Raw genomic sequence first — 115,343 nt, 5'->3', positions numbered from 1 at the left:
GAGAGGAGAATAAACAGATGAGCACGATGGCTAGAAAAAAACCAAAGTTCTTAAGCAATAAAATGACGGTTATCGATTATTTTATTCTTTTCGTCCTGAGTGTGATGGCGCTGCTGATCTTAATTCCTTTTTGGAATGTCATCATGATCTCATTTGCAACGCCGAAGGAGTATGCGGAGAATCCGCTGCTCATGTTTCCTAAAGAGTTCACGTTGGATTCCTATACCGCGCTCTTTTCGGATGGGAGTATCCTGACCGGATATTGGAATACGACCAAGCTGCTTGTGATCGGGCTGCCGCTCAGCTTGTTTCTGACGACAAGTATGGCTTATGGCCTTAGCCGGAATAAGTTTCCGGGCAAGAAGCTGATCTTCTTCCTTGTTCTTTTTACGATGATCTTTAATGGAGGTATTGTACCTCTCTACCTTGTCATGAAATCACTTCATCTGACAGGGACCTTAATGTCCGTCATTCTTGCAGGCAGCTTCAGTGCCTTTAATATGATCCTGATGATGAATTACTTTCACAGCCTGCCGGAATCACTGATGGAATCTGCCAGGCTCGACGGTGCCGGTGAATGGAGAATTTTGTTCTCGGTTGTCCTTCCCCTTGCTGCACCGATCATAGCAACAATTACTTTATTCTATGGGGTAGCGTACTGGAACAGCTGGTATGATGCCATGATCTTCCTGAGAAGACAGGATCAGCTGCCGCTGCAAAATGTGCTGAGGGCCATTATCGTGGAATCCTCGACCAATGCGTCGAATGCATCGAGTGTGGATGCAGTAGGGAAGAACTCGTTCTCTACGGGAATGAAGATGGCCGCTGTCTTTGTGACCATGGTTCCGATTATGTGCTTCTTCCCGCTGCTTCAGAAGCATTTTGCCAAAGGGGTACTAACAGGGGCAATCAAGACCTGATGAACCTGATGATCATTAGAATTTTCATCTATAAATTCTATATCAAACATGGGGGTATAACATGAAAACAAATCAGAAGAAATTGTTGAGATCCGCACTGGTAACCATGATGTCGCTTGTTCTGCTCATCATGACAGCTTGTTCCAGCGGAGGTGCATCCGGTGGCAACGAAAAGGATGAGAATGGAAACTATGTGGACAAAATGACGGTTTCCGTAGCCAGCACAATTCAATTGAAGGAAGGGCAGCTGGACAATGAATTCCATCAGTTCTGGATGGATAAGTACAACATCGACTGGGAGTACAACTTTATTGAGTGGGATTCCTGGGGGGAGAAGCTTCGTCTATGGATCAACTCCGGTGACCTGCCAGATGTAGCGACATGGAACTACGTGCATGGGGATGCGATGAATTATATCGATCAAGGACTGCTGTATCAATTCCCTGAAGATTGGAAAGAGCGCTGGCCCAACGTGGCAGCAGCATATAAGCTGACTGGCCTTGGTGAACAGCTGGAGGAGCTGACTGGCGGTACGTATTTGCTGCCAAGACCCGTGTACTACGAGAATAAGCCGGCAGATCCGCTCGTCAATCAGATTGGTGTTATCGCCTTGCGCAAGGACTGGGCTGAAGCGGTCGGTTTCGAGTTGAAGGATGCTTATACGACCGGTGAACTGATGGAGTACGCAAGACTCGTGAAAGAGAAGGATCCAGGCAAAGTTGGCTCTAATCTGGTGCCGCTGTCCTTTAACGCGGATGATGCACTAACGAACCTTATCATGCCGAACAGTGAGCATTCACGAGTAGAGTCTGCCTTCTACAAAGGCGAGGATGGGAAGTATCACTGGGGAGCTGCTGATGAAGAGACACTTACGGGCCTTAAGCTGATGCAGGAGGCTTACAAAGAAGGTTTGCTCAACCCTGAGTTCTATACTTGGAAGAACAGCGAAGGAAGCGACAACTTCAGAGTAAGCGGAACCGCTGCTGTGACAAGTCTTGGCGGTCTAGCTTCGTACAGACAAGATGTGGATACCGCAATGAGAAAGAACCTGGGCGTAGAAAGTGATGAGCTTGTTCATACGGCAATTGTATTGGGTGATGACGGTAAATACCGCAATCTGGAGCAGGCCAATTTCTGGTCTGCACTGATCTTCTCTCCGGATATTGATGATGCCAAGTTTGAGCGCATTATGGATATGCTCGAGTATACGACCAGTGAGGAAGGACAGCTGATCCTTAACATGGGATTTGAAGGAACGGATTGGGAGTATGACGAGAATGGCAATCTGAAGAGCCTGCTGGAGAATGGAACAAGTCTGGAGGATAAGTATCCAAGCCGGTTTGAAGGTTTGTATCTGCTCGGCGACGACTTCAGCATGATTAACCCTGCCATTAAAGAAAATTACCGGGAGAGAGCCCTTACTCATTACCAGAACAAGGCGAAGCTTGGCGAAGAAGGCGGCGCACTTGCGGAGTATGACTGGACCGTGCAGCTGTACGATTCCAAAGCGAAGAATCAAGCGTCCTTCGACTATGCGACAGAGTATACGAATCTGATCCTCAAAGAAGGCGACCTGGAAGCGAACTGGAGAGCATGGGTAGAGAGCAAAATGTCGCTTGTACAGCCTGTGCTGGATGAGCTGAATGCGCTGTAGGGCGGGAATACATCAGTAAATAGAGAGAGTGGACAGGAGGAACACACTTACACATGACGACAATGACAAATGCAAGAAGAAGAGTGCAGGCCGGCGATTTGTCCTTTACTTTTTGGGAAAGCGGAGACTTATTTCAAGCGGTAAGCGGCAAGGTGATGATTAATCAGCTGATGCTGAGCCCCTTAGACGGTTCACTGAATAATATTTACTTGCGGATTCACTCTGAAGATGGTATTGAGGCATACCCTTTATTGGGTATCCACTCGGATAGCCATGTCTATCAAAAAGGGAATTGTCTGCAATGGACAGGTACCGTGCGAAGCATCGCTTATACAGTAACCTTCGCTCCGACAGATCAAGGTGTGTGGTTCTGGGAAGTAACACTTCGAGGTGATGAGCTGAAAGTAGATGTGATCTACAGCCAGGACGTTGGAATTGCCGATACGGGAGCTGTACGCAGTAATGAGGCCTACTTATCTCAATACATTGACCATACCGTATTTGAAGATACCGAGAAGGGGTATGTCGTATGCTCCCGGCAAAATCAGCCGCAAGGCGGAACTTTCCCCTATCTTCAGCAAGGCTCCTTGACGGGTGCAGCAGGCTACTCGACAGACGGTTTCCAGTTCTTTGGACTAACCTATAAAGAGACGAATATACCCGAAGCACTGCAGAACAAGACACTTGCCAATGAAGTGTATCAATATGAATTTGCATACACAGCTCTGCAATCCGAGCAAACGGTGCTTGCAGGCGAAGCTTCATTCGTATTTTATGGATTGTTCCGTCCTCATCACGAGCAAGCTACGACCAAGCTCGAATACGAGGAAGTGGTAGAGGATGCTTGGAATACTTATACATCTCATAAAAAACAGAATGAAAAGGCTTCAGCTGCTAAACTGGCGGACACTTACTATAAACCGCAGATCGGTAAGACACTCGCTGGTCGGTCCTTGACTGATGAGGAAGTAGACCAGCTGTTCCCTGCTGCTGGACGGCATGAGGTGGAGTATAAGGATGGGCAATTACTCGCATTCTTCACAGATACCTACGAGCATGTGGTGCTAAAAAGCAAGGAAATGCGGGTGGAGCGCCCTCACGGTCATATTCTGATGAGCGGGAACAATGTGAAGCTTGGAGCAAACGTGTTAACAACAACATCTTATATGTACGGAATATTCAATTCTCATGTTGTTGTGGGTAACACGAACTTCAATAAGCTCATGAGTAATTCGCGCAGCGCATTGAATATTCCGAAGACATCAGGACAACGGATCTATGTAGAGCTGGATGGCGAGTATCGTCTGTTAACGATGGCTTCACTGTTTGAAATCGGATTTAACTACGTTCGATGGTATTATAAATTGAAGGATGATATGCTCGTAATCACGAATTTTACATCAGTGGACCGTCCAGAGGTTCAGCTCCAGGTACGTTCTGAGAGCGGGTACAGCTATCGGTATTTGGTATCCAATCAGATGACGATGAACGTTAATGAGTATGAAGTGCCTGTGCACTATGCAGAGAAGGAAGGCAAGCTGATATTTAAGGCGGACTCCTCTGCGGTAAGTCATGAGGTGTATCCTGAGCTGTCTTATTCCATGTGGATGGATGGGGCGGAGTTTCAGGTTCATGACGAGACTTGTCTTGCTGAAGGGATCGTGCCGGGCGATGCTTCCCTGACTGTTCTGCAAATTTCGGCTAGCCAGAGCTGGACCTTAACGATGCAGGGATTGCTGGACGGCAAGTCACTACCCTCGATTACTCCTGATTTTATGGAAGAGAAAGAGAAGTATCGCGAATTTTTCCGCAGTGTCATGAATGGGTTCCATCTAAAATTTCCCGATCCAGAGCGGTCTGAAGCGTTATTCAAAGTGAATTCACTTGCCTGGTGGTATACGCATAATATGCTGGTTCACTATTCGGTTCCGCACGGACTTGAGCAATACGGAGGAGCCGCATGGGGGACAAGGGACGTATGCCAAGGTCCTGTGGAATATTTCATGGCAACACAGAAGTATGAACAAGTTCGTGACATTCTTAAAATGGTATATGCCCATCAATATGAGGATGACGGAAATTGGCCGCAGTGGTTCATGTTTGACCAATATAACCAAATCCAGCAGGAAGAAAGTCATGGCGACATTATCGTATGGCCGCTAAAAGTGCTCAGTGATTATCTAAATGCGACACAAGATTACAGTATTCTGGATGAACGGGTTCCGTACACGTTAAAGCACGGCTTTGATTTTACTGAAGATACCTCTACCATTCTGGAGCATGTTCAGAAAGAAATCGGTTATATCCAGAGTCATTTCCTGCATGATACGTACCTATCGTCCTATGGAGACGGAGATTGGGATGATACGCTGCAGCCGGCTAATGCCCAGCTCAAGCAGTACATGGTCAGCAGCTGGACAGTGGCTCTTACGTATCAAACGCTTCGGCAGCTGTCACAGGCGATGGAGTCTGTTCACAGTACCCTTGCACAAGAGCTTCTGAAACTATCCGAAGGTATTAAGCGGGACTTCCAGAAGTACATGCTAAATACGAATGTGATACCGGGCTTCATCTATATGGAGAACCCGGAGGAAGTAAAGCCGATGCTCCATCCATCCGATGAGGAGACGGGGATTCAGTATCGTCTGCTTCCGATGACGAGAAGCATGATTGCTGAATTGCTCAGTCCGGAGCAGGCTAAGTCTCATTACGAATTGATTAAAGAACGTTTATTTTGCCCGGATGGCGTAAGACTGATGAACAGACCTGCCGTATATGCCGGAGGAGTGAGCACACACTTCAAGCGGGCTGAGCAGGCGTCCAACTTCGGGCGTGAAGTCGGTCTGCAGTATGTACATGCCCATATAAGGTACGTTGAGGCCATGGCCAAGCTGGGCTATAAGGATGAGGTGTGGAGCGGTCTTGGGTTAATTAATCCGATTGGTATCACCAAAGTGGTTCCAAATGCGGAGCTGCGGCAAAGTAATGCTTACTTTAGCAGCTCTGATGGTAAATTCAGCAACCGATATGAAGCCCAGGAGCGCTTCGATGAGCTTAGAGCCGGAGAGGTCAAAGTAAAGGGCGGATGGAGAATATACTCCAGCGGCCCGGGAATTTATATGAACCAGCTCATTTCAAATGCGCTCGGCATACGTCAGGACGAGCAGGATTTAATAATTGACCCGGTGCTGCCGTCTGATCTGGATGGTATGGAGTTTGATTTTGAAATAGCAGGCAAAAAAGTAACCTTCGTATATCATTTGGGTGATAGTCATACTGCACGAATTGTTATAAATGGCAGGGACACCGAATTGATTCGGGAAGATCATCCCTATCGGGTTGGCGGATTCCGAATTAAATGCGATGTGCTGGATAAAGAGCTGGATCGGCAGCGGAATGTAATAGATGTTTATATGTAAATTTCATAACTTTATCAAAGATAGCTATAAGCAAATAACAAGGCTTGGTTACAAATGAGGGAGCGAGGACTATTGGTCAGTATTAAGGACATTGCCAAAAAAGCCGGAGTTTCTATTTCTACGGTCTCTTATGCCCTTAATGGGAGCAACAAAGTGACGGACGAAACAAGCTCTAAAATTCTGGCCATTGCCAAAGAATTGAATTATGTGCCGAATGCGGCAGCACGTAACTTGAAAAAGCGGGAGACCAAAATCGTTGGTGTATTTCTGACGGACTTCCGTGGAGACGTCTATGGTGATCTTCTGCATGGGATGAAGGAAATCAGCAATATACAGGGGTATGATCTGATTGTGTGCAGCGGCGAACAATCTCACAAAATGCTGCCAGAGCGCATGATCGATGGTGCGATTATATTGGATCAGATGTTTGCAAGCGAGGAACTGCTGAAATATGCCGATTTGGGACATAAGATCGTGGTGCTGGACCGCGAGCTCGATCATCCGAACATTAATCAGGTGCTCCTTGATAACAAAGCAGGCGCTACCCTGGCGATGGAGCATCTGATCGAACTGGGTCATAAGAAAATATATGTGGTGACCGGTCCGGAAGGCTCTTACGATTCCATGCAGCGGATGAAAGCCGTGCGGATGGTCTCAGAGCGCTCTCAGGATGTGGAATGTATCGAGATCAGCGGCAACTTCGAGAAGACCGGGGGAGAGAAGGCTGCCGAACAAATCATTGCTGAATATAAAGAGCCGGTTGCTGTGTTCTGTCTAAATGATGAGATGGCCATCGGATTATGGAATCGTATTTCGGAAACGGATTTGAAGATTGGTGAGCACGTCCATCTAATCGGGTTTGATAACATTGAGCTGGCTGGCTATATGCAGCCAAGATTATCTACCATCAACTACTCTAAGCAGAAGTGGGGAGCTCTTGCCGCCGAGCAGCTCCTTAAGCTGCTCTCCGGAGATACGGTGGAGAATGAGCGGATATACGTAACTTTGGTGAAAGGAGCGTCTGCTAAGCGGGTGTGATTGAGAGTTATCGTGCATGCACGTATGTTTAATTTGTGCAGAACAAGGTTAAGAAAAAAGCATAGGCAAGCGGATGCTGCAACAGGTGCTGCCTCAGATACAGCATATGATATTGCATCAAGAGGATATACAGCTTGCTATGGTTCGCTCTTGCCTTCCTGTTATGAATAACAGAGCAAAGAGCAGTGCACGATAATCCAAGATTACAGATGAGAAGGAGCGATTATAATGGAAGCATTGTATACAGCAACAGCGACAGTACGCGGTGGCAGAGACGGTAAATTCGAAACATCGGATGGTGTATTGCGTCATGACTTGTCGACTCCGAAGGAGCTCGGCGGTGCAGGCGGCAATGCCACGAATCCGGAGCAGCTGTTCGCAGCTGGATATGGAGCATGCTATGAGAGCGCCCTTTCCAACATCGCCCGCAAAGAAGGCGTGAAGCTCAGTGATGTTGAAGTAACCAGCAACGTCATGATCGGTAAGGACCCTAAGGATGACGGATTCCAGCTCGCTGTTCGGCTGGATGTCAAAATTCCGGGTGTAGACCGCGCTCAGGCAGAGGATCTGGCGAAGAAAGCGCATGAGTTCTGCCCTTACTCCAAAGCGACACGTGGTAATATTCCGGTTGAGCTTAATGTAATTTAAGGTTGATCCGATCTCGTTTAAAATGCCGGGGCTCTTGCATAATCGCTGGAGTTCCCGGCTTTTTTATTGATGATATTCTGAAAACTTTCAGATCATAGCAAGGTTTCTTCATTTTTCGTGTATATGGATTTGACATCAGGGTTAAAATTCTTTAATATGACTAAGTACTAATGCGCTACGTGGCATGAATAAATTTGAAATCACAGGTGATTACATGTCTTATAGACCACAGATTGTAGACTTAACAACTGCCAGCCGAAATGAAGAAGCCGGACTTTACGAGTTTACAATGAAGCTCGCGGACGGAACACTGTGCCGTGTATTCTATTCCCGTGATCCGGAATGGAAAATGACAAGCATCAGTCGTCTTCAGAAGACACCTTGTCCGGTATGCCGCAAAGACTTTATCTGCAAGTGCATGGAGAAGTTTGCAGGCGAGATTCATGAGCAAATTCAGGATAATCAATTGATCGAACAAGCGACGAAGTAAGAAGCGGATTCGATGATGAGCGACTAGGAAGAGCATCCTAGCGCTTTTTTTCTATATATTGTTATATGCATTCATTATAATTCGGGAGAGATGAAGGATGCAGAATTATAGCGACAAGCATATCGTCCTCATTGATGGTGTGTGTCATTTGTGCCAGGGTATAACGAAATGGATTATTCAGCGGGATCCGAAAGGTGTATTCTATTTCGCTTCGCTTCAATCTGATGTCGGAAGAGATTTACTGGAGCAGGGCGGATTATCCGTGGATGCGATGGATACCTTTGTATATATCGAAAAAGGAGTATACCACACGCGCTCAACAGCTGCGCTGAAGGTAGCCCGCAAATTGAGATTTCCCTATTATTTGGCTTATGGATTCATTATTGTACCGAAGTTTATTCGAGACAGCGTGTATAACTTCATTGCCCGCAATCGCTATCGCTGGTTCGGACGAGATGGGGAAGATGCCTGTATGCTGCCGACACCGGAGATTCGGGAACGTTTCTTGTAATCATTATATAGTATGAAATTAGCCGCCTTTCAGCGTACCTGAAGGCGGCATTTTTGAGTGTGAATATGGCTAGAGCTGTTAATACAGCCAAGGAGGCTGAATGTTGTAAGCAGCGTATCCACAGGATTATTTTTTGGGTGCACGAAAACCAGCCAGCTCAGCCTCTTCCTCCGTACAGAACCATTCCTCGGGTATGGTTTTAGTATATTGAGGCGATTCCTTGGTGTGATATATTTTTTCTCCACTGGAGTTGATATTGCCTTTGATGGTGCAGGAGCGATCCGGCTGTTGACTAGAATTGCCATTAGCTTCAATGTTGTCATTCGTACCTGAGACCGTTTCTGATTCATATTCGTCCTTGTGGAAGCCGTCCTCCTGGACATAATTTTCGTATTCCCATATGCCGATTGCTGCACGCTGACTTTCTTTCTGTATGGCTTCGAACTGATCTACATACCGCACATTCGGCGGATAGATATAGGCGACTCTTGCATAGCCTTTTTCAAGTAAAGATTCCTGAAGCATGACACCATCGACGTACACATAAGCAAGCAGTCTCGAATATTTGTCCCGGTTCTGCCCAATGTCAAACTCCAGCTCGATCTGGTCGGCTTGTTCAAGTGCCTGTTTGGTATACTCTTTCGCTTCAATGCCGAGAGGCTGAACACCAAGCTTCGGATGAGAGGTCTCCGGGGTATCCACGAGCAGCATCCGAACAGATTGACTCTTGCCTTCGTACATGACTTTGAAAGTATCTCCATCGACCGCTCGATCCAGTGTAACAGGAACCCTTGGGAATTCATGCTCATCTTGCGGCGTACAGCCCATCATGATTATAAAGAGGCATAGAATGCTTAAGATTGCCCACTTCTTGGACACATTGATCACTCCATTCTAAGGTGTTGTTATGTAGGCAGCAGGCATTTCAATAGTGTACTATATAAGATGAAAAAAGGGAACGGATGTTTGATTTGATAATAAATAATAATAAAATGTGCTTGCCCGGCATGGAATATTATGCTAATCTAGCATTAAATTAAACAGCACGTGACGGAAGCACCGTCCATTATACCGTAGGAGATACGGGAGATGGACGGTGCTTTTTTTTGTTGTGCTGGAAGGGAGAGTTGCATCTGGTCATAAGGAAGATTGTGCTGGCAAGCAGAACGCGTGAATACGTAGATGCAGTGCTTGATTACGTGCAAGGAAGTGAATATTCAAGGAAGTTTCATGTAACGGCCTTCTCGCAACCGGAAGCGATGATGAGATATATGAATGAGCAGACTCGCGCATCGATGCCGGATTTGATCGTTGGTGAATTGGAATTTATAGAGCAGATACGGGATGGATTAGATCAAGAGCGTGTCCCGATTCTACTTCTGGCGGAACAGCATGCTTCTGATGGGGATCTGCCCCACGTGATGAAGTATCAGCCTTTATCTGCTCTGCTTGGAGCTTTAGAAGAGGCTGTTTTAAACTCAGGCAACGTTCGTTTGGATAACAGACACTCCGGAGATGCGTCTTTGGTGATTGGGGTCACGTCGGCTTCCGGGGGCTGCGGCAAAACGACGGTTGCTTTAAACCTTGCGAAGCAGCTAGGCCGTGCGGGGTATTCGGTATTTTATTTGAACCTGGAAACACTCGACAGCACCAAGCCTTTTCTTCAGACAAGCCCTCAGGTGGGAAGCGAAGAAGAGCTGGGAGAAGCCTTTTCCAGACTTATGTATCTTATCAGAGCACGGCGTTCCGGAGGAAGGGCTTCGGAACAGAGAATTGATGTCAGATCTTATGTCCTGTGGAATGAACAGATTAAATCCCATTATTTCTACCCGGCCAGGAATCGGAATGAGCTGCGCCAGCTCACGAAGTCGGATGTGAATGCACTATTAGAAGTGCTAATTGCATCAGAGCAATATCAATATATCATTACTGATCATGACTCGGTATGGGATGAGCGAGCTGAAGCCTTGATGGATAGATCTGATCTGCTGATCTGGCTTCTGTCTGATGATATTCATACGCTGGCTAAAGCTTCGGCTTGGATGAGATATCAAGAGCAGCTTGATCCGATAAGGACAGGTCAGATTCAGGAGAAGTCCACTTATGTCATTAATCGGTATACGGGAACGGTTGTAAATCCGATGCCTGAGGAATATATGCATACCGGCTTGTACTTGCCATATATTCCATCGTGGAAACAGATGAGAGAGCCGGAATTGCTGCTCGGATCACCCATTTATCAAAAAGAAATGCGGAGATTATGCGAAGCTGCCGGAATGTTGCAGAAGGAATATTCATCATGATGGATACTTCGTTTAGAGAACTTAGAAATTCAATTCGTGCGGCTCTTGATGTTACTTCTGCGGCGGGAGACTCAGAGCTGATGGAGCATATTGAGGCAAGGGTATTCCGGCATTCTGGGCTCATCCATCTCACCTCCGGGGAGAAGCATGCTCTAATCAGAAGACTGTATGATTCCTTTCGCGGACTCGATGTACTTCAGCCGCTGATCGACAATCCCCATATTACAGAAATTATGATCAACGGGCATACCGAGATATTCATTGAAGAGCGGGGTGAAGTGCGCCAGGCACCTGTCACGTTTGAATCGGAAGAGCGGCTGCAGGATATCATCCAGACGATCGTTTCTGGAGTGAATAGAATCGTGAATGAATCCTCACCTATAGTGGATGCCAGGCTAAAGGACGGTTCAAGGGTCAACATCGTGCTGCCGCCTGTCGCGTTAAAAGGACCTACCATGACGATCCGCAAATTTCCGGACAAGCCAATGACGATGGAGGACCTTGTTCGGATCGGAGCCATTAGCGACGAAGCCGCGGAGCTGCTCAGCAAGCTTGTTCGAAGCAAATACAACATGTTTATCAGTGGAGGCACGGGATCAGGGAAGACAACCTTTCTTAATGCATTGTCTCAGTTCATCCCTCCAGATGAGAGAATCATTACGATTGAAGATTCGGCAGAGCTTCAGATCGTTACTGTTCCCAATCTGGTATCACTGGAGACCCGTAATGCAAATACGGAGGGGAAAGGGGTGATTTCCATTCGGGAGTTAATCCGCTCCTCTCTGCGAATGCGTCCTAACCGAATCATTGTCGGTGAGGTTCGGGGAAGTGAGGCGCTGGATATGCTGCAGGCCATGAACACTGGGCATGAAGGCAGTCTGTCCACGGGCCATGCAAACAGTATTCCGGATATGATCTCACGACTGGAAACGATGGTACTCAGCGGAGCTGACTTACCCGTTGGCGTTGTCAGACAGCAGATCGCCTCTGCCATTGATATTGTTATCCATCTATCACGTCTCAGGGACCGTTCCAGACGAGTGACAGAGATTAGTGAGGTTGTTGGCTTGAAGGATGGGGGAATACAGCTGAACTCTTTGTACCGTTTTCAGGAGCTGGATGAAGTGGATGGACATATTATAGGCCAGCTTGAACGTTCGTCTGGAGTGCTTGTTCATCAAGATAAGCTCAAGGCAGCAGGCATCCAGGGAACTTTTTTTGAGGAGGAGAATGAGGTGAGGAACGCTTGAATCGTCAAATGGGAGCCGCGAGGGTGACAGCACAGACGGCGAATGCTTCGACTCATCAAAAGCTTCCGCGTTATATGGAGCACACGCTGTCCTATCGACAGAGAGCTGGCTGTATCGCGGCAAGTGCAATTCTATTTTTCGGGATAGGCTATCTGTTTTACCATCACTGGGCTCTCGGTTTGCTCCTGTCAGCCGCAGCTCTTTTTACACCGAAATACTATAATGTCTATCTGCTCAACAAGAGAAGAGAGGCGCTTAGTCTTCATTTTAAACAGGCGCTGTATTCCTTATCCTCATCTCTTGCTGCAGGCAAGTCGGTTGAGAATGCCTTTCGCGAGGCGGTGCATGATCTACGAATGCTGGACCCTCAGGCAGATCACGATCTTATCAAAGAGCTGATGATCATATGTACAAGGATGGAATACGGTGAACCTATTGAAGATGCATTGAGAGATTTCGCAGATCGGGCCCAGATGGAGGATATCACGAATTTCGCAGATGTATTTGTTACTTGCAAACGTACGGGCGGCGATTTGGTTGAAGTTGTACGCAGAACCTCATCCGTCATCGGAGAGAAGCTGGATATTAAGCAGGAGATCGCTGTAACGATATCCCAGAAGAAGTTTGAATCCAAGGCCATGTTTGCAGCACCCTTCTTGTTTTTGATTTTTTTAAGTCTGACTTCACCTGATTTCCTGACACCACTCTATACCGGTGCTGGATATATCATATCGAGTATTGCACTTCTTATTCTATTTGGCTGCTTCATCTGGGTTCAGCGAATTATGGATGTAAGAGTGTAAGGGGATTGAACCATGATGATTATATGCAGTGTTCTTACTGTCGTTGTACTCGCGCTGGGCTGGATTATCTTTAATAAACGGGCAGGCTCGAGATACCGCGTATTGGATTCTATTGACATGAAAGGTATGCGGTTTCGCAAACTTCATGCTCCCTTTCTAGATTTAATTGAGAAGCTGCAGTTAACGAGGAAGCTGCCTATGCTGGTGTACCGGATACAGCACTCGGTGCAAAGAGTCTATGGACTGAAGCATAGCAATGAGAAGACCTTACTGTTCATTGCTGAAATGCTCGTTTATAGCTGGCTGTCTCTTATCGCTGGGGCACTGCTGACTCTAGTGCTGGAGGGAGATCCTTTGGGTCTCATCGCCGGAGCATTGCTTGCAGGCGTAATTCCGTTTGCCCAAATGAAGGATCTGCATCACAAGGTAAAGCTGCGGGAGCAGGATATCTTAATGGAGCTTCCAGAATTTTTGAACAAAATTGTCCTGCTCGTTAGCGCCGGTGAAACGGTGCAAAGAGCCATTTTACATTGCACGGAACGAAAAAAAGGATCTGCTCACCCGCTCTATATTGAGCTGGGTCAGATGGTGGGAGAGTGGAACAACGGATACTCTTTTCAACAGGCATTTGAGCAGTTCAGTAAGCGATGTGGAGTGCAGGAGGTTTCTATTTTCACCACGACGGTGCTCCTGAATTTTAGACGGGGCGGGGGAGATTTTGTCCTCTCACTCCGTGATTTATCCAGAGTGCTGTGGGACAAGCGTAAATCACTCAGCCGAACACGTGGTGAACAGGCTTCTTCCAAGCTGGTATTTCCAATGGTGGTGATCTTTTTGGTCATTGTCGTTATGGTTGGAGCTCCGTCATTTATGATGATGAATTTATAGGGGGATACGATAATGTTAGCATTATGCAAACGCAAATTGGCAGATTTATGGAACGAAGAGGATGGGCTAGGGACACTTGAAATGATCCTCATTATTGGTGTGATCTTAATCATAGCTCTTATATTTAAGGATCAGATTCAGGCTTTGGTTGAGAATTTGCTTGAGAGTGTTACGAGCAAAAGTAATGAATTCTTCTAAAGGCAGCAGCCATTTGAAAGGAGAGGAGGGGAGCTTCACAATCGAAGCTTCTCTCGTATTTCCCGTCATTCTGTTGTCGCTATGTGTGCTCATGTTTTTTTGTGTGCTGCTGTACCAGAAATCGGCACTTTTGCAGTATGCTTCAGCTGCGTCAGAGCGTGCCTCATACAGCTGGGATAACAGTCATAAGGACGCTAAGACCGGATCCTACCCGGAAGGGGAGACCGATCCGCTGTATTGGCGTTTTGCAGACGATCATATGATAGGTGCGCTCTTCGGTTCAGTAAGCGGTGGTCAGATTACAACAATAGAGCTCCCAGGAGGAGCTGCAAGTGATGATCTGCCAATGAAGAAGCTGAGTCAATCGGGGGCAGGCCTGCCTGTGTTGTACAGAGGTCAGATGGAATATGCGAATCAGATGCTGGACCGCCAAGTATGGACCAAGCTGAACCAAAATATGAGGCTGCCTATGCTCGATTTCTTATTCTCAGGTGATCCACGGATACAGCATTCTGGCAAATCCACCGTTGTAGAACCCGATGAATTCATTCGAAATGTCGAGCTTATGCGGTATTACGGAGCGAGATTTTCGAGGATGGGTACACCGGGCAACCCTTCGGAGTTCGCACAGATTTTGCAAAAATTTGCTGGGATGTGAATGTGTTGTTTAGACGAGGTGATTCTGAGTCCGGTGCGGTGACTATATTTTTGGCAATGGTGCTTGCCGTCGTGTTCTTATTTGTCGCTGTATTTGTTGACTATGCCCGGATTGCTGCGATGAAAGTACAGGCTGAGAGACTGGCTCATGCTGCGGCTAGGTCCGTGATGTCCTCTTATATTCCCGAGCTTCAGGAAAGATACGGGCTGTTCGCTCATGATGGGAATCAGGGAGACTATGTTCTTGCGAAAGTATTAAATGACAGTACGAAGCCTACGCCGCATGCGGAAGGTTTTCCTCTAATCGGTATGGAGGTGGTTCAATCTGGGCTTTCACTTGAGCGGGAGCTTGGAGCATTCGAGAACTTTAATCAGCAAATTCAAGAGGAAATGAAATATAAGGCTCCGGTGGACTTTATGGTAGAGGCCGTGTCCAGATTCAAACCGTTATCAGCAGAAATGAAGCAGGCTGCGCATTCGGTGGATGTCCTGCGGAAGCTTCAGAAGCTATATGACAAGCGTGAACGTCTGCTTGAAGAGGCCATTAAAAAACGGCGGGAAGCGGCAAAAACGGCGGAAGCCTTGGCCAAATTGGTGATGGACCCGCCAAGTACTTACTTTAGTGACAGCCCGCTGGGAGGGACGATGAGAAGCGCAGCGGATGCCGCAGCAAAATACCGTGATTATTACTCAAAATACACGGAAGATGAGGCCAGAGAACCGCTTGACCGGATCTATATATTTGAGCTCAGCGAATATCGATCAGATGTGAATCGCATTGTGACAAGTATTAATCGTGAGAATCAGGAAGCTCTCCATATACATGAGCAGGCGTTAAGTCAAGCGAATGATCGAATTGAAGAAGCCAAGAGTATAAATGAACAGATGAAGCAGGTCATTAAGGAAGGTGAGATGAGAGCGGCAAATACTGCTTACGATAAAGTTGGCAAAGCCAAGACGCCGGGAGCAGGCGCTTTACCCTCCGATGTTGGCAGCTTCGGTGATGATCTGCGAAAGCAGACGGATCAGTTAGTCCGGAAGGACTCGGAGTTCACTGAGTTTATAAGTGGTCATGCCGAGCAGCTAGGAGATTATAAGGCGGCTCACCAAGCGATTTCTACCTCCGCCACCTCAATTAGTCAACTGAGCGATGGAGATTCTCATCGTAAAAGACAGCATGTCCTGACTGCGAACCGTCAAATCCAGCAATATATCACCAGGTATACTGCAGCCGGCGGAGGAAATGTGATTGATCAGGCAGCGAAGCAGATCGACGATTACCATTCTGCAGACAAGGAAAGAGCGAAGGTGGACAAGCAGTCAGAACAGAAACTGAAGGAAGCGCAGAACAGAATCAAGCTTCTGGTGGCTACAGCCGGAATTGAGAAGGCGACAGAGCAATTCAAGCAGCTGGAAGGATATTATAACGAAAATATAAGCTTCAATCAGAACCAGGCTAGCGGCACAGGTCCTTCAGAGAAGCAAATTGCAACGGATCCCTATGATGCCGGAGGTGAAGCGATGGCAGATATGGATCAATTATTCGGAGGAATGTCGAATCTCCTTGATGTAATAAGTGATGAGCTCTATCAGAATGAGTACGCTATGCATTACTTCAAATCGGTCAATTTATCGTTGATTGCTGGCAGTAATATGAATAATAGCACGATGAGTCCAGAAACGTTCTTTCTTCCGGAAAGTCAGGAGCTGGAGTACATCATCTATGGATTTCACAATCCATACGGGAATATAGTCGCTGCTTATACCGAGGTATTTACGATTCGGCTAGCGATAAGAACAATGGAGGGACTTGTAGAGAACAGCAAGCTTGGAAATCCGCTGCTCGTATTATCCAAAGCTATTTTGCATGGTCTGACGGAAGCACTCGCTGATATGCAAAAGCTGGCGGACGATGGTCAAGTAGAGCTGTCCAAGTATGCGAAGCAGGTTTCCATTACATATAGAGATCATCTTCGATTGTTTTTATTGGCACACAGCAATAACGATAAGAAGCTGTCTCGAATAAGTGCGATTATTCGACTGAACACCAAAATCGACCTTAACAAGACCTTCACGTATGCAGCTAGCCAGGCAGAAATGAGAATGAGGCTGTGGTTTCTTCCTGGCATAATGAGCGCACTAGGGACCGTGAGTGGCAGCGCTGACCGAATAGAGGATGGACACATTTACGTTTCACTCCAGTCAGACTATGCATATTAATTTAATCGCTGCCTTATTAACCACAGGAATTAGGGGTTTGACTATTATGGCATATACATGGCAGAGTCGGGAATCGAAGCTGCAATTCAAGAATGATATTGTCCAACGAGTTTGTAAGGATCAAATCAGTGACGATCAATGCAGTGACGATCAATGCAGTAAGGATCAAAGCAGTAACGATCAGGATGGAAATGATCGAGGCAGCATTGTTGTTGAAGCTTCTTTAGTTCTACCTGTTTTTATATTTTTTATTGTGTTCTTGATCTACTTCGTTCAGATGACATTATTCTCAACCGCATTGCAGACGGCAGCTTCCGAGACCGTCAAAAAAATATCATCACATATCTATCCTGTAGCTATCGCCATTGAATCTGCAGGCTCAGTAGATTCAGGTTTAGGAGAGGTTCTGCCCGGAGACTCAGCTGCTGAGGGACTCATGCCCAAGCTGTCATTGACGGATTGGGTGACTGAATATGCAGCCACTCTGCCTGACCCGATCGGATCATGGGCTTCCATGGCGGTTTCTAACGGACAAGAGCCGCTGGATCATCTCCAGACTTCCATATCGGAGGCGGTTCTAGATCCCGTTATTAAACCGTTAATTCAACCGGTAATTGAGGATACGATACTTGAATACGATTCTCTGCATGTGAATGGAGTAGATGTTCCTAATCTTCAGAATAGGTCCAATCCTTATTTTGGAATAGAGCTTACTTACGAATTACCGATCAAAGTTCCCTTTCTGAATAAGAGTCTGCGGGTTCAGGCCGGTGCGACGGAAAGGGTCTGGATTGGAGCTACAAACGAAGAGGATAAGGGAACAATTGGGGATAGCGGTACTATAGGCAGTGTAGAGATTATTGCCAAGCCGAATCCCGCATATGTAGCCGGTCAAGCGACGATACGTGCCAAAATAACACCGGGTGCCTCAGCTAACCTATCCGTCTTTTATAAGACAGGAGAAAGTACAGCACAGCATGTGGGCTGGGCAACTGCAGACGAGAACGGATTTGTGGAATGGACATGGTTTGTAGGAACAAGAACAACCCCTGGGACATGGCCGTTTGTGATCGAAACGAGTGACGGTGCCAGAGTTGAAGTTAGGTTTGACGTTGTCAAAAGATCATGATGAGAGAGGATAAGTAATGGAGATCACTTACATCGCTTGCGGAGGTTTTGTTATTGCCGCGTTTATAACGGATATTCGGTCTATGCGAATACCTAATATATTGACGATATCTTCAATACTGAGCGGCTTGATCGTACATCTAATCATGGGTGGCCTCGCAGGCTTTAGCACAGCAGCTATTGGCTTTGGAGCGGGCTTCGGACTCATGATGATATTGTATCTTCTAGGAGCGGTAGGGGCGGGAGATGTTAAGATTTTTGGAGGTATAGGAGCCTGGACGGGGGCCTTGTTCACAATGCAAGTCATGCTGTATTCGATCCTTATATCTGGTGCTATTGGTTTTCTCATCTTGATGTGGAGAAGAGAATTTGTGTTCAGAATGAGAAGAAGCCTCGGCTTCTTCATGTTCGGGCAGAAATATAAACGGCCCGTTTATGACGGCAAGGCGGAAAACGCTGGCGTTATAAAGATCAACAGTGCGGAGGCATCGCTTCGATTTCCCTTTATGCTTGCTGTACTTCCCGGAGCGATACTTGCTTATATACAAAGTTTTTATTACTAGAATCAATTTCATCATACCTTTAGCTGCTTAGACGGTATACACATCAGTATGATCAGCACAAATGAAGGAGAGGTGCCATGAAGGGGCTATCCAGAGATTTTATACATAATGACAGAGTGTTAATGATCGTAGAGAAGATGGGAGGCGTGGCAAGCAGCGACTTGAGCCAGGTTCAAGTAAACATGATCATGCATAACGAAATTCCGGGGCACTTGAGAATGCAAATTAGAGATATCGATGGAACAATTACATTCAGCTATGACATTACGGGACGTAAAATGCTCTCTCATGTGGTTAAAAGTGAAAGGTTAACACTTTCTGCATTTTATCATTTGCTATTACAGCTCACACATACTTTGAACGACAGTCGATTGTACATGCTGGATGAACATCAATTCCTGCTGCATGAGGATTATATGTTTATGGAAGGAGAGCTGGAAGAGGGAAAGATTAAGATTTGTTATGTGCCCTTTCAAGCACATTCTGATCAGGAGAAGGTCTCCGAGCAGCTGTATCAGCTGATCGTTAGATTGATGCCTTATGTTACTGAGTTAAAGGGTAACGGGCTGCAAGGTGTGCTGCAATTATGTGCCGGTGATCATTTTCGTCTGTCTGCGTTAAACGAGCTGCTGCTTGAATTGCTGACAGAGCATTCGTTAGGCGGCACACCGCCTCAGATGCATGACATGCGTAAGTTACAGAGCTTTCAAGCAGCTGATCATTATTCGGCACAAGCAAGCATTTCTTCAGTGCGACAAGCAAGTGGCTACCAAGGTCAGGATTCTCAAGCAAGCAGACTAGAGGCGACGCACGGCTCACATACACGGAGCGCAAAAGGGCAAGCCCTACAAGCACAGAGCCTACGAGAAATACATCCAATGTCACACACCATAGTGTCACATCAAGGAAATTCACAATCAGAAAATGTTAATGCTCCATTTCAACAAGCTGATAATGCATTTGCACTGCCTATACAGTCACAATATCCTCAGGACCATACGCCTCAGCAACGGAAGAACCTGCAGCCGCATAAGTTCGCTGGTTCGAACGAGCAAGAAATGAGGCTTCCTATGGATGGTTCGATTGCTGCAGGAGGCTCTATTTTTGCAGCATTTGATACCCCCGCCTCTGAAGAGGAGGATAACGCTCCGTTCTCAATATCAGACGAAGATGCGGTAAAGAAGCCCGTGAATCCAATGTACTACTGGCTTGGCTGTCTGCTCGCCTCATCGGTTGTTTGGAGATTTATTTACATGGATCGGCCATCATCTGCGGGATTAATTCTATGTACGGTGATTACCGTCGTATTCGTAACTCTTGCTTATTTATTGGCAAAAGGGATTCGTCTGCCTTTTTCAGTAAAAAACAAATCTTCGGAAATCGATACAGGGGATCCTTCATCTACACGATCAGGAGCAAAGGACTGGTTTGCCGTTAAGAAGAAGGGGGAGCCTCGCGAGTGGTGGCGATGGAATAACGGGGGAAGTCCTGCAGCGGAAGCCGGTCACGGGCCTGTGAATGCATTAGTGAATGAGCCGGCATTATTCGAAAGTACGAATGAGGTGACTCGTAGCCGATTCCAGGTGCATCATCCTGCGGTGGATCATTCAAATGTTGCCGTAGAAGAAGGCAGTGAAGGCTCTGATGCCAGCTATTATGATTCGCTGAAGCATAACACCCAGATCCTCTCTGCTGCAAAAGTACAGGCCACGGTGCTTCTATCTGAAATGGGACAGGAGATGGCCAGCTCAAATGCGCCGAATGACAGCATCGCTTATCTGGAACGCTGCTCACCAGAAGGGAGCGTGGATACGATCCCTGTTGGCAGAGGCAGCTTCATCATCGGAAGGTCCAATGACGTCGCCAGTTATGTGGAAGCAGGAGCAGGTACTTCCCGTGCGCATGTAGAGATCAGCAGATCGGATTCGGGGTACGTCGTCAAAGATTTAAATTCAATGAACGGGACCCTGTTTCAGGATGAAGCGATGGTTCCTTACAAAGAATACCTTCTCCAAGAGGGAGACAGCTTTGTTATAGCCAAGGCAAAGTATACTTTTCATCTGAGGATGCCGCTTCATTAATTCCGGCTTGGTTAACTGCAATTTCAGCTAAGTTAACTTCGTAACTCATGCTTGACCGCTCCAATTAGCTCGGGATATTTGAACGTAAACTGGTGTTTCTGTGCCTTCTCCGGCAGAACCTGCTGTCCCTCTAGTATAAGAATGGACATCTCACCCAGGAGCGTCTTTAGTACAAAGGAGGGTACAGGGAACCAATGGGGCCGATGGAGAACTTGTCCGATCGTTTTGCCGAACGTATCATTGTTGACCGGATGAGGAGTGGTAGCATTCAGTGGGCCGGAAACTTGCTCCTGCTGAACCGCAAAATCAATCAATCGCACCATATCCGCAATATGAATCCAGGACATGTACTGTCTTCCACTGCCCATCGGTCCTCCTACGCCTAGCTTATATGGAAGCTGCATGAGGGGAAAGGCGCCTTTACTACCTAACACAAGACCGGTTCTTACAATAACTAGTCTGGAATAGTTCAATCTCTGTTTGGCTGCATTCTCCCATTGAACGCACACCTCAGATAAGAAATCTACAGGCTCAATTGAAGAAGCTTCCGTATATACTTCTGTATCCGAGGTTCCATATATGCCGATCGCGGAGGATTGAATAATAACCTTCGGCTTGTATTCCAAGCGATCTAACACATCAGCCAATTGGTGAACCGAATCGAGCCGTGACTGAAGAATCCTCTGCTTCGCTGTGTCGCTCCAGCGCTGGTTCAGACTTTCTCCGGCCAGATTAACGACTCCGTCCAAGGACTCCAGCGTGCTGGGGTCCTTTTTAATCTGCTCCCAAGTGACATATGAGATTCCGCGGTTCGCAGCATCTCTCGCCTTATCTGCATTCCGGGTAATGATCATAACCTGATGACCTTGTTCTTGCCATAAATTCGCGAGATGGCTTCCGATGAATCCTGTTCCTCCACTGATTGCATACTTCATGGCCATTATTCCTCCTGACATAGCAAAAGACAAGCCTCTGCTTCGTGTTCCCTTGGACTCATTTCTTAGTAAACCCAGGACCACCTAATACAGAGGCTCATGCTTGTTAAAGACATATTACCTTTTTCCATTAAAATGAACCAACGAGCATTTAACGAATGAAAACTTCATCGGATCTCCATATTTAAACGGATCCCCTTTATTTATTCATTAAATGTTTGTATGGCTGATAATCGATCTGCTTCTTGTCGAGAAAATGAACCAGGAACTTATTATCTCTGGAAGGTGTCGCCACGATATATCCCTTGATGCAGTGATCTCGAGTAACTTCGGCAGCGCCGCTCTCCAAAGCGATCTTTCCAATCTCGGCGGCAATCGAGTGCTTGGCGATATCCCGGAAGGGGCCTGGAACCGGCTGTACCAGCTCGTCCAAGAATGCCTTGGCATCCTCTGTCCATAAGTGCCGGCTGGACTCGACCCAGTGATTCTGCCAATCGAGCTTGGATTTGCCGTCGGCTTTTGGAAGTACCTTCAGAAATTTGCGAAACATAAAGAATCCGCCAACGACCATAGAACCTAACAGGACAAAGGTCCAAAAAGCAATGGAGTTCATGAACCAGTTGCTGGGAGCAGACAGTGTTAACCTACTGTTTAACAAGAGAATGTCCATATGCATCACCTCAAAATTTTAATAGAATAGGAGACGGGCCGCAGAAATGATCGAACACGATATAAAAATACAGCGGGCAGGTTTAAAATGACATAAATATGTGAATCCATTTCATAACTCATAAAAAAGGCAGATACAAATTCTACATCAGAGCAGGTAGAGTATTTTGAGATAGATTCAGGTAAATGAACTTTTCATGAGACAATTGAGAAGATTTATTGTAAAAAATGTCCTGTTATAGAAATTATAGCGCACACAGAACTCTTTTTCGATAGCTTCTTCGAGCGCTTTCCATTCTTGATGATATTGCTTGACCTCCTCAATCAAGTTACAATAAGCAATAAATCTTTGGATACACTACTTGTGTCATTCTATTAACTTAAATAGTGCACAATCATCCTAAATCCTAAATCCTAAATTATAGGGGGAAGTAAATTACGATGCTTAAAATAGGTTCCCACGTTTCTTTTTCAGGCAAGGGTCTGCTGACAGCTACGGAAGAAGCAGCAAGCTACGGTTCTTCATCGTTCATGATATATACAGGAGCTCCGCAAAACACACGCCGTAAACCAATGGAGACAATGTTTATCGAAGAAGGTAAGCAAGCCATGCTTAGCGGAGGCTTCGAGGATATTGTAGTTCATGCACCATATATTATTAACTTGGGTTCATACAAGGACAATACTTATGAGCTTGCGGTCAGCTTCCTGCAGGAAGAGATTCGTCGTACCCACGCGATTGGGGTTAAGAATATTGTTCTTCATCCAGGTGCCTTTACAGACAAGGATGCAGAATATGGCATTCAGCGTATTGCCGAAGGCTTGAACGAGGTGCTGAACGGCGTGCGTGAAACGGATGTCAACATTGCCTTGGAAACGATGGCAGGCAAAGGGACAGAGATGGGACGCAGCTTCGAAGAGATTGCACAAATCATTGATAAAGTTGAGCATAATGAGCGGCTGACCATATGTATGGATACTTGCCATATTCATGATGCCGGCTATGATATCGTGAATGATCTGGACGGTGTGCTTGAGCAGTTTGACCGCACAGTGGGATTAGACCGGATCGCTGTAGTGCACATCAACGACAGCAAGAACCCTACAGGTGCGCGGAAGGACAGACATGCTCCGATCGGCTCCGGCTGGATTGGTTATGATACCATTCATCGTATCGTGCATCATGAGCTGCTGGCTGGCCGCCCGTTCATTCTTGAAACGCCGTGGATCGGGAAAGATGCGAAGACGCAGCGTCCGATGTATGAAGCGGAAATTGCGCTGCTTCGCGGTAATGTAACAGAACGTTTTGGCGAAGCTTTTTGGGGAGATGTGGAGAAGCTGGACCATTTCTTCAGCGGACAAGACATTCATTCACGCAGCTTTATTCTAGACACATGGACTGTGCTTAAGAATGACGCCAAAGCGAAGAAGGCTGACCCGCGTGAACCGCTGGAGCGTTTATATGATCTTGCTGCAGGCGCAGATCTGTTCCCTGAGCTGTCTGAAGAGGCACTCAATCATCGCCTGATTGCCTGGCTCGCAGGCAAGGAAGCTATGGTCAAAGCATAGGAGTCACTTATATCAAGGGGGAGAATTTTTCTACAATGGATATTCATACTAAAAACGTACCCGCACACCCGGCACACGAACACCCGGATCGTGCTCGAATGCTGATTTCTTGTCCGGATGCCCCGGGAATCGTGGCCGCAGTCTCCAAATTTCTATTCGAGCATGGAGCCAACATCGTTCAATCTGATCAATATTCAATGGATCCGGATGGCGGCATGTTCTTCATGCGCGTAGAATTCGATCTGCCTCAGTTGAAGGATCGCCTTCCGCAGCTGGAGGCCGACTTTGGAGCCATTGCCTCCCAGTTCAGAATGGAATGGAAAATCTCCAGCGTAAGCCGCCGGAAGAAGCTCGCGATCTTCGTGTCCAAAGAGGATCATTGTCTGGTAGAGCTTCTCTGGCAATGGCAAGCCGGTGATCTGGATGCAGACATTGCGCTGGTTGTAAGCAATCATTTAGATATGAAGGATTATGTTGAATCCTTCGGTATTCCTTACCATCATATTCCGGTCACACCAGATACCAAAAAAGAAGCAGAGCAGCGTCAGCTAGAAGTGATCGGGGCCGATATTGACGTCATTATTCTAGCCCGTTATATGCAGATCATCTCGCCGACATTCATTGAACATTACCGTAATCGCATTATCAATATCCATCATTCCTTCCTTCCTGCATTTGTTGGCGGCAAGCCCTATGCCCAAGCTTATAAACGGGGAGTTAAGCTGATTGGAGCAACAGCGCATTACGTAACGGAAGAGCTGGATGGAGGACCGATCATTGAGCAGGACGTTGAACGTGTAAGCCATCGGGATGATGTTCCCGAGCTGAAGCGGATCGGCCGCAATATTGAACGTGTCGTGCTTGCGCGAGCAGTCAAATGGCATGTGGAGGATCGTATTCTCGTCCATGAGAACAAGACGGTTGTATTTTAAAATCAATAGAATCAGAAGAATCGCCCGGTTACTTGAGCCGCGGCGATTTTTTGCTATGCCCGACATTGTTTGTCTTGGGGTACCAGAACGGTTTGCGTTCCAGAGATTTTTTGTAACAGCTGCTTATGTGTTATGAAATGGATTGTTTTACGCGAAGTTTGTTTTGCTCTAATAAAAGTCGGATAATGTAGAAGTGAACTCTCTTATTAAGAGATGATGCATAATCCTGCTCCAATAGTTTGCTATTTTTCATTGCCTATCCTTGTATTCCTTCCAATTCAGGTATGCTTTTCTTCAAAGAGGAGATACTTTTGTCGATGTGTGGATGATGAAATTTATTGGATGTGAAGAACGGTATGGAAAAACAGGACGTGAAGTGATACAATAGCAAACGAATAAGTCAAATTGAAACATTCAAGCGGATTAACTTGCTTTAAATCAACTCGTTTGTCATTTTAAGTTAAGTTTTAAGTCGCCTGAGCGTAAGTCCGTTTGCTTATCCTGACATCTTTTTTGAGATTATGAGGAGGACAAAAAATGACTGATCAACAAACCAAAGAACAAAGCATTCACAAGGATGAAAATTCGACAATCGATAACTTGTCTATTACTACAGTACGTACTCTAGCGATTGACGCAATTGAGAAAGCCAAATCCGGTCATCCGGGTATGCCAATGGGTTCTGCACCTATGGGTTATCAATTGTTTGCAAAAACAATGAATCATAACCCGGAGAATCCAACTTGGATCAACCGTGACCGTTTTGTGCTGTCTGCTGGACACGGCTCCATGCTGCTGTACAGCCTGCTGCACCTGAGCGGATATGATCTTCCTATGGAAGAAATCAAGCAATTCCGTCAATGGGGAAGCTTGACTCCAGGTCACCCTGAATTCGGTCACACTGCAGGTGTTGATGCGACGACAGGTCCGCTTGGACAAGGTATTGCAATGGCAGTAGGTATGGCAATGGCTGAAGCTCAGCTGGGTGCGACTTACAATAAAGATAAATTTGATATCGTAGACCACTTTACTTATGCGATCTGCGGCGACGGCGACCTCATGGAAGGTGTTTCTCATGAAGCAGCATCCCTGGCGTCTCACCTGAAGCTCGGCAAGCTCGTGGTACTGTACGATTCCAACGACATCTCCCTTGATGGTGAACTGAACCTTTCCTTCTCTGAAAGCGTACAAAAACGCTTTGAAGGATACGGCTGGCAGGTTCTACGCGTAGAAGACGGAAACGATCTGCCTGCGGTAGAAAAAGCAATCAAGGAAGCTCAAGCTGATCTCAGCCGTCCAACGCTGATTGAAGTGAAGACGGTTATCGGTTACGGCAGCCCGAACAAACAAGGTAAAGGCGGTCATGGCGGTACTCACGGTTCTCCACTTGGAGCAGAGGAAGCGAAGCTGACTAAAGATTTCTACAAATGGGTATATGAAGAAGATTTCTTCGTTCCAGACGAAGTTCGTGCTCATTTCGCACAAGTTAAAGAGCGCGGAATTGAAACGAACAAAGCATGGGATGCGAAGTTCGCAGAGTACAAGAAGGCTTACCCTGAGCTTGCAGCACAGTTCGAAACAGCAGTTGCTGGCGAGCTTCCAGAAGGATGGGATCGTGACCTTCCTAAATATAGTGCTGAAGATAAGGCAGTATCCACTCGTGTTGCTTCCGGTAATGCGCTGAACGGACTGGCTCCAAATGTTCTTAACCTGACAGGCGGATCTGCTGACCTTGAGAGCTCTACAATGACACACCTGAACAACATTGCACAGTTCACACCTGCAGACTACTCCGGCCGCAACATCTACTTCGGTGTACGTGAGTTCGGTATGGCAGCAGCAATGAACGGTATGGCACTGCATGGCGGTGTTAGAGTATTCGGAGGTACGTTCTTCGTATTTACAGACTACCTGCGCCCAGCTGTACGCTTGTCTGCAATTATGAATCTGCCTGTAACTTATGTTCTGACACATGACAGTATCGCTGTTGGTGAAGATGGTCCTACGCATGAGCCGATCGAGCAGCTTGCTTCCCTGCGTATTATCCCTAACCTGACTGTGATTCGTCCTGCTGACGGAAACGAAACTTCTGCAGCTTGGGCTTATGCTGTAGAGAACAAGAAGAACCCGGTAGCTCTGGTATTGACTCGTCAAAACCTGCCGATCCTTGCTGGAACAGTAGACGCTGCTCGTGAAGGAATCAAACGCGGAGCGTACGTTGTATCCGAAGCCAAAGACGGTAAAGCTGTTGCGCAAATCATTGCTACAGGTTCCGAAGTTCAGCTTGCAGTGAAAGCACAGGAAGCACTTGCTGAAGAAGGCATTTCCGTACGTGTTATCAGTATGCCTAGCTGGGATCTGTTCGAGAAACAAGACAAAGCTTACAAAGAATCCGTTATTCTTCCGGACGTTAAAGCTCGTCTTGCAATTGAAATGGCTCATCCAATGGGCTGGGAAAAATATGTTGGCGACGCTGGAGATATCCTCGGAATCTCTACATTCGGTGCATCTGCGCCTGGCGACCGCGTAATTAAAGAATATGGCTTCACTGTTGAGAATGTAGTCAGCCGCATCAAAGCATTGCTGTAATTTTGACAACAAGCTGCACACAACAAGAGCTTAAGTAAATAGGTAAAGCTGCCCATTCGGCAGCTTTACCCTTTTTTAAAATAACGTGACGATTGTCATGTGAGCGTGTAGCACCATCACTTTAATAGGCTTTCATTCTGTCAGAAGGACGGATGCCTGTTAACTTGCCAGCTTATACAATTTACAGTATTCTAAGTCATAAGTTGTTCCTTGGCTTAGATATCATTTGTTCAGTGAGGAATCAACTTTATAGGGAGGTAATTATAATCATGGCAAAAAAAGTAACGTTTGATTACAGTAAAGCACTTGAATTTGTTGGGCAGCATGAGGTGGATTATTTCGCAGAGCCGATTCGTCTTGCACATGAGCAGCTTCATAACGGAACAGGTGCAGGGTCCGATTATCTTGGCTGGATTGATCTGCCGACCAATTATGATAAAGAGGAATTCTCTCGTATTCAAAAAGCAGCTGCGAAGATCCAAAGCGACTCTGATGTGCTGATCGTCATCGGAATCGGCGGTTCTTACCTGGGAGCACGCGCTGCGATTGAAATGCTGTCTCATTCCTTCTATAATGAGCTGCCAAAAGAGAAGCGTAAAACTCCTGAGATCTATTTCGCAGGTAACAATATCAGCTCTACATATGTCAACCATCTGCTTGAGCTTATCGAAGGTAAAGACTTCTCCGTGAACGTCATTTCCAAATCCGGTACGACAACGGAACCGGCGATCGCTTTCCGTATCTTCCGTGCAGCGCTTGAGAAGAAATACGGTAAGGAAGAAGCTCGCAAACGGATCTATGCAACGACAGACCAAGCGAAGGGTGCGCTCAAGAAGCTGGCGACTGAGGAAGGCTATGAGTCCTTTATCATTCCTGATGATGTAGGCGGCCGTTATTCGGTTCTTACTGCGGTAGGACTTCTTCCGATTGCTACAGCGGGTATTAATATTGAAGAAATGATGCAAGGTGCTGCTGACGCTTCGAAAGAGTACAGCAACCCGAACGTAGCCGAGAACCAAAGCTATCAATATGCTGCTGTTCGTAATGCGCTGTACCGCAAAGGCAAAGGCACAGAGATCCTCGTAAACTACGAGCCGTCCCTGCACTTCGTATCCGAGTGGTGGAAGCAGCTGTACGGCGAGAGTGAAGGAAAGGATTTCAAAGGAATCTATCCTGCTTCTGTTGACTTCTCTACAGATCTTCACTCCATGGGTCAATTCATTCAGGAAGGAAGCCGCAACATCTTCGAAACAGTTATCCAAGTCGAAGAGGTTCCGAGCCATATTACGATTGAATCCGATCCGGACGATCTGGATGGTCTGAACTTCCTGGAAGGCAAAACGATGGACTTCGTTAACAAAAAAGCGTTCCAAGGAACACTTCTTGCGCATACAGACGGACAAGTACCGAATCTTATCGTAAATATTCCAGATATGACTCCATATTCCTTCGGATATCTGGTATACTTCTTTGAAAAAGCTTGCGGCATCAGCGGTTACCTGCTCGGGGTTAATCCGTTTGACCAGCCAGGGGTTGAAGCTTACAAGAAGAACATGTTTGCTCTGCTTGGCAAGCCTGGCTACGAAGAAGAAAAAGCGAAGCTTGAAGCAAGACTATCTGAATAATCAAGGGTATCAGACATATATGTAAATGACTTATTTAACTAAGAAAGCAGTTCACCCGCACTTGGATGAGCTGCTTTCTTAAAAATATAAATCTAGTTGTACTAGCAGAAAGGTAGTAGAAATGATGATTGAGCGTTACCGTACGGTTCGAATGTCGGGAGATAAGGAAATTGTTATCAAGAAATCGCGGTTCATTGGCCACATCAAGCCAGTAGAGACCGAGGAGGAAGCAGTTTCTTTTATCGAAGAGATCAAGAAAAAGCATTGGAATGCAACGCATAACTGTTCAGCTTATATGATCGGTGAGCGTGATGAAATTCAGAAGCAGTCCGATGACGGCGAACCAAGCGGAACCGCAGGTAAACCTATATTGGAGGTGATCAGGAATCAGGGACTGAAGAATGTAGCCATCGTCGTGACTCGATATTTTGGCGGAATCATGCTTGGTGCAGGCGGCCTTATTCGCGCATATACAGACGGTGCGGTTGCTGCCATAGAAGCAGGTGAAGCCATTACGAAGGTGCTGCATCGTGAAGTGTTTGTAGAGATTGATTACACGTGGCTTGGCAAAGTGGAGAATGAGCTGAGGGGCAGAGAGACTCGGATGGGTGAAACAACATTTACTGACAAAGTCAGGCTGACATGTCTTCCGGTCGATAGTGAAGCAGAGCGCTTTATAGATTTTGTGATCGATCTAACACAAGGTCAATCTGTAATCACGGAGGGACAGCAGCTTTATTTTATTGAAGGGGAATAAGATATGGCTAGAAGAGCAGTGGAACAGGAGTTGTCAAGGGAACGTATATTGGAGGCGGCGAGGCATCTATTCGTAACGAAGGGCTATCGTTCAATTTCCATGCGTAGTATAGGACAGCATCTAGGGTACAGTCATGGTTCTTTATATTATCACTTCAAGGAAAAAGCAGAACTGTTTTACGCGATTGTGATTGAGGATTTTAATCATCTGGGGCAGATGCTGCTGCAAGCCATGGCTAGGGAATCAAGTGAAGGATTGTCTAAGCCTGAGCATGTCATGATGGAATTTATCCGGTTTGGACTGGAGAATCCTTATCAGTACGAAATCATGTTTATGATTCGGGATGAAGAGCTGCTGGCCTATTGCCGTGCAGAACAGAACCGATGTTATGAGTTATTCGCAACCATTATCCGCTATCATATGAATGATCAGGAATATACGCCGGAACAAAAGCTGAAATTACCTCACAGTATGTTTTTATCTATTCACGGTTTCATTTCTTATTATATTCAAGACCGTTCTCCATTCGAGGACGTAAGACAAGAAGCCATTTCCCACGTTAAGATTATGTGCAACAGAATTTAGTTATGTAGTTGTCATGGTCATCACCACTGTGGTCAAGGCAGCCGTTATGCAATCTATATTATACAGCTGAACCGCATTCATCTCTGTGAAATAAGTCAATAAATGAAAGATCAGGGCCTTTTCACGCTTACATACTTCAGAGCGGTGAAATGTCATAACGTTGCATTGTCATAACGGTAAAAGGCGAAAGTGCTTGTCTTGTCTATTTCTAACAACTTTAAATGATTGACGTAATCCCCCTATTTTTGGTAAAGTATCAAATAAAGTAATTCCTAGCGATTTTCTAGGGAATATATTGGGGGATGGGGAAATGCATGTTGAAGTCCGTGGGTTGAACAAACATTTTGGGAATTTTCATGCGGTTAAGGATGTTTCCTTTGATATTGAAAAAGGTCATCTCATCGGTTTGCTTGGACCGAGTGGTGGAGGTAAAACTTCGATCTTGCGCATATTAGCCGGTCTTGAGCATCCGGACGCAGGTGAAATCCGTTTCCATGGACAGCTCGTTAATGACCTTCCTCCACAGGAACGGGGAATCGGCTTTGTTTTTCAGAACTATGCGCTATTTAAACATATGACCGTCTTTGAGAATATTGCGTTTGGACTTAAGGTCAAGAAGCAATCGAAGCAACAGATCCATGACCGGGTGATGGAGCTTGTAGAGCTTACAGGCCTAAGCGGCTTTGAGAAGCGTTATCCTCATCAATTATCCGGGGGACAGAGACAGCGTGTTGCATTTGCAAGAGCGCTGGCACCTGAGCCGCAGCTGCTGCTGCTTGACGAGCCATTTGCGGCGATTGATGCGAAGATTAGACAGGAGCTGCGTTCATGGCTGCGTGAATTAATTGAGCGGGTTGGAATTACATCGATCTTCGTTACCCATGACCAGGATGAGGCTATTGAAGTAGCAGATGAGATCATGATTATTAATCAAGGGGCTTTGGAGCAGAAGGGAACGCCTTGGGACATTTACAAGCGCCCGGAAACACCGTTTGTCGCTTCGTTTATCGGAGAGTCCACTATTGTCGAGCATGCCCGTGAGCTGAAGGGGTTTGATATCGAGGCTGTTTCCAATGATGCGAAGGCGCTCATTCGTCCTGAATATATTGAGGTAGGCAAAGAGAATGAGTTCACACTTCTGTCTGCTACGGAGAAAGGCGTTGTAAGAGCACTTCATTTCCGTGGGAGCGAGTGGCTTGTCGAAGTGACGTTAGGCAAGCATCGACTGATTACCTATCGTTCTCTTGAGAAAGAGACGCTATCCGTTGGTCAGGAGGTTCGTGTGCTGGTTCATCGGGCATATCTGTTTAATGATCAGGACAACTGGATGGTGGAAAATAGTTTGAAGCGTGATCCAATGCCAATAACGATCTAGACATCACTCTGCTAGGATATCAATCAGATAGCAAGCGGTCTTTTTACCCTGACGTATGATGCGTACAGGGTTTTGTTTTGTTCAATCGGCGATATGGATCATGGCTTTAGATTAAAGAATGCTGGAAGTCATGGCTCAAGCTTTATAAGAAGCCTTCGGTCATTTTATAATAGTATCGTAATCCAGTAATCACTAAATAAATGTTCGGCATCATTTACTACATAATTCAGGGGTGTATCAACTATGACAGATCAAGTTAAATTGTCTCAATATTCCGCTATTCTATTGGAGAATGCGCGTCATTACGGCGTTACGGACGAAGATGTACTCACTGCAATCCGCACCGGGGATCTGGCGGCTCTTAGCCAAGCAGAACGTGAACATTATACTTACGAGGCTTTTCTCTCCTATGCGAAGGAGCATGGGGAGGAACTTGAGCGGGCTGTCCAGGAAGGGTATCGCATCACGTTCAATACCAATAATGGACTTAAAAATTGGATTGCGATTACGTTTGATCTGAAGCCGGGAATTGATTTTAACGCAGCAGAGGGCCTTGTAGACGGTCTTATCCTTACTGGAGAGCAGGCAGAGAAGCTTAGAAAATCTCTTGCGTCCAATTGGCATATAGCAGATGAGATAGATACGGCAGACGGTCATAAAGAGCTGACATTAAGGCTCCGGGGAATGTGATGAGAGATAGAGCTTATGCACCGGCAGAAAGGACATGACAGTATATGACGATAACAGATAAACTAACGTTCCTCGGCACAGGAGATGCGATGGGAGTTCCAAGGCTATACTGTGAGTGTGAGGTATGTATGGAGGCAAGGACAACGGGTATCAACCGCAGATACCGTTCCTCAGTGCTGGTGCATGGATCAGATGGAGAGTTCATGATTGACGGAGGTCCGGATTTCGTGCATCAGATGGAACAGCTGGGCAAACGCCAGCTGCGAACGATACTGGTTACGCATCCTCACTTTGATCATATCGGCGGACTGCCGGAGTGGGCAGATGCCTGCAGGTGGCTTGGGGAAAAGGGGGAGCTCTACGCGCCGCAGGAGGTCATTGAAACAATACAGGTACAGTTTCCTTGGCTGTCCAGGCATATTAAAATGCAGCCCTGTGATTCAGGCGTTGAGCTCGCCGGATATCAGATCCGGACCTGGAAGGTCAACCATGGAAAGAACGGTTACTCCTACGCATACCGCCTGGAGAAGGATGGTTACCGCTGGGTTTATTGCTCGGATTCCATCAATCTGAATGAACAGGAAAGGCAGCAGCTCTATCATCTGGATCTGTTAGTGCTTGGGACAAGCTTTTATCATGAGCTGGCGGAGTTCCACACTCGCTCTGTATATGACATGCTGGAAGCACAGGAGCTGCTTCGACTGGTTAAGCCGAGGCAAACCATTTTTACTCATATGTCTCATGATGTGGATCTCCGGCAGAAGTATGATCTTATGCCGGAAATTACACTTGCCGAGACAGGAATGACGCATATTTTATCGTGAAGAAGCTTGATCCAGCCACCGCGCATACGATTCGGTATAGAAACCTGCTGCTAGTGAAGATTCGCGTACGCGATCAGCAGTCGCTCCATTCCCTCTTCAATCTGTTTCTCGCTCGTATAACAATAGCTGAGCCGGATATAAGCTTCTGAGCCTTGCGGAAGTGGATCGCAGAAGGGTCCGGGAACAAAGGCAACCGATCGTTCAAGGCTCTTCTCAAGCAGGGCGATCGCATCTACATGGGCAGGAAGCTGAACCCACAGGTCGAGCCCCCCTTCCGGGCTGATCCACTGCCAGTCGGCCGCTGTCAGCATTTGCTCCATCTTCTCTTTTCGCAAGCTAAGTGCAATGCGCAGCTTCTCCATATGGGTCTGCATTCGGGAGGAAGTGAAGTAATGCTGGAAGATTTTTTGGCCGAGCAGCGGAGAACCGCCGTCTGTCAGTGATTTAAGAGTCAACGCTTCCTTCATAAGCCATGGCTTGCACAATACGAAGGCAATGCGCAGACCGGGTGCTACGTACTTGCTGCGAATGTACATGACGACCCCTTCCGTATCATAGCTGTAGATCGGCGGGGGAGGCTCATCTGCGAAATACATATCATATGTCGTATCATCTTCTGCAATAATGAACTGGTACTGTTCAGCCAGCTCAACCAGCAATTTACGCTTCTCCTGTGGGAGAACATATCCCGTCGGGTTATGATAAGTCGGGTTTACATACATAAGTCGCGGGCGTGAATCCACAATGGTGTGCTCAAGCTGCTCCATATCATATCCGTCTGGCCGCATCTCTACAGTGACGATGCGTGCTCCAGCCTGCCGAAAAATATCAATGGCGGTACTGTAAGTAGGGCGTTCAACGAGCACAACATCGCCTGGCTTAATCAGCATTCGTGCTGTCAGATCGATGGCCTGCGTAGCCCCGGACGTAACGAGAATATCCTCTGGTGACAAGGACATATGGTGCCGTGCGTTAAAGTATTCAGCCATGACCTCACGGAGCTGGAAGTCCCCTTGAACCGTGGAGTAGGTGCCGAGCAGCTTCGGATACATATCAAACACCTGCTTGACGTACTCCGACATATACGTATTGGGAAGTAGAGAGGGATCAATCAGTGCCTTGGAGAACTGGTACTGCACGTCCTGCTGATGCAGCGCTGATAACACATGAGTCCGCAAAGTCAGCGACAGAAAAGGCAGCGAGTCCTCTTGTGTCAGCTGGCTTGCGGCTGAGTGCAGGGGCTGTGAAGTAAGTGTCTGCACTTGATCCCTGCTTTGATGTAAATGGAGTATATCTGCCGAATCTATAGCATTCACCTTATCATCCGGTGGCAAGGTCAATTTTACTGCAGGGCGCGGGCACACATAATAACCTGATCGATCTTTAGCATATATAAAATGGTCCTTAACGAGCTGCTGATACGACTTAAATACGGTCAGTCGATGCACGCCAAACTGCTCTGCGAGCGAGCGCACGGAAGGAAGCCGTTCATTCGGAGCATAATCTCCCCGCTCAATTCTCAGATGAACATAGTCGTATACTTGCTGTGATAAAGGTTCCTTTGTGAGAAACTCCGAGCGTTTATTTTTCATCTTATCCACCTCATCCACTGATGCCTTTCTTCTATTGTACGATATTATGACCATCAACTGTTCTATTCTTTACCTTCTGTTCTATTCCACTTCGATTACAATGTGGCAATAGACGAGGAGGCTGGAGTAGAATGCGATTATTAATTGCTTACATGAGCATGTGTTTAATTTTTGGTACGACCTTTCTGGCGATCAAAATAGGAAATGATGCAGGGGTTCCGCCGTTTTTTGCGGCAGGGGTGAGATTCTGTCTCGCAGGCGCACTCTTGTTCATATGGTGTCTATGGAGACGAAAAACAAGCATCAAGCTGCTGCTGCGTAAAGAAGTGATGATTATTGGCAGCTGTTTAACCTTTATGACCTTTGCAGGGCTATACTATGGAGAACAATATATCAGTTCAGGCGTGGCTGCCGTATTGTCTGCTACCGGACCGATCATGATCATCGGAATTCAGACATGGGTTCTCAAGAAGAAAGCCTCAGCGCTCTCGTTGCTCGGCTGTTTAACGGCATTTGTCGGCGTTATTCTTATTCTGGTTCCCGAATTGACGATTCAGGCGGGGGGAATGTGGCTGGCAGGTGCCTGCGCAGTGCTGGTTGGCGAGGTGTTCTATGCGTCAGGCTCTGTATATTCAGGAGCCACGAGGTCCAGACTGAGCGGATATTCGTCCCTTGCAGTAAATGGCGCTCAAATGCTGTATGGCGGACTCATGCTGCTGATGATCTCCTTCATTGCAGAACAGCCTGATCCGGATGTGCTATTGTCGTCTGGGGCAGCGGGCTCAGTCCTCTATCTGACGATATTTGGCTCTATGATTGGACACAGTCTATTTTATTTCCTGGTCACCAAGACGGGACCGCTGTTTCCTTCGACCTGGCTCTATATATCTCCTATGATTGCCCTTGGTGTCGGGATGTTATTTTATGGAGAGCATGTAACCCTATTAACGGCAATCGGGTCGATCATCATTATTGGCGGCCTGGTTATGGCGAATTGGCATACACTTAGAGAGTGGATTCAGCTTAGAAGCCAGCGAAAAAGTGAAGCGGACAGAAGCGGCGTGGCAACATAAATACCAATGACAATTAGGGACATCTGAAAAATATGCCGCGCATACACGTATGCAGCCTAATGTACCGACCAGGCACTAATTTTTATTAAGTTATTTGCGTATCTTTCTGGCGGTCTCAGACGTCTTCACAGTATAAGTACTTATAAGGACTAAACAAAGGGGGGCCCCGAATGATGGCCTTTGTCAGATCCGAACCCTACAGGATGTATCTGAAGTGTGCAGATGGTGACGACCATACACAGACTTCGGGATTATCGAGAAGCATGATGTTATCCCTGTATAAATACTGCCTGTCTCTAACCGGATCAAAAGAGGATGCTGAGGATTTGTGCCAGGAGGTTTATGTCAAAACATTGCCGCATGCCGCGGATTTGAGTAAAAGTGTAAGTTTTCGATGGAGGGTTATCTGATCCGTTCAGCCCGTAATGTGTGGATTGATGGCTTGCGTAAGGAAGCAAGGCGGAGAGAGCTGCTGGGTGAGATGCAGGAGCAGGAGCAGTACCTCAGCTCTCATCATGAGCTTGGCGATGGCCTGGCTGTAGAAGAGGCTTTTCAGGTGCTCCTGACACAGCTGACGGACTGGCAGCGGACAATATACATTCTCTGTGAGCTATTCAGCTATAAGGCGAGAGAGACCGCTGATTTGCTCGATTCTACGGAAGGAGCGGTTAAGGCTGCACTTCGCCGGGCAAGAGAAGTCGTCGCAGAAGAGAGACAGCGGCAGCTAGAAGCGGATGAACCTGGCGTCTTGATGAACCCCGTGTCGGAAGAGGATGCAGAGCGTCTGAGAGATTACCTGGGTGCTTTTCGTGCAGGTGACACTGAGCGTATTATACAGCTGGGACTTGGCGGCGCAGCAGATGTGATGATGGTGACGAGTCAAGTACTTGGCATGAAGATGCACAGCGGCACAGCTCCTCAGCTTACAAATGCATGGTATGACAGCCTGCAGCTGATCTCAAGGATAGAGATGGTGGCATAGAAAAAGGAGAGAAGCGTAAATGCCAACTATTCCTTATGTAGTGGAGCAAACGAGCCGGGGGGAGCGCAGCTACGATATTTACTCCAGGCTCCTAAAGGACCGAATTATTATGGTTTCGGGTGAGATTGAAGATCAAATGGCGAATTTGATTGTCGCCCAGCTGCTATTCTTGACAGCAGAAGATCCGAAGAAGGACATACAGCTCTATATCAACAGCCCTGGTGGCTCCGTAACTGCAGGATTCTCCATCTACGACACGATGAAATTTATTGAACCTGATGTATCGACCATATGCACAGGGATGGCGGCAAGCTTTGGAGCAATGCTGCTAACCGCAGGAACCAAGGGGAAGCGCTTCGCTTTGCCGAACAGTGAGATCATGATACACCAGCCGCATGGCGGCAGTCGAGGTCAGGCCTCTGACATTCGGATTCAAGCCGATCGAGCGCATTGAGAAGGATACTGACCGTGATCATTTTATGACGGCAGAAGAAGCTGTAGGATACGGTTTGGTGGATAAGGTAATTAATAGATAAACCAAACTATAGAGTGATGTATTGGAAAATAAAAATACCCGGATGCCATACTGCATAGTACAGGACTATGCTTGTAAGCAGCCGGGTTATTTGTTGTCTATATAGATCTAAGCCTCTAGAATGAACTTCTCAATGACATGCTTCACGCCGTCTTCATTGTTGCTCAGCGTAACATAGCCTGCAATTTCTTTCAGTGCAGGAATGGCATTCCCCATCGCTACACCAAGACCCGCCGCTTCAAGCATCTCATGATCGTTCCAGGAATCGCCTACCGCAATGGTATCCTTAAGATCAACGTTAAAATGATCCGCAAGGAAAGTCAGCGCATGTCCCTTGGTTCCTTCATGATGCATGATTTCAAGAAAATGTGGCTTGGACTTGGTAATATGCACTTCAGGACCGAGCAGCTCGCGCAGATCAACAGCCACCTTGTCCAAATAATCAGGATCATCAATGATCAGCAGCTTAGGGGCTGGCTGTTCAATCATTTTTACAAAATCAGCTTCAATGTAGTATGGTGTTTTGTTCAGTTTGCAGTAATCAACCAGCTTCTCATTCTCTTCACGGGAATACAGCTTGTCGTCAATATAAGTCTGCAGGTGCAGATTGTGCTCCAGGCAGTACTCATAGAGCTTACGAGCGGCTTCCATTGGAACATAGCGCTCGTACAGTACTTTTTCGTCCATCAGATTCTTAATTAGTGCTCCCTGGTACGTAATGATCGGTACATTAAGTCCAGTCTGACGAGCAATCGCTTGTGCAGAAGCGTAAGCGCGACCTGTCGCGAGCGTAACCACGACATCCTTGGCCACAGCAGCCTCAAGTGCTTTTTGTGTGGGATTCGTAACTTCCTTCTCGTCATTAATGAGTGTGTCATCGATATCGATGGCAATCAGCTTGTAAGTCATGGCTTCTCTCTCCTCAGTTCTATCTATTATTTAGTGGGGCAGTTCTACTCCTCTAGAAATACCAGACCGATGAAATCATCGAATTCCAGGTTGCCGAAGTAATGCTTAATATCTGTATCCTTAAGTGCGGCACGTACTTCTTGTTCTTCATAACGCTTGCCGCGGAGCAGATTCTCGATATCAGCTACATCGCCTACCCCGAAGAAATCTCCGTAGATCTTGATGTCCTCAATACGGCCTTCCTTAATATTCATACGAAGATCGATGATGCCGACCGGGAACTTCTTGGAATGCTTCACATTGCTCTCGGGTGACAAGCCATAGTTCCAATCCCAGTTCTGGTAACGTTCCTTCGAAATTTCGTGGATCTTCTCCCAGTCCTGCTCGGTCAGCTTGTACTCTGGAACTTCATTTGCCTCCATGCCAAAAATATGTCGAAGCAGCTCCTCGCGGAATTCCACAATCGTCATCTCTCGATCCATCAGGGAGCTGATGTTAGCTACACGGCTGCGAACAGACTTGGTGCTCTTGGATTTGAATTTCTCTGGATTGACCTTGAGGGAAGCGGCAACGTTCTCCAGGTTAAGGTCAAACATCAGGGTGCCGTGGCTGAACATGCGGCCGCGTGTGGCAAATTGTGCATTGCCGGATATTTTTTGCTCGCCGACTTGAAGATCGTTACGTCCTGTCAGCTCTGCGTTCACGCCAAGGCTGTGCAGCGCCTCAACCACCGGCTGGGTGAATTTGCGGAAGTTGTGGAACGAGTTGCCGTCATCCTTGGTGATGAAGCTGAAGTTCAGGTTGCCAAGGTCGTGGTACACCGCACCGCCGCCGGACAGTCTTCTGACGACCTGTACGCCATGCTCCTGCACATATTCCTGATTAATTTCTTCAATGGTGTTCTGATGCTTGCCGATGATGATGGATGGCGCATTAATGTAGAACAGAAGATAGCTCTCATCCAGGGATAAATGCTTAAGGGCATATTCCTCGATGGCGAGATTGATGCGCGGGTCTGTAATCCCTTGGTTGTCAATAAACAGCATGGTCTATTCCTCCAATGTATATAGTTCAAATATGTAGGCAAGGACAGGCCTGTATGCCTGAAGCCTTGGTGTCTTGAAACACTCCATCCCTATTGTAAACGAATTGGGTGTGCGACACAAAAGGAATTGCCGTTGACGGGTGATTTTTGTAGCTTCATAATGGATACGTTACGCGGACAAGATTCGCGGAACGTTTCCATTATATTGGAAAAGATACGCGGACAAGTTCGCCGATTGTTTGCATCAAATCGGAAACGTTACGCGGATAAGAGCCGCTGAGCATTTGCATTAAACGCGCACAATTCTGCCCGATTACAGATAACGCATGAGAAGAAAGGAAGGAACACCTGTGATAGAGGTTTATGGACATGGCGGTGACGTAGAGACCGCTGCAGCGAAATACGGACGGTCACCAGCGGACTTCCTCGACTACAGTGCCAATATCAATCCGCTCGGTCCGCCTCTTGCGGTCACACGAGCACTTATGGAAGGAATGCATCACATCCTTCGTTATCCCGATCCGGGACACCGCAGTCTTAAGCACAAGCTTGCAACCAAGCTGAAGTTGTCGGAAGACCAGCTTCTGATCGGCAACGGGGCTGCGGAGTGTATGGCGCTTATTATTCAGGCATTTACACCTGCAGCTGTAGGCACCATTGAACCCGGATTCTCGGAGTATCGTCAGCTGGCTGTACAGTACGGAAGTCGGGTAGAGTACATATATGGGTATAAAGAGCTTAATTATCGGGCCGAGCTGTCAGCAATCTTGGAGCTTATCGATAGGGTAGATCTGCTATTTATCGGTCAGCCAAACAATCCGAACGGGGTACAATACGCCCGAAGCGAGCTGGAAGCGATTGCTGCTCATGCTAGAGACCGGGACGTCAAGGTTGTAATTGACGAAGCTTTTATCGATTTCATACCCGAGCATGAGCGTGAGACACTGACGGACTCTCTGGACCCGTATCCGAATGTCATTGTCATTCGTTCCATGACGAAATTTTATGCAATCCCGGGACTTCGCCTTGGGTACGCGGTAGGCCAGCCTGATCTGATATCGGCGATGTCGAGCAAGCAGGTAACCTGGAGTGTAAACGGACTAGCTCTGCTGGCAGGTGAGGCTTGTCTTACGGAAAACAGCGCATATGAAGAGCAGACCCAGGCTTGCATTAAGGTGGAGCGAAACCGCTTGATGTCCGAATTGGCTTCCCTTGACTTTCAGGTCTATCCAGGTGTGGCCAATTACTTGCTACTGGAGACACCGGAAGGCTGGAACGCCGAGTCTCTGCAAGAGGCGATGGGAAAGCAGGGAATTCTTATTCGAAACTGTGCCATGTATACAGGGCTAGGCGACAAATCCGTTCGGATCGCGGTGAAGGGGCAGCAGGACAATAGCCGGTTTCTTGAAGTGCTGCGATTCATATTGGGGGAGCAATAGATAATGACAACACCTTTTTTGCACAAGTTCGCTTCTAACCAGGCTATTCCAGATATTTATTCCTCTACTCTCTGGCCTGGTTTCAAGCTAACGAAGTACGACAATGCGTATTTGCTTGTGGAATCACCTCAGACGGTTCAATCGCTGTCGAGCAGTGTTTACGGGGGAGGCATGAGCCGGATTGATCGTGCAGTCAATATATATGTAGATAAGCATTTTACGTCTGATCATCCTGCAGCCGAGATCGAAGCACGTTTGAAAAAGTGGAGGCTTCCTGCAGCAGGCACCGCCGGTCTGCTGACAGCAGTGAAGCTAGCACATGTTTCTGTTATAGAGGAAAGTACCGACCATGCCATCGTCTTCTGCTGCACGACAGCGGGAGCCGGCAATGCAGCCAGAGCGTCGTCTTCAAGGACTGTTTTTCCCGCAGCCTATTCTCCGGGCACGATCAATACGATGCTGTTTATTGCCGGTGAGCTGACTTCCTATGCCATGGTCAATGCGCTGCAAACTGCAGTCGAAGCAAAGGCTTGCGCCCTGCAGGATCTCGGAGTGAGGGATGCCGAGAACGGAATGATCGCGACGGGGACAACAACAGATGCCGTTGTTCTTGGTGTCAGCGGATTTAAACCGGATGGAAGCACGCCGGACAAAATTCATGCTTATGCAGGCACAGCTACAGAGCTTGGCTCCTGCATCGGACGACTCGTATATGCGACGGTTACGGAGAGTCTGCTGGCTGGAGAGGAGGCGGCAGGATGATCCTGGCTCTCATTCTTCTCTGCGCTTATATTCTTGATCGGATCATCGGTGATCCGAGATGGATTCCTCATCCGGTGATTGGCATGGGCAAAGGGATATCACTACTTGAGAAATCGATCCGCTCCAAAGTGACTTCAAATAAGGGGTTACTGTTTGCAGGCTTTCTGTTTCCGATTGTCATCGTTGGCGGTTCTTTTCTCATCACCTGGGCGGTGCTCAAGCTGCTTGCGATCGTTCATCCTTATCTTGCCGTTGCCGCCGAGATCGTTCTGATTGCAACCACGATTGCAGCCAAAGGGCTGAAGGAGGCGGGAATGGAGGTATATAAGCATTTAAGAAACCGACAGCTCCCGGAAGCCAGGAGGTCACTAGGCATGATTGTAGGCCGGGACACGGACCATCTGGATGAACCGGAAATTGTTCGCGGAACGGTAGAGACGATTGCAGAAAATATTGTGGATGCCATTATATCTCCTCTATTCTATGCTCTGATCGGCGGTGCTCCTCTAGCGATGGCGTATCGTGCAGTCAATACACTGGATTCGATGGTAGGGTACAAGAACGAGAAATATTTCTACCTTGGCAAAGCCTCCGCCCGGCTTGATGATGCAGCTAACTATTTGCCTGCTCGTATATCCGCACTGCTGCTGTTTGCTTCGGCTCGTATACTAGGGCTGCATGTCGAGAATAGCATTCGTACAGTGAAGGAGGATGCAAGCAAGCACCCTAGTCCGAACGGCGGATATCCTGAATCAGCAGTCGCAGGTGCTATCGGAATTCGGCTCGGGGGGTATAACGTATATCACGGTGTGGAATCGTTTCGAGCTTATATGGGCAAGCCTTATCATACGCTTGAGGCTGCACATATCAAGACAAGCATTACAATGATGTTTGTGTCATCCAGTTTGTTTATCTTGATCCTCTGTGCTCTTCTATCTGTTCTCTCGATCTTCGGTATGGAATGGATGTGGTGGACATGAACACAGGGCTCGATCTGTATCTCGTCAGACACGGAAGAACGTTATGGAATATAGAGAAAAGATATTTGGGGCACACCGATGTGCCGCTCCTAAACAGTACCGTATCTGAGTTAAAGCCGCTTAAGCTCCAGATGGAGCATGAGGGGCTTGTATTTCAGTATGTGTTCATCAGTGATCTGACGCGTACGATGCAGACTCTTCAGATCATTGCGCCACATCTTGTCGGTACGGCGGTGATGGATCACCGGATCCGCGAGTATCACTTTGGTGATTGGGAAGGCTCTACCTATGACATGCTCAAGGACAACCCCGCATATCGCAGCTGGATCGATCATCCGGAGCGGATTACACCGCCGGGTGCAGAGCATTTTACTGTCTTCGAACAGCGGATTTCTCAATTTGTAGAGAGCAGACTGCTGCCAATTCTGGTGAAAAAGGATGGGATGGAGCCTTCAACCGGTCATACCCAGCTAGATATGGCTTATCCGAAGGTGCTGATCGTTACGCATGGCGGCGTCATTAGACAGCTGGTGTCAGCTTATGTACAGGATAGAGATTTCAACTCCGTAATGCCTGGTCCTGGAGAAATGCAGGTACTGCGGCTCCGACTTCAAGTAGATCAGCTGAGTGGAGAAATTGTAAATTAAGTGATTCAGCGGGTGCTGACCCCTATGTTCAAGGGAAAAGTTAGGTTGTAGAAATAAGACCTTTCCCCTATAATCAACAACAGAAGTTAAGGCCACCATGCACTTGAACAAGTATGCATCATTCATGAATCGACGAGGATGTATACACCAACAAACGAATAATAGCCGACAAGGTCCTGGCAGTATATGACGTTATTACAGCTGCTTAGGTTAAAAGGGAAGCCGGTGCAAATCCGGCACGGTCCCGCCACTGTATACCAGGGGCAGACAGCGTTATATCCACTGTTTCTTATGCGAGAAATGGGAAGGGCAGCTGTCCAGCCATACCAAACCTGGATAGTCAGGAGACCTGCCTTGCCGGAAGGAAGCGTGCGATCCTTCGAGGAAAGGATATGTTTTGCGATGTTCTATGCCCATTTTTAAGGGGCGGTTGCGAGACGTAAACCTTGATCCTAGCTTAAGGAGCAAGGTTTTTTTGCTATGGATTGGAAGTCAGGTGGATAGGTTATGGGCTAAGCTTTGAAACAATCTATTACGAGTGAACCAGATCTGAAAGGGAGAGAGTCATGAACAAAATGAACAAAAGCGTATTATCCTTACTGCTTACATTAATGATGGCATTCATGCTTGCTGCATGCGGCACCGAAACGGAAACGTCTGAAGGGACGGGACAAGCTACGCAGCAGGAAGCAGGACAAGCAGCCGATCAAGGATCAGAGACGAATAATGACAGCGAGGAAGCTTCGAGTAAGACCGAATATCCGCTGACCTTAACGGATGCGACTGGAGAATCCTTTACTTTTGAACAAGCGCCGGCCAAAATCGTGTCCGTATCACCGGCAGAAACAGAGTCCCTCTTCGCCATTGGACTCGAGGAGCAAATTGTAGGCGTATCTGATTTTGACGATTATCCCGAAGCTGCAGCCTCCAAGCCCAAAATGGGAAGCTTGTATGAACCCAATGCTGAAGCGATTATCGCGGCTGAGCCGGATATCGTGTTTACAGGAATCTCCATGGATGAAGCAGCAGTGCAAAAATTACGCGATCTTGGCATCGTCATCTTCAAAACAGATCCTAAAACAATCGATGATGTTATGAAGAATATCGAAGTCTACGGTCAGATTACAGATCGCCAAGCCGAAGCTGCAGAAGTGGTAGATCAAATGAAAGCTGATATTCAGGAAGTGTCGGATAAAGTAGCTGCACTGTCAGATGAAGAGAAGAAACAAGTGTACGTTGAATTCTCTCCAGGCTGGACAGTCGGCAAAGGCGAATTTATGGATGAAGTGATTACTCTTGCTGGTGGAGTCAATGTAGCAGGAGATACAGAGGGCTGGAATGAAATCAGTGAAGAGAAGATCATTCAAGCCAATCCTGACGTGATTCTGTACGCAAGCGATGTTATCGATGATAACAATCAAACACTGGATCAAATCATCACAGCTCGTGATGGCTGGAACGAAATTACGGCTATTAAAGAAGATGCCGTTATCTCCATTGACGCCAATCTGCTCAGCCGTCCAGGTCCGCGTGTAACCGAAGGTCTGAAAGTGGTAGCGGAAGCGATCTATCCGGACCTCTTTCAATGAAAACAAAACTAGCAGGATACGGAATTGCCGGCGGTCTCCTGCTTGTGCTGACTCTGCTCCTGTGTCTGGCGATCGGGGCAGTGGATCTGCCTGTTCGCCATATTGTGGGCATCCTGGTCAATCATTTGCCTTGGGTTTCGGAACCGATTGAGCCGATCTGGAACCCTTCCTCGGAGCAAATTATTATGAAGGTTCGGCTCCCCCGGGTACTGCTCGGTATGCTGGTGGGGGCTGCACTGGCCACGGCAGGAGCTGCTTTTCAGGGCGTGCTCCGCAATCCGCTGGCAGATCCGTATACACTCGGTGTATCCTCCGGTGCATCGGTTGGAGCAGCAGTCATGATCTATTTTGGATTGCAATATGCAGTTCTTGGAGAATGGATGCTGCCGCTGGTTGCCTTTGTCACAGGGATCATCACGCTGTGGGCGGTGCTCGCGCTTGCAAGTGAAGGCGGCAGGATTCCGACGCACAGCCTGATTTTGTCCGGTGTAATCATGCAGTCCTTCCTCGGAGCGTTTGTGTCCTTCTTAACAGCCATGTCCAAGGATACAGTGAATCAGATACTATTCTGGACCATGGGAAGCCTCAGTTTACGTGGGTGGTCTTATACGGCCATCCTTTTTCCTTACTTGATCATTGGGATTGTGTTTCTGTGGAGCCGGGGTAGGGCGCTTAATCTGCTTGCGCTGGGTGAGCGGCAGGCTGCACATTTGGGAGTCAAGGTAGAGTGGCTTAAGCTCTCTGTTCTAATCGTGGCTACGCTGTTGACCGCTGCTGCTGTATCGGTGGCCGGAGTCATTGGATTTGTCGGGCTTGTAATTCCGCATATGCTCCGTTTATTGGTTGGGCCGGACTATCGTCTCCTCATTCCGTTATCCGCGATCATGGGAGGCATCTTCCTGGCATGGGCCGATATGGGGGCGAGAACGATTCTTGCACCGGTGGAGATCCCGCTCGGGGTCGTCACTGCATTTGTAGGCGCACCGTTCTTCGCTTACCTGCTGCACCGAAGCAAGAAACTGCGAAGGGGAGGAATGAGATGAACTCACGGATTCAGGCAGAGCAGCCGAACTATAATCATTCACAGGACTTGACCACGTCAGCTCGTACCTCCGTTCCGGTGCTGGAAGTGAAGTCTGCGGCCAAAGCCTATGGAGACCATATGGCAATTCGTAATATCGATTTTACGGTTCATTCAGGAGAATGGTGGGGCATCGTAGGGCCCAATGGCAGCGGCAAATCCACACTGCTTCACTTGCTGTCCGGTGTGCTAGCTCCGAGCTCCGGCTCTATTCTAATCAAAGGCAAGCCGGTTAGAGAGTACAGCAGGCGTGCGTTATCCCGGCTTATTGCTGTATTGCAGCAGGACGGGCTGCCCGAGATGGATTACTCCGTACGAGATGTCGTAGCCATGGGCAGATATCCTTATCAGGACTGGCTGGGACGGGATCAATCCGATGGAGAAGAAGTGGTGGATCGCGTGCTTGAGCAGCTTGAGCTGTCTTCATTTGCCGATCGTCTGCTTACGGAATTAAGCGGAGGTCAGAGACAGAGGGTTGCGCTCGCCAAGGTGATGGCCCAGGAGCCGGAGATTTTGCTGCTAGATGAGCCGACAACCTATCTCGATATCCATTATCAGCTTCAGTTCATGGAGCTGCTCGCAGATTGGCGTAGAAGTACCGGTATTGCCATTGTCGCTGTATTGCATGACCTCAATCTGGCTTCACTTTTTTGTGACAGTATTTATGGACTTCGGGCAGGGGAGAGCTTCATGCAAGGGAGCCCGGATGAATGCGTCACAGAAGAGCATTTAAGAAGTCTGTTTCAGGTCGATCCCGTTATGATTCGTCATCCACACCATGAGCTTCCTCAATTTTTGCTTAAGAAAAAAGACTAGGCTCTATATAAGAGCGGCATCGCTACAAGGGCAGCATTTCAAGTATGAAGGGTTTCTAGGTAAATCCTTTTGAAGTGGATGCCCTTTTTTCGTTATAATCTATTAAAAAAGAGGATTCAGCATAAAGGAAGTGCGTGGAGATGGAGAGAGAACAAATACTGTTGGATTGGATACATCAAATTGGGCCGCTTGACTCATCAGCTGGGCAGGCCGCAGCTGCGCATTTGGATCAGCTGACCAAGCCGCCGGGAAGTCTGGGTAAAATAGAAGAGCTGGTTGTTCGACTGGCGGGAATTACGGGAGAGACCCATGCCTCCTATGATCGTAAAGCGGTCATTGTCATGGCAGCAGATCATGGTGTAGTGGAAGAAGGGGTCAGCGCATTTCCAGCCGTTGTAACTCAGCAGATGGTACATAATTTTCTTGCCGGCGGAGCCGCGGTGAATGTTCTTGCCCGTCAGGCCGCTGCAGAGGTTATATGCGTAGACATCGGGATCGATGGAGACATTGAGCATCCTGAGCTGGTTCAGCGATCTGTTCGTAAAGGAACAGCAAATATGGCGCATGGTCCTGCTATGAGCAGAGAGGAAGCGGTGACAGCTATTCTTGCGGGAATTGAGGTCGTAAAGGATGCGTATGACAGAGGCATTCGACTCTTTGTCACAGGTGAAATGGGGATTGGAAACACGACGCCGAGCGCCGCAGTAACCAGCGTACTGACCGGAATTCAAGTGGAAGCTGCTACAGGCCGGGGAACAGGAATTGACGATACGCGTCTGAAGCACAAAGAGGAAGTAATAAAGAAGGCGATTGAACTGAATCGTCCCGATTCAAACGATCCGCTGGGTGTGCTCGCGAAGGTGGGTGGTCTTGATATTGCTGGGCTGACCGGTGTTATCCTTGCTGCCAGTGCGTTAAAATGTCCTGTCGTTATTGACGGATACATTTCTACGACCGCTGCGCTGATAGCTGCAAGACTCGCTCCTCTGTCCATTCATTATATGATTGCCTCACACAAGTCGGAGGAGCGGGGACACGCAGGTCTACTGGGGGAATTGAACCTAGAGCCTATGATTCATCTGGACATGCGTCTTGGCGAAGGCACAGGCGGTGTACTCTGTCTGCATATTATTGAAGCTGCATCCCGAATCATGAAGGAGATGGCGACATTCACAAGTGCAGGCATTTCCGGTAGTCATGCGGATCTGGATTCCGAGGAGAGCAAGCCATGATCATACTTGTAACTGGCGGTGCACGCAGCGGGAAGAGCACGTTTGCAGAGAGACTCTGTATGAGCCGTTCATCGGAAGCGATCTATCTGGCAACGGCACAGGCCTTTGATGAAGAGATGGAGCAGCGCATTGCAGCACACCGTCTCCAGCGCTCTGACGAAGCCTATTTGTGGCATACCATTGAAGAGCCGATCGAAGTTGCGGATACACTTGAGAGCATTGGACAAGCGACTTATCCGGCACCAACGATATTACTGGACTGTCTGACCTTGTGGCTGTCTAACATATTATTGTCGAAGGAAGCAGAGGGCAAGGATGCCATATTGCAGGAAATGGACAGGCTGGTAAGCAGTGTTCGAACATATCCAGGTCTTATTATCCTTGTTACGAATGAAGTAGGAGACGGCATTGTGCCGGAATACCCGCTGGGACGGTTGTACCGGGATATGGCCGGAATATTGAATCAGCGAATGGCGGCAGTGAGTGAAGAGGTGTTTCTGGTCACCGCTGGCATTGCCATCGAACTGAAGAGCAAGGAGTACAAAGTATGAAGGATGAAGTAAAGGCGGCGGCAGCCGCTTTTCAATTTTTATCCCGTATTCCGGTGAGGATGAATCTTGATTTTACACCTGAACTGATGCAAAAAAGCACGGTTTATTATCCATTCGTTGGCGTTTGTATCGGGCTTATCCTGTGGGTGGCAGCTGTTGTGTCAGGGTTCTTGCTGCCGGCCCTGCCAGCTTCCATTGTGACGCTGGTCGTCTGGGTATGGCTTACCGGTGGGCTGCATTTGGACGGATGGATGGATTCAGCAGATGCGCTTCTCAGCTACCGTTCAAGAGAGCGCATGCTGGAGATTATGAAGGACAGCCGGGTTGGAGCGATGGGCGTCATCGCCTGCGTACTGCTGCTGATGCTCAAAGCCTCCTTGCTTGTCAGCTTGATTCATCAGCCCGTCATGATGGGGCTCGCCATCATGCCCCTCATATGGAGCAGATTCTTCATGGTGTATGCCATATCGAGATATCCCTCTGCCCGGGCCGGAGAAGGACTTGCAGCGATGTTTGGCACCACCCCTGCCCGCTATTATAAGCAATCTCTGGGATGTGCAATCGCGATATCTATTGTTTTATTGGGGATTCTTAGCTTAATTGTTTATTCGTCGAATGTGGTATACGTTACACAGGCTCCAGTGCTAATTGCCTTCATCGCCGTTCCGATTGTCATGTGGGTGATCGGAAGGCTTGCCGCTGATCGGATGAGCGCACGTCTTGAGGGGTTAACCGGGGATACATACGGAGCACTGAATGAAGGGCTGGAGACAGCCGGTCTGCTAATGCTGACCATCGTTCTGCATATCGCAGGTTAGGGGGAGACATATCGTTATGACAGACATGAACACGGACACAGAACAAAGTAATGATGAGCATAAGCCGAAAAATGGAGCTGTTCTCATGCTGCAGGGCACAGCTTCGGACGTTGGAAAAAGCATTGTAACAACAGCGCTATGCCGTATATTTCTGCAGGATGGATATCAGCCTGCTCCGTACAAATCACAAAATATGGCGCTTAATTCCTATGTAACGCTGGACGGTAAGGAGATCGGAAGAGCGCAGGGAGTACAGGCAGAGGCATGTGAGATTCCGGCGACAACAGACATGAACCCGATCCTTATAAAGCCAGTTAAGGATATGCATTCTCAGATCGTCGTCCACGGTGTGCCCGCGATGCAGATGAGTGCGATGGATTACCGGATGAAGTTCCTTCCCACAGCGAAAAGAATCGTGCTGGAGGCACTGGATCGATTACGCGCAGAGTATGACATCGTCCTGATGGAAGGGGCGGGAAGTCCGGCAGAGATCAATTTGAAGGATCGTGACATCGTCAATATGAATCTTGCGGGCTGGGCAGATGCACCGGTGATTCTCATTTCCGATATTGATCGGGGAGGGGTATTCGCGTCCATCGTAGGTACACTTGAGCTGCTTGAACCCCATGAGGTCCAGCGGGTCAAAGGCTTTATCATTAACAAATTCCGCGGAGACCTTGCTCTCCTGAAGCCAGGGCTGGACTGGCTCGAGGCTCGTACAGGTATTCCGGTACTGGGCGTGCTACCTTATATTCAGGATCTGCGGATCGAAGCTGAGGATTCGGTTGTGCTCGACGAGCTGCAATATAAGAAGCAGCAGGAGAAGGAAGTGGATATCGTCGTCATTCGTTATCCGCGCATCTCAAACTTTACAGATTTTGATCCGCTGCGCTGGGAGCCGGATATTACCCTTCGTTATGTGAATTCTGCAGAAGAGCTGGGCACACCGGATATCGTCATTCTGCCGGGCACGAAGGATACAATCAGTGATCTTCAGTTCCTGAAGCAGAGAGGACTGGATCAGGCCTTATTCAGGCTATCCGATGAGCATCATACCCAGATCGTCGGGATTTGCGGCGGGTATCAAATGCTCGGGTACTCGCTCTCCGATCCTTATGCGGTGGAGAGTGGTATACAGGAAGAGGCAGGACTTGGACTGCTGCCTATTAGGACTTCATTCTTGAAGGAAAAGCGAACGATAAGAGTGACGGGAATGCTGACGGATGAACAGAAACTGCCACTGGCAAGTACGGACCTAAGCAGCAATGAAGCTCCGATTGAGGCTTATGAAATTCATATGGGAGCTTCTGAGCGAGTGGATCAGTCTCCAGTTGATTATGACTATGACGCCTTGTTCAGGCTCACCGAAACGGACACTGCTGCAAGTGATTTGCAGGCTTCCTTCGAATCGGGTACATATGCTTCATCTCATTCAGAAGGTCTGGTCAGATCGGATGGTATGGTGTGGGGAACCTATTTACATGGATTATTCGAGAACGATGCTCTGCGCAGGTCCTGGCTGGATCAGGTTCGCATCCGGAAGGGACTCTCTCCTGTTATTTCGACCTTCTCGGCGAAGGAGCGAAAAGTTGAAGAATTTGATCGGGTTGCGGATGTAGTAAGAACGCATCTGGATATGGAGAGAATTTATCAGATATTGAACTCTTAAATGAATACCTAGACAACGGAGAAGAATCCGGAGCTGTCATTTATGAGCAGCTTCGGCTTTTTTTGTTGTGGACATAATTATAAAAAAGTTATGATTACAGCCTTTGCTGGTTATAGATAATTATGCGATTTTCGAAGAAAAAGGTATAACCCAAATCTGTATAATCCATCCTAAGCATAGCTGCCAGCAGACACTGATATAGGATGGGGTATGAGAATAAGTAAGTGACTTTAAAATTTATTTAAAAAAAGTCTACCCGAATAGTCGGGTTTATGCTATAGTAACATATGCTGTAAGATAGTTACCAACCCTTAAGAATATTTATATATAAATCGTTACATAAGGGGACAGCATATTTTAGCTATTTGGAAGGGAGCAATTCGAATGGAAACATTGCAGGTAATCATTAACGTAGCAGTGATGCTAGTGTTAATTGGCCTTCTGTATTGGATGCAGAAGAAGCATATATCTTTTACGAAGCGTGTATTTACGGGTTTGGGCTTGGGGCTTGTATTCGGAATACTGCTTCAGCTGATCTACGGGGCAGGCTCGGGAACCATAGAGAAGAGTGTCGACTGGTTCAGTATCGTCGGTTCCGGCTATGTAAGCCTCTTGCAGATGATCGTCATTCCACTGATTGTGGTATCCATCATCTCTGCCATTATGAATTTGAAGGGTAATCAGAATATCGGGAAGATGAGCTTCTCGATTATTGGTACACTACTGATCACCACAGCCATTGCGGCAAGCATCGGTATTGGGGTTACACTTGCCTTCGACCTGGAAGGCATTAATGTGGAGAGCGGTGAAGCAGAAACAGCGAGAACTCAAAGGCTCGAAGAGCAGCTCGTTGATGTAGAGGATATGACCATTCCACAGCAAGTGCTTGAATTTATTCCTAGCAATCCGTTCGAGGATATGACCGGTGCACGCAGCACCTCGACCATTGCGGTCGTTATCTTCTCTGCATTTGTCGGTATTGCCGTTCTTGGACTGGATCGCAAGAAGCCTGAGCAGGCGGATACTTTCCGTAAAATCATTAACGCCCTTTATGCTGTCGTCATGCGTATTGTAACTCTAGTGCTGCGTTTGACACCTTACGGTATCCTGGCGCTGATTACGAAGGTTACCGCAACGACAAATGCGCAGGAAATATTGAAGCTCGGCGAGTTTGTTATCGCTTCTTATGTTGCCTTGCTGCTGATGTTTGTAGTTCATCTGATTCTCGTTACCGTATTTGGTTTCAACCCGGTAGCGTACCTCAGAAAAGTAATGACCACGCTGGTCTTCGCGTTTACATCTCGTTCGAGTGCGGCAACCATTCCATTAAACGTGGAGACGCAAACGAAGAAGCTGGGTGTATCCGCAGGTATTGCGAATCTGTCTGCTTCCTTTGGCGCAACGATCGGCCAGAACGGCTGTGCAGGGATCTATCCCGCGATGGTTGCGGTGATGATTGCTCCAACAGTAGGCATTGATCCGCTCAGCTGGGATTTCATCATAACACTCATCCTGGTTGTTATGATCAGCTCCTTCGGTGTAGCTGGTGTGGGTGGCGGAGCGACGTTTGCTTCACTGATCGTACTCTCCACCATGAACCTGCCTGTTGCACTGGTCGGACTTCTGATCTCTGTGGAGCCGCTGATTGATATGGGACGTACAGCGCTGAACGTTAATGGTTCAATGACCTCCGGTCTCATTACGAGCAAGCTCCTGAATGAGAATGATCGGGATACCTTCAATCGTCCGAACACGGAATTAGATGCACCAACAGAAGCATAAAATAAATAAAGAGTGCGGGCCCTTGGCTAAAACCGAGGGACTCGCACTCTTTTTTTGATTACATTATAGACTCAACCTGCACAAATGGTACGAAGAGATCTAGGGCAGTTCGACTTCTATATAACGAAGCACGAAGCTTAACCCAATATTTGAAGCTCTTTCGGGTAGCTGGTTAGAAGTTTCACCCCATCTGCTGTCACGAGGACTTCATCCTCAATTCGTACTCCCCCGAGATTTGGTACATAGATGCCGGGTTCAATGGTGAAGGTCAGCCCTTCGGTCAAGAGCTCCTGATTCGCTCCATGCACGGATGGATATTCATGCACATCGATACCCAGTCCGTGACCGAGGCGATGGAGGAAGCGTTCGCCGTATCCTGCATCAATGGTCACTTGTCTTGCTGCCAGGTCTACAGAAGCGAGGGTTGCGCCTGGCTTAACGGCTTCAATCCCCTTCAGATTGGCTGCAAGAACCGTATTATATATGTTCGTCAGCTCAGGTGACAGCTCGCCAAAAGCGAACGTACGGGTAATATCAGAAGCATATCCATTCGCATATACCCCCATATCAAACATGAGCAGATCGCCGTATTGCAGCTTGCGAGTGCCTGGAACGCCATGTGGAAGAGCCGTATTAGGTCCCGACAGCACCATGGTGTCAAAAGAAGGACCCGAAGCACCGAGTTTCTTCATTTGATATTCCATTTCTGCTACGAGCTCGATTTCCGTTACGCCTTCCTTCACATGGGAAAGACCTCTTTTCAGCACTTCCTCAATCATTTGGGCAGCAAACTTCATCCGGTCCACTTCATGCGGCGCCTTGCGAACACGCAGCTTGCGCAGCAACGGACCTGCATCGGCATAGCTCTTGGCATTGGCATATTGAACGAGCTCCTCGTAACGAGCGATCGACAGGTTTTCTTTTTCAACGCCCATCGTTTCAATATGCTGAGGAAGATACTTCTGCAGGATGAGATACGGGTTGTCCGTGTCTTGATGGGTCGCAATCTTCTTCACAGAGGAAGCTGCAGCCGCCGCGTCTTCATCGAGGCTTGGTACGATCAGAGTTGGTTCTTCTCCTCTTACCAGCAGCAGACCGAGAAAGCGTTCATGTGGATTGCTTGCAAATCCAGTCAAATAATAGACATGCTTAGGATCTGTAATCAGCGCACAGTCGTATCCTTGCTCCGATATGGCCTGCTCTAGTAAAGTAATGGGTTGATTTGTCATGAGAGTTCCCCCGCCTTTATATTAGGATTATAAAATATCCTTAAGTTTCTTTATCGCTATATATTATAAAGCTTATGAAGCAAAAACCCAAAAAACAAACAGGGACACCAATAATACCGGAGAAAGGTCTATCTTCTGCGCTGCGGATTGGTGAAGTATCCAAGAGGGTAATATTTGAAAATATTGGAGATTAGGGAGAGTGAAGTATGAACAAGAAGTACTTGATGATGACAGGAATCAGTCTCTTGACGCTGGCACTCGCTGCGTGTTCCAATCCGACCGCTCAAGAGCCTGGACCAGACACTCCTGTACCGGGAACTTCGGATAATCAGACGGAACAGTCTGCTTCAGAAGAGCAAAAGGAAGAAGGGAATACACTTCCTTATGAAATCACGACCTTGGCTGCCGGACTTAATGTACCGTGGGAGCTTGATTTTTTACCGGATGGCCGAATGCTGTTTACGGAAAGACCCGGCACGCTGCGTATGATAGAGAATGGACAGGTGGTGGAGGAGCCGGTGCTGGCCTTTGAGGCTCCTTTTGCAGATGAAGGTGAAGGCGGCCTGTTAGGGCTTGCGGTGGACCCTGAATTTGAGTCGAATCAATATGTATACGTATATCACTCTTACCGTGAGGGACAAGACATTCTAAACCGGGTGCTTAGACTTAAGCTGACGGGTCAAGAGGCCACGATTGACAAGGTGCTGCTCGCTGACATACCGGGCGGCGTGAATCATAACGGGGGACGTCTAAAGATAGGACCCGACGGGATGCTATATATTACGACCGGGGAACGATATGAGCCTGCAATGGCTCAGGATGAAACAATCCTTGGGGGCAAAATCCTCCGTATCCACCGCGATGGTTCAATACCTGATGATAATCCTATAAACGATTCCGCCGTATATAGTCTTGGACATCGGAATGCGCAGGGTCTTGCCTGGCATCCAGATACAGGGCAGCTGTACAGCTCAGAGCACGGACAATCGAACTATGATGAGCTGAATGTCATAGAGAAGGGCTCGAATTATGGATGGCCGCTGATTGAGGGTGATGAAGAGGAGGAGGGAATGACTTCGCCGCTCATTCACAGTGGAACCGATACGTGGGCCCCATCGGGAATGACGTTCATAACGCAAGGTCCTTGGCAGAACTCGCTCATTGCAGGGGGACTTCGGGGAGAGGCGCTGCTTAAATTTGAGCTGGATGAAGATGGAGGGGCAAGTGAGGAGCCTTCGCTAGAAGTGCTGTTCCAGAGCGAATGGGGCCGGATTCGGAGTGTGAGTGAGGGTCCAGATAGAACGCTCTACCTGCTGACGAGCAACAGGGATGGCAGAGGAGATCCAGCCGAAGAGGATGATCGAATCATTGCATTGAAGCCTGCCGAGTGATGGCTTATCCCTCTATTTTATTTTGAAATATTTATAAGGTATGATATAGGAAGTATGAATCAATTGAATTGTTATCCATCGATCATCGACCTTATTATATAAGCCTGTAACTAGAACAACAGCTGCATGTTTCCTGCTGAAAGGGTGATTAGCCAATGAAATCAAAAACAGCTATCGTAACTGGCGCCAATTCCGGCATGGGCCTTGCGACAACCATTGAATTAGCACTGCAAGGGTATCATGTTATCATGGCATGCCGAAGCGAAGAGCGAGGACGTAAAGCGCTGAATGAAGCTATAGCCGCAACAGGCTCAAAGCAGATTGAGCTGATGTTACTTGATCTGGGCTCTTTGAGCAGCATCCGCCGCTTTGCTGAACAATTCCAATCAGTCCATGAGAAGCTGGATGTGCTTATTAATAATGCAGGTGTGGTTTCTCTGAAGAGAGAGGAAACATCGGACGGGTTTGAAATGGGGATTGGCGTGAATCATCTAGGCCATTATTTACTGACAAGACTGCTGCTTCCGAGTCTATTACATGCACCTGAAGGAAGAGTCGTTAATGTGGCATCAGGTGCCTATAAATTTGGCAAAATCCATCAGGAAGATCCGCATCTGACAAAGGGATTTAACGTGGTGAAGAGTTACGGCCAGTCCAAGCTGGCAAATGTGCTGTTTACTAGAGAACTGGCCTACCGACTGGAAGGAACAAGCGTTACAGTCAATGCACTTCATCCAGGGGCAGTAGGCACCAGCATTGGGGTTAATCGCAATACGGGCTTCGGTACGAAGATCATGGCCTTTTTGGCGAAAACCCCCTTTTTCCTCTCGCCGGAGGAAGGGGCAAGGACTGCAATCTATCTAGCGATTCGACCCGAAGTGAAAGGGGTTACAGGCGAGTATTTTTATGAGGAGAAGGTTCAGGAGCTGAAGCCTCATGCAATGGATGAGGCGACATCCCAGTTCCTGTGGAACTGGAGTGCAGAGCAGACCGGGCTGCCTTACGATCTGGAGCTGACCCGTATGGCCTGATGGTATCTAGCTGAATATTTGCGATTTATTCTTCATTAATCATGAATGAATAAAAACTAACTTGAGACAAAAAACAGCTTTTAAAGGCTTGTTTTTTATTGATCTTATTTCGCTGTTATTTCAAATGCTTCAAACATATGATTATTGACTTGTCTACTCCATGCCTCGACTTCAACACCTTCTTGTATGACACCTAAATCGGATTCTGTTCGTTTGACATCACTTGTTTGATCAAAGAACATCGTATTTTTGGTTACTGTCAACACATCTCCAGTGTCAAGTTTTATAGAATGAAGTACCTTATCTCCATCAATTGTGGAATTTTCCTCAACTATTTCAATAACGGTACCTGTGTAATATTCTTGTTGCTTAGATGGCGATGACCATCCTAGTAAAATATCAGAACTTTGAACGTACCAAATACCAAGCGCCAGTACCAAAACAAGACTACCCGACAGTACAAGCCACTTCTTTTTTGTCTTCAACTTCTTTCATCCTTCCTAAGTGTACTTACCAATATAGACGCATGACTTCGAAAAAAGTTTATAGTTCTTGATAAATTCGATAAGCTCAAGTCATAAGCTCTGCATTAAATCTTCTTACACATTCTAATGAGTCAAGTTAAGCCGCTGAACACTGCTGGAGACTCTTCTGGAATTTTTCTATTGATCATTCTGGGTCTTCTCTGTTAATCTAGTCATTAAAAAATGATATTAGTGGGGGATAACAGCTGTGAAGGAACCGAACATTACATTCAGCTATGCACAACTAGAGGACTTGCCCGCTATTGTTGCGATCTACAATTCAACCGTTGCAGGGAGAATGGTCACAGCTGATCTTGAACCGGTCACGGTTGAGAGCCGTATACCTTGGTTTGAGGAGCATTCACCGGACAAGCGTCCATTATGGGTGATGAAGTATGATGAACAGATCGCAGGCTGGGTCAGCTTAAGCTCCTTCTACGGAAGACCTGCTTACGACGGTACGGCTGAGGTGAGCGTCTATGTTGACGAAGCCTTCAGAGGGACAGGAGCAGGGAGCCGGCTCATCGAGAAGGTCATTGAGGATAGTCCGCGGCTGGGTGTTACAACCTTGCTGGGCTTTGTATTTGGTCACAATGAACCAAGTCTTCGATTATTGAAGAAATACGGCTTTGAACAGTGGGGCTACTATCCCGAGATCGCTGTTCTGGACGGTGTAAGGCGTGATCTAGCCATTCTCGGCAAAAAATTGGACTAATCCAATTCACTTTTTTCTTATATTCGTTTACGTCTAATATACATTTAATTGGCTGCACACTGTAGCTGCAAAATATAAAAGAACTCGGGTCCAGCGGTATACGGATGTATACTCCTTAGAAGGACAAACGAGTTCTTTTTTTAATATCGCTGTATTAGGCTTGTTTCCTACGGAAGGCCTGATTAAGCACCTCGGATAAGATCAGTCCGACCGCGATGCTCCCTGCAATCATGAGCGCTTTGGCAGCAAGCTCCACGGCAGTCGTATAATCGTTCTGTACAAAATATCGCATGGCATTATAAGCCATCCCTCCTGGAACGAGCGGAATAATGCCGGCTACGCTGAAGATAATGACCGGATGCTTGTAGAGCCTTGCAAAGACCTGGCTTAATACACCAATGACCAGGGTTGCCATCAGGGTAGCGGAGACCGCCTCATATCCAGGTTCCATAATATCGTATATGATCCAGCCGAGCATACCGACAATTCCGCAGGGGAAGAGCATTTTGCGAGGCGCGTTAAAAATAATGCCAAAGGCAAGGGAAGCGATGAAGCTGGTTACAGCTTGTTCCACGATATGAATAAACATGATGTTCGTACCTCAGCTTTCATTTACATAATAGTGAAGACGACGGCAATTCCAGCACCGATCGCGAACGCCGTCAGAAAAGCATCGGCCCCCTTGGAAAGCCCGGACACGAGATGCCCTGCCATCAGATCCCTCACAGCATTCGTAATAGCCAGCCCAGGTACGAGCGGCATGACAGAGCCGATAATAATCTTGTCCAGCTCGCTGCCGACCTCTATGAGGACCATGACGAGAGCCAGAAGACCAATAATAAATGAAGCGGTGAATTCCGCGAAAAAGCGAACCTGTGACAGCCTTTGAAAAAGGCTCACTGCGGCGTACCCGACACCACCGCATAATACGGCGGGCAGAAAATCTGTCCATCCGCCTTGAAACATGATGGTGAAGCAGCCACTAGCCAGGGCAGCGGCGCAGGTCCGTGCGATAACTCGGTACAGAACCGACTCCTTCTCAATATCCTTCAGCTGATGATAAGCTTCGCTAGGATTGAGCTCGTCTCTTCCAATTGCACGAGAAACATTGTTGACGGCAGCTACCTTATGCAGGTCGGTCGTCCGCTCCGAGATCCGGATCAGCTTGGCTGGCTGTAAACCGTCTGTGGAGAAGATAATACCAGTTGGTGTAACGTAGCTGTGGGAATTAGGCATTCCATAGGCAGAAGCGATCCGCATCATCGTATCTTCGACACGATAGGTTTCGGCTCCGCTCTGGAGCATGATTTTTCCGGCAAGCAGACATACCTCGATAATCTCCATCGTTATGCTGTTCTTATCTGTTGTTATCGATGGTTCCATCTATTTACGCATCCTTTATCATTCATTTTCCTGACAAATCAGAACTTCCATTCTATCATATCTTCCATTATTTCCACATGCATTATAATGCAGACTAAGGGTACCTCTTCTTATACAAGTAATAAAAGCCTGCCAGCATCGCGACTTGGATATGATGAGCATCGCGAATGCTGCAGACCTCTATGACGTTATGAAGCTAAATGCGATTATAAAATGATTATTCGCCTTCGACATGATACAATACCCGTGCCAGAATGTCCTGGCTGTAATTGCCGAAATGCTTGCCGTATACAGTAAGACCGCCTTTGTTGACAGGATGATCGGTTACCGCGATACGGAATCGAATATCACTCTTATAGTCAAGCGCAATATCCTTCAGGGTAACATCTGAAATTCGGCATCCGTCAACATAGCTGCCTTCCTCGTTGATTCGAATCAGCTTCAGCATGCCATACTGGTTCAGATGCGGCGGCCACCATTCCGGGTTAAATGCCCCTCGCTTATCTCCGAAATCCCCCGGACTTGTCCAGCAGCCCAGCTCAATTCCATTCAAATAGAAATAGATATCGGAAGGGTAGTTGTTATTAAATCCGGGTGCTTCTGAACCCAGCTCCATCGAGAATTGAATCTCCTTGAACGACTCATTTGATTTGAGGTAATTAGGAATTCGGTATTCAAGGAAGCCTTCTGACAGCCAGATCAGCTCAGCGTCAATCCGCATGGGATCAGCAAAATACCTCGGTTCATCAAAATCGCCAACGATGCTGTCCTTCGTAGCAAGGCCGCAGGTAGGTAGAGCCTTATAATTACTGTAGTGTCCGACTTTGATTTCGGCTTCATATCGGTTATGTATATCCTGACTTCGTATATCGACCATCAGCTTATCATCATTCAGATAACAGATTTTCTGGATCCCATGCTTACCGACAGCAGTGTTGATGTTGATCAGGCCGCTCTCCTCAAGCTTCTTGATGTGCATCGTAATGGCACCGTTTGTCAGGTTTAGCCTAGTAGCAATGTCATTCAGGTTCAGACTTTGATGCTTGGACAGCATATCTATAATCTGTATTCTGACATCCGAGCTGAGTGCCTTGAATATATGAATGCCGGACATTAAATCTTTTATGTAGATCATATGTAGAATTCCTTTCCACGAAAAAATGAGAGTTTTGTAGATTATGTAGTGAGGCAGCGTTAGATGACCCGCTAAAATAGCAGACCATGGTAATAATGTAATATAGATGATAATTGCATTCTAAGCTATTTTTGCCATGCGAACAACATGAAAGAATAACAAAAGAGGAGAACAGGATGCGGCACGACTAAAAAATATGAACAAAATGTAAAATTTTAGTTGCGGAAAAATGTAAACGCTTTTATAATCTTGACGAGTCTAAAATAGTTTAAGTTTATTTAAATTAAATGACTCTAATCCATTCATGGCGGTGATATTCAGTGAAAAAGCTAAAGAAGTGGCTGCTTACGGCAGCGCTCGCTACATCGGTGTCCGTGTTCGGACTCAGTTCACCTGGTTTTGCAGCTTTTTGGAATTTGACAGGAGATATTGGGGTGCATGATCCAAGCATCATCAAGGAAGGGAACAGCTGGTATACGTTCTCCACAGGGCAGGGCATTCAGGTGCTGAAATCGGACAATGGCACCAACTGGTACCGGGTCCCACAGATCTTTCTGAGTCCTCCTTCCTGGTGGAGCACTTATGTACCGAATCAAACTCATAACGACGTATGGGCTCCGGATATTCAAGAATACAACGGCAGAGTATGGCTGTACTACTCCATCTCGACATTCGGCTCCAACCAGTCTGCGATCGGTCTTGCATCCGCTTCCAGTGTAGGTGCAGGGCAGTGGAGAGATGATGGCTTAGTGCTCCGGACCACGACGTCTAACAATTATAATGCCATTGATCCGAATCTCGTCATTGATGCGAACGGCGAACCGTGGCTTGCCTTCGGCTCTTATTGGAGCGGTATCAAGCTCACGAAGCTGGATAAAAATACGATGAAGCCGACAGGCAGCATCTATTCCATCGCTGCGAGACCATCGAACAACGGAGCTATTGAAGGACCAAGCATTGTTTACCGTAATGGCTATTACTACTTATTCGCTTCAATCGATTCCTGCTGTCAGGGCGTCAACAGTACTTACAAAATCGTCTATGGCCGCTCAACCAGCATTACTGGACCGTATGTGGACAAGAATGGTGTTAATATGCTGAATGGCGGGGGTACCGTGCTTGATTCAGGTAATGTCAAGTGGAAGGGACCCGGCGGACAGGATATCTACAGTACGAATGTTATTGTGAGACATGCCTATGATGCAGATGACAACGGGGCTCCTAAGCTGCTAATCAATGACCTGAATTGGCCGAATGGTTGGCCGAGCTACTAATTGTGATTCGAGCGAATAATGACTTTATAATAAAGACGATTCAAGCTTTAGATTTAACATTCACTAAAATAAAGTGACAACTAAGAATATTCAACAGCAGAACAGCTAACCACGCTTCTGATATGCTCCCATCATAGTAGACAGTTGATTTAACAAACTCTACTTCTACCATGATGGAGGATTTCATTCTAATGGTTAGCTGTTTTTGCTTTTTCCATGAATAAGACAGTTTAACGGTCTTGGTTTACATCCGCTCCATAGATGGCAACCCACTGATTCATCAGGGTCCAGCGGCCATTCTGGTACTTCAGCGCGTTCTGCACATAGCCGAATCGATCTGCATTATACTGCCCCATAATCCCCTGAAAAGTGAGAAGCTCATATATGCCGTCCTGATCGAAATCTACCGGGTATACGCCACTTACAGGCAGCACATCGCCTTGGAGCGGCTGCTTCAGTGTTCCATTCTCGTTATAAATCGCAGATAAATACTCAGCTCCGCGATCTGATATATCGATCAGATATCTTTTCCCGTTATTCTCACTTATCACCTGAAGCCTGTAGTTATCTAAATAATCTACGCGATAGTTATATTCACTGTTATATCGATCTGAGTTGAACAGCTCTTTTAGCACACCGCCGTGATAGGAATATAAATAGTTATAAGTCAGAGCACCGGAGCCGCCGGATTGAATGGCAATGAACAGATCCGAAACACCGTCTCCATCAAAATCACCGGCAAATAGGGTCGGACTATAACCCGAGCTCTCGGGAAGCTGATACTGGAAGGCAGGACCACCGGCACCATTTTGGATAATAAGTGTAATATCTGTCGCAAATGGACTGTCCTCAGCATTGTAGTTCCAGGCGAGCATGGCCGTATCCTGAATACCGTCTCCCGTAAAATCAGCTGTAATCGGAGAAGAATGCTGCTGGAATGGGGCTCGATGCCCGTAGTATGAGTGCATAGAGTAAGAAGTCACTTGATTTCTAACATACGGGAATGGTCCAGGCATCATATAAGGTACAGGGCCGCAAGGAGTAGGATAGGGATAATATGGATCTGGACATAGCCGCTGCGGGCGGTAGAGTGAAGCTGAATGTTCGTTGAAACGCATATTTGATATTCCTCCATTTTTCTTCTAGCCTATGTGACATCACCGAAATAGGTGAATACCTATACACGCATGAGATGCAGAGAATGAATGGCCTGCGGCTTGATAGCTTGGACTGATTCGTCTGGGAGAGAGAGATTTCAAACTATAGATGACGAACTGTATGCATGGAATGAGAAGAAAGGCCTGCGTACATGACGCAGACCTGAGGCAGTAAATTAATAAGTTCTGATGGGTGAACTAAACACCCGAGTAGGCGTTAAAGCCTCCATCGACCGGGATGACCGTACCTGTAACAAAGCCGGAAGCATTCTCATCAGCCAGCCACAGCAATGTCCCAAGCAGATCCTCTGGTTTGCCGAACCTGCGCATCGGTGTATGAGAAATAATCTTATTCGAGCGCTCAGTCAAGCTTCCATCTTCATTTAGCAGCAGCTTCTCATTCTGTTCCGTGAGATAGAAGCCCGGAGCAATCGCATTGACACGGATGCCTGCCTCAGCGAGGTGAACGGCCAGCCACTCCGTGAAATTGCTGATCGCCGCTTTTGCGGCACTGTAGGCAGGAACCTTCGTCATTGGGGAGTAAGCACTCATAGATGAGATATTGATAATGGTCGTGCTTTCTCTGCCGAGCATTTGTTTGGAGAATACTTGTGTCGGAATCAGCGTGCCTACGATATTCAGATCAAAGACGCCACGAAATCCCTCGACTTTCAGATCATAGAAGGAGACGGTATCCTCTCTGGTCAGATCCTCCGTCTGAAAAATCTCATTCGTCGTTATTGCCGTAGGGCGATTCCCTCCAGCGCCATTGATCAGAATGTCACAGAGGCCAAGCTCTTGTGCGACGGTGTCTGCAGCTGTAATCACGCTCTGTTCGTCCGTTACATCGCAGGCTACCGCAATGGAGGTGCCGCCATTCTGATTAATCGTATCCGCGACTGCGGCTCCCTTCTCCACCGTTCGGTTCAAGATGGCGACTTTGGCTCCTTGTCTTGCCAGCTCTTCCGCCATCACTCGGCAGAGCACACCGGAGCCTCCCGTTATAACAGCTACTTTTCCGGCAAGACTTGCGTGGTGTGGCTGTGATTTTAGGCTGCTCATATGCTCTTCACCTGCTCTTCCAGCTTATTTCCTTCTTTTATTCTTGCGTAGGCGTCCCATAGTCCCCATAAATACATGATTCCGAGTGCACGATCATACAGTCCGTAGCCAGGTCTGCATTTCTCATCCCATATGTGCCGACCATGATCTGGACGGGCATATCCGGTAAATCCGGTGTCGTGGTATGCCTGAACGATTCCCGTAATGTCAACCGTTCCATCTTGAGTACGGTGGGAGGTCTCCATAAAGTCACCGTTATCAAATACTTTGACGTTGCGGATATGGGCAAATGGAATTCGGTCCTTGAATTCGTGAATCATGGAGACGATATCATTCCCTGGATTTGCGCCGAGTGAGCCGCTGCAGAGAGTAATGCTGTTGTTCGGACTGTTATATATAGAGAGGAAACGACGGACATTGTCCTGACTTGTAATAATCCGCGGCAGACCGAAGATGGACCATGGCGGATCGTCCGGGTGAATGGCCATTCTTATGTCATGGGCCTCTGCAACGGGAATGATCTCATTAAGGAAATATTCCAGATTAGCCCATAGGTCTTCCTCTGTAACATTCTTGTAGGCCTCAAATAACGCGGTCAAATGCTTCAGCCGCTCAGGCTCCCATCCGGGCATTGTGAGCTGTGAATCCTGATTGATCTGATGAACCAGATCAAAGGGATCCATGTTATGAATTCGGGCTTTCTCATAGAAGAGAGCAGTGGACCCGTCAGGTCCTTCCTTGTATAAGTCTGTCCGCAGCCAGTCGAAGATGGGCATGAAATTGTAGCAAATGACTTTGACGCCAACCTGTGCAAGCTTCTCAATCGTTCTTTTATAATTCGCAATGTACAGATCTCTGGAGGGAAGACCAAGCTTGATATCTTCATGAATGTTCACGCTTTCAACAACATCGAGATGAAGCCCGGCCTGTTCAGCCTGAGACTTGATCTCGAGAATTTTGTCCATCGGCCATTCTTCACCCGCAGGAACATCATGCAGCGCCCATACGATGCCTTCGACACCTGGGATTTGCCTGATTTGATTCAGAGTGACCGTATCGTTGCCTTCGCCAAACCAGCGGAATACCATTTTCATGTTAGCAGCCACCTTTCATTGGTCAAGGTTTAAAATAAGTTGGAAATTTCTCTCTTAAGAAACGTTCATCATGAATCGCCAGGTTCATATGGTCCTTCATGAGATTTACCGCACGCTCCTCATCCTGTCTGGAAATGGAATCGACCATCTGCTGATGCTGATCATAAATATGCTGCCAGTCATGATCTGCTGCAAGACGCAGCTTGCGGATACGATTCATATGGACGTTCATTTGCTGCATTGCTGCCCAAGTATTACTCTTGCTGCATCTTGTAAATAAGGTGCGATGAAAGGCTTCATCAAGCTCAAACATGGATTTGTTATCCTGTGCTTCCATGGAAGCACGCTGTCTAACAAGCAGCAGCTCAAGCTCAGCAATGTCCACTTTCGAGAATTGATGACACGCAAGGCTTATGACAGCGCATTCCAGCTGCTCTCTCATGAAGCGGGCCTCCTCAACGAGAGATAGGTCGATAAGAGATACCATCGTACCGCGCTGGGGATACACATCAAGCAGTCCTTCTCCAGCCAGTCTGAGAAAGCTCTCTCGTACAGGTGTACGACTGACATTAAAAGCTAATGCAATTTCTTTCTCGGATATGCTTGTTCCCGGAATGAGGTCAAAATTCAAGATTTGGTCCTTCAAAGCGTCGTATACGGCTTCTCTTGTCGAAGTCGGTTGAGGACGAATATGTAAATCCATTTAAAATTTCACCTCATTTCTTCACCATACTACCATACAAGTATGGTAGTATGAAAGAGGAAGATCTCTTTTTTGCCACTGAAAATTTGGAAATAAGTAGTGGGTCAGGTTAGATGAGCTGTGATATTTAGCTGTACTACCTGATTATTGGGAGTAACGAGCCGTAATTTATGTAACCGCGTTCATTTTATTTCCTTTCAATTCAAATGACCAAGGAGAGTGCCTAATATGGAGAACGTAAAGTTAATGAAAGCAGCAATTATGGAGAAGCCAGGTCACATTGAGCTCAAGGAGCTGCCTATACCAGAGGTGAAGCCCAACGAGGTGCTTGTCAAGATTATGGCGGTTGGGGTGTGCGGTTCAGATGTGCATTATTATGAGCATGGCAGAATTGGGCGATTCGTTGTAGAGAAGCCGATTATACTGGGACACGAATGTGCAGGAATTATTGTAGAGACCGGGGATCTTGTGAAGCGTGTGAAGACAGGAGACCGCGTAGCTATTGAGCCTGGAGTAACCTGCGGCAGATGCCGTTATTGTAAAGAGGGCAGATATAATCTCTGTCCTGATGTTGAATTTCTAGCGACTCCTCCTATAGACGGTGCGTTCGTTCAGTACTTAGCGATTCGGGAGGATTTCGTATTTCCCATTCCGGATAAGCTATCTTATGAAGCAGCGGCACTTGTGGAGCCGTTCTCAGTAGGAATTCATGCTGCGAATCGCTGTCAGCTTAAGCCTGGCGGGACGGTTGCCATTATGGGGATGGGGCCCGTCGGCCTGATGGCGGTAGCTGCAGCCAAATCCTTCGGTGCGAGCCAGATTATCGTTACCGATCTAGAGGATATTCGGCTTCAGGCAGCGCTTGAGCTGGGAGCTACACATGCCATTAACGTAACGCAAGTGGATGCCAATGCCAAGATCAAAGAGCTTACCGGTGGAATCGGTGTAGATACAGCTTGGGAGACCGCAGGGAGTCCAAGGGCACTGAGTTCAGCGCTGTCTTCACTGCGCCGCGGGGGCAGGCTCGTCATTGTCGGCCTTCCAGCTCAGGATGAAATTCCGCTGAACGTTCCATTCATCGCAGATAATGAGATCGACATCTACGGTGTATTCCGTTATGCGAACACTTATCCGGATGGGATCAAGTTCCTTGCTTCAGGTGATATTCCAGTAGACACACTCATTACCGACCGCTATGCCTTGGAAGAGACTCAGGAGGCAATGGAGCGGGCTATTCATAATAAGAGTGGGAGTCTTAAGATCATGGTTTACCCGAATGGGATGGACAATTAACCGGCTATATCGCAGAAAAATGGCGGATAGGCGGATTTTGAATCAAAACAATTTCATTATAAATTTCATAGAATCTTGGCAAGCTATGTAAATCATTAGATCGTGCGTCATTTTTAGATGAAGCAGTGTAAGAAGTATGTAGGAATGTTTAAATGCACGATCGTCTGAGAGACGCACATAGAGAGGAGATGCATATCATGAGCGAAATATTGCAGGGAGCCAATGAATTCTACGTAGAGCAGAATGGCGAGAAGGCGGCGACGATCGGATTTGAGCCAGGAAGTGAAGGCGGGGAGGGACCGGGCGTCATCATGATTACCCATACCTTCGTGTCAGAAGAGCTTCGGGGTGAAGGCGTGGGAGTTGACCTGGTGAAGCAAGTCGTCCAATATGCACGAGACAATGAGTTAAAGGTTGTCCCGATGTGTTCTTTTGCCAGCAGTGCGATGGATAAGCATACAGAGTTGCAGGATGTGCTGGTTTAATTAACGGGTAGAAGCAAACCAAAAAAAAGATAGATATGGCATATAACCGAATATGCTGTATCTATCTTTTTCTAATATCGCATAATGGCTGGAGTCTCATGGGGGATCAGGATGGCTGGCGAGCTACCCATTCTTCTCTCAGCAGGCCCATCATGATTCGATCGTACTTCTGACCTCCGCGCAGAACGGCTTGGCGCATGCGCCCCTCTTCCACGAAACCGGCCTTCTTATAGGCATGATAGGCAATCTCGTTATACGAAATGACATCCAGACTGACCCGGCTCAGATTCAGTTCGTAAAAAGCATAGCGCAATATGAGCTGAAGTGCATCGCTGCCGTATCCTTTGTTGCGGTCCTTTGCCTTGCCAATACCGATGGCAAGTCTCGCCGACTGATTGTTCCACTCGATGCTGTGCAGGGCGACAAAGCCGATAAGGCGGTCTTCATCAATCGTACGCAGCATAAATTCAACACCGTGATCCATCCGTGCACTCTTAGGTTCATTCTCCTGAACCGTTTGTGGAACCGCATAATCCGTGTCCAAATTCCTCAAATATTCATAGTCTTCTGTATAACCTGCAAGTGTTTGCGCATCCTGCTGAATCGCTGCGGCAAGCCGAACCTTATTTCCATGGAACCAGTTGTTCGGGTTCGAAGTATAATCCATGTCTACTCAGCACTCCTCTCGTAATAACAACACACATTCTATTATAGTCTATTTTAGCTGCAGAATCTCTTAGCATACACGAAGAAAGGCTGCACCTGCTTAATGCAGATACAGCCATCTATACGAAGTATGCACAAAATTAAAGAGTGAGGCCGCCATCCACCGTTACAATTGAGCCTGTCATATAACTGGAGGCAGGTGATGCCATGAACGAGACGACACCGGAGATTTCGTTCGACTCCGCAGGGCGTCCCATTCTCATATTGGACAGCTCTTCAGGAACATACCCGCCTTGCTGGAATGATGCAGCAACACTTTGCGTCAAGGCAGTGTTTACTCCGCCTGGGCAAATAGCATTCACGCGGATTCCTTTTTTGACATATTCCATAGCGGCGGATTTGGTAAGTCCCACAACCGCGTGCTTGCTTGCAGAATAGGCAGCCGCACTATGCTCGCTGCGAATTCCAGCTGTAGAAGCGGTATTGAGAATATGTCCGCTTCCCTGATCCTTCATTACCTTCAGAACATATTTCATCCCAAGGAAGCAGCCCTTCACGTTAACCGACATGATGCGGTCGAATTCAGCTTCCTCGATATCATCAAACATGGAGAATTTCTGTACAATTCCGGCGTTATTGAAGAAGAAGTCAATTCGTCCAAAGGCTTGAACAGCTTCATTCACATAGTTCTGTACATCCTCACTCTTGGAAACATCGGCCTGAACGAAGATACCTTCGCCGCCTTGTTCCTTGATCAGACGAAGCGTCTCTTCTCCGGATTCCGTATTATAATCGACGAGTACAACGGTATAACCGTCCTTCGCAAGCTGGACACTGCTCGCTCTGCCGATTCCGCTTCCAGCGCCTGTGATGACTGCGATTTGTTTATCATTAGACATTATTGAACACTCCCTTTACGTAGAATTATTTTGCGAAATAGCCTCCGTCGATGGGCAGCTCCACTCCAGTAATATAGGAGGATTCATCCGATGCCAGGAACAATACGCCGTTAGCGATATCCTCTGCTTTACCAAGACGAGGGAGCGGAGTTTGAGACTGGAACCATTGTGTCATGCGCTCGTCCTTGAACATATCGACAGTCATCGGTGTTTCGATATAACCCGGGTGAACGGAGTTGGCACGGATATTGTGCTTCGCATAATCCACTGCCGTCGCCTTGGTCAGCATCCGCACAGCGCCTTTACTTGCAGTATATGGACCTGCGCCGCTGCCGCCTGTCAGACCAGCGATCGAAGAGATGTTCACGATGGAGCCGCCCCCAGCTTCGATCATATGTGGAATGACATACTTCTGACCTAGGAAAATGCTGGTCACATTGATGGACATGGTTTTTTCGAATCCTTCAACCGTAAGATCCAAAAAAGGAGTCGCGTTGGACACACCAGCGTTATTGACAAGAATATCGATCTTCCCAAACTTGGTAACGGTTTCATTCACAATGTTGATCCAGCCTTCTTCGGACGTAACATCATGCTTGAATCCAATCGCTTCTCCGCCAGCTGCTGTAATTTCGGCTACAACTTCCTGGATTTTGTCTTCCTGAAGGTCTGTAATGGCTACTTTAGCCCCTTCCTTAGCAAAAAGAAGCGCGTCTGCCTTACCCATACCGCCGGCTGCACCTGTAATAATGGCTACTTTATTATCTAATCTTCCCATGATATGTTCCTCCTAAATTAATTTAATTGTCAGACTGAGATGGGTCCTTTGGTTGATTCAAATGCTTAAGCATCTTCTGATACGAAGCGATAAGCAGATCCATCTCTTCTTCTGAGAACTCGGACCATAATCCATCCGTAAGCTCCTTGTACTTATCCAGCATTTTCTGTTCGAAGGCCATCCCTTGATCCGTAATATGCAGTATAACCTTACGTCTGTCGGATTCAGCACTCCGCCGCTCAATATACCCTTTATTGACGAGTTTATTGGTCAGATTCGTAATTGCCGGCATGGTTACATCCAGCTGTCCTGCGAAATAGGTTGAAGTCTGAGGACCTTCCCAAGCCAAAGTTTGGAGGATGAAGTATTGCGAGGAGGTGAGATCGTTGTCCAAAATCTTGGCATATTTCACCACAAAGTTCGTCATGTAGCCGCTCATTAGTTTAGACAGTAATTCGTGTTTCACGAATCAATCACCTCAAGTCCTGTTGCAAATTTGTTTAAATATATTAAATGTTAATACCTCTTAACAACTTTATTTTAAATAAAAAGGAGTCCTACGTCAACTTGGTTTATACTTCCACTCGGTGCGCGGATATATGCAAGAGCTGTCAAACGGAACTTGCTACTTTCATAATCAACGGTTATCGTTAGGACAAGGAAACTTTGAAGGAGAGAAATGAAGAATATTATGGTACAAATGACATCTAAAAAAGCAGCCGACTTACTTGATCAATGGATTGTATTTCTGGATATGGACAACCCGAAGGCTTGGGATCATGACGAATATCCCTACATTAAAGAGAGTCTTGGCGTCGTTCGCTCTGTAGTCAAGCTGCTTAGAGGTAAAGGCGCTGGCAAAGCCCCTGGCAAAAAAGAGCTGGCTGAGCTGTTAAACGAATTCATAGAGGAAATTGCCTTGGACGATGAGCAGGAGTGGGAGAAGGAAAACAGAGCTTTTGTGCAAGAGGTGCATGAAGCCGCCAAGTTTGCTGTGAGGTTCTTGCGTGGTTAAAATATAAAAAGGACAGCAGGCACCGAAATTCCTAGACTTTCGGCGATGCTGTCCTTTTTTTGCTCAATGTCATGTATCCATATCGACTGCCCGTTGGTATATAAAATCCTCTTCTGCATTCTCGTCTATGACACCGGCATCCATATTGATGCCATAATAAATTTCGTCCATCTCTGTTTTGAGCTGTTCCGTAATTTCCTGTTGTTCCTCTGCACTCAGCTTGTCCTTCGTATAACCGAACAAATAGTTGTTGAGATCAAATTCTTTCAGTTTGCATTTGGTGTGAAAAATATGGTGCTGATACACGTTGATGTCAATCATATCAAATTGCTGCTGAATACTGGATGGAATGTAGTTCTGAATGGAGCTGATGTCATGATCAATAAACAGCTTGTTCCCATCAATATCACGGGTAAATCCGCGTACACGGTAATCGATCGTCATGATATCCGTATCAAACGAATGAATGAGATAATTCAGCGCCTTCAGCGGTGAAATCTCTCCACAAGTGGATACGTCAATATCAGCTCGGAAGGTACTGATTCCTTCATAGGGATGGAACTCCGGGTAGGTGTGAACCGTAATATGACTCTTGTCCAAATGCATCACCACATGATCCGGAAGCGGACCAGGTGACTCTTCGAACGATTCTTCTTCAGCATCGCCTACTGGACCTTCCGAGACGAGTAGTGTTACGCTTGCCCCTTGAGGGATGTAGTCCTGCTTCGCCACATTAAGCACGTGCGCTCCAATAATATGGGATACATTCGTCAGTATCTGTGTCAAGCGGTCTGCATTATATTGTTCATCAATATATTCGATGTAAGCTTCGCGTTCTTCCTTGGTCTTGGTGTAGCACACATCATACATATTGAAGCTGAGGGATTTGGTCAGATTGTTGAACCCGTGCAGCTCAATGCGCTGTTCTGGTGTAAGTGCCATGAATGCTTGCCTCCTGTCCCGAGTATCGCTAGTAACATGTACAGTCCTGTACATACTTTACCCAGAATAGCTGGGAATTAAAGAGGAAGCATAAGTAAATATGGTGTTGGAAGGAATCCATTTCACTAATCGCATAAGGTGGATGCGAAACGGTATAATGCTACCAGCTGAGATCACTTTGGTGGAAAAGGTCTGAGAAAAGCTTTGGGAATCGGTGTTTCGAACCGCATTTGCTTCCCTGTCCCCGGATGAGTAAAGGCAAGCACTCTGGCGTGCAGCGCAAGTCGGCCGATGCCTCGTCCCTTAGCGCCATATTTCTTGTCACCGACAACCGGATGTCCCAGTTCCTCCATATGAACCCGGATCTGATTCTTGCGCCCGGTCTCGAGCTGAATATCAAGCAATGAATAGTCGTTGCTGGTTTGCAGTGTTTTGAAATGAGTAACGGCCTTCTGCCCATCATTTGCATAGGGAGTGGAATACATCTTGAGTGTCTTGCTTTCTTTTAGATAGGAGGTAATCGTGCCCTGCTCCTGCTTGACCTTACCTTCCACAAGCGCAACATAGGTTCGTTCTTCGACCGCATCACGCCAAGCATTTTGGAGAGACTGCTGAATGGCTTCGCTCTTGGCGAACATCATCACTCCTGAGGTATCCCGATCAAGGCGATGAACGATAAAGATTCGGTTAGCCGGATGCGATACACGTACATGGGCCGTCAGCTGACGATAGGCTGTAAGCTCTTGTTCTTTGTCGGAAGCTACAGACAGCAAGCCAGAATCCTTATTTACGATGATAATGTCCTCATCCTCATGCAGAATCGTCAGGCCGATGAGGGGAGGTGCTTCTTCTTTTTTCTCCTGATCTACTGCTACGGTCATCCCTTTGGTTAATGGATGATTAAAGGCCGTTATCGTCTTTCCATCAACGGAAATCTGACCGCGGGACAATAGTGCCTTGATTGAATTACGGCTTTTATTGGATAAGTTCGCCAGCAGGTAGGGGAGCAGCTCAGCGTCTTCTTGGACGATGTAGCTCTTGACAGGCACCGATGGAATCGAAGCAGGCTTTTTCGAAGTGGATTTGGCTGATCCTTTGAAGCTTGAAGCCTGTCCTTTGCTGCCTTTATGTGATCTGGTGTTCGAGGCTGACGGTGGACGGTTGCTGTAGTCATCCTCTGTACCTTGATAATTCGTTTTTTTTCGCATGCCTTAAGGCCTCCTGGTTCGGTTAAAAATACGGCAAATCCATCAAGCGTTTAGTTCTTGATATCCTGGTTAATATACCACACAAGAGGTAAAGTTTGCACGGAATCGCCTGGGTTGTGGAGGTTGTTCGTGGTAAAATGATGATGCATAGAATGAGCTCAAGTATGAAATCTTATAAGAGTATGAAGAAAAGGGAGAATAGACATCATGAACATGAAGAAAAAGAAGTTTCATCTACTAGCACTTCTCGCTGTACTTAGCTTGCTGCTCGCCGCTTGTGGTGATCATTTGGTAGAGGAGAACAGCAACGACATAAGCAAGGAAAATATCGATGAGGATCAGCAAATTGTGATTGCCGGGACTGAAGGTGCAGGCAAGCAATTTATCGACAAAACGATCAAGGATCTGTTTGAGAAGCAGGGCTACACCTTACAGGTCACAGAAATTACAGACCCATCAGAGGCAGCGACGAAGCTTGCTGAAGGTTCGATCGATGCGTATATCAATACATTCATGGATAATCGGAAGGAGCAGCTGACGACGTTAACCAGTGTTCCGACCGAGCCGCTTGCGCTGTATTCGAATACATTCAAGGACGATGACCAGATTGCAGATGGTACGACGGTAATTATTCCGGAGGAACCCTTGATGCAGAGCCGTGCCCTGATGATGCTGGAGGACGAGAATCTGATTGGCATCCGCAAAGGCGCTTCATTATCTGAGATGTCTGTAGAGACAGATGTCACGGATAATCCAAAAAATTTGAAGTTCGAAAAGGCACCCATCGATCAGCTCTCCGATCGAATCAAGAACGAAGCACTTATTGCTGCCCCGCTGCATATTGCTGTCGATGCAGGCCTTACAGAGCAGGAGGCACTTGATGTTGAGGATGTTCCAGGTCAATTCTTGGACCAGCTGGTCGTGCGCAGTAAGGATCAAGGCACTAACTTTGCCCGCAGCTTGAAGGAGCATTTTCAGTCCACCGAGTTTAGGAAGCTGCTGGATGAGCATTTCCCAGGCTATGATGAGCCGGAATGGATGGAAGATTAATTCAATCTATGAGCAGAAGTTAACCTGAGTGGGTATAGAACGACAAAAGGAAGTCATTTCAATGAGATGACCTCCTTTTTTTGCGTTTTAGGATCAATCTACATATAAATGAAGCAATTCTGAAATGAAATCCACCAGGCATCTTGATGTAGAGCAGGGATGTTCGGTACACTAAATAGATTGAGATCGTAAAACTAACGCTATAGTTCATTCATTCTGGATAGATGTAAGCTGAATACGAACAGGTGATGTTCTCTTATCAAGAAAGACGGTGAGGAGTAACGGCAATGAGTATACAAGAAAGAACAATGGATGAGGCACGCGAGCTGCTTCAGACTTACTTCGGTTATCCCGACTTTCGGGAAGGCCAGAAGAAAATAGTAGACAGCTTATTGAGAGGACATGATACCCTCGGTATCATGCCGACAGGCGGCGGTAAATCGATATGCTATCAGATTCCGGCGCTCCTGCATTCCGGTCTCACTCTGGTGGTGTCACCTCTTATTTCCCTAATGAAGGATCAGGTGGATGCTCTGCTTGCCATGGGCGTGTCTGCTGCATATATCAACAGTACACTGACTGGACGTGAAGTGAATGACCGGATTCGGGCGGCACAGCGCGGAGAGCTGAAGCTGTTATATGTTGCTCCGGAGCGTCTTGAGCTGGACTGGTTCCGGGATGAGATGGCGGCACTGCCCATATCCTGTGTTGCTGTCGATGAAGCACACTGTGTCTCTCAATGGGGACATGATTTTCGGACGAGCTATTTGGCGGTGGCGCCATTTGTAGATTATCTGCCTCAGCGGCCGATCGTGGCTGCCTTCACAGCGACGGCAACGCCTGCGGTGATGGATGATATTCTGGAGCTGCTTCGGCTTCGCGAGCCTGAAACCTTCGTAACCGGACTTGGACGGGATAATCTGGCGATGCAGGTACTGCGCGGCGAGAACAAGAAGGAATATATTATGGACTACACACGCGAGCATGCGGATGAGGCGGGCATTATCTATGCGGCAACCCGTAAGGATGTAGATGATCTGTACAGCCGGCTCAAATCTGCGGGGATTGCAGCAGGGCGTTACCATGCCGGCATGACGGATGACGAACGTGCGGCGAGCCAGGAGGCTTTTCTATTCGATGATATAAGAGTCGTTGTCGCTACGAATGCCTTCGGCATGGGGATTGACAAGAGTAACGTAAGGTATGTCATTCATTACAATATGCCGAAAAATATGGAAGCCTACGTTCAGGAGGCAGGACGTGCAGGGCGGGACGGTGAGCCGAGTCAGTGTATTCTCCTGTTTAGCGCGCAGGATATCATGACTCAGAAATTCCTGATTGAGCAGGGTGAATTCCAGGATGAGGATCGGAAGCGGAATGACTACCGGAAGCTTCAGCAGATGATCGATTACTGCTATACGACCAAATGTCTCAGGAGCGCACAGCTGGACTATTTCGGTGAGGTTCATGATGGAACAGGCTGCGGCATATGCAGCTCATGTACGGACGACCGGGAACTCATCGACATGACTGTTGACGCGCAGAAGATCTTCTCCTGCATACACCGGATGCGTGAACGGTTTGGCATTACAATGGTATCTCAGGTGCTGAAGGGGTCGCGGAACAAGAAGGTGCTGGAGTATGGATTCGATCAGCTGCCTACGCATGGAGTCATGTTCAATCGCTCGGAGAAGGAAATATCGGAGATCATTAACGTGATGGTATCCGAAGGATATCTTACCTTATCTGAGGGTCAATACCCTGTGGTAAGATTGCAGCCGCTGGCAGTGGAAGTGCTCAAGGGACAGCGTGAAGTGATGCAGCGTGTCGCCCGCGTAAGTGCGTCAACCGCCTCATCGCGCAGCAGCAGAAGCAGTCGTGTGAGCCGGGATACATCACCTTCGGCCGTTAATGAAACGGTGTTCGAACAGCTAAGGCTGATTCGCAGGGAGCTGGCGGAGAAGGAGCATGTGCCTTCTTATATTATTTTCAATGATGCGACACTGCGCGAGATGAGTGTGGTATGTCCGCAGAGCGAACGTGACATGCTGAAGATAAAAGGGGTCGGGGAAGTGAAATTCAAGAAATACGGACAGCCGTTCCTCGATTTCTTCCTGAATCAGGGCGGTAGTTCTGTGGACGAGCCTTATGATGATTATGATTTTTAGACGATAATGAATTATACATTAACCACAGGGAAAAGGTTGTGCAGAATGAAGGTTATTCTATCGACACTGAACGCGAAATACATCCATACGTCACTTGCCATTCGCTGTTTGAAGGCTTACAGCGAGAAGGATTTTGATATTGAGCTTGCTGAGTATACGATCAAGGATCCCGTCATGAACATCGTGTCCGATCTATATCAGCGCGGGGCAGATGTCATCGGATTCTCCTGCTATATCTGGAATATCGAAGAGACGATCAAAGTCATTAATATATTGAAGAAGGTCATGCCGGAGGTCAAAATCATTCTCGGCGGACCTGAGGTGTCTTATGATGTGGAATATTGGATGGAGCGACTAACAAACGTCGATTTTATCGTGGTTGGCGAAGGAGAAGAGACGTTTCATCAGCTGCTGACGGAGATCGAGACGACTCAGAAATACCATTTCGTGTATGGAGTTGCCTATCGCAAGGGCGCTGAGGTTATCGTCATGCCGGGCCGTCCAAAGGCGAATCTGAATGAGCTGCCTTCGCCGCATCGTTTTGCAGAGGATATCCCGGATCTCGGTAAAAGAGTCGTGTATTTCGAAACGAGCCGCGGCTGTCCGTTTAGCTGCCAGTTCTGTCTGTCCAGTATAGAGGTCGGTGTACGGTATTATGATATTGAGCGCACCAAGGCGGATATTCTGTATCTGATTGATAACGGGGCGAAGCTGATCAAATTCGTGGATCGGACGTTTAACATCAAGCGTGATTATGCGCTCGACATGTTCCAGTTCCTGATCGAGAACCACAGAGGCTGCGTGTTCCAATTCGAAATTACGGCCGACATTATGCGTCCCGAGGTGCTCGATTATCTCGCGGAGCATGCGCCGCCCGGTATATTCCGGTTTGAGATTGGCGTTCAGTCCACGAATGATCCGACGAATGAGCTTGTGAAGCGCCGTCAGAACTTTACGAAGCTGAGCCGTACCGTAAGCAAGATCAAGGAGAGCGGTAAAATCGACCAGCATCTGGATCTCATCGCCGGCTTGCCGCTGGAGGATTACGATACGTTTCGTAAGACCTTTAACGATGTATTTGCACTAGGTCCAGAAGAGCTTCAGCTCGGATTTTTGAAAATGCTGCGGGGAACGGGGCTTCGTATCGATGCGGACAAGTATAATTACTCGTATATGGAGCATGCACCTTATGAAATACTGGGAAGCGACGTCCTTCCATTCAGCGATATTGTCCGATTGAAACGGCTGGAGGATGTGCTGGAGAAATACTGGAACGCACACCGGATGGATCATACACTGAAGTACTTGATGGAGCAGGAATTCACCTCTCCATTTGATTTCTTCCAAGCGTTCGGGGATTACTGGGAAGGACAGGGCTGGCAGAAGATCGGCCACCAGCTGGAGGATTTGTTCACCCGTCTGCGTGCATTCCTGGAGGATCGGGGTACGGCAAACATGGACGTCATCCTTGGTCTGATGAAGCTGGATTACTTCCTTGGGCACAAGTACAAGCCGCGCAAAATATGGTGGGATCTTACGCTGGAGAAGAGCGATTGGTCAGGGTATATCAAGCGCCTAATCGAGCATCCTGAAGAGATTTCTTCTATATACGAGAGCATGGCACTGAGTGAAAAAGAGCTGCAGAAGCATGCGGTACTGGAGATTTTGCCGTTCCATCTGGAGAAGGTGCTGGCTGGAGGTACTCCGGCTGCTGCCGAAGGCAGAACACTGCTGCTGGTTGTATATCAGCAAAATGAAGCGCAAAAGCCGGTTTATTTTACACTGCCGCTTGGTGCGGAAGCGAAGGCGATCTAGGATGTAAGAAGTTTAATAAAAGGGGATACCTCCTTTGAAATTCGTATGTTGTAGAAGCAATGAGTGAAGAGTAAAAAAACAGCAATGAATACAATTGATATTTTCATCCGTTTTGAAAATACGTTGTAAACAGCGAGTATAGCAATGCAGCATATCAGCAAGACCTGCGAACAGGTTCATCCTTATGACTTATTCGCAGGTCTTTTTGATATGCTCTTAAGTTGAATAATTTGAGGTAAACGAGGTGGAAGAGGAGTCGATAGAATTGGCTATGGAACAAGGAAGTAAAACAAGGAGTAGAACAAGGAATAGAACAAGGAATAGAACAAGCAATACTTGACGGACCCTATGGCTGGGTCAATGGGCCAATTCCTTAATTGTACGGATCAGATGCGCCAGACGCTTGCCATTAGTCTGTGAGGCAAAGGTGGTCAGCTCCTCGCTATGTCCCTCATAGGCAGATAGGACATATTCCTCTTCTACAATGTAATAGGTTCCGTATCGGGTAAATGAGTACTTCCCCTCTTGTCCATCTCCAGTTCCCGACATGATCGCAGTTACAATCTTCATACCGGCTTCTAATTGCGGTTCAAATCCCTGAAATTCAGCGTTATAGAACAGATCGATTGTCTCCTGCACAGGTTCACCATAGATGACCTCTTCTACACGGACTTGATAGGAGACAAATTCATAGACAGCTGGCGATAGATTTTGTTTATTTGTTTTTTCGGCAAGAGCTTCTTCCGGCGTGTTGGGCTCAGCAGGTAATTCACTGTGGAAGTTGGGATTAGGCTGCACAACTTCTGCGATAATCACAGCATCTGCCACCTCAAGTACCTGACGGAAGGGAATCTCTCTAGCCATCATATTTGGAGGGAATCCTTGTACAGCAGGGTATTCCTGTCTAAACTCGTTTATACGTTCGGGTGACAGACTAGAAGCAGCTGGGGCAACGTTAGCGCATCCCGTAAACAGGATCATGAGACATATGAGCTGCAGAATGGAGATGCGATCGCGTTTCTTTTTCATGACATCGCTCCTAAGATAAGATGAAAGATCTAGAGTGAAAATTTCTTAAACGTTTATTTACTAAGTCTTCTATGGAATTGTTTTGTTGTTCTCTATTCTAAAATGAATCTATTATATATAGCGTTGCCATTGGCAAATTAGTTTTGGGTCATGGCTAAAGAAATTAAATGAAAGTAAGAAAAAAGTAGTCATCATCCCCTTTTGCGTAAAAGAAACCTCTTGTCTAGCAATGTCCCAGGCATTATTCATATTCTCTCATAGAATAATAGAATCAAAGATTCTGAAGGAGAGATGTATCGATGTTGTGCAATTCACAAGCGATAGGAACCTGTTCCACAGCGGAAGGAACCAACACGGTGGCAATCGGCAGCTCATCCCATACGGAAGGACTGGATACGACAGCAACACAGACGGCGGCCCACGCGGAGGGATACTTAACGCAGGCGCTAGCAGATGCCTCACATGCAGAGGGAGGAGCATCCATCGCATCCGGTCTATATTCACATGCGGAAGGGGAGCAGACCGTAGCGGGTGCAGAGGCAGCCCATGCTGAAGGATATTTTACGTCTGCATCTGGATCGGCTTCGCACGCGGAGGGCGGCGGTACCATGGCGCGTGCGCTCTATGCTCATGCCGAAGGTCAAGCTACCATTGCAGATGGAGATAACTCACATGCTGAGGGATTTCTTACATCGGCAATTGAGCAAAACTCCCATGCCGAAGGCGGACTCACGATCGCAGCTGGCATTAACGCGCACGCGGAAGGTGAATTGACGATTGCGAGCGGACTTAATTCCCATGCCGAAGGACTGGAGACCACCGCATCTGGTCAGGCAGCCCATGCTGAGGGTGAAAACAATACAGCCAGCGGAAGAGCCTCCCACACTGAGGGGAACCTGAATCTCGCCAGCGGTGCTTTTACTCATGCGGAGGGGCAGCGTACCGTGGCGAGTGGCGACCAGTCTCATGCGGAGGGTAATCAGAGTATATCAAGCGGTCAAGCGGCACATGCAGAAGGAGCGATCACCACAGCTGGAGGACTTGCTTCTCATTCAGAAGGGGTCAACACGATGGCTGACAGCAACTATGCTCATGCCGAAGGGCAGAGTACTTCCACGAATGGTCTTGAAGGTGTCCACATCATGGGAAGATTCGGAGCAGCCAATGAGCAGGAGTACTCTTGGTATCTGGCGAATGGGACAAGCGCTGAAGCGCCTGGGCTGGCTGCCAAGATATTAAGCAATGGAGATGTAAGAATCGACGGGACCGTCAGCAGTCCGGCTGCAGATTATGCCGAAATGTTCGAGACGGTAGATGGACAGCCCATCGAGCCTGGTTATTTTATTGCTCTGGAAGGGGATAGGGTCAGAACTGCACGTCCGGGAGATCGATACATCTTGGGTGTGAGCAGTGCGGTGCCTGCTTATCTCGCAGACTCAGGTGAAATGGGCTGGCAAGGAAGATATGTGACGGATGAGTGGGGAAGAACAAAGTATCATGAGGTCACCGTGCCTGCTCTATTGGACAAACAAGGAGCCGTCCTCGCTCCCGAGCGAACAGAGCTTCAGCCCATGTTGAACCCTGCCTGGAATCCGAAGCAAGCGTATATTCCTAGGATGCAAAGACCCGAGTGGGTTGCCGTCGGCATGCTGGGCAAGCTGCGGGTCAGAGATGATGGATCGTGCAAGCCAGGCGAGCTATGCAACGTAGGTCAGAATGGTATCGCAACCGCTTCGACAGAAGGCTATTATGTGCTACGGAGAACAGGAGAGAGCCAGGTGATGGTGCTGATCGGGAAGGTCTTTTAGGATGATGGGGATGTTGAAGTGATGCTTCCATTCCATCAAAACTGCAGATATGTTCAGCGTCAACATCGTTAATATTGTCTGAAGTAATATGTTGTTTCACCAGTTTGTAGCTCCGTCTGGAGGATGTAAATCTTCTGCTTCTGTTATAAGCTTAAGCAAACATAATGAACCAGAAGAGGTGGCATATATATTGAACGAGATGATGCAGCAGTTCAAGACACTGAGCGGACCGATCCATTGGGGAGTGGTAACGGCTCATCTGAATATAGAACAGGAACCCGATGAATCGCTGATCAGCAACATCAGTATCATTCCAGTCGTTGGTGATCAGTATGTCGTCATGCAGCTGGAGGATGGCAGATGGGAGCTGATCGGTGGTACACTTGAGCCTGGTGAACACTATATGGATGGCTTAAGGCGGGAGCTGATGGAAGAGATCGGGGCGGAGCTAGTATCCTATCAGCCGTTTGGTCATTTTCAGTGCTCCTCAATGGCTGAAGCTGCCTATCGCCCGCATATCCCGCATCCGAATTTTATTCGTCTACTAGGATATGGTGAAGTGAAGATAGTCGCCAAGCCGCTAAATCCCGAGGATGGAGAGCAGGTATCTCTGGTGGAGCTCGTAGATATTGATGAGGCGGTAAGAAGATTTGAGTCGATCAAGCGGTATGATATCGCGGAAATGTATAGGCTTGCCCATATAATGAGGGTGGGGAAGTGAGCCCCTTGTTTAGTTGACAGCATGACTCAGTCTTCGAACCATAGGTCCAAGGCTGGGTCGTCATCTCTATAGTATAGTTATTTAGGGTATCTATTGAACGTGAGATGGATGATGAAAGTTATTGAAAGACATACAGTTACCAGTTATTATGCCGTATAACAGTTGAATTTTGCTTATGAAAGAGGGGATCGAATGAAGATTGATTTTGCAACAGAGGCGGATTATACATACATAGCAGATCGAGATCAACATATCTCTAAGGTGCTTATCGCCAGCAAGATTAGAGATAAAGAAATTTTGATGCTAAGGCACTCTTCTGAGGTCATAGGCTGGATGAGGTATGGTTACTTCTGGGATAACACCCCCTTCATGAACTTGATCTGGCTTGATGAACCTTATCGTGGCAAAGGATACGGCAAAGAGACTGTTCTCTATTGTTAGCAGCTTATGAGGCAGCAAGGCTATGCTACAGTAATGACCTCGACCCAATCCAATGAAGACGCTCAACATTTCTACCGCAAGCTAGGGTACAAGGACGCCGGCTGTTTAATGCAAGAGAATGATCCGATGGAGATCCTGTTTACCAAGAAGCTATGATATTTATCCATCAGCAGATAAAGTATGAACTGAAGAGTATGTAGCTGAAGATGTTATGGTGGGAGCATCGTCCATTTTTAGTTTAGAGAGTAAATGCAATTTATTTCCGAAGCCGACATATGTGCGACTATAGAGGTTTGTACATAAATCAAGAGCTCCGACATAAACATCTTAAACACGATGAGCATAGGAGAGTGCAGTCATGGAAACGTTCGGCAGAGGTTGTCTTTGGCTTATTCTTGGGGCTATCGGGTTATTGGTTCTTGCTTTTATCACTCAGAGCACAATCAACATCCCTTGGTTTATTTTCATTCCGGTAGTGATTCTTGTCTTCTGGTTGGCTTCTAAAAAAAGTGAAAAGTAAAGATTCTTACAAGGTCCGAAGGTATCGGCACTGACAGGCTCGTGATGAGGCTGTCTTTTTCGTGTTGCAGAAGTGGTGTACGATGCTCTCTAACGCGGTACGGGGTAATTATTCATGCGTACAATATATAAGCGAGAAGTCTTGTTAATCGGCTCTTTCCTGTTCAAACCAAAGGAAGCATCTCTATTTGAGCGTTCATTTAAAAAATGTTCAACCAGTTCTTGAAGCGGTCAGGAATTAAGATTGGAAAGTTGCTAGGTCAGGAAATTATTGCAGACTATATTACATACCTTATATAAAATAAAAATAATGAACAAACCTATAAAAGCGTTATAAAAAGAGTTATACTGAGGTAAGAATAAGTATGGAGCCGTGCTGGAACACGACTCCAAAGTACAACAACTGCATAAAGAGCAGTCGGCCACGTAAGATGGGTCGGAAGTAGACCGTTATCCTAGCCAGGGCGGTCTATTTCTTTTTCATGTAGGTGAGCAATGCCAAAATGAACATGCCGAACATGAGCATTAAGGAAAGTGCATCTTTGAGCTAGAATACATAGATAACAATTTTTACATCTTAATGGTATTTAAGAAAGTAAATACAAAGAGGGAGCAACATCTCTTTAGGAGGTGTCTATATGATGTTAGAAAAAGTTATAAATAGAATTGTAATACAAAGTGAATATAAGGATTTTGTTGATAAGTATATAGATCATATACTTGCCGAATTTAAAGGTAAGATTCATAGCATTTATATGTGTGGCTCGATTCCAAAAGGAACTGCTAAACCTTTTAAGTCAGATGCAGACTTTACTATTGTATGTGAAAATCCCACAGATATTGATTACGAAAGATTGTCAAACATTAAAGACAGGCTTTTGAAAGAATATCCATTCATTACAAAGATTGATACGATCATTTGCTCGATTGACGATGTATTAAATAAACCGAATGAGTGGGTTTTTGGGTTAAGATCATTTGTGTTTGCCTATATGGTCATGACGTTGGTGAAAAAGTACCACCGATCATTATTTCTCCAGAGTTCATTCTGGACTTAAATACAGATACCAAGGAAGAAGTAGATCGTGTACGTCGTTCACTTTCTACTGCTAGTGATCACACGATGAAAACTAGATATATTAAAGGGTATTCAAAGAGATTAATTCGTGCATTATACTCTTTGGTTTTAGTAGATACAGGTGTATGGCAAGATGACATTATTGAGATGAAGAATGCCATAATAAACTATTGCGAGATTGACTCCGCTTTAGTTGAGTATCTGTATGCTTGTTACTTGGATAGTGATGTACTTGTTGAAGAGTTTTTGGGAATTGCAGATGAAGTATATAGCTATTTTGAGAACGCTCTAAACGTAATGGCTGCTTCCAGAAATTCATTCGGCTAACAGTATATTGACGATTATGGTTGCTCTGAGAAGCGAGTGACCACATTCAGCCTCCATAAGCCCGTCGGGACGTCACTTCATTAAGTGTTCGACAAGCCTCACAACTATAAGCAGCGACTCTAAGGGGCCAGTACGTCGTCAATACAAAACGTTAGTAGAATCATCGTAAAGATAATATTAAAGTGAGTGTATCTATGAAGATCGTAAAACCAGTTATTATTGAAGACTATAATGATGACTGGCCATTTATTTTTAATGAATTGAAAGAAATACATTGCATTACATTATTGAAAGACCTTCAAGTGATTACAGGTCCCTTGTCTCCCCGATATTAGAAGTGGAATTGATGAGGGATTTCACGTTATACAAAATATTTTCAAGAGCAAATTGCAGGAGATTTCAATATGGATACTCGTGAAGTAATACTTTACTAAATTAAAAGGTAGGTGCGAACGTGATCCAATTGACAAAACGTCAGACACGGCAATTTCTGTTGTTGAAGCATGGGCTTCTAGGCGAATATAAATTTAGTGGGAAGCAGGGCGTATTGGACTTTGCTCGGCAGGCCAGCTGTATTCAATATGACCCCATCGATGTTTGCGGTAAAAACGCCGAACTGGTGCTGCAGTCGCGTATTAAGGGATTTACGAAGGAAATGCTCGCCGAGCTGCTGTATGAGGATAGAAGCCTTGTCGATTATCCTGACAAGAATCTGTCCATTATTCCTGTCGAGGATTGGCCGTATTTTGAGCGGTTCAGACAAGCCGCGAGGCTACATGGCGCACGCTATCCCGAAATGGAAGCGTTGACAGCGCAAGTAAGAGCTCATATCCAAAATTACGGTGCACTAAGTTCAAATGATTTGAAGTTGGAAGGAGATTTCTCTTGGCAATCGGCCATCCACTGGAGCAGCGGAAACAATACAACCCGTTCGGTGCTGGAACAGATGTATTCGACGGGTGAGTTGATTATCCATCATAAAAAAGGAACTCGTAAGTATTACGATATTGCCAAGAAGTACATACAGCCAAATCTGCTGAATGCATCAGAGCCGCTCGAGGATGAGCTTGAGCATTATAAGTGGCGGGTGCTGCGTAGAATCGGCTCTGTTGGTCTCTTATGGAATCGTGCGTCCGATGCATGGATGAATATATGGGGGTTGAAAACGGCTCAGCGTAATGAAGTTTTTCGCCAGCTATTACAAGAAGCACGCATTGTTGCTGTTGCCGTGGAGCAAATGAAGGATATGCTGTACTGCCTTACAGAGGATTTACTACTAATTGAAGACGTTCTGCAAGATAACGAGCCGAAACTGCGTTGCGAGCTTATTGCCCCTCTAGATAATTTCATATGGGACAGAAGACTTATCAACGAATTGTTTGGCTTCGATTACACCTGGGAGATATACATTCCTGCAATCAAACGAAAATACGGCTATTATGTGCTGCCACTATTATATGGAGAGAGCTTTATTGGACGAGCCGAGATCATCGTGGAGCGAAAAACAGGAACACTCATTGTTAAAAACATCTGGTACGAGAACGGTGTGAAGCAAACAACGCAGTTGCGAACAGCCCTGAACAATTGTCTCCGAAGGTTTGCGATTTTCAACGGGTGTGAGACGATTTCGGCAGAGATCTGACAATCTACAGTTCAGCGGTCTACGTAATACTCGACTTCTTCACCGAGATTACGTTTCCGCCAAGACTCTTGAGCACCGATTCACGCTGCGGGGTTACACCCTTGATCCGGCATTTGCCGGACATCCAGCATGCGCTGAGTCGTGAATACAGGAACGTTATACGCAAGTTCGTTAAACCTTTATGAAATAACTAATTTCTCAAAATCAATTTTCAACCCATATTTATAAAAAAAGTCGACTCCTAATATAGCATCGAAACCATAAGGTTCTTTGGTAAGTCCTAGTTGGATAGTGAATTCTTTGAGCAGGATGCTACCAATAGAGAGGTTAGAGACAATCTGTTGATAACACAATTCACTTGAGCCACCTACTCCATACATCCGAACTGATGTTCCGTTGATAAAGTCTATGTCTAGGCCAATAGGTTCAACAAGATCAGTATCAAATATGGTTGTTGAGCATCCTGTATCCAGAAGGACATTATTAAGAAGGGTTGATTTATTCTTGTAAGATAGAGGGAGTGAAACAATAGGTAGACCATCTACAAGATGGATCTTCATCGTAGACCTCTAACTCCGGTAAAGGGTTGCTCAATGACTTCAATAAATTCATTTCCGGTGTAGAATATATAGAGCTCCCTAGTAGGTTCTGACAAATGAAGTTTTTTATATGAAGCCCAGGCTAGCTTAGGGTCGTCATACTCAGAAACAACTGACATTTCTTCAATAGTTCTTTTGTGATTGTCAGAATGAGTGGCAAGAGCTTCAACTAGTACCCAACGATTAGGGTAGATCTTACGGATATGACTCCACTTCATACATGAACACCCCCGAAAAGACTTATTAATTAATTGTACAGCTCTATTTGCGAACAAGCAATGTTAATGAATTTCGAAGACGAACGAACCAGCGTATAACACCGTTTTCCTGCAGAGTCGCGTTCGCTCTTAGGTCTGCCCGAGAAAGGATACTATAAATGTCATTTAATTTCTATCATTACTTTGATAAAGACATTGGACCGTTCACGAACCTATCTAAATTAACAATTGAAGAAGCAGAAGAGGTACTAAAACAAATTCAGAGAGACGGAAAGACTTTTGCAAGTCAACGGTCAAGTGAATACATGAATATTAGAAGAGAATTAGAATCCACAGCTCGCGATCAATTTATTGCGAAAGGTGGGAAACCCCGAAACCACTATCCGCATTACATGACCTTAGAATCGTGTGAATGGATTTCAACGTGGTATAAGAACTCAGGTGTAATTGTTATTTCTAGTGAAGAGTTTTTAGAAGAGTCAGTAAGTTTTACATATGGAAATTTGTTCCCGACAATGAGATTTGAAGATGGCAAACCATATCGCAAACAAGTCTACACCAATAATGAAATCAAAGAAATTATAAGACAATATGGTTTTCCGCAAGAATGGAACATGAAGGGAGATCATGGCCCTGAAAGATATATTGAAGTCCAAGTATGGGATGAAGAAGTAATAAAGCGGTTTTTGAATGATTGACTGAATGTATATGAATCCAACATATTCACGCATCGGGTATGTGCCCAGTCGGAGTTAGATGTGGAATTGAAGAGACATGGGCATTTGCAGGAGACTTATTATTCACCTGGACACGTCCGCACCAACTAGGGGAATCGAGCTCGGCTCCTCCTGAGCCTTAAGTCAAGAAATGATTGCAATCATTGTAAAAAACTAATCAAAACAAATAAGAGCGAAGAAACAGGAGGAGTTATGTGGAAAGTATCAGTCGCATTAATAAGTTGTATTTTTATATTCGCACTCTCCGCTTTTTTGATCGAGTCAATGGAAGAAGAAATAAAGCCGGATGATGTACATGTTGAAGCAGTATTAAAAATTAAATCTAACTCTAAAATGGACCACAAAGTTGTAATGCTCGAAGTCTTAATTGATAAGAACAAGTATACTCAACATATGATCTATCCTTACATTCCAGGATTACATTCTATGTCGTTTGATAATAACGAGGAAAATGGATACTTTGTTCCGACTAGCATAGGAGTCGGACCTGGTGACGAGCAAAAAGTGTATGATACCCTAATCAATCAAAAGATTATCAACAGCACTATTGAGAAAGAGCAGCTTGGCTTAATAGGCTTCTGGAGCCCACAAGAGGCAGGGGTTCACAAAATGAGAATATATTTTCGAACAGCGGAAGATTTTAATGCAAATAATGAGATGTATTTGATTTATGTACATAAGGCAAAAGGGCTTTTCGGACAAGATATAGGCTGGACTAAACTTATTAGAGTAAAATCGAACTTGTGAGAGTAATCCTGTGAGGCTGATCGCATTAGACCCGGTGGTTTCTAGAATGCAAGAACGTAATGTGAAATCAATGAAATATAAAAAGAGGAGAGAAAATTATGCTAGCGCTTAGATTTACTCAAAAACTATTAAAAGACATGAAAACGGCTCCAGTTGAAATCGAGGAGATCGACCTATTATTTAGCTGGCATGTAAATATCCTACAACTAAGAAAAAAACACATCATATTTGTCAATGACTCCAGTCGATTATGTCTAATCATTGACGGTATTAGGAGTTCTCAAGTCGGAAAGCTGCAGGAAAAATTCATTTTTGGACTCAAAGAGTATTTACAGTTAGAAGGACTAAGAAAAAGTTTAATTGATCAATATTTTTTGGAAGCAGGAAACGTTAAGATTGGAAAAACAAATAACAAGAGTGTTCTTGGGACCATGAATGAAATGACCTTTTGTTGTGACAATGTAGTGTTTGAGCATTCATATGATCTTAGTGCCTGGTTAAACAAGATGATCTTTAAACCCATTGATTATGAAGAACCTATAAAGGTATTCAAGAAAGAAATTGAACGAAGGTATTCATAAACATAGAGTGGGTAGCATTTGTATAACTCTACTTACAAATAAGTAATGAAGAAGAATGAGACAGTGAATATCAATTAGTCTTCACAAATTATATCAAATAGAAGGTAGTGATTATATTTTGTATGGGGTAGTGCTTCATTTTGACTCAGAAACAAATCATAAAATCAATAATCTATGGGGGGAATTGAATGAGGAAGGTATATCTAGCTATGCTAACGAAATAGAGAATAGAAAGCCACATCTAACCATAGCTGATTATTCAGATTTGGAAGAGTCTAGTTTCAAGAATAGGTTCTGCGAATATTACGATTCAACTCCAAGGCTCTGTCTAACCTTTAGCATGTTGGGGACGTTCATAAAAAGTGGAGCTTTATTCTTATCTCCGAATCCAACAATGGAATTGCTAGAACTTCACTTCAATCATCATCATCACTTCAAGGAATATAATGTATTCTCCAATTCAACGTACAACCCTGAAAAATGGATACCTCACTGTACAATTGCAAACCGATTAAGCGATCAGAGGTTATTAGAAGCATTACAATACAGTACAAAAAGATTAGAGAGAATACAAGCCGAGGTGCAAGAAATATCACTTATCAAGTTGCAGTATAAGGACAATAAAAGAGTAGTTGAAACCATACTTAGTAAGGAACTTACATAAAACACTAGAGGAAATCAATATCTTGGAGATGAGTTTATGAAGCATAATTTTCTGTCAGATCCTATAGGTTTTGCAGATAGAGGTGAAAATCCTACTGTCATAACCAAGATGAAATCAGGCTACGCTGTTATCGGATTGACCCAATTTTTGCCGGGGTATTGTTTGCTTATTCGAGCACCGAAAGTGAATGAGCTTACAGATCTAGAGTACGGAGATCGTAATGATTTTTTACTTGATATGAGTCTATTAGGAGATGCTCTGAAAGAAGTATGTAAACCAAAGAGAATCAATTATTCAATTTATGGTAATGAGGCTCCATTCTTACATGCTCATGTATTTCCGAGATATGAATGGGAACCGGAGTACAATCGAAGAAACCCTGTATGGACCTATCCGGAAACAAATTGGACGGATGATCAATACCAATGGAATGAAGAGACTCACAGAGATTTATTGTTAAACATAAAAATGGTTTTGGGAAAAAGAATGTTAAGTGCTTATTAACGTTCTCAGAACGAGAACTGAAACACATTTTGTGGAAACGGTTTCGGGGGAGGGTCTGCACTTATAAGTACATCGCGCCAGGCTATTTAACTTAAAAATACTTGAAAACTCAAGAATGCTCAAATGTTATGTGGTATCAAAATAGAATTATTTATGTGAGCGAATCAAGGAGGTCTATATGATTACCACTATTTATATGGTTAGACATGCCGAATCACCTTATGACGATGGAAATGAAAGAACAAGAGGGCTTACTGCAAAGGGTAAAATGGATGTTGATAAAGTAACAAAGATACTTATTGGTGAAGGAATAGACATCATAATCTCAAGTCCCTATTCTCGAGCAGTATTGAGTGTTGAGGGATTGGCTGAACACTTAAACTTAGAGATAGAAACATTTGAAGATCTCAGGGAACGCCACTTTGCTTCAGGAGAGATTATTGATTTGATGTCTAATATTAGACATCACTTTTACAACTTTGAATATACCTTACCAGGTGGCGAGTCAAACGCAGATTGTCAGAATAGATCAGTTTCAGTACTTAACACCATATTAAAACAACACCAAGGGAAGAAAATTGCAATTGGAACACACGGTCTTGTAATGACATTGATGATGAATTATTTTGATTCAAATTATGGCTTAGAATTCTTAGATCAATTAAAGAAACCAGATATCTATAAAATGCAATTTGAAGGCCTAGAATTAAAAGAAGTGATAAGAATGTGGCATGAATAATCTAAAGTAAAGCGCTGAAGGCTAAAGCGTAATTTATGATTTTGTTTTATTTTGAAAATATTTGAAAGAAGATAAATAAACAAATCTTATAACAGGTGAAAAAAATTATGTACTCATATTTAAAGGATTTAGTAAATGTTGATTTAGTTGAATGTATTGAGAAAGAAAATATGAAATTACAACTTCTATTTATGATCCATAAGGAAAGTAATATTGGTGAATATGAACAAGTGATCAATAAATTTGGGGGGGTCAACTTTAATCCAGGATGATAGTCGATTTCCAATAATTCAAATTGAGTTTGACTCGTTTATCGGTTACTCGATCTTAAATGAGAGCTTTACAGTTTGGGATGATTATGAGCAATTTGAAGGGAATATATTTCGTGTTTTCACCAAGTCAAGATACTTGGATTACATAAGTGTCGGGACAATTGCAACCGAAGAGTACCCAGGACCATTCAAACATTATGGAATAGCTGCATTAAACCATATTGTGGACATTGTCTCTATATCAGATCCGGTTGTTAAAGTTTAGTGGCGATGGTTTCTCAGAAATGTTACTGGCATCATATAGATCACATTTACGTATCGGGTATACGCACTATAACTCGATTCACATATCTGAACACCTCCAAGAGCTTAATTGTTAATTTTACTGCCTTGTTTATAAACAAGTGAAACAACGTACATGTGAAACACTCTAATCCATAAATAAGAGGAAAACCCATGAGAAAATATGCTTTTGTTGATATCGAAGATGAAGGTGAAGTGAAGAAAGTTATGGTGTATGAAGCTGATCAAGTAGTCTACGTGTTTACCTATATTACCGTAGAAAATTTACCTTGCACTCAAGACTTTTGGTTCGAGACCTTGATTGAAGCGGAAGAATATTGTGAAGATCGATTCGGAGTTCTCGAATGGATACAGATTGAAGATCCACGGCAGGAAGATCCTCATGACTTGATTCCTACCCAACACGAAAGCATTCAAATAATACCTTCAAGCTGTCGTAAGTTAGGAGAAAGAAAATGAATCTAGATGACAATCCAATAGCGGTAAAAATAAGAAATTTAAGAGCAGATGATTATAACTGTGTTCTGAATTGGAGTAAGGATGACTCTTTTTGTTCAGCAAACGGATGGGAAAAAGATAGAAACCCACAAGAATTATATATATGGTGGCTGAAATGTGTAAATAATGTGGCTGATGATTTTATCCGAATGGGAATAGAATTTAATAAAAGGCTCATTGGATATGCTGACTTGGCCTGTATTAAAAACAATTCTGCTGAGTTAGGTATTGCAATTGGTGAAAGTACGCTGTGGGGGAAGGGACTCGGATCTCATTCAGCAAAATCTATGATCGACCACGCTTCTAAGAAATTGGGAATTACCGTCTTTAACGCAGAAACACACGATTCGAATATTAGATCGAGAAAAATGCTTGAGAGAATAGGATTCAAAGAAATTAGTAGAATTGGTAGTGAAGAATACTTAGGAGTGGACAGTCAACTTATTCAATACAGACTTAATTTGAGGAATTAAATCATAACAAGGAGGACTGATTATGGCATCTCACAAAGAAATTTATTCAAATCAAGCTGATGTATATAGTAAGAAGCCTCAATTATCAGAAGTATTATTTCATAATGGTGGGATTCACGGATTTGGTTCCTTCCTTTGTAGATTTCCAGAGGATGAAGTATGTGTCATTGCGTTAAGTAATTATTCTCAGGATATTGGTGGCATTGCTGTGCAAGTCTCTCAAGAATGAGTACTAAGTTTTTTTCATGAACCTAAGGTGGTGTCTCGTCGTGCATACAAGAACGTTATCTGAATTCAGTGAAATAGGGTACTCGAACAAAAAATATGAAATCAAAATACCTCCTTCCATGTACATCCAAGTGATCAGTTCGATTTTAACTACTTGCTTACTATCATTTGTACTTCGAACAGATGATTTCTAATCTATTTTCTTGTTTGTGATCTTATTGTTAGGCAACACAATACAAGTATTAATGTTATTGAAGAGAATCTTAAGGAACAATAATGAGCTAGAAATCACAGAAAATAAAATTAAGATAAATCATATTGAAGTACCCATACAAAAAATCGAGAAGATTATCATTCAGGGCTATTTTGTGCAGAGCATCGGTATCAAGCTATATCGAAGAAAATTAGTTTCAATGAATTTACACTTTAGATTCAAAAATGATGAAGAGATGAACATAGAAGAATTAGAACAGTGGGCAAGTACAAAAAGGATAAAAGTGACTAGTGGAAAAATATATAGATGGATATAAATAGGATGAAAAAACCAAGGTGACGTGACACCAAATATTTAACTATATTCTTATTTGGAGAGATTAATGAAAATAAATAGGAGAATTACGATGAACGAAACAGACGATTGGTTATCAAATGAAGAAGTTCAATCTTGCAAGAGAAGAATTAGTGCTCGTACGTTAATCATTGCTTTCCTCTTCTCTGTACTCATACTTGGTACTGCAATATACTTTTTGCTTGATCTTGGCTCAGACGTTGCCTCCGGAATGTGTGGAAATCTTGAGATTAGAAGAGAAGGTCAACCCGATGACGGAGCTTATGACATCGTACTCTTTAAAAGGGATTGTGGGGCCACAACCGATTATAGCTATCAATTATCAGTAATTAAGAAAAACTCGACATTAGAAAATACAACAGCCAATATTTTTATATCAGATCATGAATTTAGTGCGTCTTGGGCCAATAAGAATACAATTGAGATTAGCGGAATTTCTAATGAAGTACATAAAAAAGAAAGGAATTATAAAGGGATAAATATACATTATAATTAACCCCAATATAGACCCAAAAAAGGAGAGAACTACGTGTCGGATGTAATTCACGGTAGATATACTGCTGAAATGGAGGGTCCTTTTGTTGTATTCATTATTGGCATGAGAATAAATCGGCTATTGGCCTTTCATAAGTGGGTTCCTGTAGCAAAAGCAATGGGGCCTATGATCAAAGAGCTATACCAAAATCCGGAGATAGGATTTATGAGTACAGAGTTTTTTTGGAATTGGCGAGGGATTACCTTATTACAATACTGGAGGACGTATGACCAACTTGAGAAATATGCACGGGGAGGAACTCATCTTGTAGAATGGAAAAAATTCAATCAATCCGTGGGGACGAATGGAACGGTGGGAATTTATCACGAGACTTACATGATTCAGCCCGGACAGTATGAATGCATTTATGGGAATATGCCTAAATTTGGTTTGGCCAAGGCCGGAACACATATGCCCGCAGTCGGTAGAATGGAGACCTCGAGAAGAAGAATGGGAGGAGATAACGATCCAGCTGTTCCCACTCCTAGGAATCGACAGTAGTTTTTAAACAGAAGCGGAAAATCGTTCGAGAAAAGAGGTTACAGGTGTGAGTTATAAATCTATTCTGTTAGATCAATTAAACGCTTGTTATAACGATAAGAGCTGGTTTATTCCTCTTCATGAGATTCTAATCGACTTAAATACAGCACAAGCTGCATGGGAGACAGAGAGTAAACAATCGATCTGGTCGATCGTGAACCACCTTATTTTTTGGAATGAAAAATGGCTTGAACGATATAACGCCGGACAATTCGAATTGGACAGCACGATAAACAATGAGGATACGTTTTATGTTAATCCACATTCTATAAATGATCTTGAATGGAGTAAGTCCCTTCAGAGGCTTGAAACTGTATTTATAGATTGGAATAGGGCAATTGAGGAAAGCTCGGATGCAAAACTAATATCTGTAATCCCGTCATATTATAATGCTCCATGGTGGGGAGTAGTATCAAATTTATGTATTCACAATGCGTATCATATAGGACAGATCATGCTGCTGAAGAAGCAATTGCTAGCTGATAGCTCGAGCTAAATAAACCAGTGAAGATATTGTGCTAGAAAGTAACCCGGTAGGGAGAAGGTTTTGGGAAGAGCTCGGATTCAATTCATTATACAAACATGAGGCTAAATACGTAGATGCGGGGCGAAAAAAGCATGGAATAGAAAGGTAGTGGTTGTTATGAAAATTTTATTTCTATGCACTGATAATTATACCCGCAGCATAATAGCTGAGTTTATCTGTAAAGATTATTTAAGGAATAATCATATTTCGGACGTGCAAGTGGCGTCTGTAGGGATAAGAGCAAATAGTGACATAAGTAAGTATTCAGATCTTCATTTTAAAATTATGAATGACATGCATATCGATACATCTGAATTTAAGAGAACTCAATTTGATCATGATGCGTTTCTTAAATATGACATCATTATTGGTATGAGTGAACTACATAAGGAATTTGTAAAGAATGAATATAATAAAGACATCCACTTATTCAATGAAGTATATTTAGAGCAGAATACGCCAGTAAATATTGGAACACCAGATAGTGAAGATTTTGAAGAGAAGATGAGAGGATTAATCCAATATTTTGTGGGTGCAATACCAGTAGTGATATCGAATTTAAAACATATTCATCCATTCGGAATCACCCCTTCTATGAATCGAGAGAAAAAGGACTAAAGATGATGACAAAACCAATATCAATAAAAATACTTTCAAGTTATGAAGACGTATCCTTATTGGACATAGAATTCTCAAAAAGATATCCATGGTATACCTCGAATGATTATTTTTCTATTTGTTTAGAAGAGAATTTGGAAGGTAAGAGAGTTACTTTACTAGCTTACTATGAAGATACCTTGGCCGGTTGCTGTCACTTATTGTTTGGATCGGAATATCCCTATTTTAAACGAGAAAACATACCGGAGATCAATGACCTCAATGTTTTTCAGGAGTTTAGGAGAAAGGGAATCGCAAGTGTAATGTTTGATGAGCTTGAAGGAATAGCATCGAAGAAATTCAAATCTATAGGTCTAGGAGTAGGACTATATAAGGATTATGGGAACGCTCAAATGATGTATAACAAGCGCGGATATGTAATGGATGGTAGAGGAATTGTATATAAAAATATGGAAGTAAAACCTGGGCACCAGGTGACAGTTGATGATGATCTGTTGCTGTATTTAATCAAAGATCTGGGTGAATGATTTATGGATCGGATCATAAGACCTAACAGATGTTTATTGCAAACCATGGAGACTATATGCTACAGCACTATGTAGATAAAAATAATAAACAATCTATAATAGCATTATAAAATGAGTTATACTGAGGTAAGAATAAGTAAGGAGCCGTGCGCGAACACGACTCCAAAGTACAATAACTGCATAAAGAGCAGTCGGCCATGAAAGACGGGTCGAAAAATAGACCGTTACCTTAGGCAGGGCGGTCTATTTCTTTTTCATGTAGGTGAGCAATGCCCAAATGAACATGCCAAACATGAGCATTAAGGAAAGTGCATCTTTGACCTCCATGGGCATCACCTCCCTTCTGGGAGATTAGCCGACCACATAATAAATCGATGAAAAGAGTGGATTGAGCTATGGAACTTAGATTATTCGATAGAAATGACCTCTTGCCATGTGTAAGTACGTTTATAAGTGTTTTTAATCAAGAGCCGTGGAATGATGAATGGTCATCAGATACTGCATATCGATACTTGACCGATTTCACGAATACTCCTGGATTTATCGGTGTTGTTGCTGAAGAAGGGGAAGAAATTATTGGTTTTATCTTTGGTGCTACAAAGCATTGGTGGAGTGGAAAAGAGTTATTTATCAACGAAATGTGTGTCAGTGTACAGAAGCAGAAATCCGGTGTAGGATCAGCCCTTATGAGATTCTTAATGGAAAAGCTTGAATCAGATGGAGTAAATAACATAACGTTGTTAACGGATCGTGGTATTCCTGCTGAAGCATTCTATAAAAAGATTGGTTTTGCAGAGATTGATAGACTGGTGTTCCTGAATAAGAACTTGAATTAAGAGAATCAGGAAGACATATCATTGTCTAACACAGTATTCATTGTTCAAACTTGGTGGGCCGCAGTACATGGTCACCAAACGCTTATCAGCCGCTGAATGCGGCTTTTTTGTTATACGATGTCAAGTTATGCTTAGAACATTGGAGGGAATTACTAGTAAGTATGGAATATGAAAGGTTGTGTGCTTTAAGCCCAATCTGGCAAAATCATGATTGCGAGCTGATATTTTGACAATAGTTGGACCATCAATAGAGAAGGTCCCGTGGTATATTATTTTTCACATGCAATAAAATCTTTATCTCGATCGCTTTTCTTATTCGCTTCATATAACTCTTTGGATACGAAGGGCTTATATTTAGTTTTCCCGCCTTTGTTCTTAATTGAAGCAGATTTAGCTACTCCGCCTTTATAGACTTTGTTTAACTCAGTACAGTTCTTGTAAGTAATCACCTCAGGTTTGGCAGCGGCAGAACTAACGGATCCAATAAATAAAGTGGATACCAGCAAAAAAGCGAACGTTTTTTTCAATGGAAAACCCTCCTGTATAAATGTCAAACATAGTGATATGTATAAAAATGTAATAAACAAGCTTATGTGCTAATTATGCACAAACATGATCAGAATGTCGAGATAAACCTACATCGGCTGTGATATTAGGAAGAGTGTGGGATTGAAGAAAACACTAAATTACATTAAGGAGATTTCATAATGCACATAGAAACTGCAAGATTAGTTATTCGTGAGTTCATCAGGAATGATTGGATTGAAGTACATAAGTATGCATCCAGCTCTCAGGTAACTGAGCATACGCTGTGGGGACCCAATAATGAAGAGGAGACAAAGTCTTATGTAAGTCATCAAATTGCAATGCAACAATTAAATGAGCGAACAGATTATGAATTTGCTGTCATTCTAAAAGAAACAAACCAATTAATTGGTGGCTGTGGAATTTATATCAGAGAGAAAAATGCAGAGATCGGTTACTGTTTTAATTCTGAATATTGGGGCAATGGCTACGCTAGCGAAGCATCTAAAGTGTTGTTGAAACTAGCATTTGAGAACTTCAATATACATAGAGTCTTTGCAACTTGTCGGCCAGAGAATACGGGATCAGAAAAGGTATTGCGAAAAATGGGAATGAAGATGGAAGGTCACTTAAGGGAGCATATATGGGCTAAAGGAAAATTTCATGACTCCTATTTGTTTTCTATCTTAGAGAATGAATATAAAGAGAGGGTTGAACCATTTGGCAGCCGAAGTAACTCATAAAATTTATACGATGTGCATGATACAGGATGGATCGAAGGTTTTATTAATGAATAGACCTGATAAGCTTGGATTTCCAGGATATATAGCCCCGGGGGAAAGGTGGATTTTCCAGAGAGTATAGTTAATGGTGCAATTCGTGAAGTGCGTGAAGAGACCGGATTAATCGTTAAAGACATCATATACAAAGGTCTCGATGAATTCTGCGAACCGGATAAAGGCTTAAGATATATGGTGTTTAATTATCTGGCGACTTCTTTTGAGGGGAATTTGCTTGATCATCCTCCAGAAGGGGAGTTACGGTGGGTAGAGATTGAAGATGTACCTAAGCTACCAATGCAAGATTGGTTTAAACGAAGATTTCCTTTGTTCTTTGAAGAGGGAACTTTTGAAATGAGTTTTATATGGAATGAGAAAAGCAATTTAACGTTAGATAAGACAATCAAGAATTATGGTATTGGCGTTAAAAGTTAAGGAATAAGGTGAACTAAATGAATGATCTCCAACAGCTAGTTCCAAAACATAAACATGATTTAGAGGTCATTAATAAGCTGAGAGAACTTGATCCCAGAATGGATGTTAGTTCAATTATGGATGATTTATTTGAATGGCTGCAGGATATTAATTGGCCTGTTGCACAAGAATTATGTACGGTGCTTCCAAGATTCAAAGCGGATGATCTGCTTCCTAGAATACACAGGGTTTTAAATAGCGACGATGAATGCTGGCAATATTCATGTATCTATTTTCTCATTCCCAAATTGAATACGGATCTCCATAACGAAGTAAGAGAAGATCTGCTGAGAATCATTCAGAATCCAACACCGAGCGAAATATTAAGCGAAATTAACGAGGGCGCTAAAGAGATTTATGAAAGTTTATTCTAAAGGAAGGGAGAAATAAAGAGTTATGCAATCCTTTCGCTACTATTTAATGACAGAAGAATACGCTGCGTCCATTGCTGAATGGACATATGAAGAATCTTACTCTTTCTATAACATGGATGACAGCGAGGAGACGATCTCGGAGTTAATGAATGGTGAATATTATTACGTATTAAATAGTGATAATGAGTTGTTTGGATTTATTTGTATTGGAGAATCAGCCCGTGTATCGGGAGGTTATGAAATAGGAATTTACAATGATGATAAATGTTTAGACCTTGGGCTGGGATTAGCTCCTTCACGCACGGGGATGGGTAATGGTGCAAACTTCTTGGATGCTTCTATCAAGTTTATTATAGAGGAGTATCAAACATCTAACATTCAACTTGTCGTCGCTGCATTTAACGAACGGGCAATTAAAGTCTATGAACGGGTTGGATTTGTAAAGTCTCAATGTTTCAAAAGTCGAGTAGGAGAAGAAAAAATTGATTTTGTATTAATGAAATTAAAGGCAAACAATGAAGTGCCAGGCATACATAAACGCATATAACATAGGAGAACAAACCATGATCTCAATTCAAAAAGTCGAATATGAACAAAAATCAATATTACGCAATCTTCTTGAGCTATACAAATATGATTTTAGTGAGTTCGACCCAGATGAGGATATAAATTCTAACGGATTATATGAATATAAATTTTTAGATCATTATTGGACGGAGAATGGCAGATATCCATTTTTCATCATGGTGGAAGGTAAATTAGCTGGGTTCGCTCTTGTAAGATCGTTGGGTAAAGACGAATCAAATAAGACGACATACTCGATGGCAGAATTTTTTGTGATGAGAAAATACAGGAAATCAAGAGTAGGCCAGACTGCAGCTCATAAAATTTTTGATAATTTCGGTGGGATCTGGAAAGTAGCTGAAATTGAAGCGAACATACCGGCTCAGACTTTCTGGAGGAAGACGATTGGAAAATATACGAATGGGAAGTACGAAGAAGTAAAAGAAGAAAATTGGGAAGGACCTATTCAAACATTCTCGACTTATAATGAATGAAAGGAATAGAGCATGAAAATATCGGATATGTCTTTGGATCGTATCTCATTGGATAATAAAGATTTGCTAACCCGCATTCTATTCCATGGAATTGAGGATGATGGCGAGAACGGCGATGTTATTTTTGTATTTGGCAGTGTGTCGGCCAGTAAATATCGGGTTCCACATGCCGTTGAATTATATAATTCTGGACGTTCCTCAAAGATATTAATGTCTGGTGGAGCATTCGAGGTGCCCGAAGCCATATTAATGAAGAATAGAGCCATCGAGCTCGGGGTACCCGAACAAGATATTATCGTCGAGACTCAGTCCAAGAACACGATAGATAATGTCCTGAAATCCAGAGAAGTACTGGATCCGTATTTCGGATTAAATCATATAAAAAGAATTCTGATCGTCACTACTTTTTACCATATCCGACGCTGCTACTTAACGCTGAAGACCTATTTGCCTGAACACATTGAGTACTCGTTATGCCCTGCTCGAGATAAGAGCACGAGACCTACGAACTGGTGGGAAAGTCAGCAAGGTACTCAAAGAGTAATGAAAGAAGTGGAAGGGCTTATCTATTACACGAAAAATGGTAAGATCCAAGATTTCGAAGTTTAACTCAATAAAAATACTTATACAAAAAATGCGAAAGTAGGCGTGGAAATGATCTATCGGAGAAAAACTTACATTGTCGCTAATTCCATTGTAGATGAGTTTAATTCCTTATTTAATGATGTCTTGTTACCAAGCCAGCTGAAGTATGGAGCCAGATTGATTGGAAGATGGCAAACTACATTGAATGAAGATACTAGTGAAATCTTTGCCATGTGGGAATATGATTCGTTAGAGCAATATGATGAGATTGAGAACAAGATAAAGTCCGACGAGGAACATATTAGCACGGTTCAAAAGCGATTTGATTCCATTGGAAGAAATAGACTAAAGGAAGCGTTGCAGGAAATTAAACAAGAGTTCTTCACAACAACAGTAGACAGGGGAAAGACCATTTTAAAGACTTTATCATAGCTAAAAGGTGGTAACAAACGATGAATTATAGAATCAGACCCATTGAAGCAGAAGATGTTGCATTCTTATGGGATATGTTGTACGAATCACTGTATGTTCCAGAAGGGCAGGAGCCGTTCAACAGAGAAATAATCAATGATCCACACCTTTCGAAGTATGTAGAAGGCTGGGGACGGAATGGAGATTTTGGATTCATAGCAATGGATGAACAAGACAAGCCGGTTGGATCGATAACAGCTCGATACTTTCATGAGAGTAATAAAGGCTTTGGATATGTCGATAATGACGTGCCGGAACTCGGAATGGCGATCTTAGCAGAATATAGAGGAATCGGAATTGGAAGCGCTTTGATGAATAAACTTTTTCAAGAAGCCAGGAAGAAGAACATTGAAAGAATCTCATTAAGTGTAGATCCACACAATGAAGCAGCAATGAAACTTTACCAGCGATTTTGCTTCAAAGAGACAGGTAAAGTAGGCACTTCCATAACCATGGTTGCAAATATAATTAAGTAATCTATACTCCAAGTTGGTGATCTTACGGATGAAGGAATCTGTAATTATAGAGCCTTATAATGATAACTGGCCCAAAATATATAATGAAATAAGATGTCAGATTGTAAGTCAATTGGGAAATACGATTCATAGGATAGATCATATAGGCTCTACAGCTGTAGTGGGATTAGCGGCTAAGCCTATTATTGATATACAAATATCAGTGCCCGCTCTGGACAATATCGAGGAAGTCAAATCTGGACTTCAAGAGATGGGTTTTCAACATCGTAAAGATAATCCTGATCTAACCAAGAGATATTTTAGAGAAAAAAGCGGCATGAGAAGGACTCATATTCACATACGCCAAAGTGGAAGTTGGTCAGAACAGCTGAATTTGCTGTTTAGAGATTATTTAAGAGAACATGAATATGCAAAAATGAAATACGCCGAGGTTAAATATGAACTCGCCAATCTGTATAAAGACGATAGAGATAAATATGTAGAAGGAAAAGCAGAAATCGTATGGGACATTTTAATGAATGCAAATCAATGGAGCCAGAAGGTGGGTTGGAAGCCGATTATAGAGGAGCTTTGAACCTAATTCACAGCAGTACATAGGATAACAAATTTCTAAATGAAGGAGTAGCGTCATGCACCCACCAAAGCATATCGTTTCGGCAGCTGCCGTTGTAGTCAATGATAATAACGAAATATTACTGATCAGAGGACCAAGAAGAGGCTGGGAAATGCCTGGAGGACAAGTAGAGATAGGAGAATCTTTGAGTCAGGCCGCAATACGAGAGACGAAGGAAGAATCAGGAATCGACATTGAAATTATTAATTTTTGCGGGATATTTCAGAATGTCGGGAACTCCATTTGTAATACATTATTTTTAGCAAAGCCCATCGGAGGCGAATTAACATGTTCACCGGAGAGCCTGGAATGTGGATTTTTCCCCATTGAAGAAGCGTTAGAGAAAGTACAATGGAAAGATTTTAGAAAAAGAATAGAGTATTGCTTGAAGCCCGAAACGCAGCCTTTTTGTATTGAATTTATGGATAATAACAATATTTGAACAATCCCCCCGCCTGACAATAATTTCAATATAGAGAATCAAACTTATTCGCAGCTTCAATCGTTATAGAGTTGATTCGTCAGTGAGATGATTGTCTAGAGAGGGAGAGAAAATGAAAACAACACAACGAGAACGAGACACAAAGCTAACTTGGTTGCTATTTGCAGTTTATATATTGCTGTTAACCTGGATTATCGTATTCAAAATGGCATTCTCAGCGCAGGATTTACCGGAGATCAGAAACATTAACCTTATTCCATTTGGTGAGTCGGTCATCGTTAACAATGAATTAGATATACAAGAGCTGCTATATAACATGATTGCTTTTGTTCCTGTTGGGATATATCTAAGCATGCTGACGAAGTGGTCATTTCTCAAAAGAGCAGCCACTATTGCAGCTATAAGTCTGGTATATGAACTGCTTCAATATTTGTTTGCCATTGGTGCAAGTGACATAACGGATCTAATCAACAATACGCTTGGTGGTGTTATTGGAATTGGGCTGTATCATTTACTGCTAAAGCTAGTCCGGACGAAGTTCAGAGCTGACAAGATTATTAACATCCTTGCGGCTGTTGGAACGATTGGCTTGATATTGTTTATGAGTTTGATTTTAATAGTGAATGGCTTTTAGAAGGATGAGGCTCTCGGGCCTAATTGAACCTTACAGGAACAATTAGAACTCGAGAGCCCTTGCTTTATAGGGATCACTTGTTGAATTAAAAGTTGTTTCAAGTAGATTTTGTTTGAACTAAATTTACAATTATTATATGATTTAGAATGCTGATGGAAATTTAAAGGGCTATAGAAATAACAGAAGAAGGTGAGGAAGCATATGGGTTCAAGGATCATGCACTTGATTATTGCCAATCGAATTGCAGAGAGCTTGTCCATTGAAGACCGGACGCTCTTCTTACTTGGAAGCGTGGCGCCTGATGCTGTGTCTCCGAAAGAATCATCCCATTTTTTCAAAGGCGAAGTACAGAATTATACAAGATTCATAGATTATAAAGGATTCTTACATAAATATAGCTCACAGGCGGAGCAACAGTATATATTAGGATATTTCACACATCTAATTGCGGATGATATCTGGCTCAGGGGATTTAACCTCTCATGGTTGAAAAACAGAATGGAAGCGGATCCAGATTTATACCCTATATATCATAAAGACTTTCAAACATTGAACGGGAAATTGTTAGAACACTATGGATTTACAAATATACTGAAGGAAATGCTCAGTGATGTTCCTGCCGTTATGGATTTGGAAGAAGTAACATCCAAGGACGTTGAGCACTTCCTCCCTTATGTACTAGGTGATATGGAATACGACAAAGACGAAGTCAACAAACAGCAGCTTCAAGTATTCACGATTGTTCAAATCTTGGGTTATATCGAAACATCGGTGGATATGGGACTGCTTCATTTAAAGCCAATGCTTGATGTGGTCTAATTTTAACCCCATAGAAAAATGCTGCGTGTTAAATATAATAAATAACAATGAGTAAAGGGGCAGTGCAATGTCCGAATATTATTGGGATACTCAAATCGAATACCTTAGAAATACGCGGTGGCTGTACTACAACGATGACTATCTAGAATTTCTGGTGCAAAAAGTGTGGAACATTCATAAGCCTGTAAATGTGGTCGATTACGGCTGCGGATATGGATACCTCGGTTTAAAGCTGCTGCCTTTATTGCCAGAAGGTTCGACCTATACCGGGATAGATAAAGGCCAGGATTTGATTAAGGAAGCAAAAGAATTATTCTCTCGCTTACCGTATACAACAGAATTTATCGTAGCTGACCTTGAAGAGCTGACTGTAAAAGGCAAGTATGATATTGCGATGAGTCACGCCTTTTTGTTACATATCGCTGAACCATCTATTATTCTTCAGAGGATGATCGATAGCGTAGTAGATTCGGGCAGGGTGATATGCTTTGAGCCTCATTGGATTTCAAATATGTCGAACTATTATTTCGAAGGGCAGGTACAATCCGATATCATACAGCTGGGGATACTTCAAAAGTTGTTTGAAGCAGACAGAAGAAGTAAGAGCAAAGACGGAAATATCGGCATGAGATTACCTGTACTTCTTAGCCAGCTAGGTTTACAGGACGTACAGTGCCGGGTCAGTGATCGGGTGAACTTTTTAGATCAGCATATGGATTTAGACATGAAGAATAAGCTTTTCGAAGCATTAAGTGCAGATGGATTAGGCCAAGATCCAGGTGATTACGAACAGGTTGAGATCAATCTGATAGAGAGAGGGTTGACAGCGGAAGAGGCAAGAAGGCAGTACGATGCTGAACGGTTATTCTCCAAACAATTTAATGATCAATCCTGGTTAACCTACGCACCCAACATGAAGATTTCCTTCGGGATTGTTAAGAGGTAGCAGTGTTGAACGCTGTGATCAGTAATAGGATAAAAAGATTTGGAGGGGCGAACGATGATGAATATGGATCAAATCTATCTAATCACCAGCATCCCTGGATATACTCCTCAGATCAGTCAGCTTATTTCCATGATGAATTATGTGAGATATACAACCTTAGAAGAAGTGAAGGGCTTATCGAAGGACCAGCTGGATTACCTGCTGGATACAGAGAGCAATTCCATAGGTGCTTTGTTATTACATGTTGCAGCTGTAGAATATGCGTATCAGGTCTCGACATATGAAAAAAGGTTTCTCAATGATGAGGAGCTATCCATTTGGGGTCCAGCACTTGAGTTAGGTTCGGCCGGGCAAGAACAGATCAGAGGGCATGAACTCACATTTTACCTTAACAAATTGGAAGAAGTAAGAAATAGAACACTCAATTATTTTAAGACCGTAAATGATGATTGGCTTCATCATGAGGAGCAATTCTGGTATGACAAACAAGCAAATTATTACTTTATGTGGTTCCACGTCTTTGAAGATGAAATCAATCATAGGGGACAAATCAGAATGATCAAAAAAAGAATGAAGGTATAACGATAAGTTAGCTACGCAGTTCATACAAGGAGGCTTATCCATGGACGAATTACAAGGTGTTCAGCGCCCGATGCATGCAGAACGAGTGAGTAAATGTGCTGCAGAATATGGCTTCACGGCATCGTGTGATGATCTAACAGGTAGCTTCCTTCGGATGTTAGCCGCAAATCGCAGGCAGAGCACCATTTTGGAATTAGGAACAGGTGTAGGTCACTCTACAGCTTGGCTTCTTGATGGAATGGATCAGGACAGCAGGCTGTATTCTGTTGAGATGGATGAGCAATGCTCGAATATTGCGAGGGAAGTGCTGGGGGATGATCCTCGGTTACATCTATTTGCTCAGGATGGCGGCGAATACATAGAACAACATAAATCCGAACAATATGATGTCATCTTCGCTGATACATGGCCAGGCAAGTTTTATCTGGTGGAAGAGGTGCTTGGTATGGTCAAGCCTGGAGGGCTGTATATCATTGATGATCTGAACCCGCAGCCGAATTGGCCTGAAGACCATGAGGATAAGGTATCCAAGCTAGTATCGTATCTGGAATCAAGAGAGGATTTCCATCTGTCTAAGCTCAATTGGTCAACAGGACTCATCTTGATGACGAAGAAGAGCTGACTAAGAGCAATCAATGACCTCGACCGATATCAAGCTATGTATAGTTAGAAGTTAATTCAGACTGGAGGCGGAGCAGTATGGAGAATAAAGAAACCTTCAATTATATCGTTAGTGAATACGAGAGGTTCAGACCCGCTTATCCCAAAGAAATGTTCGATGATATTGCTGATTATTGCAGCCTGAAACAAGACCAAAAGATCTTAGAAATCGGCTGTGGAACAGGCCAAGCGACTGGAGGCTTCTTGGATAAAGGCTTTACGGATATCACCTGTGTTGAGCTTGGTGACCAACTAGCACAGTTCACTGCAGAGAAATTCAAAGGGTATCCCTCAGTAAAAGTACTACATACCGCGTTTGAGGATTGGAATGGAGAGGGTTCACCTTTTGACCTCGCGATTTCGGGAACGGCCTTTCATTTCATTGAGCCTGAATTCGGATACCGGAGAGTGTGGGAGCTGCTTAAACATAACGGTTCAATGGCTTTCTTCTGGACGGTACATGTTCCGATGTACGATGACCTCCACCAGGAAATTCGTCTTCACTACCGCGAACTTGCTCCTCATTTGGATGACGCTGCGCTGCCTACTCCTGAGGAGATCATTGAAGACAGAAGAGTGATTACTGACAAGTCGGGGTTCTTTAACCATCTGCTTGTAAAAGAGTATAGGGAAATACATACACTCACCAGCTCCGCTTATGTATCCTTGCTGAATACAAACTCCAAGCACAGACAGCTTCCAAATCCCGTTAAAGATGAGTTGTTCCACCGTATTCAGGAGTCGGTTGACCGAGCAGGTGGTACAATTCATAAGGAGCATAGAGTTGCCTTATATTTAGCGGCAAAAGCTTAGCTGATTGTGAAAAGTATACAAGATGGTTTTTCTCTATTAAGGAGAGAAAGCCATCTTTTTTTTGCACTTCCGTATCTGAAGATCGAAGCGAGATTTATTCTAACCGTCAGTGCATTGGATCTTTGTTTCAGATTCATTTAAGCAACCCTTTATATACTCAGCCTTAGAATATATGTAAAGGGGACTTCTTATGAGAGCCGATCTGAAGCTTGGTCAAATACGGAAAAGAAAAGGGATGTTCATCTCCATAATGATTCTAATCATCGTGGGGGTTATATTATATGGACTTGCTGATCGCTATCTTATTGAGCACGTTGAGGTTGTGGTCACGGATGAGACAGCGGAGTCTAATCAAGCAGCTAGTACAGCCGAGTCTAATCAAGCAGCTAGTACAGCCGAGTCTAGCAATACCTCTGCATCCACTACTGAGGCGGAGTATGATGACTGGAATTATACGAGTGATGATATTCAGATTCAGATTGACCAGGTACAAACGGGTACGGGTGAGGACCAAATTACTTACTATGTTGCCGATGTGGTACTCAAAAATGCGGATCTCTTACGCACAGCATTCGCGAATGACAGCTTTGGAACGAATATTATCGAGAATACCTCGGATATTGCTTCAGGCAAAAATGCGATCTTCGCGATCAATGGAGACTACTATGGATTCCGAAGCGATGGAGTCATTATTCGCAATGGAACGCTCTATCGAGACAGCCCGGTGAGAGATGCGATGGTATTGTTTGCGGATGGCTCCATGCAGACGTATAACGAGACCGAAGTTTCTTCCTCTGAGCTGCTGGCTGACAGGGCAGTCCATACGCTCTCCTTTGGACCGATTCTCATACAGGACGGTGAGATCACGGGAGATTTTAGTCATGTCAAGATTGACAGCAATTTCGGCAACCGTTCCATTCAGGCTGCGAACCCGCGGACAGCGATCGGTATGATTGAACCGAATCATTATGTTTTTGTCGTGGTGGATGGGCGAAATAAAGGCTACAGTCGCGGAATGACGCTGGACGAGCTTGCACAGCTAATGGATAACCTCGGTGCAACAGAGGCTTATAATCTGGACGGCGGCGGCTCCTCTACGATGGTATTCATGGGCAGGGTCGTGAACAATCCTCAAGGTAAAAATGAAGAACGCGGGGTCAGCGATATCCTGTATGTAGCGGAGGGAGAATGAGATGACCATTCTAATTCCAGCCTATGAACCGGATGACCGCTTGCTTGATTTAATTATTCAGCTTCTAAGCTGTGAGCTGGGCCCAATTGTCGTTATCGACGATGGCAGTGGTCCGGCATACAGTAAGATTTTTACATTGGTAGAATCCCTAAGGTGTACCGTCCTCACGCATGAGACCAATCTGGGTAAAGGACGCGCATTAAAAACAGGCTTTGCGCATATTCAGAGAGCCGGACTCCCGGGCCCCATCATTACGGCCGACAGTGACGGTCAGCATCTTCCACATGATATACAGCGGATATATGAAGCCGTGCAGAAGCAGACAGTACCTGGCATGGTGCTCGGCAGCCGGCGCTTCAGCGGCAAGGTACCTCTCCGAAGCCGGTTCGGGAATACGGTCACGAGAGCTGTTTTTAAACTGACGACAGGAAATAAAGTATACGATACACAGACGGGACTGCGCGGATTTCCCTTATCCATGCTGAGCTGGCTCTCAGATCTCCCTGGCGAGCGATTCGAATATGAGATGAACATGCTGCTGACCGCGAACACAGCAGGCTATCCTATTACAGAGGAATATATAGATACGGTTTATTTGGATGAGAATAAATCTTCTCACTTTCGTCCTGTTGCCGATTCGCTGCGGATCTATTATCCGATTCTGCTGTTCAGCACTTCGTCGCTGATCTCTGCACTTCTTGATTTTGCGTTATTGTTCATCGTTCATTATTTCAGCAGCAGTCTATTATTATCGGTGGTCGTTGCAAGGCTGTGCAGTTCTGTATTCAACTATTCTATGAATCGAAGATATGTGTTCACGGGAGGCCATACGAAGAGAGTTTATCAATCTTTTCCCAAGTACTTTGCACTTGTCCTGCTCATATTGCTGCTGAATTATGGACTGTTGTACTTTTACAATGAAAAATTAATCATTCCGCTGCTTGCTGCGAAGATACTGACGGAGGTATCCATCTTTGTGTTCAGCTACTGGGCACAGCGCAGGTTCGTCTATTAATCAACCGATTAGCTTAAATGCTTGAGGAGATTGGTTGTGGAAAATGGATATTCCGTGTTTAATGAGAATGTGGGGATAAGCGTGCTGCTGGTCCTCTAAGCGCATAGGAACTTGTCCTATTGAAGTCGGGAGGAATAAAGATGGAAATATCGATTGTTCAGCACAATGGAGTTGAGGTTGCTATTGTAAGTGATATGGATGTATTAATTGAAGATGTTCAATCCGCCTTGGATCTTATGGCAACGGTGAAGTATGAGACAGGTTCGAGCCGAATTGTCCTGCATAAATCAGCAATAGCGGAGCCGTTTTTTGATCTGAAGACGAAGCTGGCCGGTGAGATCATGCAGAAGTTTGTAAATTACCAGACGACGATCGCGATCGTGGGTGATTTTTCAATCTATGAGAGCAAGAGTCTGAAGGACTTTATATATGAGAGCAATAAGGGCCGACATATCTTTTTCCTGGATCATGAGGAGCAGGCGGTTGAGAAATTAAGCAGGGTATAACATGCCACGCCAAAAAGATAGACTGCCAAGTGCAATTCATAATCGCAGATCTGAAATGTGGAGGAAGGGAGTAATGTCTTGAGCAAAGTACGGGTCATACCGGCGGGTTCGGCTGATGTCGAGAGGGTTAATTATATTTTTGAGAAGACCATACCGGATACGTTTGAAAAAGAAGGCATCGCCCATCTGGAAGAGGATCTTTCCGGGGAAATTGAGCTTAAGAAAAAGCTCCTTCAAAGGGCGCTTCAATCGGATGCTGCAGATACTCTTTTTCTCGCAGCGATGCAGGATGATGTGGTCGTAGGCACCATCTCGTATTCGCCTTGTGGAGAGGATATTAAAGTGTGCACCGAGCATGCACTGGATCATGTGGGTGAGCTCGGCAGTTTATATGTGCTCCCCAGTTATCAGGGGCAGGGGATAGGCTCTGCATTGATCAAGGCGCTGCTGACTCTACTGAATGAACAGGGAGTCGAACAGTTTTGTCTGGACAGCGGATATAAGCGGGCACAGCAGAAGTGGCTGCGAAAATTCGGCAAGCCGTATGCTGTTGTAGAGGATTACTGGGGACCTGGCTCCGTGCACATGGTATGGCTCTGTCAGGTGAACGATTTTATCGACAAGTAGTCTTAATCGAAGCAGGTGATGACATGTTGCTGGCATTATTGTTTATTTGTTCTATTTTATCTCTACTTTTTATTTTCAAATCGGAAGATGGACAGTATTGGTCTAAGCTAGCTCTTTTTGTGTTTGGGTATTCCTTGATCCTGAGTGTTTTTTTGCTGAACGACACTTGGAGCGGAGGACTTAGTTTTATATTAGAGCTCCTTCCAGCAAGCACTTATAATGAGAACGTAGAGCTTCTAATGGGGATATCAATAATTTCTCTGTTATGTTATTTTGGATTCAAGGCTTATAGAAAATAATGAAGCTTATGCAAAAAGGAGGTCCGATAGGGATCTCTTTTTTATAGCTTAAAAAATACTTAAGTACGTGTAGGAGCAGACAGATGAGCAAATATTTAATCGGTGTTGATCTCGGCGGGACTAATACGAAAGCAGCGATTTACTCGAAACAATTTGAGACAGTAACAGAGCTGAGCGTGGCGACGGAAGCTGCAAAAGGGCCAGCATATGTATTATCCAATATCGCAGAAACGGTGCAAAAACTGCTCGCTTCCGTAAATTTGTCGCAGGAGGATATTGAGGTTATGGGAATGGGAATTCCAGGACTACTGGATCCTCAAGCAGGGTTCTCTATTTTTTCGCCGAATTTTCCAGATTGGGAAAACATCCCGGTTGTGGATCGTATGAAGGAGCATTTCAATTTCCCTGTCTATATAGATAATGATGTACGTGTAAATCTATATGGAGAATGGCGTCATGGGGCAGGAGCAGGCTACCAGAACATCTTTCTGATTACACTGGGTACAGGGCTTGGATCTGGGATTGTCTGCGGTGGACAGGTTCTCTATGGCACGACCTCCAGCGCAGGTGAGATTGGACACATGAATATGTATAGAGAAGGACGTCCTTGCAAATGCGGCAGCTCAGGGTGTCTTGGCAGATATGCTTCGGCAGTCGGAATGGTGAATACGCTGCTTGAGAAGCTGGCTGCTGGTCAGCAGAGTATGATTCAGGATTGGGTACAGGGGGATTATACCCACATCACAGCCAAGATGATCTCAGATGCTTACGATCTGGAGGATCAGACCGCCAGGGAAGTAATGCAGGAGACAGGTGAAATTCTCGGGTTCGGTTTAGCTAACGTCATTAATCTATTTAATCCCGAGATTGTTATTGTTGGAGGAGGTATGTCTGCAGCAGGAGAGCGTTTGCTGGGGACGGTGAGAGAAACGGTTCATCGTCATGCGTTGAAGCTGTCGAGAGAAGCCTGCAGAATTGAACCAGCCCGGCTTGGTGGAAGAGCAGGAATGTTTGGCGCAGCAGCGTATGCATTAGATAGATTACAACACGGATAAAAAGGAGTATTGCGATGAGTCAATATCTGCTCGATATTCGTTGGGAAGAAAAGAATGACAAGGTAGATGTTCTGCTTAAGCCAGGCAGTTCTCCCGAGATGACGGCGTTAGAAGCGGGTCTTGAAGCCCAAGTCTTCCAGATCGTGCCCGATGAAGAGGAAAACAGCCTTGTGCTCAAAATATGGAATCGCGATTCCAGACCGGATATCCGGCGCCAATATAAACTGCTTGAGCTTCTGCATAGCTATGGGATGCCCGTGTCCAGGCCGCTTGGCTGGGGTTATGATCTGAACGGCAATCAGGTTCTGCTTACTCCTTATGATGGAGCACCGGTTACCCGATTGGGTGCAGCGGTTGTTCGTAAGCTCGCCAAAATGTTGACCGATATACATAAGCTGCCGGTAGATACGGAGTTCGGCGACTTATTGCCGGAATACGATTTTATGTTCTATTTCTATCCGGCAATCGATCAGCATGAGGATATCAAGCGGCTGCTGATGCCGCTGCTGGAGCGTGCAAATCTCAATCATCATAGTGTGATTCACGGTGATTTTAATCTCGGCAATGTTTTGGAGCAGGAAGGTCAATACAAGATCATCGATTGGACCAATGGGCAGCTGGGAGATGCAAGATATGATATCGCCTGGTCTGTCATTGTTATGCGGATATTTGCAGGAGAACGGAATGCAGCCGTGTATCGAGCCGCTTGTTTATCTGCAACCGCTTATACGGATGAAGAGCTGGAGCTGTTTGAAGCGATTGCGACACTCAGAGGAGTGCTGCTCAGCAGAGGGAGCGATCTTTTAAAAGGAAAGGACATGTTGAAGCGGGTCAGAAACATACTAAATGAAAACAAGTACCTGACAGCGGATGTTATTGTGTGATATAAGCAACTATGATAAAGAGAGCCAAAATCTGTAAGAGTTTAACGAATTGTTAACCTAGCTTTACAGTGTCTGGCTCTCTTTTTGAAGTTTATACGATCAGAGATTTTCTACTTCCAATTTTCCGCAATAAATTCATCACGGCCTGATTTCTCACGGTCTTCCTTATAATGCTTCTGATTCTTCTTATGGAAGTCCTGATGATATTCTTCGGCAGGGTAGAATGTAGCCGCTGGCAGGATCTCAGTGACAATCGGTTTATCAAACCGCCCGCTTTCTGCTACCTCTTTTTTGGAAGCCAGAGCAAGCTCTCGCTGATGCTCATTATGATAAAAAACTGCTGTCTTATACTGACTGCCGCGATCTTGAAATTGCCCGCCTTCGTCTGTCGGATCAATCTGAGGCCAGAACAACTCCAGCAGCTTCTCGTATGGAAACAGCTCTGGATCAAAAGTAATTTCGACGACTTCATAGTGACCTGTCGTTCCGGTCTTGACCTGTTCATATGTGGGATTCTCTACAGTACCCCCTGTGTAACCTGATACGATACCGTGGATGCCAGGCAGCTCCTCAAATGGAGTAACCATGCACCAGAAGCATCCGCCTGCAAATGTCGCTTTTTCCATGTGTCCAACCTCTTTCAGTAAGTCTACTAATGTATAGTTGTCCTTCAGTATACCAAAATTCCTTCCGCTGGGGACAGATATGTTCGCAATTCTAATTCATTATTCAAGTAGGTGTTTGTATTTATTTTCCATCTATGTTAGCTTTTTAGTATAACCAACCTCGTTGGTTGGTATTATCTAGCTGGAGGGATGAACTTGAGCCGTATCGCCAAAAACCTTACCGAGCTTATCGGAAATACACCTCTCTTAGAATTAAGTCATTTTTCAAAAGTCCAACAAATTGAATCTACTATGTATGCCAAGCTAGAGTACTTTAATCCAGCAGGAAGTGTCAAAGATAGAATTGGCTATGCCATGATTAAAGATGCGGAGGAACGCGGGCTTATTACACAGGATTCAATTCTTATCGAACCGACCAGCGGCAATACTGGTGTGGGATTGGCATTTGCTGCAGCTGCCCTAGGATATAAATTGATAATTACGCTTCCGGAGAGCTTTAGTATAGAGCGTCGTAAGCTGCTTACTGCATTAGGAGCTGAATTAATACTTACACCGGCACAAGAGGGAATGGCTGGAGCAATCAAGAAGGCCGAGGAACTAGCTGCAGAAACACCTGGCTCCTATATACCTCAGCAATTCAAGAACCCAGCTAATCCAGCAATACATAAACAGACGACAGCTGAAGAAATATGGAGAGATACAGAAGGCAACATTGATATCTTCGTTGCGGGTGTAGGTACTGGAGGTACCATCTCCGGGGTTGGTGAATTTCTGAAGAATAAGAACAAGAGCATTCAGGTCGTTGCTGTGGAGCCTTATGATTCTCCAGTGCTGTCAGGCGGCAAAAAGGGACTGCATTCCATACAAGGCATTGGTGCCGGATTTATTCCAGACAACTTTAACCGATCTGTCATTGATGAGATTGTCACGGTTAGAAATGATGAAGCGATGCAAGTTTCTAGGCTGCTAGCTAGAAGTGAAGGGCTTCTTGTGGGTATATCCTCTGGGGCAGCAGTGTCTGCTGCATTAACCCTTGCAAAGAGGCCTGAGAATAAAGGGAAGGCGATAGTCGTCATTCTCCCTGATACAGGTGAGAGATATTTATCTACCGCCTTATATCCAGATGTATAACACACTAAAATGAAAGGGGCTGCCTTCATGAGACCCGTTGTTGGAATCCTGGGAACGATTCATAATGAGAGCCTGAGAGAGCAGTATCATTGTTCTCTTGATCTATATCGAGAAATGATCCATCGCTTTAAGCCTGACCTGATCTGCGGTGAAGTTCATCCTGACAGTTGGCAGAAGTATTTGAATAACAAGCATGAGCAGGGATACTGGGGCGAGCCAGCGAGTGAGTACTGGGAGCTAATCTTTCCTTATTGTGAGGAGCATGGGGTAGAGTTTGTGCCTATTGACTGGTTTGAGCTGGATGTATGGAATGATTTTGATCCTTTTGTGCCTTTTCCAGAAGAGAAACGTCAAGAGCTTGAGAAGCTGGATGATGAATGGTTCCAAATGCAGATGGATACTTGGTCATATGGCAATATTCCATTTAACTCCGCAGAATTTGATCAAGTAACGAAGCAAAAATATGAATGGATGTATGAGGTTAATCCGACAGCAGTGAATTTTAGATGGATCGTCAGGAATCAGATTATGATTCGGCGGGCAAAGAATGCGATCAAGGCAAATCCGCAACGAAAAATACTATGTGTCGTTGGCGCAGACCATAATTATCTTTTTCATGAAGGGCTGAAGAGTGAGCAAATTCTTCTTCAATATCCGCTATAGGAGGGGTAGGAGAGTAGAAAAAATGAGATGTTTTACGGTGGATTTATACAACGAAATGCAGGTAAGAGGCTGCATGGGAAGTTACTTCGAATCGGAGGAACAGCGCCAAGAGGAGATGCAATGGCTAGCTGCAGAAGGCAGGGACTTCTATCAGGAGTCACGAGACCGATTTGAATGGCTGCGCCCTCATATGCTGCAATTCTTGCCTGATCACTTGTTAAAGTACGTATATGACGAGAGCATTATGGATTGCTATATACATAGCCCGGAGATGAAGGCAGAGATCGGCGCATGGAAGAAGGAGTGGGACCATAAATGGAAAACAATCTGCGACAGATACTGGGAACACTACAACTCCATACAAGAGCAGCTGCCAGCAGAGGTTCGAAGATTAGATAAGGAATTTCACTTGCATGATGCTAGAATTATAGATGTAAGGACGGATCATCAACAGGCAGATATTCTTCTTGACGTCGTCGGATACTCTAAGCACCAGTACCAATTATGCTTTACCGGAGTGAAGGTGTTTAATAACTACCCGGGGATTATGAAGGATGTCTTGCTATACCCTGAAATTGATATAACTGAAGGAGGTTTATTTGAGATTCGAATACTGATGAACAGCATGAATATTTTTCACATTATAGCCAGCGATTTGAGTATTGAGATCATACCTGTGCAGACAAATAGCTGAACACATATGTATTCACGAAAGGAAACATTTATGGAACAAGTCATGATTTCTTCATACAACGCAGAGTGGAAGCAGGACTACGAGCATGAACAGAAGAAAATACGATATAGCTTCGAAAGTCTTCCTGTCTTCATTGAACATATCGGCAGCACCGCTGTTCCTGGTATGGACTCCAAGCCTACCATTGATATGATGGCCGGGGTAGAAGAGCTTAGTCTCGTGAATGAGACAATTATTCAGCGTTTGGACGAGATCGGATATGAATATGTACATAAGCCTGAA

Annotated in this window: 123 protein-coding genes, 5 pseudogenes and 1 riboswitch; of the genes and pseudogenes, 99 read left to right on the top strand and 29 right to left on the bottom strand. The window is 45.2% G+C overall.

Features of this window, described 5'->3' with window-relative positions; all coding sequences use genetic code 11:
- Positions 1-17 precede the first annotated feature (17 nt).
- The 7 genes from TCA2_RS13390 to TCA2_RS13360 all read left to right on the top strand — a co-directional run bounded on the left by TCA2_RS13390 (position 18) and on the right by TCA2_RS13360 (position 8,680).
- Positions 18-920, top strand: coding sequence for a carbohydrate ABC transporter permease (locus TCA2_RS13390; protein ID WP_047912121.1), 903 nt, complete (start codon positions 18-20; stop codon positions 918-920).
- A 61-nt stretch (positions 921-981) separates the two neighbouring features.
- Positions 982-2,574: an extracellular solute-binding protein gene (locus TCA2_RS13385; RefSeq protein ID WP_047912120.1), complete on the top strand. Its 1,593-nt coding sequence runs from the start codon at positions 982-984 to the stop codon at positions 2,572-2,574.
- Positions 2,575-2,627: 53 nt separating this feature from the next.
- Positions 2,628-5,993 (top strand): GH36-type glycosyl hydrolase domain-containing protein, encoded by a 3,366-nt coding sequence (locus TCA2_RS13380; RefSeq protein ID WP_047912119.1) that lies wholly within the window; start codon positions 2,628-2,630, stop codon positions 5,991-5,993.
- 72 nt (positions 5,994-6,065) lie between these two features.
- Positions 6,066-7,031: a LacI family DNA-binding transcriptional regulator gene (locus TCA2_RS13375; RefSeq protein ID WP_047912118.1), complete on the top strand. Its 966-nt coding sequence runs from the start codon at positions 6,066-6,068 to the stop codon at positions 7,029-7,031.
- Positions 7,032-7,259: 228 nt separating this feature from the next.
- Positions 7,260-7,679: an organic hydroperoxide resistance protein gene (locus TCA2_RS13370; protein ID WP_047912117.1), complete on the top strand. Its 420-nt coding sequence runs from the start codon at positions 7,260-7,262 to the stop codon at positions 7,677-7,679.
- Between the two features lie 214 nt (positions 7,680-7,893).
- Positions 7,894-8,169, top strand: coding sequence for a hypothetical protein (locus TCA2_RS13365; protein WP_047912116.1), 276 nt, complete (start codon positions 7,894-7,896; stop codon positions 8,167-8,169).
- A gap of 97 nt (positions 8,170-8,266) precedes the next feature.
- Positions 8,267-8,680 carry a thiol-disulfide oxidoreductase DCC family protein gene (locus TCA2_RS13360; protein WP_047912115.1) on the top strand — a complete coding sequence of 138 codons (414 nt, stop codon included), beginning with the start codon at positions 8,267-8,269 and terminating at the stop codon, positions 8,678-8,680.
- A 126-nt stretch (positions 8,681-8,806) separates the two neighbouring features.
- On the opposite strand, the gene TCA2_RS13355 is transcribed toward TCA2_RS13360, so the two are convergent.
- A complete protein-coding gene (locus tag TCA2_RS13355; protein WP_047912297.1) occupies positions 8,807-9,511 on the bottom strand; it encodes a thermonuclease family protein in 705 nt (234 codons plus the stop codon).
- A 296-nt stretch (positions 9,512-9,807) separates the two neighbouring features.
- Between TCA2_RS13355 and TCA2_RS13350 the strand changes: the two genes are divergently transcribed.
- From TCA2_RS13350 to TCA2_RS26180, 10 genes are all read left to right on the top strand, one after another.
- The gene (locus TCA2_RS13350; protein WP_238546388.1) at positions 9,808-10,983 is read left to right on the top strand and encodes a ParA family protein; all 1,176 of its coding nucleotides are present in this window, start codon (positions 9,808-9,810) and stop codon (positions 10,981-10,983) included.
- Positions 10,980-12,233 (top strand): CpaF family protein, encoded by a 1,254-nt coding sequence (locus tag TCA2_RS13345; RefSeq protein WP_047912114.1) that lies wholly within the window; start codon positions 10,980-10,982, stop codon positions 12,231-12,233. The genes TCA2_RS13350 and TCA2_RS13345 overlap by 4 nt, the downstream gene beginning before the upstream one ends.
- Positions 12,234-12,241: 8 nt before the next feature.
- Positions 12,242-13,036 carry a type II secretion system F family protein gene (locus TCA2_RS13340; protein WP_047912113.1) on the top strand — a complete coding sequence of 265 codons (795 nt, stop codon included), beginning with the start codon at positions 12,242-12,244 and terminating at the stop codon, positions 13,034-13,036.
- Between the two features lie 12 nt (positions 13,037-13,048).
- Positions 13,049-13,924 (top strand): type II secretion system F family protein, encoded by an 876-nt coding sequence (locus TCA2_RS13335; protein ID WP_047912112.1) that lies wholly within the window; start codon positions 13,049-13,051, stop codon positions 13,922-13,924.
- Between the two features lie 12 nt (positions 13,925-13,936).
- On the top strand, positions 13,937-14,122 hold the full coding sequence (locus TCA2_RS13330) for a Flp1 family type IVb pilin (protein ID WP_047912111.1): 186 nt from the start codon (positions 13,937-13,939) through the stop codon (positions 14,120-14,122).
- Entirely contained in the window at positions 14,109-14,780 is a 672-nt protein-coding gene (locus TCA2_RS13325) for a TadE family protein (protein ID WP_047912110.1), read from the top strand. Before TCA2_RS13330 ends, TCA2_RS13325 begins: the two co-directional genes overlap by 14 nt.
- Positions 14,781-14,782: 2 nt before the next feature.
- Positions 14,783-16,999 (top strand): hypothetical protein, encoded by a 2,217-nt coding sequence (locus tag TCA2_RS13320; protein ID WP_238546387.1) that lies wholly within the window; start codon positions 14,783-14,785, stop codon positions 16,997-16,999.
- 46 nt (positions 17,000-17,045) lie between these two features.
- On the top strand, positions 17,046-18,128 hold the full coding sequence (locus TCA2_RS13315; RefSeq protein WP_081872487.1) for a TadE/TadG family type IV pilus assembly protein: 1,083 nt from the start codon (positions 17,046-17,048) through the stop codon (positions 18,126-18,128).
- 16 nt (positions 18,129-18,144) lie between these two features.
- The gene (locus TCA2_RS13310; protein ID WP_047912108.1) at positions 18,145-18,690 is read left to right on the top strand and encodes a prepilin peptidase; all 546 of its coding nucleotides are present in this window, start codon (positions 18,145-18,147) and stop codon (positions 18,688-18,690) included.
- A 77-nt stretch (positions 18,691-18,767) separates the two neighbouring features.
- The gene (locus TCA2_RS26180; RefSeq protein WP_052511982.1) at positions 18,768-20,771 is read left to right on the top strand and encodes a DUF6382 domain-containing protein; all 2,004 of its coding nucleotides are present in this window, start codon (positions 18,768-18,770) and stop codon (positions 20,769-20,771) included.
- A 32-nt stretch (positions 20,772-20,803) separates the two neighbouring features.
- Here TCA2_RS26180 and TCA2_RS13300 read toward each other — a convergent pair whose 3' ends face one another.
- Together TCA2_RS13300 and TCA2_RS13295 are read right to left on the bottom strand one after the other, a co-directional pair.
- Positions 20,804-21,706, bottom strand: a complete 903-nt coding sequence (locus TCA2_RS13300; protein ID WP_047912107.1) for a TIGR01777 family oxidoreductase — start codon at positions 21,704-21,706, stop codon at positions 20,804-20,806.
- A 199-nt stretch (positions 21,707-21,905) separates the two neighbouring features.
- Positions 21,906-22,376, bottom strand: a complete 471-nt coding sequence (locus tag TCA2_RS13295) for a DUF2621 domain-containing protein (protein ID WP_152557740.1) — start codon at positions 22,374-22,376, stop codon at positions 21,906-21,908.
- Between the two features lie 440 nt (positions 22,377-22,816).
- On the opposite strand from TCA2_RS13295, the gene TCA2_RS13290 reads away from it, so the two are divergent.
- The 9 genes from TCA2_RS13290 (at position 22,817) to TCA2_RS13250 (ending at position 33,321) form a co-directional block, all read left to right on the top strand.
- The gene (locus TCA2_RS13290; RefSeq protein WP_047912105.1) at positions 22,817-23,944 is read left to right on the top strand and encodes a deoxyribonuclease IV; all 1,128 of its coding nucleotides are present in this window, start codon (positions 22,817-22,819) and stop codon (positions 23,942-23,944) included.
- Between the two features lie 35 nt (positions 23,945-23,979).
- Positions 23,980-24,876 carry a formyltetrahydrofolate deformylase gene (gene purU, locus TCA2_RS13285; RefSeq protein WP_047912104.1) on the top strand — a complete coding sequence of 299 codons (897 nt, stop codon included), beginning with the start codon at positions 23,980-23,982 and terminating at the stop codon, positions 24,874-24,876.
- A 537-nt stretch (positions 24,877-25,413) separates the two neighbouring features.
- Positions 25,414-27,465 (top strand): transketolase, encoded by a 2,052-nt coding sequence (gene tkt, locus TCA2_RS13280; RefSeq protein ID WP_047912103.1) that lies wholly within the window; start codon positions 25,414-25,416, stop codon positions 27,463-27,465.
- A gap of 269 nt (positions 27,466-27,734) precedes the next feature.
- A complete protein-coding gene (locus TCA2_RS13275; protein ID WP_047912102.1) occupies positions 27,735-29,090 on the top strand; it encodes a glucose-6-phosphate isomerase in 1,356 nt (451 codons plus the stop codon).
- 124 nt (positions 29,091-29,214) lie between these two features.
- Positions 29,215-29,847, top strand: coding sequence for a YigZ family protein (locus TCA2_RS13270; RefSeq protein WP_047912101.1), 633 nt, complete (start codon positions 29,215-29,217; stop codon positions 29,845-29,847).
- A gap of 3 nt (positions 29,848-29,850) precedes the next feature.
- A complete protein-coding gene (locus TCA2_RS13265; protein WP_047912100.1) occupies positions 29,851-30,432 on the top strand; it encodes a TetR/AcrR family transcriptional regulator in 582 nt (193 codons plus the stop codon).
- A 310-nt stretch (positions 30,433-30,742) separates the two neighbouring features.
- A complete protein-coding gene (locus TCA2_RS13260; RefSeq protein ID WP_047912099.1) occupies positions 30,743-31,807 on the top strand; it encodes a sulfate/molybdate ABC transporter ATP-binding protein in 1,065 nt (354 codons plus the stop codon).
- A gap of 243 nt (positions 31,808-32,050) precedes the next feature.
- Positions 32,051-32,497: a hypothetical protein gene (locus TCA2_RS13255; protein ID WP_047912098.1), complete on the top strand. Its 447-nt coding sequence runs from the start codon at positions 32,051-32,053 to the stop codon at positions 32,495-32,497.
- A 44-nt stretch (positions 32,498-32,541) separates the two neighbouring features.
- Positions 32,542-33,321 (top strand): MBL fold metallo-hydrolase, encoded by a 780-nt coding sequence (locus tag TCA2_RS13250; RefSeq protein ID WP_047912097.1) that lies wholly within the window; start codon positions 32,542-32,544, stop codon positions 33,319-33,321.
- 50 nt (positions 33,322-33,371) lie between these two features.
- Here TCA2_RS13250 and TCA2_RS13245 read toward each other — a convergent pair whose 3' ends face one another.
- Positions 33,372-34,913 carry a PLP-dependent aminotransferase family protein gene (locus TCA2_RS13245; RefSeq protein ID WP_047912293.1) on the bottom strand — a complete coding sequence of 514 codons (1,542 nt, stop codon included), beginning with the start codon at positions 34,911-34,913 and terminating at the stop codon, positions 33,372-33,374.
- Between the two features lie 131 nt (positions 34,914-35,044).
- On the opposite strand from TCA2_RS13245, the gene TCA2_RS13240 reads away from it, so the two are divergent.
- From TCA2_RS13240 to TCA2_RS13225, 4 genes and pseudogenes are all read left to right on the top strand, one after another.
- Positions 35,045-35,986 (top strand): DMT family transporter, encoded by a 942-nt coding sequence (locus tag TCA2_RS13240; protein ID WP_047912096.1) that lies wholly within the window; start codon positions 35,045-35,047, stop codon positions 35,984-35,986.
- A 170-nt stretch (positions 35,987-36,156) separates the two neighbouring features.
- Entirely contained in the window at positions 36,157-36,396 is a 240-nt protein-coding gene (locus TCA2_RS28020; protein WP_047912095.1) for a sigma factor, read from the top strand.
- The gene (locus tag TCA2_RS13230; RefSeq protein ID WP_047912094.1) at positions 36,381-36,968 is read left to right on the top strand and encodes a sigma factor-like helix-turn-helix DNA-binding protein; all 588 of its coding nucleotides are present in this window, start codon (positions 36,381-36,383) and stop codon (positions 36,966-36,968) included. The genes TCA2_RS28020 and TCA2_RS13230 overlap by 16 nt, the downstream gene beginning before the upstream one ends.
- Positions 36,969-36,987: 19 nt before the next feature.
- Positions 36,988-37,504: pseudogene (locus tag TCA2_RS13225) on the top strand (ATP-dependent Clp protease proteolytic subunit).
- 107 nt (positions 37,505-37,611) lie between these two features.
- Here TCA2_RS13225 and TCA2_RS13220 read toward each other — a convergent pair.
- Both TCA2_RS13220 and TCA2_RS13215 read right to left on the bottom strand, forming a co-directional pair.
- Positions 37,612-38,412, bottom strand: coding sequence for a Cof-type HAD-IIB family hydrolase (locus tag TCA2_RS13220; protein ID WP_047912093.1), 801 nt, complete (start codon positions 38,410-38,412; stop codon positions 37,612-37,614).
- 44 nt (positions 38,413-38,456) lie between these two features.
- A complete protein-coding gene (locus tag TCA2_RS13215) occupies positions 38,457-39,458 on the bottom strand; it encodes a lipoate--protein ligase (RefSeq protein ID WP_047912092.1) in 1,002 nt (333 codons plus the stop codon).
- A gap of 349 nt (positions 39,459-39,807) precedes the next feature.
- Between TCA2_RS13215 and cobD the strand changes: the two genes are divergently transcribed.
- From cobD to TCA2_RS13155, 12 genes are all read left to right on the top strand, one after another.
- On the top strand, positions 39,808-40,896 hold the full coding sequence (cobD, locus tag TCA2_RS13210; RefSeq protein ID WP_238546386.1) for a threonine-phosphate decarboxylase CobD: 1,089 nt from the start codon (positions 39,808-39,810) through the stop codon (positions 40,894-40,896).
- Positions 40,897-40,899: 3 nt separating this feature from the next.
- On the top strand, positions 40,900-41,658 hold the full coding sequence (locus TCA2_RS13205) for an adenosylcobinamide amidohydrolase (RefSeq protein WP_047912090.1): 759 nt from the start codon (positions 40,900-40,902) through the stop codon (positions 41,656-41,658).
- The gene (gene cbiB, locus TCA2_RS13200; protein ID WP_047912089.1) at positions 41,655-42,638 is read left to right on the top strand and encodes an adenosylcobinamide-phosphate synthase CbiB; all 984 of its coding nucleotides are present in this window, start codon (positions 41,655-41,657) and stop codon (positions 42,636-42,638) included. The genes TCA2_RS13205 and cbiB overlap by 4 nt, the downstream gene beginning before the upstream one ends.
- The gene (locus TCA2_RS13195; RefSeq protein ID WP_052511979.1) at positions 42,635-43,285 is read left to right on the top strand and encodes a histidine phosphatase family protein; all 651 of its coding nucleotides are present in this window, start codon (positions 42,635-42,637) and stop codon (positions 43,283-43,285) included. The genes cbiB and TCA2_RS13195 overlap by 4 nt, the downstream gene beginning before the upstream one ends.
- A gap of 154 nt (positions 43,286-43,439) precedes the next feature.
- Positions 43,440-43,657: riboswitch (cobalamin riboswitch) on the top strand.
- Between the two features lie 194 nt (positions 43,658-43,851).
- Positions 43,852-44,874, top strand: a complete 1,023-nt coding sequence (locus TCA2_RS13190) for an ABC transporter substrate-binding protein (RefSeq protein ID WP_047912087.1) — start codon at positions 43,852-43,854, stop codon at positions 44,872-44,874.
- The gene (locus TCA2_RS13185) at positions 44,871-45,917 is read left to right on the top strand and encodes an iron ABC transporter permease (protein WP_047912086.1); all 1,047 of its coding nucleotides are present in this window, start codon (positions 44,871-44,873) and stop codon (positions 45,915-45,917) included. Before TCA2_RS13190 ends, TCA2_RS13185 begins: the two co-directional genes overlap by 4 nt.
- Complete coding sequence (locus TCA2_RS13180) at positions 45,914-46,771, top strand: ABC transporter ATP-binding protein (RefSeq protein WP_081872484.1); 858 nt, start codon at positions 45,914-45,916, stop codon at positions 46,769-46,771. The genes TCA2_RS13185 and TCA2_RS13180 overlap by 4 nt, the downstream gene beginning before the upstream one ends.
- Before the next feature lie 140 nt (positions 46,772-46,911).
- Positions 46,912-48,003 carry a nicotinate-nucleotide--dimethylbenzimidazole phosphoribosyltransferase gene (gene cobT / locus TCA2_RS13175; protein ID WP_047912085.1) on the top strand — a complete coding sequence of 364 codons (1,092 nt, stop codon included), beginning with the start codon at positions 46,912-46,914 and terminating at the stop codon, positions 48,001-48,003.
- Positions 48,000-48,554, top strand: a complete 555-nt coding sequence (gene cobU, locus TCA2_RS13170) for a bifunctional adenosylcobinamide kinase/adenosylcobinamide-phosphate guanylyltransferase (RefSeq protein WP_047912084.1) — start codon at positions 48,000-48,002, stop codon at positions 48,552-48,554. Before cobT ends, cobU begins: the two co-directional genes overlap by 4 nt.
- Positions 48,551-49,372 (top strand): adenosylcobinamide-GDP ribazoletransferase, encoded by an 822-nt coding sequence (gene cobS / locus TCA2_RS13165; RefSeq protein ID WP_047912083.1) that lies wholly within the window; start codon positions 48,551-48,553, stop codon positions 49,370-49,372. The genes cobU and cobS overlap by 4 nt, the downstream gene beginning before the upstream one ends.
- A 25-nt stretch (positions 49,373-49,397) precedes the next feature.
- Positions 49,398-51,041, top strand: a complete 1,644-nt coding sequence (locus tag TCA2_RS13160) for a cobyric acid synthase (RefSeq protein WP_047912291.1) — start codon at positions 49,398-49,400, stop codon at positions 51,039-51,041.
- Between the two features lie 384 nt (positions 51,042-51,425).
- Entirely contained in the window at positions 51,426-52,823 is a 1,398-nt protein-coding gene (locus TCA2_RS13155; protein ID WP_047912082.1) for an L-cystine transporter, read from the top strand.
- Positions 52,824-52,960: 137 nt separating this feature from the next.
- Here the strand turns inward: TCA2_RS13155 and TCA2_RS13150 are convergent, their stop codons facing one another.
- Positions 52,961-54,052, bottom strand: coding sequence for a Xaa-Pro peptidase family protein (locus tag TCA2_RS13150; RefSeq protein WP_047912081.1), 1,092 nt, complete (start codon positions 54,050-54,052; stop codon positions 52,961-52,963).
- Between the two features lie 206 nt (positions 54,053-54,258).
- On the opposite strand from TCA2_RS13150, the gene TCA2_RS13145 reads away from it, so the two are divergent.
- Together TCA2_RS13145 and TCA2_RS13140 are read left to right on the top strand one after the other, a co-directional pair.
- On the top strand, positions 54,259-55,443 hold the full coding sequence (locus TCA2_RS13145; protein WP_047912080.1) for a sorbosone dehydrogenase family protein: 1,185 nt from the start codon (positions 54,259-54,261) through the stop codon (positions 55,441-55,443).
- Between the two features lie 155 nt (positions 55,444-55,598).
- Positions 55,599-56,474 (top strand): SDR family oxidoreductase, encoded by an 876-nt coding sequence (locus TCA2_RS13140; protein ID WP_047912079.1) that lies wholly within the window; start codon positions 55,599-55,601, stop codon positions 56,472-56,474.
- A gap of 104 nt (positions 56,475-56,578) precedes the next feature.
- Here the strand turns inward: TCA2_RS13140 and TCA2_RS13135 are convergent, their stop codons facing one another.
- On the bottom strand, positions 56,579-56,959 hold the full coding sequence (locus tag TCA2_RS13135) for a hypothetical protein (RefSeq protein ID WP_047912078.1): 381 nt from the start codon (positions 56,957-56,959) through the stop codon (positions 56,579-56,581).
- Between the two features lie 247 nt (positions 56,960-57,206).
- Between TCA2_RS13135 and TCA2_RS13130 the strand changes: the two genes are divergently transcribed.
- The gene (locus TCA2_RS13130; protein ID WP_047912077.1) at positions 57,207-57,713 is read left to right on the top strand and encodes a GNAT family N-acetyltransferase; all 507 of its coding nucleotides are present in this window, start codon (positions 57,207-57,209) and stop codon (positions 57,711-57,713) included.
- Between the two features lie 154 nt (positions 57,714-57,867).
- Here TCA2_RS13130 and TCA2_RS13125 read toward each other — a convergent pair whose 3' ends face one another.
- The 3 genes from TCA2_RS13125 to TCA2_RS13115 form a co-directional block, all read right to left on the bottom strand.
- A complete protein-coding gene (locus TCA2_RS13125) occupies positions 57,868-58,302 on the bottom strand; it encodes a threonine/serine exporter family protein (protein ID WP_177178656.1) in 435 nt (144 codons plus the stop codon).
- A 23-nt stretch (positions 58,303-58,325) separates the two neighbouring features.
- Positions 58,326-59,096, bottom strand: coding sequence for a threonine/serine exporter family protein (locus tag TCA2_RS13120; RefSeq protein WP_047912076.1), 771 nt, complete (start codon positions 59,094-59,096; stop codon positions 58,326-58,328).
- A 217-nt stretch (positions 59,097-59,313) separates the two neighbouring features.
- Positions 59,314-60,231, bottom strand: a complete 918-nt coding sequence (locus TCA2_RS13115) for a transcriptional regulator (protein WP_047912075.1) — start codon at positions 60,229-60,231, stop codon at positions 59,314-59,316.
- Between the two features lie 320 nt (positions 60,232-60,551).
- On the opposite strand from TCA2_RS13115, the gene TCA2_RS13110 reads away from it, so the two are divergent.
- A complete protein-coding gene (locus tag TCA2_RS13110; protein ID WP_047912074.1) occupies positions 60,552-61,505 on the top strand; it encodes a glycoside hydrolase family 43 protein in 954 nt (317 codons plus the stop codon).
- A 230-nt stretch (positions 61,506-61,735) separates the two neighbouring features.
- On the opposite strand, the gene TCA2_RS13105 is transcribed toward TCA2_RS13110, so the two are convergent.
- From TCA2_RS13105 to TCA2_RS13090, 4 genes are all read right to left on the bottom strand, one after another.
- Positions 61,736-62,623 carry a VCBS repeat-containing protein gene (locus TCA2_RS13105; RefSeq protein ID WP_052511976.1) on the bottom strand — a complete coding sequence of 296 codons (888 nt, stop codon included), beginning with the start codon at positions 62,621-62,623 and terminating at the stop codon, positions 61,736-61,738.
- Positions 62,624-62,860: 237 nt separating this feature from the next.
- Positions 62,861-63,724 (bottom strand): SDR family oxidoreductase, encoded by an 864-nt coding sequence (locus TCA2_RS13100; protein WP_047912073.1) that lies wholly within the window; start codon positions 63,722-63,724, stop codon positions 62,861-62,863.
- The gene (gene uxuA, locus TCA2_RS13095; RefSeq protein ID WP_047912072.1) at positions 63,721-64,818 is read right to left on the bottom strand and encodes a mannonate dehydratase; all 1,098 of its coding nucleotides are present in this window, start codon (positions 64,816-64,818) and stop codon (positions 63,721-63,723) included. The genes TCA2_RS13100 and uxuA overlap by 4 nt, the downstream gene beginning before the upstream one ends.
- A 22-nt stretch (positions 64,819-64,840) precedes the next feature.
- Entirely contained in the window at positions 64,841-65,521 is a 681-nt protein-coding gene (locus TCA2_RS13090; protein ID WP_047912071.1) for a GntR family transcriptional regulator, read from the bottom strand.
- A gap of 228 nt (positions 65,522-65,749) precedes the next feature.
- On the opposite strand from TCA2_RS13090, the gene TCA2_RS13085 reads away from it, so the two are divergent.
- Both TCA2_RS13085 and TCA2_RS13080 read left to right on the top strand, forming a co-directional pair.
- Positions 65,750-66,814: an NAD(P)-dependent alcohol dehydrogenase gene (locus TCA2_RS13085; protein ID WP_047912070.1), complete on the top strand. Its 1,065-nt coding sequence runs from the start codon at positions 65,750-65,752 to the stop codon at positions 66,812-66,814.
- 197 nt (positions 66,815-67,011) lie between these two features.
- Positions 67,012-67,299 carry a GNAT family N-acetyltransferase gene (locus TCA2_RS13080; protein ID WP_047912069.1) on the top strand — a complete coding sequence of 96 codons (288 nt, stop codon included), beginning with the start codon at positions 67,012-67,014 and terminating at the stop codon, positions 67,297-67,299.
- A 106-nt stretch (positions 67,300-67,405) separates the two neighbouring features.
- Here TCA2_RS13080 and TCA2_RS13075 read toward each other — a convergent pair whose 3' ends face one another.
- The 4 genes from TCA2_RS13075 to TCA2_RS13060 form a co-directional block, all read right to left on the bottom strand.
- Complete coding sequence (locus tag TCA2_RS13075) at positions 67,406-67,966, bottom strand: GNAT family N-acetyltransferase (RefSeq protein WP_047912068.1); 561 nt, start codon at positions 67,964-67,966, stop codon at positions 67,406-67,408.
- A gap of 139 nt (positions 67,967-68,105) precedes the next feature.
- On the bottom strand, positions 68,106-68,864 hold the full coding sequence (locus TCA2_RS13070) for an SDR family NAD(P)-dependent oxidoreductase (protein WP_047912067.1): 759 nt from the start codon (positions 68,862-68,864) through the stop codon (positions 68,106-68,108).
- A gap of 25 nt (positions 68,865-68,889) precedes the next feature.
- Complete coding sequence (locus TCA2_RS13065) at positions 68,890-69,642, bottom strand: SDR family NAD(P)-dependent oxidoreductase (protein WP_047912066.1); 753 nt, start codon at positions 69,640-69,642, stop codon at positions 68,890-68,892.
- A 22-nt stretch (positions 69,643-69,664) separates the two neighbouring features.
- The gene (locus tag TCA2_RS13060) at positions 69,665-70,108 is read right to left on the bottom strand and encodes a MarR family winged helix-turn-helix transcriptional regulator (protein WP_238546385.1); all 444 of its coding nucleotides are present in this window, start codon (positions 70,106-70,108) and stop codon (positions 69,665-69,667) included.
- A 213-nt stretch (positions 70,109-70,321) separates the two neighbouring features.
- Between TCA2_RS13060 and TCA2_RS13055 the strand changes: the two genes are divergently transcribed.
- Entirely contained in the window at positions 70,322-70,657 is a 336-nt protein-coding gene (locus TCA2_RS13055) for a hypothetical protein (RefSeq protein ID WP_047912064.1), read from the top strand.
- A gap of 69 nt (positions 70,658-70,726) precedes the next feature.
- Here TCA2_RS13055 and speD read toward each other — a convergent pair whose 3' ends face one another.
- Positions 70,727-71,599: an adenosylmethionine decarboxylase gene (gene speD / locus TCA2_RS13050; RefSeq protein WP_047912063.1), complete on the bottom strand. Its 873-nt coding sequence runs from the start codon at positions 71,597-71,599 to the stop codon at positions 70,727-70,729.
- Positions 71,600-71,772: 173 nt separating this feature from the next.
- Positions 71,773-72,807, bottom strand: a complete 1,035-nt coding sequence (locus tag TCA2_RS13045) for an RluA family pseudouridine synthase (protein WP_047912062.1) — start codon at positions 72,805-72,807, stop codon at positions 71,773-71,775.
- Between the two features lie 207 nt (positions 72,808-73,014).
- Between TCA2_RS13045 and TCA2_RS13040 the strand changes: the two genes are divergently transcribed.
- The 3 genes from TCA2_RS13040 (at position 73,015) to TCA2_RS13030 (ending at position 77,840) form a co-directional block, all read left to right on the top strand.
- Complete coding sequence (locus tag TCA2_RS13040) at positions 73,015-73,857, top strand: MetQ/NlpA family ABC transporter substrate-binding protein (RefSeq protein WP_047912061.1); 843 nt, start codon at positions 73,015-73,017, stop codon at positions 73,855-73,857.
- Between the two features lie 287 nt (positions 73,858-74,144).
- Positions 74,145-76,025: a DNA helicase RecQ gene (gene recQ / locus TCA2_RS13035; RefSeq protein WP_047912060.1), complete on the top strand. Its 1,881-nt coding sequence runs from the start codon at positions 74,145-74,147 to the stop codon at positions 76,023-76,025.
- Positions 76,026-76,070: 45 nt separating this feature from the next.
- Complete coding sequence (locus TCA2_RS13030; RefSeq protein ID WP_047912059.1) at positions 76,071-77,840, top strand: B12-binding domain-containing radical SAM protein; 1,770 nt, start codon at positions 76,071-76,073, stop codon at positions 77,838-77,840.
- Between the two features lie 357 nt (positions 77,841-78,197).
- Here the strand turns inward: TCA2_RS13030 and TCA2_RS13025 are convergent, their stop codons facing one another.
- Positions 78,198-78,869 carry a hypothetical protein gene (locus tag TCA2_RS13025; RefSeq protein ID WP_047912058.1) on the bottom strand — a complete coding sequence of 224 codons (672 nt, stop codon included), beginning with the start codon at positions 78,867-78,869 and terminating at the stop codon, positions 78,198-78,200.
- A gap of 299 nt (positions 78,870-79,168) precedes the next feature.
- On the opposite strand from TCA2_RS13025, the gene TCA2_RS13020 reads away from it, so the two are divergent.
- From TCA2_RS13020 to TCA2_RS27185, 4 genes and pseudogenes are all read left to right on the top strand, one after another.
- On the top strand, positions 79,169-80,677 hold the full coding sequence (locus TCA2_RS13020) for a peptidase G2 autoproteolytic cleavage domain-containing protein (RefSeq protein WP_047912057.1): 1,509 nt from the start codon (positions 79,169-79,171) through the stop codon (positions 80,675-80,677).
- A gap of 199 nt (positions 80,678-80,876) precedes the next feature.
- Entirely contained in the window at positions 80,877-81,398 is a 522-nt protein-coding gene (locus TCA2_RS13015) for an NUDIX domain-containing protein (protein ID WP_152557752.1), read from the top strand.
- Between the two features lie 192 nt (positions 81,399-81,590).
- Positions 81,591-81,995 (top strand): annotated as a pseudogene (locus tag TCA2_RS13010) (GNAT family N-acetyltransferase).
- Between the two features lie 202 nt (positions 81,996-82,197).
- Positions 82,198-82,359, top strand: coding sequence for a hypothetical protein (locus tag TCA2_RS27185; protein WP_193746041.1), 162 nt, complete (start codon positions 82,198-82,200; stop codon positions 82,357-82,359).
- A gap of 468 nt (positions 82,360-82,827) precedes the next feature.
- On the opposite strand, the pseudogene TCA2_RS27590 reads toward TCA2_RS27185, so the two are convergent.
- Positions 82,828-82,893, bottom strand: a pseudogene (locus TCA2_RS27590) (putative holin-like toxin); the annotation flags it as partial.
- 103 nt (positions 82,894-82,996) lie between these two features.
- Between TCA2_RS27590 and TCA2_RS13005 the strand changes: the two are divergent.
- Both TCA2_RS13005 and TCA2_RS13000 read left to right on the top strand, forming a co-directional pair.
- Positions 82,997-83,763, top strand: a pseudogene (locus TCA2_RS13005) (nucleotidyltransferase domain-containing protein).
- A 454-nt stretch (positions 83,764-84,217) separates the two neighbouring features.
- Positions 84,218-85,405, top strand: coding sequence for a winged helix-turn-helix domain-containing protein (locus TCA2_RS13000; protein WP_047912056.1), 1,188 nt, complete (start codon positions 84,218-84,220; stop codon positions 85,403-85,405).
- Between the two features lie 19 nt (positions 85,406-85,424).
- On the opposite strand, the gene TCA2_RS27180 is transcribed toward TCA2_RS13000, so the two are convergent.
- From TCA2_RS27180 to TCA2_RS12990, 3 genes are read right to left on the bottom strand one after another with little or no spacing between them, the layout of a single operon-like run.
- The gene (locus tag TCA2_RS27180) at positions 85,425-85,571 is read right to left on the bottom strand and encodes a hypothetical protein (RefSeq protein ID WP_193746040.1); all 147 of its coding nucleotides are present in this window, start codon (positions 85,569-85,571) and stop codon (positions 85,425-85,427) included.
- 13 nt (positions 85,572-85,584) lie between these two features.
- Positions 85,585-85,965 carry an aspartyl protease family protein gene (locus TCA2_RS12995; protein WP_047912055.1) on the bottom strand — a complete coding sequence of 127 codons (381 nt, stop codon included), beginning with the start codon at positions 85,963-85,965 and terminating at the stop codon, positions 85,585-85,587.
- Positions 85,962-86,222: a hypothetical protein gene (locus TCA2_RS12990; RefSeq protein WP_047912054.1), complete on the bottom strand. Its 261-nt coding sequence runs from the start codon at positions 86,220-86,222 to the stop codon at positions 85,962-85,964. Before TCA2_RS12990 ends, TCA2_RS12995 begins: the two co-directional genes overlap by 4 nt.
- Before the next feature lie 158 nt (positions 86,223-86,380).
- Here TCA2_RS12990 and TCA2_RS12985 point away from each other — a divergent pair, with 158 nt between their 5' ends.
- The 14 genes from TCA2_RS12985 to TCA2_RS12915 all read left to right on the top strand — a co-directional run bounded on the left by TCA2_RS12985 (position 86,381) and on the right by TCA2_RS12915 (position 95,282).
- Positions 86,381-86,920 (top strand): hypothetical protein, encoded by a 540-nt coding sequence (locus tag TCA2_RS12985; RefSeq protein WP_047912053.1) that lies wholly within the window; start codon positions 86,381-86,383, stop codon positions 86,918-86,920.
- 231 nt (positions 86,921-87,151) lie between these two features.
- Entirely contained in the window at positions 87,152-87,706 is a 555-nt protein-coding gene (locus TCA2_RS12980; RefSeq protein ID WP_047912052.1) for a hypothetical protein, read from the top strand.
- A 98-nt stretch (positions 87,707-87,804) separates the two neighbouring features.
- Positions 87,805-88,287 carry a hypothetical protein gene (locus tag TCA2_RS12975; protein WP_047912051.1) on the top strand — a complete coding sequence of 161 codons (483 nt, stop codon included), beginning with the start codon at positions 87,805-87,807 and terminating at the stop codon, positions 88,285-88,287.
- 118 nt (positions 88,288-88,405) lie between these two features.
- Positions 88,406-88,951 carry a 2'-5' RNA ligase family protein gene (locus TCA2_RS12970; RefSeq protein WP_047912050.1) on the top strand — a complete coding sequence of 182 codons (546 nt, stop codon included), beginning with the start codon at positions 88,406-88,408 and terminating at the stop codon, positions 88,949-88,951.
- A gap of 36 nt (positions 88,952-88,987) precedes the next feature.
- Entirely contained in the window at positions 88,988-89,455 is a 468-nt protein-coding gene (locus tag TCA2_RS12965) for an HIT family protein (RefSeq protein WP_047912049.1), read from the top strand.
- A 178-nt stretch (positions 89,456-89,633) separates the two neighbouring features.
- Positions 89,634-90,194 carry a histidine phosphatase family protein gene (locus tag TCA2_RS12960; RefSeq protein ID WP_047912048.1) on the top strand — a complete coding sequence of 187 codons (561 nt, stop codon included), beginning with the start codon at positions 89,634-89,636 and terminating at the stop codon, positions 90,192-90,194.
- A 728-nt stretch (positions 90,195-90,922) separates the two neighbouring features.
- On the top strand, positions 90,923-91,228 hold the full coding sequence (locus TCA2_RS12955) for a hypothetical protein (RefSeq protein WP_047912047.1): 306 nt from the start codon (positions 90,923-90,925) through the stop codon (positions 91,226-91,228).
- Positions 91,225-91,740 carry a GNAT family N-acetyltransferase gene (locus tag TCA2_RS12950; protein ID WP_047912046.1) on the top strand — a complete coding sequence of 172 codons (516 nt, stop codon included), beginning with the start codon at positions 91,225-91,227 and terminating at the stop codon, positions 91,738-91,740. Before TCA2_RS12955 ends, TCA2_RS12950 begins: the two co-directional genes overlap by 4 nt.
- A 22-nt stretch (positions 91,741-91,762) precedes the next feature.
- Positions 91,763-91,969, top strand: a complete 207-nt coding sequence (locus TCA2_RS12945; RefSeq protein WP_047912045.1) for a hypothetical protein — start codon at positions 91,763-91,765, stop codon at positions 91,967-91,969.
- Between the two features lie 619 nt (positions 91,970-92,588).
- Positions 92,589-93,032 (top strand): DUF5412 family protein, encoded by a 444-nt coding sequence (locus tag TCA2_RS12935; protein ID WP_047912043.1) that lies wholly within the window; start codon positions 92,589-92,591, stop codon positions 93,030-93,032.
- 33 nt (positions 93,033-93,065) lie between these two features.
- Entirely contained in the window at positions 93,066-93,572 is a 507-nt protein-coding gene (locus TCA2_RS12930; protein ID WP_047912042.1) for a DUF4188 domain-containing protein, read from the top strand.
- A 46-nt stretch (positions 93,573-93,618) separates the two neighbouring features.
- Positions 93,619-94,107: a DinB family protein gene (locus tag TCA2_RS12925; protein WP_047912041.1), complete on the top strand. Its 489-nt coding sequence runs from the start codon at positions 93,619-93,621 to the stop codon at positions 94,105-94,107.
- Between the two features lie 147 nt (positions 94,108-94,254).
- The gene (locus TCA2_RS12920) at positions 94,255-94,755 is read left to right on the top strand and encodes a hypothetical protein (protein WP_047912040.1); all 501 of its coding nucleotides are present in this window, start codon (positions 94,255-94,257) and stop codon (positions 94,753-94,755) included.
- A gap of 2 nt (positions 94,756-94,757) precedes the next feature.
- Positions 94,758-95,282 (top strand): GNAT family N-acetyltransferase, encoded by a 525-nt coding sequence (locus TCA2_RS12915; protein WP_238546384.1) that lies wholly within the window; start codon positions 94,758-94,760, stop codon positions 95,280-95,282.
- Positions 95,283-95,525: 243 nt separating this feature from the next.
- Here TCA2_RS12915 and TCA2_RS27870 read toward each other — a convergent pair whose 3' ends face one another.
- Complete coding sequence (locus TCA2_RS27870) at positions 95,526-95,609, bottom strand: putative holin-like toxin (RefSeq protein ID WP_274520937.1); 84 nt, start codon at positions 95,607-95,609, stop codon at positions 95,526-95,528.
- Positions 95,610-95,677: 68 nt separating this feature from the next.
- Between TCA2_RS27870 and TCA2_RS12910 the strand changes: the two genes are divergently transcribed.
- On the top strand, positions 95,678-96,118 hold the full coding sequence (locus TCA2_RS12910; RefSeq protein ID WP_047912039.1) for a GNAT family N-acetyltransferase: 441 nt from the start codon (positions 95,678-95,680) through the stop codon (positions 96,116-96,118).
- Between the two features lie 269 nt (positions 96,119-96,387).
- On the opposite strand, the gene TCA2_RS12905 is transcribed toward TCA2_RS12910, so the two are convergent.
- Positions 96,388-96,645, bottom strand: coding sequence for an excalibur calcium-binding domain-containing protein (locus TCA2_RS12905; RefSeq protein WP_047912038.1), 258 nt, complete (start codon positions 96,643-96,645; stop codon positions 96,388-96,390).
- Positions 96,646-96,825: 180 nt separating this feature from the next.
- Here TCA2_RS12905 and TCA2_RS12900 point away from each other — a divergent pair, with 180 nt between their 5' ends.
- From TCA2_RS12900 to TCA2_RS12790, 22 genes and pseudogenes are all read left to right on the top strand, one after another.
- Complete coding sequence (locus TCA2_RS12900; protein WP_047912037.1) at positions 96,826-97,386, top strand: GNAT family N-acetyltransferase; 561 nt, start codon at positions 96,826-96,828, stop codon at positions 97,384-97,386.
- A pseudogene (locus TCA2_RS12895) lies at positions 97,337-97,857 on the top strand (8-oxo-dGTP diphosphatase). The gene TCA2_RS12900 and the pseudogene TCA2_RS12895 overlap by 50 nt, the downstream one beginning before the upstream one ends.
- Before the next feature lie 17 nt (positions 97,858-97,874).
- The gene (locus tag TCA2_RS12890) at positions 97,875-98,270 is read left to right on the top strand and encodes a DUF5071 domain-containing protein (protein ID WP_047912036.1); all 396 of its coding nucleotides are present in this window, start codon (positions 97,875-97,877) and stop codon (positions 98,268-98,270) included.
- Between the two features lie 22 nt (positions 98,271-98,292).
- The gene (locus TCA2_RS12885) at positions 98,293-98,817 is read left to right on the top strand and encodes a GNAT family N-acetyltransferase (RefSeq protein WP_047912035.1); all 525 of its coding nucleotides are present in this window, start codon (positions 98,293-98,295) and stop codon (positions 98,815-98,817) included.
- A 16-nt stretch (positions 98,818-98,833) separates the two neighbouring features.
- Positions 98,834-99,328, top strand: a complete 495-nt coding sequence (locus tag TCA2_RS12880; protein ID WP_081872482.1) for a GNAT family N-acetyltransferase — start codon at positions 98,834-98,836, stop codon at positions 99,326-99,328.
- A 12-nt stretch (positions 99,329-99,340) separates the two neighbouring features.
- Positions 99,341-99,937: a YdcF family protein gene (locus TCA2_RS12875; RefSeq protein ID WP_047912034.1), complete on the top strand. Its 597-nt coding sequence runs from the start codon at positions 99,341-99,343 to the stop codon at positions 99,935-99,937.
- A gap of 45 nt (positions 99,938-99,982) precedes the next feature.
- Positions 99,983-100,345: an NIPSNAP family protein gene (locus TCA2_RS12870; RefSeq protein WP_047912033.1), complete on the top strand. Its 363-nt coding sequence runs from the start codon at positions 99,983-99,985 to the stop codon at positions 100,343-100,345.
- Positions 100,346-100,365: 20 nt separating this feature from the next.
- Positions 100,366-100,860: a GNAT family N-acetyltransferase gene (locus TCA2_RS12865; protein ID WP_047912032.1), complete on the top strand. Its 495-nt coding sequence runs from the start codon at positions 100,366-100,368 to the stop codon at positions 100,858-100,860.
- A gap of 28 nt (positions 100,861-100,888) precedes the next feature.
- Positions 100,889-101,434, top strand: coding sequence for a GrpB family protein (locus tag TCA2_RS12860; protein WP_047912031.1), 546 nt, complete (start codon positions 100,889-100,891; stop codon positions 101,432-101,434).
- A gap of 55 nt (positions 101,435-101,489) precedes the next feature.
- Entirely contained in the window at positions 101,490-101,915 is a 426-nt protein-coding gene (locus TCA2_RS12855) for an NUDIX hydrolase (protein ID WP_047912030.1), read from the top strand.
- 112 nt (positions 101,916-102,027) lie between these two features.
- Positions 102,028-102,549, top strand: a complete 522-nt coding sequence (locus tag TCA2_RS12850; protein WP_047912029.1) for a VanZ family protein — start codon at positions 102,028-102,030, stop codon at positions 102,547-102,549.
- 201 nt (positions 102,550-102,750) lie between these two features.
- Positions 102,751-103,368 (top strand): zinc dependent phospholipase C family protein, encoded by a 618-nt coding sequence (locus TCA2_RS12845; protein ID WP_047912028.1) that lies wholly within the window; start codon positions 102,751-102,753, stop codon positions 103,366-103,368.
- Positions 103,369-103,435: 67 nt separating this feature from the next.
- Positions 103,436-104,314, top strand: coding sequence for a class I SAM-dependent methyltransferase (locus TCA2_RS12840; RefSeq protein WP_047912027.1), 879 nt, complete (start codon positions 103,436-103,438; stop codon positions 104,312-104,314).
- A 54-nt stretch (positions 104,315-104,368) separates the two neighbouring features.
- Positions 104,369-104,896 (top strand): DinB family protein, encoded by a 528-nt coding sequence (locus TCA2_RS12835; protein ID WP_081872481.1) that lies wholly within the window; start codon positions 104,369-104,371, stop codon positions 104,894-104,896.
- Between the two features lie 40 nt (positions 104,897-104,936).
- Positions 104,937-105,518, top strand: coding sequence for an O-methyltransferase (locus TCA2_RS12830; RefSeq protein ID WP_047912026.1), 582 nt, complete (start codon positions 104,937-104,939; stop codon positions 105,516-105,518).
- Positions 105,519-105,595: 77 nt separating this feature from the next.
- A complete protein-coding gene (locus TCA2_RS12825; RefSeq protein ID WP_047912025.1) occupies positions 105,596-106,369 on the top strand; it encodes a bifunctional 2-polyprenyl-6-hydroxyphenol methylase/3-demethylubiquinol 3-O-methyltransferase UbiG in 774 nt (257 codons plus the stop codon).
- Positions 106,370-106,559: 190 nt separating this feature from the next.
- Entirely contained in the window at positions 106,560-107,561 is a 1,002-nt protein-coding gene (locus TCA2_RS12820) for a phosphodiester glycosidase family protein (protein WP_047912024.1), read from the top strand.
- 1 nt (position 107,562) lies between these two features.
- Positions 107,563-108,576, top strand: coding sequence for a GtrA family protein (locus TCA2_RS12815; protein WP_047912023.1), 1,014 nt, complete (start codon positions 107,563-107,565; stop codon positions 108,574-108,576).
- 140 nt (positions 108,577-108,716) lie between these two features.
- Positions 108,717-109,082, top strand: a complete 366-nt coding sequence (locus tag TCA2_RS12810; RefSeq protein WP_047912022.1) for a DUF4180 domain-containing protein — start codon at positions 108,717-108,719, stop codon at positions 109,080-109,082.
- 78 nt (positions 109,083-109,160) lie between these two features.
- On the top strand, positions 109,161-109,709 hold the full coding sequence (locus TCA2_RS12805; RefSeq protein WP_047912021.1) for a GNAT family N-acetyltransferase: 549 nt from the start codon (positions 109,161-109,163) through the stop codon (positions 109,707-109,709).
- A 382-nt stretch (positions 109,710-110,091) separates the two neighbouring features.
- Complete coding sequence (locus TCA2_RS12795; RefSeq protein ID WP_047912019.1) at positions 110,092-111,063, top strand: ROK family protein; 972 nt, start codon at positions 110,092-110,094, stop codon at positions 111,061-111,063.
- A gap of 14 nt (positions 111,064-111,077) precedes the next feature.
- The gene (locus tag TCA2_RS12790) at positions 111,078-111,947 is read left to right on the top strand and encodes a phosphotransferase family protein (protein ID WP_047912018.1); all 870 of its coding nucleotides are present in this window, start codon (positions 111,078-111,080) and stop codon (positions 111,945-111,947) included.
- 110 nt (positions 111,948-112,057) lie between these two features.
- Here the strand turns inward: TCA2_RS12790 and msrA are convergent, their stop codons facing one another.
- Positions 112,058-112,573, bottom strand: coding sequence for a peptide-methionine (S)-S-oxide reductase MsrA (gene msrA / locus TCA2_RS12785; RefSeq protein ID WP_047912017.1), 516 nt, complete (start codon positions 112,571-112,573; stop codon positions 112,058-112,060).
- Positions 112,574-112,768: 195 nt separating this feature from the next.
- Here msrA and cysK point away from each other — a divergent pair, with 195 nt between their 5' ends.
- From cysK to TCA2_RS12765, 4 genes are all read left to right on the top strand, one after another.
- Positions 112,769-113,704, top strand: coding sequence for a cysteine synthase A (gene cysK / locus TCA2_RS12780; RefSeq protein WP_047912016.1), 936 nt, complete (start codon positions 112,769-112,771; stop codon positions 113,702-113,704).
- A 27-nt stretch (positions 113,705-113,731) separates the two neighbouring features.
- The gene (locus TCA2_RS12775) at positions 113,732-114,367 is read left to right on the top strand and encodes a hypothetical protein (RefSeq protein WP_047912015.1); all 636 of its coding nucleotides are present in this window, start codon (positions 113,732-113,734) and stop codon (positions 114,365-114,367) included.
- A 22-nt stretch (positions 114,368-114,389) separates the two neighbouring features.
- Entirely contained in the window at positions 114,390-115,061 is a 672-nt protein-coding gene (locus tag TCA2_RS12770; protein ID WP_047912014.1) for a DUF4085 family protein, read from the top strand.
- Between the two features lie 30 nt (positions 115,062-115,091).
- Positions 115,092-115,343, top strand: a 252-nt coding sequence (locus TCA2_RS12765) for a GrpB family protein (RefSeq protein ID WP_047912013.1), incomplete at its 3' end; no start/stop codon positions are given.

The organism is Paenibacillus sp. TCA20, assembly GCF_000732325.1.
In the GTDB taxonomy this organism is placed as follows: Bacteria; Bacillota; Bacilli; order Paenibacillales; family Paenibacillaceae; genus Paenibacillus; species Paenibacillus urinalis.
The sequence above is the reverse complement of the archived record's forward strand: the minus strand, read 5'-3'. Positions and strand labels throughout refer to the sequence as shown.

Coding starts and splice junctions, on each gene's coding strand:
- TCA2_RS13390 (WP_047912121.1), top strand. CDS start 18: ATGAGCACGATGGCTAGAAAAAAACCAAAGTTCTTAAGCAATAAAATG.
- TCA2_RS13385 (WP_047912120.1), top strand. CDS start 982: ATGAAAACAAATCAGAAGAAATTGTTGAGATCCGCACTGGTAACCATG.
- TCA2_RS13380 (WP_047912119.1), top strand. CDS start 2,628: ATGACGACAATGACAAATGCAAGAAGAAGAGTGCAGGCCGGCGATTTG.
- TCA2_RS13370 (WP_047912117.1), top strand. CDS start 7,260: ATGGAAGCATTGTATACAGCAACAGCGACAGTACGCGGTGGCAGAGAC.
- TCA2_RS13365 (WP_047912116.1), top strand. CDS start 7,894: ATGTCTTATAGACCACAGATTGTAGACTTAACAACTGCCAGCCGAAAT.
- TCA2_RS13360 (WP_047912115.1), top strand. CDS start 8,267: ATGCAGAATTATAGCGACAAGCATATCGTCCTCATTGATGGTGTGTGT.
- TCA2_RS13355 (WP_047912297.1), bottom strand. CDS start 9,511: ATGATGGGCTGTACGCCGCAAGATGAGCATGAATTCCCAAGGGTTCCT.
- TCA2_RS13345 (WP_047912114.1), top strand. CDS start 10,980: ATGATGGATACTTCGTTTAGAGAACTTAGAAATTCAATTCGTGCGGCT.
- TCA2_RS13340 (WP_047912113.1), top strand. CDS start 12,242: ATGGGAGCCGCGAGGGTGACAGCACAGACGGCGAATGCTTCGACTCAT.
- TCA2_RS13335 (WP_047912112.1), top strand. CDS start 13,049: ATGATGATTATATGCAGTGTTCTTACTGTCGTTGTACTCGCGCTGGGC.
- TCA2_RS13330 (WP_047912111.1), top strand. CDS start 13,937: ATGTTAGCATTATGCAAACGCAAATTGGCAGATTTATGGAACGAAGAG.
- TCA2_RS13325 (WP_047912110.1), top strand. CDS start 14,109: ATGAATTCTTCTAAAGGCAGCAGCCATTTGAAAGGAGAGGAGGGGAGC.
- TCA2_RS13315 (WP_081872487.1), top strand. CDS start 17,046: ATGGCATATACATGGCAGAGTCGGGAATCGAAGCTGCAATTCAAGAAT.
- TCA2_RS13310 (WP_047912108.1), top strand. CDS start 18,145: ATGGAGATCACTTACATCGCTTGCGGAGGTTTTGTTATTGCCGCGTTT.
- TCA2_RS26180 (WP_052511982.1), top strand. CDS start 18,768: ATGAAGGGGCTATCCAGAGATTTTATACATAATGACAGAGTGTTAATG.
- TCA2_RS13300 (WP_047912107.1), bottom strand. CDS start 21,706: ATGAAGTATGCAATCAGTGGAGGAACAGGATTCATCGGAAGCCATCTC.
- TCA2_RS13295 (WP_152557740.1), bottom strand. CDS start 22,376: ATGGACATTCTCTTGTTAAACAGTAGGTTAACACTGTCTGCTCCCAGC.
- TCA2_RS13290 (WP_047912105.1), top strand. CDS start 22,817: ATGCTTAAAATAGGTTCCCACGTTTCTTTTTCAGGCAAGGGTCTGCTG.
- purU (WP_047912104.1), top strand. CDS start 23,980: ATGGATATTCATACTAAAAACGTACCCGCACACCCGGCACACGAACAC.
- tkt (WP_047912103.1), top strand. CDS start 25,414: ATGACTGATCAACAAACCAAAGAACAAAGCATTCACAAGGATGAAAAT.
- TCA2_RS13275 (WP_047912102.1), top strand. CDS start 27,735: ATGGCAAAAAAAGTAACGTTTGATTACAGTAAAGCACTTGAATTTGTT.
- TCA2_RS13270 (WP_047912101.1), top strand. CDS start 29,215: ATGATTGAGCGTTACCGTACGGTTCGAATGTCGGGAGATAAGGAAATT.
- TCA2_RS13265 (WP_047912100.1), top strand. CDS start 29,851: ATGGCTAGAAGAGCAGTGGAACAGGAGTTGTCAAGGGAACGTATATTG.
- TCA2_RS13260 (WP_047912099.1), top strand. CDS start 30,743: ATGCATGTTGAAGTCCGTGGGTTGAACAAACATTTTGGGAATTTTCAT.
- TCA2_RS13255 (WP_047912098.1), top strand. CDS start 32,051: ATGACAGATCAAGTTAAATTGTCTCAATATTCCGCTATTCTATTGGAG.
- TCA2_RS13250 (WP_047912097.1), top strand. CDS start 32,542: ATGACGATAACAGATAAACTAACGTTCCTCGGCACAGGAGATGCGATG.
- TCA2_RS13245 (WP_047912293.1), bottom strand. CDS start 34,913: ATGAAAAATAAACGCTCGGAGTTTCTCACAAAGGAACCTTTATCACAG.
- TCA2_RS13240 (WP_047912096.1), top strand. CDS start 35,045: ATGCGATTATTAATTGCTTACATGAGCATGTGTTTAATTTTTGGTACG.
- TCA2_RS28020 (WP_047912095.1), top strand. CDS start 36,157: ATGATGGCCTTTGTCAGATCCGAACCCTACAGGATGTATCTGAAGTGT.
- TCA2_RS13230 (WP_047912094.1), top strand. CDS start 36,381: ATGGAGGGTTATCTGATCCGTTCAGCCCGTAATGTGTGGATTGATGGC.
- TCA2_RS13220 (WP_047912093.1), bottom strand. CDS start 38,412: ATGACTTACAAGCTGATTGCCATCGATATCGATGACACACTCATTAAT.
- TCA2_RS13215 (WP_047912092.1), bottom strand. CDS start 39,458: ATGCTGTTTATTGACAACCAAGGGATTACAGACCCGCGCATCAATCTC.
- TCA2_RS13205 (WP_047912090.1), top strand. CDS start 40,900: ATGACAACACCTTTTTTGCACAAGTTCGCTTCTAACCAGGCTATTCCA.
- cbiB (WP_047912089.1), top strand. CDS start 41,655: ATGATCCTGGCTCTCATTCTTCTCTGCGCTTATATTCTTGATCGGATC.
- TCA2_RS13195 (WP_052511979.1), top strand. CDS start 42,635: ATGAACACAGGGCTCGATCTGTATCTCGTCAGACACGGAAGAACGTTA.
- TCA2_RS13190 (WP_047912087.1), top strand. CDS start 43,852: ATGAACAAAATGAACAAAAGCGTATTATCCTTACTGCTTACATTAATG.
- TCA2_RS13185 (WP_047912086.1), top strand. CDS start 44,871: ATGAAAACAAAACTAGCAGGATACGGAATTGCCGGCGGTCTCCTGCTT.
- TCA2_RS13180 (WP_081872484.1), top strand. CDS start 45,914: ATGAACTCACGGATTCAGGCAGAGCAGCCGAACTATAATCATTCACAG.
- cobT (WP_047912085.1), top strand. CDS start 46,912: ATGGAGAGAGAACAAATACTGTTGGATTGGATACATCAAATTGGGCCG.
- cobU (WP_047912084.1), top strand. CDS start 48,000: ATGATCATACTTGTAACTGGCGGTGCACGCAGCGGGAAGAGCACGTTT.
- cobS (WP_047912083.1), top strand. CDS start 48,551: ATGAAGGATGAAGTAAAGGCGGCGGCAGCCGCTTTTCAATTTTTATCC.
- TCA2_RS13160 (WP_047912291.1), top strand. CDS start 49,398: ATGAACACGGACACAGAACAAAGTAATGATGAGCATAAGCCGAAAAAT.
- TCA2_RS13155 (WP_047912082.1), top strand. CDS start 51,426: ATGGAAACATTGCAGGTAATCATTAACGTAGCAGTGATGCTAGTGTTA.
- TCA2_RS13150 (WP_047912081.1), bottom strand. CDS start 54,052: ATGACAAATCAACCCATTACTTTACTAGAGCAGGCCATATCGGAGCAA.
- TCA2_RS13145 (WP_047912080.1), top strand. CDS start 54,259: ATGAACAAGAAGTACTTGATGATGACAGGAATCAGTCTCTTGACGCTG.
- TCA2_RS13140 (WP_047912079.1), top strand. CDS start 55,599: ATGAAATCAAAAACAGCTATCGTAACTGGCGCCAATTCCGGCATGGGC.
- TCA2_RS13125 (WP_177178656.1), bottom strand. CDS start 58,302: ATGTTTATTCATATCGTGGAACAAGCTGTAACCAGCTTCATCGCTTCC.
- TCA2_RS13120 (WP_047912076.1), bottom strand. CDS start 59,096: ATGGAACCATCGATAACAACAGATAAGAACAGCATAACGATGGAGATT.
- TCA2_RS13115 (WP_047912075.1), bottom strand. CDS start 60,231: ATGATCTACATAAAAGATTTAATGTCCGGCATTCATATATTCAAGGCA.
- TCA2_RS13105 (WP_052511976.1), bottom strand. CDS start 62,623: ATGCGTTTCAACGAACATTCAGCTTCACTCTACCGCCCGCAGCGGCTA.
- TCA2_RS13100 (WP_047912073.1), bottom strand. CDS start 63,724: ATGAGCAGCCTAAAATCACAGCCACACCACGCAAGTCTTGCCGGAAAA.
- uxuA (WP_047912072.1), bottom strand. CDS start 64,818: ATGAAAATGGTATTCCGCTGGTTTGGCGAAGGCAACGATACGGTCACT.
- TCA2_RS13090 (WP_047912071.1), bottom strand. CDS start 65,521: ATGGATTTACATATTCGTCCTCAACCGACTTCGACAAGAGAAGCCGTA.
- TCA2_RS13085 (WP_047912070.1), top strand. CDS start 65,750: ATGGAGAACGTAAAGTTAATGAAAGCAGCAATTATGGAGAAGCCAGGT.
- TCA2_RS13080 (WP_047912069.1), top strand. CDS start 67,012: ATGAGCGAAATATTGCAGGGAGCCAATGAATTCTACGTAGAGCAGAAT.
- TCA2_RS13075 (WP_047912068.1), bottom strand. CDS start 67,966: ATGGATTATACTTCGAACCCGAACAACTGGTTCCATGGAAATAAGGTT.
- TCA2_RS13070 (WP_047912067.1), bottom strand. CDS start 68,864: ATGTCTAATGATAAACAAATCGCAGTCATCACAGGCGCTGGAAGCGGA.
- TCA2_RS13065 (WP_047912066.1), bottom strand. CDS start 69,642: ATGGGAAGATTAGATAATAAAGTAGCCATTATTACAGGTGCAGCCGGC.
- TCA2_RS13055 (WP_047912064.1), top strand. CDS start 70,322: ATGAAGAATATTATGGTACAAATGACATCTAAAAAAGCAGCCGACTTA.
- speD (WP_047912063.1), bottom strand. CDS start 71,599: ATGGCACTTACACCAGAACAGCGCATTGAGCTGCACGGGTTCAACAAT.
- TCA2_RS13045 (WP_047912062.1), bottom strand. CDS start 72,807: ATGCGAAAAAAAACGAATTATCAAGGTACAGAGGATGACTACAGCAAC.
- TCA2_RS13040 (WP_047912061.1), top strand. CDS start 73,015: ATGAACATGAAGAAAAAGAAGTTTCATCTACTAGCACTTCTCGCTGTA.
- recQ (WP_047912060.1), top strand. CDS start 74,145: ATGAGTATACAAGAAAGAACAATGGATGAGGCACGCGAGCTGCTTCAG.
- TCA2_RS13030 (WP_047912059.1), top strand. CDS start 76,071: ATGAAGGTTATTCTATCGACACTGAACGCGAAATACATCCATACGTCA.
- TCA2_RS13025 (WP_047912058.1), bottom strand. CDS start 78,869: ATGAAAAAGAAACGCGATCGCATCTCCATTCTGCAGCTCATATGTCTC.
- TCA2_RS13020 (WP_047912057.1), top strand. CDS start 79,169: ATGTTGTGCAATTCACAAGCGATAGGAACCTGTTCCACAGCGGAAGGA.
- TCA2_RS13015 (WP_152557752.1), top strand. CDS start 80,877: ATGATGCAGCAGTTCAAGACACTGAGCGGACCGATCCATTGGGGAGTG.
- TCA2_RS27185 (WP_193746041.1), top strand. CDS start 82,198: ATGGAAACGTTCGGCAGAGGTTGTCTTTGGCTTATTCTTGGGGCTATC.
- TCA2_RS12995 (WP_047912055.1), bottom strand. CDS start 85,965: ATGAAGATCCATCTTGTAGATGGTCTACCTATTGTTTCACTCCCTCTA.
- TCA2_RS12990 (WP_047912054.1), bottom strand. CDS start 86,222: ATGAAGTGGAGTCATATCCGTAAGATCTACCCTAATCGTTGGGTACTA.
- TCA2_RS12985 (WP_047912053.1), top strand. CDS start 86,381: ATGTCATTTAATTTCTATCATTACTTTGATAAAGACATTGGACCGTTC.
- TCA2_RS12980 (WP_047912052.1), top strand. CDS start 87,152: ATGTGGAAAGTATCAGTCGCATTAATAAGTTGTATTTTTATATTCGCA.
- TCA2_RS12975 (WP_047912051.1), top strand. CDS start 87,805: ATGCTAGCGCTTAGATTTACTCAAAAACTATTAAAAGACATGAAAACG.
- TCA2_RS12965 (WP_047912049.1), top strand. CDS start 88,988: ATGAAGCATAATTTTCTGTCAGATCCTATAGGTTTTGCAGATAGAGGT.
- TCA2_RS12960 (WP_047912048.1), top strand. CDS start 89,634: ATGATTACCACTATTTATATGGTTAGACATGCCGAATCACCTTATGAC.
- TCA2_RS12955 (WP_047912047.1), top strand. CDS start 90,923: ATGAGAAAATATGCTTTTGTTGATATCGAAGATGAAGGTGAAGTGAAG.
- TCA2_RS12950 (WP_047912046.1), top strand. CDS start 91,225: ATGAATCTAGATGACAATCCAATAGCGGTAAAAATAAGAAATTTAAGA.
- TCA2_RS12945 (WP_047912045.1), top strand. CDS start 91,763: ATGGCATCTCACAAAGAAATTTATTCAAATCAAGCTGATGTATATAGT.
- TCA2_RS12935 (WP_047912043.1), top strand. CDS start 92,589: ATGAACGAAACAGACGATTGGTTATCAAATGAAGAAGTTCAATCTTGC.
- TCA2_RS12920 (WP_047912040.1), top strand. CDS start 94,255: ATGAAAATTTTATTTCTATGCACTGATAATTATACCCGCAGCATAATA.
- TCA2_RS12915 (WP_238546384.1), top strand. CDS start 94,758: ATGATGACAAAACCAATATCAATAAAAATACTTTCAAGTTATGAAGAC.
- TCA2_RS27870 (WP_274520937.1), bottom strand. CDS start 95,609: ATGGAGGTCAAAGATGCACTTTCCTTAATGCTCATGTTTGGCATGTTC.
- TCA2_RS12910 (WP_047912039.1), top strand. CDS start 95,678: ATGGAACTTAGATTATTCGATAGAAATGACCTCTTGCCATGTGTAAGT.
- TCA2_RS12900 (WP_047912037.1), top strand. CDS start 96,826: ATGCACATAGAAACTGCAAGATTAGTTATTCGTGAGTTCATCAGGAAT.
- TCA2_RS12890 (WP_047912036.1), top strand. CDS start 97,875: ATGAATGATCTCCAACAGCTAGTTCCAAAACATAAACATGATTTAGAG.
- TCA2_RS12885 (WP_047912035.1), top strand. CDS start 98,293: ATGCAATCCTTTCGCTACTATTTAATGACAGAAGAATACGCTGCGTCC.
- TCA2_RS12880 (WP_081872482.1), top strand. CDS start 98,834: ATGATCTCAATTCAAAAAGTCGAATATGAACAAAAATCAATATTACGC.
- TCA2_RS12875 (WP_047912034.1), top strand. CDS start 99,341: ATGAAAATATCGGATATGTCTTTGGATCGTATCTCATTGGATAATAAA.
- TCA2_RS12870 (WP_047912033.1), top strand. CDS start 99,983: ATGATCTATCGGAGAAAAACTTACATTGTCGCTAATTCCATTGTAGAT.
- TCA2_RS12865 (WP_047912032.1), top strand. CDS start 100,366: ATGAATTATAGAATCAGACCCATTGAAGCAGAAGATGTTGCATTCTTA.
- TCA2_RS12860 (WP_047912031.1), top strand. CDS start 100,889: ATGAAGGAATCTGTAATTATAGAGCCTTATAATGATAACTGGCCCAAA.
- TCA2_RS12855 (WP_047912030.1), top strand. CDS start 101,490: ATGCACCCACCAAAGCATATCGTTTCGGCAGCTGCCGTTGTAGTCAAT.
- TCA2_RS12850 (WP_047912029.1), top strand. CDS start 102,028: ATGAAAACAACACAACGAGAACGAGACACAAAGCTAACTTGGTTGCTA.
- TCA2_RS12845 (WP_047912028.1), top strand. CDS start 102,751: ATGGGTTCAAGGATCATGCACTTGATTATTGCCAATCGAATTGCAGAG.
- TCA2_RS12840 (WP_047912027.1), top strand. CDS start 103,436: ATGTCCGAATATTATTGGGATACTCAAATCGAATACCTTAGAAATACG.
- TCA2_RS12835 (WP_081872481.1), top strand. CDS start 104,369: ATGATGAATATGGATCAAATCTATCTAATCACCAGCATCCCTGGATAT.
- TCA2_RS12830 (WP_047912026.1), top strand. CDS start 104,937: ATGGACGAATTACAAGGTGTTCAGCGCCCGATGCATGCAGAACGAGTG.
- TCA2_RS12825 (WP_047912025.1), top strand. CDS start 105,596: ATGGAGAATAAAGAAACCTTCAATTATATCGTTAGTGAATACGAGAGG.
- TCA2_RS12820 (WP_047912024.1), top strand. CDS start 106,560: ATGAGAGCCGATCTGAAGCTTGGTCAAATACGGAAAAGAAAAGGGATG.
- TCA2_RS12815 (WP_047912023.1), top strand. CDS start 107,563: ATGACCATTCTAATTCCAGCCTATGAACCGGATGACCGCTTGCTTGAT.
- TCA2_RS12810 (WP_047912022.1), top strand. CDS start 108,717: ATGGAAATATCGATTGTTCAGCACAATGGAGTTGAGGTTGCTATTGTA.
- TCA2_RS12795 (WP_047912019.1), top strand. CDS start 110,092: ATGAGCAAATATTTAATCGGTGTTGATCTCGGCGGGACTAATACGAAA.
- TCA2_RS12790 (WP_047912018.1), top strand. CDS start 111,078: ATGAGTCAATATCTGCTCGATATTCGTTGGGAAGAAAAGAATGACAAG.
- msrA (WP_047912017.1), bottom strand. CDS start 112,573: ATGGAAAAAGCGACATTTGCAGGCGGATGCTTCTGGTGCATGGTTACT.
- TCA2_RS12775 (WP_047912015.1), top strand. CDS start 113,732: ATGAGACCCGTTGTTGGAATCCTGGGAACGATTCATAATGAGAGCCTG.
- TCA2_RS12770 (WP_047912014.1), top strand. CDS start 114,390: ATGAGATGTTTTACGGTGGATTTATACAACGAAATGCAGGTAAGAGGC.